Below are 113,481 nucleotides of genomic sequence, written 5' to 3'. Positions count from 1 at the left end.
GGCCGTGATGGCGGAACTTGAACCACTAAAACTTGGGGCAGCGACATTCACAACCGATGTAAGCGAGTTGCCGGATGAGAACTGGGGCTCTCATGGATTCGATAAAGTGGCGTTTCTCATTTCGACCAACCCGGGGAGTGCGGCCGGGCCGTTGATCAAGATTGCCTCCGGCGGGGAACTGTCACGCTTTATGCTGGCACTCAAAGTCGTGCTGGCTCAGGCTGGTTCTGCCCCGACTCTGATTTTTGATGAGGTGGATCGTGGCGTTGGTGGGGCGACGGCAGATGCGGTTGGTGATCGGTTGCGCCGCCTTGCGGAAGATTTGCAGGTGCTGGTCGTCACTCATTCGCCGCAGGTAGCCGCCGCAGGCGAGGCGCATTGGAATATCCGGAAATCAGAAGTAAATAATGCCACGGTTACGTCTGTTGACCGCCTCGATCAGGAGGAGAGGACGGAAGAGATTGCACGGATGTTATCCGGGGCCAGTATTACTGAGGAAGCCCGTGCGGCCGCTCTCAGCCTTATCGAAGGATAGTCATTGTGGATGTGCAAAATCTGACGGCAGAAGACGCAAAAGCCGAACATGATAGACTGGTCGAAACGATCAAGGCCCATGATGTCGCCTATTATGCTGAAGATGCGCCAGCCGTCTCAGATGCAGAATATGACCGCCAGCGTCAGGACCTTCTTGCGCTGGAGGCTCGGTTCCCGGAACTGATTACAGCCGACAGCCCGTCGCAAAGTGTTGGGGTCACTCCGGCCAAGGGGTTTGGTAAAGTCCGGCATAAGGTCCCGATGCTGTCGCTTGATAATGCTTTCAGCAGTGATGATCTTCGGGAGTTTGAAGGGCGTATCCGCCGATTTCTTGGTCTGGATGCAACTGAAGATGTCTCCTTTTTTGCGGAACCCAAAATTGATGGGCTTTCCGCCAGTTTGCGATATGAAAATGGAAAGTTTCAGCAGGGCGCAACGCGTGGCGATGGTCAGGAGGGGGAGGATATAACCGCTAACCTGCGCAGTGTCACGGATCTGCCGCTAGAGCTATCTGGCGCAAAAACAAAAGTTCCGGATGTCTTCGAGATTCGCGGTGAAGTCTATATGTCGAAATCCGACTTCCTTGCACTCAACACGGCGCAGGCAGAAGCAGGGGGGAAGATATTTGCGAACCCGAGAAACGCGGCTGCAGGCAGCCTCCGCCAGCTTGACTACGAGATTACAAAGTCCCGCAAATTAAGGTTTTTCGCCTATGCCTGGGGAGAGGTGAGCGGCCTCCCGGGTGTGACACAGTCTGAAGTCCTCACTGTATTCAAGGATTGGGGGTTTTCTGTTAATCCGCTTTCCAAGGTCTGTACGAATATGGAAGAGGCAATCGATGCTTATCGTAAAATAGAAGAGCTTCGCGCATCGTTGAATTATGATATCGATGGTGTGGTCTTCAAAGTTAACCGACTGGATTGGCAGGAGCGTCTCGGCTTTGTCAGCCGCAGTCCGCGCTGGGCGATAGCCCATAAGTTCCCGGCGGAGCAGGCCACCACTATCATAGAAGACATCGAAATACAGGTTGGCCGAACCGGTGCCCTCACACCGGTTGCGCGGCTTCTTCCGGTGACGGTCGGCGGCGTCGTCGTCTCCAACGCGACACTACATAACGAGGATGAAATCAAGCGTAAAGATGTTCGCAAGGGCGATACGGTGGTTATTCAGCGCGCGGGAGATGTGATCCCGCAGGTGGTTGAGGTCGTTCTCGATAAACGCCCTGATGACAGTGTACCTTATGACTTTCCGAAAACGTGCCCGATCTGTGGCAGCCATGCCGTTAAGGAAATAAATGAAAGCACAGGTAAGGAAGACGCCGTCCGTCGCTGTACCGGCGGCCTGATTTGCCGGGCGCAGGCCGTTGAGCGGCTTAAGCATTTTGTCTCCCGCAATGCTTTCGATATTGAGGGGCTTGGCGCGAAGCTGATCGAAACTTTTTATGAGGATGAGCTGATTAAAAGCCCTGCCGATATCTTCACGCTGGAAAAACGCGATGCGGCTCCCGGAAATTTACAGCGGATCAAGAACCGCGAAGGGTTTGGAGAAAAAGCGACACGAAATTTGTTCGATGCAATTGATGATCGGCGAGAAATATCGTTGGATCGCTTTATCTATGCATTGGGAATCCGCCATATCGGACAAGGGAATGCCCGACTGCTGGCGAAAAACTACCTGAGTTTCGCGAATTTGCGAGAGCGGCTCAGCGAAAGGGGGATGCATCTAGGGAAGCCTATAGTGAGCTATTGAATATCGATGGAATTGGCGCCGCAGTCGCCGACGCGGTGACAGAATTTTTTCATGAAGAGCGTAATCAAGACTTGCTCGATGATCTGCTACGCGAAATTACGATTGTCGATTTTGAACCACCGGCGCAGGATAGTGCCGTTGCGGGTAAAACAGTTGTTTTCACCGGCACCCTCGAACTGATGAGCCGTCAGGAAATGAAGGCAAAAGCTGAAAGTCTTGGCGCGAAAGTCAGCGGATCGATCTCTGCCAAGACGGATTATCTTGTCGCCGGCGCGAACGCCGGATCGAAGCTTAAAAAAGCAACAGATTTAGGCGTCTCGGTCCTAACCGAACAGGAATGGCTGGATTTGATTGGCGGCTAAATTGGTGCCAGTTCTACAGCGGCGCCGTTGCCTGACGGAGCCAGTCTGCGGTCTCACCTTCAACTTGGGGTTCGAGCTTTTCCCGGACTTCAAAATGATAGCTGTTTAGCCAGGCAATTTCGCTGTCGGTCAGCAGGTTCTTCTCAATGAGGGTTTTGTCAATCGGGGCAAAGGTCAATGTTTCGAATCCGTAGGTCACTCGCTCCGCTCCCTCCGGCTGTGGTCGTTCCTGAACCGTCACCAGATTTTCGATCCTGATCCCGTAGGCGCCGGTTTTATAGTAACCGGGCTCGTTTGAAATAATCATGCCTGGGACAAGCGCGACGGCGCTTGGCGCTTTTGATATTCGCTGTGGCCCTTCATGAACGGAAAGATAGCTGCCAACGCCATGACCGGTGCCATGATCGTAATCAAGCCCTGCGGACCAGAGGGGCGCCCGTGCGAGGGTATCAAGCTGACTACCTGTCGTTCCCTTCGGAAAGATAGCTGTCGCGAGCGCGATATGCCCTTTTAGCACCAGAGTGAAACGATTGCGCATCTCGGCACTAGGTTCCCCTATGGCAATCGTCCGGGTAATGTCGGTTGTGCCGTCAAGATATTGCGCGCCGCTGTCGACAAGATAGAGTGAACCAGGTTCAAGCGGTCGGTTAGATGCCTCGCTTGCTCGGTAATGGACGATGGCACCATTCGGCCCCGCACCTGAAATGGTGTTAAAACTAAGATCGCGAAAATTCTCCCCGCTTTCCCTAAAGGAGCGGAGCTTGGCTTCCGCCGACAGTTCGTCGACTGTGCCAACCGGTGCGTTTACGGACATCCAATGCAAAAATTTGGCAACTGCTGCGCCGTCACGAATATGTGCGCGTCGCGATCCTTCTACCTCGATTGCATTCTTTGTTGCTTTTGGAAGCAGGCAGAGGTCTTCCGCACGGCTAATTTCCGCTTTTGCCTTGATCAGTTGATCCACAATATACTGGCTGGTGACCGCGGGATCGATTTGAACCTTTTTCCCTGACAGGGATTGAAGCGCTTGCTCAAACTCCTCCGGAGCATGGAGCCTAATCATATTTCCAAGATGCTCCCGCATAGTCGGGGCGAATTTTATCTCATCCATGAATAGATCGACGGTGGCATCCTGATGGGTGATGGCAAAACCAAGCGCAAATGGTGTGCAGGGGAGATCCGCGCCGCGGAGGTTTAATAGCCACGCAACAACATCTGGGAGCGTATGGATAATGGCATCAGTTTTCTTCTCTGCAAGTTTCGCCGCAATCCGGTTGCGCTTGCTTGCAGAGCTTTCTCCGGAAAAGCGCTCCTCCTGTGGCTGTACAAGCGCGAGGGGGGCGAGGGGGCGATCTTCCCACACCCGGTCGATCAAGTTTTCGGGCACTGATGTCAACTCGACGCCGATGCTTGTGGTGGTTTTCTTCAGCGCCGCCATATTGTTTTCTGTGTGCAGCCAGGGATCAACGGCGAGTGTCTCGCCTGCGCTCATATTTTCGGCAAGCCAGGCACTCATTGGCTCCTCACTCACGTGGCGAGGCGTAAAGAGGGAGGTATCAACCTCATTCTGCACTTGAAGGGTATAGCGGCCATCGACAAAGATTGCGGCTTTGTCCTTCAGGACTGCCGCAACGCCAGCCGACCCCGTAAAACCGGTCAGCCATTTTAGTCTTTCCGCCGCCGCCGGGGCCGCCTCCCCATGAAATTCGTCATTTAGCGGGATGATAAAACCATCGACCTGTTCCGCTGTCATCTCCGCACGCAACTTTTGCAATCGCTCTTTCGAGGCACCGGGATTCAGAACGATGGAACTGATTTCTTTGCGCAGTTTCTCTCTGATCTTTTCAAGCTCCTGCGCTGTGCTGCTGTCAAGTTCCGGAAATAGCTGTTCAAGCAGCATATTTTCATCGGCTCGCGCAGGCGCGGCTGCCGCGGCCCGTAAAATATTAACGGCCTCCTCTTTGTCTTGTTGGGGCAGCAGTGCGGCGACAGAATGTTCTAACTTGGCAGTTTCCATGGGGTATGTCCTGAAATGTGGCAACCTCCTGTAAATATAGAGGTTCTAATTAGAAATATGGCGCTTTTTTAGCATAAGTGCAACGAGAGCTATGCATTTTTTGCAGGGCACCATTTCGATCTTTGCGGGCAAAAATGTGATGTAAGTCATTGTTATTTAATGAATGCAGTGCAATATATCCTCCATCAAGAATGCTTGGTTAGGAAAGTGAAATGTTCGCAAGAAACGAAAAATACGGTGATGCGTTGCAATTGCCATATGGCCCGGCAACAGGTGCCCGGTTTGACAGTATGTCAGTTAATAGGCACTTCGGCCTTTCTGGGCTGCTGCAGTCGTTGCGAAAACGTATCCGCCTTGCCACAGAACAGAATACGGCGGTTGTTGATTTAGCCTCAAGCTATTTTGGGAAGACCGTCAATAATGGCCACGAAATTACTGGTGAAGCAGTGAATGAAAACTGCTTGCGCCCAACGATTAAAAGTAACAACCGATAAAAATTTGTCCGCACCGTCGGGCTTTGAAACTTGAAGGAGTAGCAAAATGATTAGCTATGGCAAAAAAGAGATTGAGACGCTCGCATTGATCGAGCCTGTCAACACCAACAGTAACTACATCGATGTAGAAACTTACATCAATAAAGCACATAATCTGAGAGCCAAATTTATGGCCGAAGTGCTTTCAAACCTGTATCAGGCAACTATTGGCAAAATTATGCAAAATCGTGAACTCGCAGCGGCCAAGAATGCCCTTTACGGTATGTCTGATCGTGAATTGAAAGACATCGGCATTAACCGGAACGAGATCGACCGGGCCGTTGAAGGACGAGTCGCGACAGAAACAACCGGGAAAAAAGGTTTCTTTTCTAATCTGGTTACCAAATTCGTCGAAACACAGACATCTCGTGCAGCATATGTTCACCTGATGGCGATGAACTCCCGCGAGCTTGCCGACATTGGCCTGACACGCAGCGAAATCGAAGCGGCTGTCAGTGGTAACCGTACAAACGACAACCTCGCCCGGCCGAGCAACACAAACGATCACCGCAAAGCAGGTTGATCGTTCGCAGTCGACCTGCCTTCGCCTCCCCATATTGGAGGCGGGTCGGCTGCATAATTTATCGTTGGGATTTACCGACCAAGGACCAGCGTGGTCCAACTACCTATTGAATAGCGACGTTTTAGCGTTAGTCCCTGCAGTCGATAGGCACTTCTCACCATTACTTCCTGCGAGCCTAAAAGTCCGGAAAGAACCAGTGTGCCATTCTTGCTGAGGGCGGCTGCGATATCCGGTCCCAATTTCACCAGTGGCCAGGCCAGTATATTGGCGACAATCAGATCATACGGGGCTTGCCTGTTTAATATCCGGCTGTTCAGGCCTGTTGCATGAACAGCGGTCATAAGCGGGGCAAGCCGATTCCTCGCGGCATTGTTGCGGGTAACCGCAACCGCTGCGGCATCTATATCGCTGGCGATCACCGGGATTTTCCAGGCTTTTGCAATAGCTAGCGCAAGCACGCCGGAACCACACCCCAAGTCGAGCGGGTTTTTGAAATTCCGAAATTTTCGAAGGTTATCCAAGGCGACAAGGCAGCCATAGGTCGTTTCATGCAGGCCCGTTCCGAAGGCCGCACCGGCATCGATCAGCAGGTTGTGGCGAGCGCGCGCGGGATGCGGTGCATCATGCGACCCGTGAATGTAAAAGCGGCCGGCATCGACGGGCGGTAGCATTTTTTGACTCTCACTCACCCAATCTTTCTGTTCAAGAGGGCCCAGTCCAAAGGACAGTCCGGCTGGTAGCTGGTCGAGAAGATACGCTGGTGGCTCGTCGGAGAAGAGGATGTCAAGGCGCCAGAGGGAATCATCACTTACCGCTTCCTCCATCGAAACGGTCAGTGCGTGTTCCTCATAAATATCGGCGATTTCTCCAGCCTGAACAAATGGCAGGGTGAGAGTGAGTTGCCAAAAGGCGGACTCAGGCAGCTTCGACAAAATTTTCCATCACTTTCTTGACGCCGGCTTTTTCAAATGCGATTTCCAGCTTTGGCCCGTCTTTTCGGACAATACGTCCATAGCCGAATTTTTGATGAAAGATGCGGGTGCCGATCGCGAATCCATCGTCCTTAGTAGACTTGCTAACCGGTTTGGTACTGTTGTCGACAAAATTTTGATTGGCGCGCGCGCGTTTATCCAGAATTTCTGCTAGGTGAGAGCTTTCAGGGTTTCGCCAGCTCGTATGGGAGAAACCCTCACTCTGACGTGAGCTGTTATAAATCCCTTGTTCTGATTGATCCTGAATATGATCCTGCGGGAGTTCATCGATAAATCGACTAGGCAGGGACGACTGCCATTGGCCATGGATACGCCGGTTGCTGGCATGACTGATGTAGCAACGTTCCTTCGCGCGGGTTATTCCGACATAGGCGAGCCGCCGCTCTTCCTCCAGCGCTTTTAACCCGTTTTCATCAAGCGCCCGTTGATGCGGGAAGAGCCCTTCTTCCCATCCGGGAAGGAACACCACATCATATTCGAGACCTTTGGCCGAATGCAACGTCATCAGGCTGACCATCTCGCTGGTGTTGTCGGCGTTATTGTCCATGACAAGCGACACATGCTCCAGAAACTGACCGAGGCTTTCGTATTCTGCAATAGCCGGGACCAGTTCTTTTAGGTTTTCACGCTTGCCTTCCGCCTCTGGTGATTTGTCTTGCCGCCACATATCAAAATAGCCGCTCTCTTCCAGAACCGCTTCCACCAGTTCATCGGGCGGGATCAGGTCTTTCTGCGCGCGCCAGTTATCGAAAGAGGTCATCAGGTCCTTCAGGGCGGCAAGCGGCTTGCCCTTAAAGACACCCTTATCGGCAGCTATATTCGCGGCGCGGGAGAGGGAAATATTTTCTGCCCGACCAATTTCACGCAACTTTTCAAGGGCTTTGGTGCCAAGGCCGCGTTTTGGCAGATTATAGATACGTTCGAATGCCAGATCGTCATCGGGTTGATTGATTACGCGAAGATAGGCCAGAACGTCGCGGATTTCCCGCCGCTCGTAGAACCTTAATCCGCCGATAACGCGGTACTTGATCCCCATGCTCAAAAAGCACTCTTCAAAATCGCGGGTCTGGAAACTGGCGCGGACCAAAATGGCCATGTCCTGCAGGCTTTTACCCTTGCGTTCCAGGTTCTCGATTTCATCGGCAATCCAGCGCGCCTCATTCGGGCCGTCCCAGAGACCGTTCAAGACGACATGATCGCCGTCGTTCCCTTCTGTGAAGAGAGTTTTACCGAGCCGACCTTCATTATGAGCGATCAGGCCGGAGGCGGCGCCCAGAATATGTGAGGTGGAGCGGTAGTTTCGCTCCAGCCGGACGACTTTGGCGCCTGGGAAATCATCTTCGAATTTAAGGATATTACCAACTTCTGCCCCGCGCCAACCATAGATCGACTGGTCATCATCGCCGACGCAGCAGATATTGCGGTGTTTCTGTGCGAGCAAACGAAGCAAGAGGTACTGCGCCACATTCGTATCCTGATACTCATCAACCAAAATATATTTGAAGCGATTCTGGTAGAGCGAGAGGATGTCCGGGTTTTTCTGAAAGAGCGCTAGTACATGCAAGAGAAGATCGCCAAAATCACAGGCATTTTGCGCGGCAAGCCGTTCCTGATAAATAGCGTATAAAGCAGCCGCTTTGCCATGGGCAAATTCAGAACTGTTGGCCCCTTGAACCTGGTCAGCCCGCAGTCCCTTGTCTTTCCAACGGTCTATGATGGCAGCAAGACCGCGCGGCGGCCAACGCTTTTGATCGATGCCTTCTTCGGCCATGATCTGTTTCAAGAGACGTAGTTGATCATCGGTATCAAGAATGTTGAAATTTCTATCCAGCCCGATTAGCTCCGCATGGCGTCGGAGGAGCCAGACGCCAATCGAGTGAAATGTACCGAGTTTGATCTCAACCGCTTCAGGGCCGATAATCCCGGCGGTTCTTTCCTGCATTTCGGCGGCTGCCTTGTTGGTAAAGGTGACGGCGAGAATTTCCCAAGGGCGCACATCGCGGAGATTAAGGATATGCGCGAGGCGCGAGATAAGCACACGGGTTTTCCCGGTGCCAGCACCTGCGAGCACCAATACGGGCCCATCCAGCGCCTCAACCGCCGCGCGTTGCCCGTCGTTCAGTCCATCGAGATATTTAAAGTTTTGAGTCGGCGCGTGATTTCCTGCGTCGTCAAAATTGCTTATGTCAAACCTGTCGTCCATTGCTAAATGATATAGCCCATGGATACGGTTGAAGCTACTGCCGATCTACGTCTTTATTTGAAAACTTTGTCGCGGGCATCGTCCTGCGCCGAAAGCAGGGCGGCATTATAGGTATGCAGCAAATCCTTCTGGTGAAGAATGCCGATAAGTCGCCGTTCATTCGCCCGGTTAATGACGGGAACATGATCAATCCCGGCTTTTTCAATAATCTCAATGGCGGATTTGAGGCTCGTGTCAGGGAAGAGAACCGGACTACCTTCATGTACTAGATCCAGCGCGGTAACATTCTCCTGTGGTTCGTCTCCAAAAAGACCTGACTTAAGATCGCTATAGTCGATCCGGCCGATAAATTCATGGGTTTCTGGCTCCACCACGACAAATTTATCATGGTTGGTATTGCTGACGATTTTGCGCAGTTCCTTCATGGGTGTATGTTTCGGAATCTCGATGAATTCCCGATCCATGATCCCCCGAACCTGCAGGAAGCTGAGTTGACGGAGTGCACGGCTTTCATTTACGTCGACATTTCGGTTGAGAAGCTGTGTCTGCCAGATACTGCGTCCATAGATATGCTTTGTGATCAGAGTGGCGACGGAGACCGCGATCATCACGGCGATGGAGATTTTATAGTCGCCGGTCAGTTCGAACACGATCAAGATCGTTGAGATTGGTGCGCCGAGCACAGAGGCGGCAACGGCAGACATGCCGATGATGGCATAAAGACCGTGGCTTGCCGCCATTTCAGGAAAGGCCATTGCCGCAACAAGGCCGAAGGCGCCGCCGGTCATGGCACCGATAAAGAGCGAGGGTGAGAAAAAACCGCCGCCGAATCGCGATCCGAACGTTACGCCAACAGCAATGGTTTTCACCACGATTAGCAAGAGGAGCAAGAGGAGGGGGTATTGCCCCTTCAGTGCGCTGTCCGTCGCCTCGTACCCGACACCAATAATCTGCGGAAAGAAAAGGGCAATCGCACCGAGGACAACGCCGCCTGCCGCAGGCCTGAAAACCTCCGGTATGCGAAAGCGGTCAATTGTTCTTTCCGAGAAGCCGATGCTCCAGATAAAGAGTAGGGAGACCGCTGCTGCGACGACACCGAGAAGGGCAATTGCCGGAAATTCCCAGAGGGAGACAATCTGGTAATTGGGAATAATGAAAGCTGGAAAATCGCCAACATATATCCGGCTGATCACAGTGCCGATGACGGAGGCAATCACAATCGGGGCGAAGGCCTGGGTTGCGAGGGAGCCAACAACAACTTCCAATGCGAAAAACATACCGGCAATGGGGGCATTAAAGGACGCGGCAACGCCGGAGGATACACCGCAGGCGATTAGCGTCATGTAGTATTTTGAAGGCAGGCGTAGGCGTTGGCCGAGTTGGCTGGCAATGAGTGCGCAGAAGTGAACGACTGGCCCCTCCCTGCCGCTGGATCCACCGCAGCCGAGAGTGAGGGCATTGACGAACAGGCCGCCAATTCCGGGCGCCAGTTTCATTTTACCGCGATTAACAATCACGGCCTCCATGACGTCCGCGACGCCTTGTGCGCGATAATTCGGGAGGACAAATTTCCAGAACAATCCGACAATCAATCCGCCAACGACTGGTGCGGCCATGATCTGCCACCATGGAAGTTTCTCTGCCTGTGCGAGGATTTCCTGACTTCCAAAGCCGTAAAACAAAGTCTGAATTTCACTGATGGCGAGACGAAACCCGACAGCACCATATCCAGCGAGAAGACCAATCGCGATGGCGCAGGCAATGAGTTTAACCGGCGTACTGCTTGACGCGGTAAGAAGCGGGTTGAGTATTTTTTCCCCGGTTCGGGAGTTTTCAGAGACGGCCATAGTCAGCCATACGTCCAGTATATTTTTGTCTTTTTAAGTAATTTATTATTCGTGACAACCAGATGTATCTTGATTGTCTTAAAGTTTCAATAAGTTCGGGGCTATTATTAAGCCGAATTCAGAAACTTTTGCGCCCAGCCGAGCGTTTCCCGGGTGGTTGATGAGGGTTTATATTCGCAGCCGATCCATCCGTCATATCCATCCGCCTCAAGCAGATCAAAAATATAGGGATAATTGATCTCGCCGTTATCTGGTTCAAAACGGTCCGGTGGATTGGCAATCTGTAGATGCCCGATCAATGGAGCGAATTTTTTATACTGGCGAACAATATCGCCATCCGTGCGCTGGACATGATAGATATCGAACTGCAGACGCAAGTTCGGATGATCTATTTCCTCAATCAATTCTGCTGCCTTGCTCGCGCTATCGAGGAAATAGCCCGGCATATCCTGTGTGTTTATTGGCTCAATCAAGGCAGTAATGCCGCTCTGTTCGCATGCGGCGGCGGCTTTTTGCAGGTTGTTGCGGTACACGGCGAGCTGAGTATTCTCGGTAATCGTAGTATCCCGAAGGCCTGCCATAACATGGAGCCGCGTGCAGCCGAGTGCGTTGGCATATTCAATCGCCTGATCAAGGCTAGCCTGAAATTCAGCGTCTCGTCCGGTCTGACTGGCGAGGCCTCGCTCCCCTTTTTCGAAATTACCTGCCGACAAGTTAAAAAGCGCCTGGGTCAGGCCGTTGTCATCGAGGCGCTTTTTTATCTCCGCCGGATCAAAATCATAAGGGAACAGATACTCCACGCCACTGAAGCCATCTTGGGCGGCAGCGTCAAAACGATCCAGAAACGGAACTTCCTGATAGAGAAAGCTAAGGTTGGCGGCGAATTTTAAGGACAAGCCGTTATTTCCTCTCGCGATTTTCTTCAACAATCGGTTTGACGAAGGAGGGCGCCTGATCCCACGGAAAGAGAATCCATGTATCCTGGCTGACTTCCGTGATGAATGTATCGACTTGCTCCAGCCCTTTGGGTTTGCCATAAATCGTCGCGAAATGGGCGTTGGGGACCATCTTGCGGACATGACGTGCGGTAATGCCGCTATCAACAAGGTCGTCCACAATGACCCAACCTTCACCCCCGTCGGGTAAATCCAGACCTTTGATGATATTCACCTCGCCAACAGATTTATCATCGCGATAAGCGGCTATACAGACTGTATCAATATGGCGGACATCAAGTTCCCGCGCGACAATAGTTGCCGGAACAAGACCGCCACGCGTTACTGCGATGACGCCCTTAAACGGTGCCTTCTCCATCAAACGCCATGCAAGCGCCCGGCCATTTCGGTGCAATTCCTCCCAGGAAACAGGAAAATACTTCGTATAGCCTGCGTCAGTCGACATTGGTGTCCCCCCGATTTTACGTTTGGAATGTTTTAAACCGGCTTTGATAAGATTTAAAGCGTCCTTTTCGCGAAAGCCTCTTGTGAGGTCTTTTTTCAAAAACAGAATTGAAGTAGGTTTTCTTAATGGCATCAAGATCCCCGAGTGCGGCACAACTTAAATATCTTCGGCTTGGCCGGTTCCAGCCGGGGGTAAGCTGCCGCTTTTTGATCCGAACGGACAACAGATCAGCAAGACCGTCATAAGAAGTTGCCTGAAAAAGGGCTGGGTGAAGACTTGGTTTGACAATCCCATCAAGCCCGACTGGCTCGTCTGCAAAATAACAGCGGAAGGGATAAGGATGGTCGACAAATATGGCGCACGCCACTAATTTTGGCTTCATATGAAGTGTGACGGGTGTCGCATAAGCACAATTTCCCCCTGAAAACACTTTTGGTATCCTGCATTTGGTGTCAAACTTCCGAAATCCGATTATCAGATGATGGGGCAGAACTATGACCGGAACCGTTGGTGAACTTATTCTAGCCGCGCTGGCTTTCCTCCTAATTCATATTGTTCCGTCAAGTGTTTTGCGCGAAAGGGTCGTCTCCCGTATTGGCGAAAAGGCCTATATGGCAGGCTTCAGCTTGCTTTCGATTGCAATCCTAATTTGGCTGATTATTGCCTATCGTGCAGCGCCATTTGGGGACATGCTTTGGGATGCGGGCAATGGCGGGCGGCATCTTGCGATGCTGCTCATGCTCATCGCCTTCATTCTATTTTTCAGCGCCATTACAAGCCCGAACCCGACGTCAGTCGGGGCTGACAAAATGCTTGGAAAAGAGAGCGCATATAGCGGTATCAATGCAATTACACGCCATCCGATGATGTGGAGTTTCACGCTCTGGTCCATTGCGCATATCGTCAATAATGGCGATATCACATCGGTCGTCTTTTTCGGAACCTTTGGCTTGCTTGCGTTTGCCGGGACTTTTTTAATTGATGCGAAGAAGGCACGGCAGTTGGGGGAGGGCTGGACCCCGTATACGGCACGTACATCGAACATCCCCTTTGCGGCAATTATTCAGGGTCGGGCGTCGCTGTCGATCAAACCGCTTTGGTGGCGTGTATTAGCCGGGGTAGCCTTGTTCGCGGTGATGTATCTCCTTCATCCGCTGGCCTTTGGCGTCTCCCCGGTCCAATATAGGCTTAATAGATGGCGCAGGTGGTATTTCCGGTGGCGTAAAGCTTGCCATCTTCGCCGACAAGCCGGGCTTCTGATGTGGCTATTTTTCGGCCCTTGTGAACAACTTCCGCTGTTGCCGTAACCTTACCCATGCCGGGCAGCATTGCTCGCAGATACTTAATATTGAGATCGACAGTCGTATAGCGCTCCCCAGGCTCTAAAACTGTGTGGATGGCGCAGCCTAGGGCACTATCGAGGAGTGTTGCGGCATACCCGCCATGTACTGAGCCGATCGGATTTAAATGCTTCTCGCCCGGATGCCCCGTAAAAACAGCTTTACCAGGCGAAATTTCAGAAAGTTCAAATTCAAGGGTCTGACCAATTGGTGGCTGGACACCGCCGTCAATTACGGACTGTAATTGCTCCATGCCCGTCATTTCCTTGCGGGCCTGTTCCAGCATTTTCTTTTTATCGAGGGCGTTCATCATGGGTATCCCTTATGTCAGTAATCTATTGCCTGAAAGATATGGTTTTTTCTTAAAACGAAAATATGCTAATTTTGAATACACTCTATTCAAAAATGTATAAATATGTCTTGGGATTACTATCGATATTTTTTGGCCGTTGCGGAAACAGGCAGCTTGTCTGCCGCCGCTCGCCAATTGTCCGTTTCCCAGCCGACTGTCGGACGGCAGATTGCTGAACTTGAAAAAAGGCTGGAAACCCGGCTATTCGAGCGGGCGTCCCATGGCTATTTACTGACGTCAGCGGGGCAGCAAATACGGGAGAGAATTAAGACCGTCGCCTCAGACCTTGACGGTGTTGAGCAGATAATCAGCGGGTTGGACAAATCCCTTTCAGGGACGATCCGGATTTCAGCGACGGAAGGGTTTGGCAGCTATTGGCTAACCCCGAAACTCAGTCAGTTTCAGGTATACCACCCCAGTATCAAGTTTGATTTAATGCTCGATATATCTGTTGTCGATTTGCGCCGTCGCGAAGCAGATATCGCATTACGGCTCGCTAATCCGCGCGTATCCGATCTAATCGGCCGTAAAGTCGGTCGCACAGGTTTCGGTCTATATGGCGCGAAATCCTATCTTGAGAGGCGAGGCCGCCCGGCAGCAATGGCGGACCTTGTCAGCCATGATTTTATCGGCTGGCAATCAGGGCGGGATCGTCTACCGTTTTCTGCCGCCTTGGAGAAGATTGCGCCGCCGGGCAACATAAAGTTTCGATGCGATACCGTTGCCGCGCAGATTGCCGCCGTGCAAAGCGGAATTGGGCTATTCGTCGCGCCTCATTATCTTGTACCACGCGATGACCGGGTTGTTCGTTTGTTATCGGCAGAAATCAATCTGAAATTTGATATCTGGCTGCTGACCCACCGCGATTTGGTGAACGCCGGACGCATTCGCACGCTTCTTGATTTCCTGTATGAGCGCTTTCGCGATGATCGGGAATTTTTGCTTGGGGAAGATTTACGACCCTGATTGTCGAAGGCAGTTTATATGTGATAGTGTTTTTTGCAAACACCGCGCATTAGGCATAAGGAAAATAACAATGAAGATACTTCCTGAAATCAATGAGATGCATGCAGAGCTTACAGAATGGCGCCATAAAATCCACAAGCATCCGGAAACAGCTTTTGAGGAATACAAGACGTCTGATTTTGTTGCCGAAAAACTGGAAAGCTTTGGCATTGAGGTGCATCGTGGATTGGCAAAGACAGGCGTTGTCGGGACGTTGACGCAGGGAAGTGGTAATCGGGCAATTGGTCTGAGGGCGGATATGGATGCTCTTGATCTGCAGGAACTGAATGAGTTTGAGCACCGGTCACAGATTGATGGCAAAATGCATGGCTGTGGTCATGATGGCCATACAGTTATGTTGCTGGGGGCAGCAAAATATCTTGCGCAATCCAAAAATTTTGATGGCACCGTCCGCTTCATTTTTCAGCCGGCGGAGGAAAATGTCGCAGGCGGTCGGGTAATGATCAGCGATGGTCTCTTCGATATGTTCCCTGTGGATAGCGTTTATGGCATGCATAATATGCCGGGGCATGAAGTGGGGAGCTTTGCAGTTTGTAAAGGCCCGATTATGGCGTCCGCGGACTTCTTCGAAGCTCGTATTATCGGTAACGGCGGGCATGGTGCGTTTCCGCATCTGGCGACGGACCCCGTCGTCATCGCCTCTGAGATTGTGTTGGCCTGGCAGAATATTGTCAGCCGGAATGTTGACCCGCTTCAGTCCGCTGTCGTAACTGTTGCCCAGATCAATGGTGGACATACGGGGAATGTTATTCCTGCGGATGTGGTCCTGAAAGGGACGACCCGCGCGTTTGACCCGGATGTCCAGGATATGATTGAAAACCGGATGCGGCAGATCGCTGTCGGAATTGCTGAAGCTCATGGTGCCAAAGCAGAGTTTAACTATGACCGCCGCTATGCGCCGACGATCAACACCTCGGATGAAACCGATGAGGCTATTGCCGCCGCTGTCGAACTTGTGGGGGATGCCGGGGTCAATAAGAATGTAACTCCGGTTATGGGCGCAGAAGATTTTTCATGGATGCTGCGGGAGCGTCCGGGCTGTTACCTCATGATTGCCAATGGATCGGGGGAAGGAAGCTGCCATGTGCATAACCCGAATTACGATTTCAACGATGAAATCCTGCCACTGGGTGCGAGTTACTGGGCCCGGCTGACGGAACGGATTCTTACCCAGGACGCAACTTAGCCGCAACAATGTTTAAGTTTCGCAGGATTCTAACCACTTTTTCGTGATCACGGTTACAAAAGCATGGAAAACTTGGTGGAATTCATCGTTCGGTAAGATCACATTAGTTATCATCGATGTTATATAATTTGGGATTGATGCAAACTTTAATGAGTATGAATGTGACATTTTGGGGCGTTCGGGGTTCAATCGCAACACCGTCGCCTGATCATATGAAATATGGCGGAAACACCTCCTGTGTGGAGGTGAACGTTAATGATCGCACAATCATTCTTGATGCTGGTACAGGGGTTCGACTGCTTGGCGAATGCCTGATGCGCCGAAACTTAAAAGACTACCTCTTCCTGCAATCACACACCCATTGGGACCATATCAATGGCTTTCCCTTTTTCTGTCCGATCTATCGTGATGACGTCAATATCAAGGTCATGGCGGGGCATTTAAGCCAGTTGGGAGGCATCAAGAAGGTTCTTTCTTCGCAAATGTGCCAACCGACGTTTCCCGTGCCTTTTAGCGAACTTGCCGCGAATTTGAGTTTTGAGGACTTCAAAGCGGGCGATTCCTTCTCTTTGGGGGATGGCATTTTCATTCGAACCGCGCCAATGAAGCATCCAGATGGCGGCACGGGATATCGGATCGAATTTGAAGACAAATCGATTTGCTACATTACCGACACTGAGCATGTAATCGGCCATCCCGATCAGGACATCCTTGATCTTATCGAGGGTGCGGATCTGGTTATTTATGATTCCACCTATACAGATGAGGAGTATCCGCAGTTTAAGGGCTGGGGACATTCGACCTGGCAGGAAGGGGTACGCTTGTGTAAGGCCGCGCATGTTGGGCAATTGGCAATATTCCATCATGATCCAACCCATGATGATACATTCATGGATCAGGTTGCCAAGGACGCCTATAACGCTTGGCCAAATGCCTTTGTCGCTCGCGAGGGGATGAAGGTAGAAATCAAGACTGAAAGCTATTCGAATAAAATCTCCGTCGCGCGGTGATTGATTGAGGCTATGGATTGTCAGTACTGATAGTCGACTCAAAGAAAGAGGCAATCAGGCGGGATTGGCGTTCTTCTTTCAAGCAAGTAATATATGTCGCTTCTTTAAAGCGCTCATCTTCTATCTCAATCCCATGAATACGTTTGTCCCAGCGGATATCTGCATCGGTATAAAACGCGACTCCAAGACTATTTGCCACGGCTTCTCGCCCGATCTCCCTACTTTGTAGCATTAGTGTCTGTTTGACGCCAAAGTTGAAGTATGTTGACCAATGCCCTCGTAATTTTCCTGTGGCTTCCAGTTCGGAAGGGGGGATGATTATCGGATCTGTCAGCTCTTTGAGCTCTTTCAGGGTTACCGTTTGCTTCTGTGACCAAGCATGATCTTTTGATACAGCGAGTTTCAGGGGCGTTTCATCGATTTTTTGCGTAAACAGTCGGTTATCTTCTGGCGGCAAATGTTGAATGGCGATATCGGCTCGAAAATCTGTAATTTCTTTCTCTATTTGCGAGGGCGGAAAGCTCAAAAAGGAAAGACGGATTTTCGGATATTTTGAATGAAAAACGGAAAGAAACGGTAAGGCCTGAAGGGAGGAGGGGGCGATAACGTTCAGGTTTCCAGCCTCCATAGTGTCTAGAGAGGTAAGGAGTGTGTGTGCCTCTGCTTCCAGATTGAAGATCCGTTTGGACAGCTTCAACAGCATTTTGCCTGACGATGTGATCTCCGTCTTCCGCCCGTGCCGCTGGAATAACTTCGTGTTGTAGTTCTGCTCCAGCGCCTGAACCTGAAGTGTGACGGCCGGTTGTGTGAGACCCAGCATTTTCGCGGCGGAAGAAAATCCACCTGTTTCGGCCACGGCGTGAAACGCTTTCAGCTGTGCATGGTTCATCGTCGCAGTCCCGGTCTACATCATGATTTGGTTTTCCACATTTAGGCCTCTCACTGGAGTATTGAACAAGTATAACTGACGATTAAGTTATGTGTTAACACTTGTCAATTGAAATAATAATTCTTAATACAATAATACAGGGTGTTTTTAGGTGTGGTTTTCACAGTTGGCTGACATCTTGCCTTCGCATTTCTCGTTTATGATGTAGTTTTTTGCTTTCCAATCAAACGAGTCTATAACGTTGGTGCCGTTTTGCTACAATAAGGAGTGGATGTGAGTACAATAGTATATTTAGTTCGTCATGGCGAGGCTGCCGGATCTTGGGATCAAGCCTTAGATCCAGGTTTGAGTGAAAAAGGAGTTCTTCAAGCTCAGGAAATGGCCGCACGGCTACATGGGGAGATTGCACCTGTAAATTTGTACAGCAGCCCTCTTAACCGCACTCAGGAGACGGCATCCCCGCTCGCGGACTTATGGCAGGAGGGGGCGATTATCACCCCTGAACTCTCTGAGGTCCCCTCTGCAGGCTTGGATCTTGGAAATAGGCGTGCTTGGCTGACAAACGTGCTGGAAGGAAAGTGGTCGCAGCAGTCGGAGCATTTGCAGGGATGGCGGTCGACTATTCTCGATTTCACCCGAAATCAGACTAAAGATGCGGTTTTTGTTACCCATTTCGTTGTTATTAATGCGATTGTTGGTGCCATTGAAGAAAGCGATGATGTGGTTGTATTTCGTCCTAATCATTGCTCGATCACCAAAATTCAGCTTTCCGGTGATACGATGAGCCTCATTGAAAAAGGTCAGGAAGCTGATACAGTTGTAAAGTGACCGCCATTTGCGGTTCGGCAGCTTGATCCTGATTTAACAGATATAGAAATGTTGGCCGATATGACGAATATGAAATCGTTAAAGCCTCGGGTGGAGAATGATCGACCTATTGACGACTATGTGGTTCAGGATCAGATCGGGCATCTGCTGCGCCGGGCGCATCAGCGCGCGAGTTCTATATTCCAATCTTATATGGGGCATGTGCAAATCACCCCAACACAATTTGCGGCGCTCACCAAGCTGAGAGATGAGGGGGAGTTGTCGCAAAATCACCTGGGTCGTTTGACCGCGATGGACCCGGCGACAATTCAGGGGGTGACCCGTCGCCTGATCGACCGCGGCCTTGTTCAGATACGACCGGATGAAACGGATCGCCGTCGCATGCTTCTGCGGCTGACGGAGGCTGGACTTGAACTGACGGAGGATATCATTCCTTATGGTTTTGATATTACGGACGACACGCTCGAACCTCTCACGGAGGATGAGCAGGAACTCTTTCTGGCTTTGCTTAAAAAAATTAGCTGACGCTACCTCTAGGTCAATAATACGGTAGACTACCTTGGTAGCAAAACCGGAGGTGAAAAGACGCTATGAATTATTCCGGATACTGGCAATTTTGGGCATTGTTGGCCGCCGTTTTTGCGGCATTGACAGCCATATTGGCCAAAGTCGGGGTGAGTGAAGTCAATCCCAATTTTGCGACCTTCTTACGAACGGTTGTTGTTGTTGTGGCGTTGGCCTTGCTTCTTTTGTTTACCGGTGAGTTTCAGCCTGTTGGCGAAATACCCAACAAATCATTGATATTTTTAACCCTTTCTGGCCTTGCGACCGGGGCATCCTGGCTTTGCTATTTTCGGGCCCTTCAAATTGGCAAGGCATCTCAGGTTGCGCCTGTCGATAAATTAAGTGTCGTTTTCGTCGCCATAATTGCGGCATTGTTTCTCGGTGAAAATCTCTCAGCACCCGCGTGGCTCGGTGTTGGCCTGATCGCCAGCGGCGCAATTCTAATCTCAGTCAACTAAAAGCAGCCGGACAACATGTACCCCAGTTCAAATTTTGATTTCTCGCCTTCATTCCAAATAGGTATAAGCAAATCTCAAATATCTGGAAAAAAGAGGGTGTGGCATGCATTGGGTGGTTGAACGGATACTGGTAGGGCGGCCGGACCGGCAGACAATTGCAAAGTATGCAAAAAATGGGGATCGCTATCTTGGGATTATCTTGCTCATCTCCGCAGCGCTACTCGGGCTTGCGATTACACAACCGATAATGACAAGCGACGGGTTTGCCGGTCTAAATGGAAGTTTCTCGCTATTAAGCGGAATGGCCGCACTTCTCAAGAGTGGGCAGGGAGGGATTGCCTTGTTGATTGCAGTTCTTGCCATTTTGCTGCCCGTCGTCCTTCTTTCAACGGCGTTCGAGCTTTGGTACAAGTATGAACTGACGGACAATAAATTCCTCCGCAAGGCAGGATTGCTTCGCCAGCTTGGCAGGCTCTGGTTTTGTAGCCTCTTTGTTATTGGTGCGATGATCTATCTTGCTTCGCGTGCTGATACCGGCCTTGTTCTGCATGCGGCGGTTTACTACCTCATCATCTCTTTGGCGATGCAAAAGTTGGTTGCTTCCCGTCTTCAACCGCTGATGAATGCCGTTAAGTTTGTCGAAGAAGAGGAAGACTAAAAGAAAATTAAGAATTTTCTCCGATACTTTCACAACCTGCCATATTTGCGGCCAGAAAGTTTCGTAAACTAGTCTTTTTAAAGTGTAGGAATGTCCGTTGTTGCGTTTCGTATTTACCAAGACCGCCCGCTACCCCGGGCTTGAGGTTGAGCATAATCAGTTTCGACGAAGCTTAAGGACCCTCTTCGTTAATTTAAAATATCGTGGGATCGGCCGGACAATTCTAGGTCTCCTGGCGATTGCCTGTGCGAAAGCCAATATCCCTTATTTGCAAGATTATCGGTTTTACCGGCAGAATATACGTGAAAGCGGTCTCGATACCGACGGTATTGTCGAACTGGATGATTTGGATATACCTGAAGAGTTGCGATCTTCTGCCAGCCGGTACGAGGCGGCATCAGATTACGAATTCCGCGATGTCCTCGAAAAGCTTCATATCGATTGCTCTGCCTATAACTTTGTCGATTACGGCTCAGGCAAGGGGGCGATCTTGGCAGCGGCTGCGCGCTACCCTTTCCAGTCTGTAACAGGCATAGAACTGAGTGGCGACCTACATCAGGTTGCCCTTCAGAATATTGAGGAAATGAAACAACGGGATATGGTCCGTGCGGGTGCCCTGACCTCGATCCATGGCGATGCCGCCGGCTATACTTTGCCGCCGGTACCTCATGTCATTTATGTTTTCAATGCCTTCGGCCCGGAAGTCCTGCGGGGAGTACTTGATCGCATTTCAGTTGATCTTGCGGATGTGCGGGAGCCTATATACTTCCTCTACAATAACCCGATGCATCATAAGCTGCTGGAAATAAGCCCGGAATTTGACAAGCTATCCAACGCGTTTGGCGGAAAATGGATGGTGTTCGCCCGTCCGGCGCGTTACTAGATTGCTTGAATTAACCGGTTAAAATTTGTTTACCGGCTTAATTCCTTCATTGCACTTTCAAGACCACCAATGGTGAGCGGATACATCCGGTCTGTCATCAGTTGCTTCATCATCTGAACTGACGGGGTGTAATCCCAGTATTTTTCCGGCACCGGATTTAGCCAGACGGCCTTGTGATAGATGTTCAGCATTCGCTCCATCCAGTGCCTGACCAGCTTCTTCATTCCAATGCTCGACACTGCCACCCGCATAGGCGATTTCATATGGGCTCATGGTTGCATCCCCGACAATGATCAGCTTGTAATCAGCGGGGTAAGTATGCAGCACATCCCATGTCGGCATGAACGATGTGTGGCGGCGGCTGTTTTCCTTCCATAGCTTTTCATAGACGCAGTTATGAAAATAATAGAATTCAAGATGTTTGAATTCGGTGCGCGCTGCCGAGAATAGCTCCTCACAAGCCTTGATGTGATCGTCCATTGATCCGCCGATATCAAACAGGATCAGGACCTTGACGGTGTTATGACGCTCGGGCCGCATTTTAAGATCCAGAAAACCAGCGTTTCGCGCTGTCGACCGGATTGTATCGTCAAGATCCAGTTCCTCTGCCGCTCCTTCGCGGGCGAACTGACGTAGTCGCTTCATGGCGACCTTGATGTTCCGGGTGCCAAGTTCGACGTTATCGTCGAGGTTTTTGTACTCGCGCTTGTCCCAGACCTTCACTGCCTTGCGGTTCCGGCTTTCTTTCTGGCCGATGCGTACCCCTTCGGGATTATAGCCATAGGCACCGAAAGGAGACTTTCCGGCGGTACCGATCCATTTGTTGCCGCCCTGATGACGTTTTTCCTGCTCTTTCAGACGTTCCTGAAGTGTCTCCATAAGCTTTTCCCAGCCGCCCATGGCTTCGACCTCAGCCTTTTCCTCGTCGGTGAGGGAAAGCTCCGCCAGCTTCTTGAGCCATTCTTCCGGAATCTCAACTTCCGCCCCATCGGATATGAACTCGATACCGTTAAAGCAATGGCCGAATACCTGATCGAACTTGTCGAGATTCTTCTCATCCTTCACGAGTGTCGCCCGGGCGAGATAGTAAAAATCATTCACCGAATATTCGGCGCAGCCGGCTTTGAGGGCCTCGATCAGGGTCAGGTATTCCCGTAAAGTCACGGGGACCGAGGCTTCTTTCAGGGTGAAGAAGAATTTCGTGAACATGCCCGTTCCGCCCTATCTCTGTTCGCGGCGGGAAAGGAAGGCGAGCCGTTCAAAGAGATGCACGTCCTGCTCATTTTTAAGGAGTGCACCGTGAAGCGGAGGAATGAGCTTCGATGGATCTTTCGAGCGTAGCACTTCTTCCGGCAGCTCTTCGCTCATCAATAACTTCAGCCAGTCGAGCAATTCGCTGGTTGATGGCTTTTTCTTGAGGCCCGGCGTTTCCCGGACATCAAAAAAGATCTTGAGTGCGTCCCGCACTAATTCCTGTTTTGCATCGGGATGATGAACATCAACGATTCTTTCCATCGTTTCTTGATCAGGAAAGCTGATGTAGTGGAAGAAACAGCGGCGCAAGAAGGCGTCCGGCAGCTCCTTTTCATTATTCGAGGTGATGATTACCAGCGGCCGATGTTCCGCCTTGATCGTCTGCTGTGTTTCGTAGACGAAAAACTCCATCCGATCGAGTTCCTGCAGCAAATCGTTCGGAAATTCGATATCCGCTTTATCTATCTCATCGATCAGCAGGATCGGGCTTTCGTCGGCAGTAAAAGCCTCCCACATCTTGCCGGGGCGGATGTAATTGGAAATGTCATGCACCTTGTCATCACCAAGCTGTGAATCGCGCAGGCGCGAGACAGCGTCATACTCATAGAGGCCCTGCTGCGCCTTTGTGGTGGACTTGATGTTCCATTCAATAAACTGCTTGCCGAGTGCTTTCGCCACTTCCTGAGCCAGCACGGTCTTACCGGTGCCGGGCTCCCCCTTGATCAAAAGGGGACGCTGCAGGGTCATGGCGGCGTTGACGGCGATCATCAGATCTTCCGTTGCAACATATGTATCAGTACCTTTAAATTTCATGCCGTGTTCTCGATTTCTTTTTCTTAATTCTATTGATTGCTATGGCGCTATTGATTGGAAAATAAGCCCCGCAGGCGTTTTGATCAAGCTATTTGACAGATTGTCATTATTAACTAGCGTCAAAATACCATCCTACTTGAGGACTGAGGGAAAGTCTTCGCCATGAGTTACCTTGTTGCCGGCCTCACAATGGAGGAGATCTTTCAATAGGCCATTCTTCACCGAATAAATGATGCCATGGACAGCAAATTTTTGCCCATTGTCCCATGCGTCCTGAACGATTGTCGTCGCGCAGACATTCTGGACTTGCTCGATGACATTCAGCTCGCAAAGGAGATCGTTCTTCTCGTCCTGATTTGGTGCCACATCAATCAGGTCCTTATATATGCGAGCGGTCGTCCGGATGTGCCTCAGCCAGTTGTCGATCATGCCGTTTTTGTGAGAGGACATCGCCGCAGCGATACCACCGCAGCCGTAATGACCACAGACAATCACATGTCTGACTTTCAAGACCTCGATGGCGTATTGCAGCACAGATAGGCAATTGAGATCTGACGGTACAACAATATTTGCAATATTGCGGTGAACAAACACCTCGCCTGGCGGTAAATCCATAATTTGGTTTGCGGGGACGCGGCTATCTGAACATCCAATCCAGAGATGTTCCGGGGTTTGTTGATGGGCGAGGCGGGAGAAAAAGTCGGGGTCCGACGCGGTTGTACTCGCCGCCCAGGCCTTATTCTTCTCAAACACTTTCTTGAATTCTTCCATCAATCCGATCCTTGTATAATGACTATCGGCGATTCGTGCTCCATGACCCGCGCAAAGGCGACTATTTAACATATATTCTGGTCTGGGGAACTCTTTATTGAATTATCGTTGGGAGCAGAATTTCGGCTAAATGATTTGACAAACTACCCGTTTGGGCGGAGCGTTAGGGAAATTAAGAATAATAGTTAGAAATCTGTATGCCTCCGGAACCAAGACCTCCCGCAGTTAAAAGACGCGCACTCTATATCTTTCTCGTAGTTTCGGTGCTGTTTGGTCTGGGGCAATTTCACCGCTATTCCGGTGGGGTAGTCATGCTTCCCTTGGCTAACGACCTCGGGATAGCTGTTGAAAGCCTTGGTATTGCGGCGGCGGCGCTGTTTTTTGCTTCCGCTCTTGTCCAGGTACCGACCGGCATGGCTCTTGATCGTTTCGGACCACGTATCATTATTCCCAGCATCACAATATTGGGTGTCGTCGGGTCATTTATGCTGGCTTCTGCGACAGATCTTAATGAAGTGCTGATCTCGCGCATCCTGATTGGTGTAGGTTATTCGGCTATCATGATGTCGTCTTATGTTTTGTTCGCAAAGTGGTTCCCACCGACGAAGTTTGCGACTATGGCCTCCTGGCTGCTGGCGGCGTCCAGTATTGGGGGTGTAATGTCATCTGGTCCATTGGCCTATATTATCGAGCATTACGGATGGCGCGCACCGTTCGTTGTCATTGCGGTTATTACCCTGATGATGTTGTTGATCGGCATTTATATTATTCGGGACGTGCCTCCCGGATATCAGTATGACCGTGCGACGCCGGGAACTATGGGACAGAGTGTTCGAGGTTATGGCGAAGTTTTACTGCATCCGAAATTCTTCAATCTTCTGGCCATGGGGTTTGTCGCTTACGGTCCGGCAGTTGCCGTGCTTGGAATGTGGGGCGGACCATATCTAGAGAGTACTTACGGGCTGGACGGATTTGAACGTGGGCAGATTTTGCTTTTGATGACAATCGTTGTGCCGATCGGTGCCCTGTTTTTTGGACCGCTGGATCGATACTTCAGTAGCCGTAAGAAAATCGTCATTACGGCTGTTTTGACGGAACTGGTGGCCTTTAGTATTCTCGGCTTGGTCGACCATCTGCCGCTATGGGCGGTGACGTGTCTTTTTGTCTATATCGCGTTCGTGCAGCAATATTATGTCGTACTGGCGGCACATTGCCGAAATTCTTTTCCAGACCATCTCGTCGGGCGCGCTAATTCGACGCTTAACCTGATCAGTATTACCGGCGTTGGTTTTATGCAGTCGCTTTTTGGCTGGATTCTTTCTGCATATGGGGCAAATGGATACGAGCTTTCCTTCCTGTTTGTTGCAGGCTTGCTGGTTGCCGCACTGATAATTTATGCAGGATCTTTGGAAAACTCGATCGGCCAGCAGAGTTGATTTCGGACCTTAAAGATGCGCGACCCTCTTAGCGCTCTGTCATTATTCCAACACAGTTTTTCTCTATAAGACCAAGACAGAACACGTATATGTGGCTGATCACAATTTCGTCAGTGAACTCGCAAAGATATTGCAAATCCGGTCAAAAAACCTTAAATTAGAACCGTTATAATGTGCGCCTAGTTCCACCGCGTCGACATTCGGCTTTACTTAGTGGGAGGAAGATCACATGAACAAGCAAGAGACAGCAACTACGCAAAACCGTAATCGCGCCTTCGTCTCGGCTGCGATGTCTATCCCGCTGCTCTCGCGGGAGAGAGAATTCGAACTGGCTTATCTCTGGCGGCAAAAAGGAGATGAGAAGGCGTTGCACGAGCTTGTATCTGCTTATATGCGCCTGGTTGTATCAATGGCATCCAAGTTTCGGAATTACGGCCTCTCGATGAGCGATCTGGTTCAGGAAGGGAATATCGGCCTGATGCAGGCTGCTTTCAAGTTTGAGCCGGAGCGGGAAATCCGCTTTTCTACATACGCGAGTTGGTGGATCAAGTCGGCGATGCAGGACTATGTTCTCAGAAACTGGTCAATTGTACGCTCAGGCACCAGCGCGTCCCAAAAATCCCTGTTTTTCAATCTGCGATGGTTGCGGGCGAAAATTCAGACAATGGACGATACGGCCTTCTCGTCGGATACATTGATCGAAATTTCCGAAAAGCTGAAGATTGGATTGAAGGACGTCGAAAAAATGGCGCATCGGTTGTCAAGCCGTGACCAGTCCCTCAACGCCCCGATTGGTGAGGACGGAGATGGCAGCATTGAAGACTTCCTGGAGGACACAAATCCGACACCGGAAGAAAACACCATGCGTAATATCGATGGCGCGGTCCGCTCAAAATGGCTTGAGTCGGCACTTCGGGAATTGACGGATCGTGAGCAGATCATCATTCGCGAACGGCGTCTTCAGGACGACAAAACCACACTTGAAGTGCTGGGCGGTCGTCTTGGTATTACGAAGGAGCGGGTGCGTCAGATTGAGCATAAGGCGTTTGAAAAGCTCCAGAGCTCCGTCGTCCGGATCAGCCGGGAGGCAAGCCGTAACCCGGAGCTAGTCTCCGGTCGTCAAAGCCACTCCTAAAGCAAGCGCGCCTGCGTCGGTGGTGGGTCGTGAGGTTTGAGCAAGTCTGCATCATCGTTTCGCACATTGCCGACCCGGTTGGAGACTTTGTAAAAGCTCATCCTGTCGGCATCGAAAGACGTCAGCAATTCAGCTCCCGCCTCACATCTGAGCCAGGCATCATATTCCGACGGGTCGAGAATGACTGGCATGCGTGGATGTATGAAGGTAATGCTGGTGCTCGCGGTTGTTGTCAGAATCGTACAGCTTTCAACTATTTCACCCTCAGGTGATGTCCAGCTTTCCCAGAGTCCGGCAAACGCAATGATCGGCATATCTTCCACGCTGATGAACCAGGGTTGCTTTGTGCCTTTAGATAGTTTTTCCCATTCATAAAACCCGTTCGCTGGTATCAGGCAGCGACGGCTTTTGTAGGCATCGCGATAGGAAGGTTTCTCCGCGACTGTCTCGCTTCTGGCATTGATCATCTTGGCGGCAAACTCGGTGGATTTTGCCCAGGACGGGATTAATCCCCAATGCGCAGGGAAATAATGATGTCTTTCTTTCGTCTTTTCACCAGATATCCGGATGGCAGCGATATTGGTTGTTGGAGCAATGTTATAGCGCGCGGGGAGATTGGGCCGTTCAGGAAAAGCGAATACCCGCCGTATTGCTTCAATCGGACTAGTTAAACTGAACCGGCCGCACATCAAACCCACCGCAATAAGATTGTAACTTTTCGTATCTTTGTGATCATCGATACAAACTCCCACGTTTTCAGCGGTTTATCCAGCATTTCCATTACTCGATACTTGATACGGCTGCTCTCGCTGTATATGTGCTCGCATAACAAAGATTACTTAATAAAAATGAGTAAATCTGCCATGTGACAGGCTGTTGAAGGCAGCTGTCCATATTAGGGATAGTAAAGATGTCGGATGAAGTTAAAGCAACCTGGTTTATCGCCATTATGGTCGTTGGTATATTGGGATTGGCATCAGTTTTTGGCTAGATAAAATGCGCTTAGCCGAGAGTGGCAAGGCCCGGAAAGGTTTCCAGAAACCAATAGGCCAGTATCTGGAACTGCCCAGTAAATATCAGCAAACCGGTGGCAATAAGAATTAGACCAGTTCCCATTTCGACCAATTTGAAATAGCGCTTGAACTTCCGCATGAAGACAAGGAAGTGGTTGATTGCCAAAGCGGCAATCATGAAGGGAATACCCAGTCCAAGGGAATATACCCCAAGCAGACTAACCCCATAACCAAGTGAGCTTTCGCTCGCAGCGATTGCGAGGATCGTACCCAAGATAGGCCCGATACAGGGGGTCCATCCAAAGCCGAAAGCAAGGCCAATAACATAGGCGCCGAACCAGCTTTGCGGCTTTTCAAGATCATTAAACCGAGCCTCCCGATAAAGCAGGGGAATACGAACCAAGCCAGTCATATGTATACCGAACAAGATGATCACGCCACCGGCAATCTTGGACAATAGCTCCAGATGCTCGATAAGCAGCCGATTGATATAGGAGGCGGATGCGCCGAGCAGGACAAACACTGTTGAAAAGCCAAGAACGAATATGACTGCCGTTGCAACAACCTGCCAGTTGATTCCCTTGATGCTGTCGTCCTGACCCGGCTCCGCAAGCTCTTCCAGACTGGTTCCAGCAACAAGGCAGAGGTAGGCGGGCACAAGCGGCAGGACGCAGGGGCTCAGGAAGCTGATGAGACCGCCTCCGGCCGCCGCCAGATATGATATCTCCAAACCTGCCATTCCACTTAACCTCGTTCCATCCGGGACAGCGCCACAGTTACCTCTTTTGCCAGTCACGATCCAGTCACAAGATCGTAAATTAAACTGGATATCAATTGGCAGAATAAGGTAGCAATAAGAGGTCTAGAATAAAAAGAACATATAATGACCAACAAATTTGCCACCGCGACGATATGCCACGACCTTAGCGGCCCCGATGGGGTGAGGCTCGAACCTCAACAGTTGGAACCACTTGCACCGGGGCAGCTGCGTATCCGCTTAAAGGCAGCTGCACTCAATTTTCCGGATCTTTTGATGACATACGGTAAATATCAGTTCAAGCCGGAGCTTCCCTTTACTCTCGGCATGGAGGCGGTGGGAGTTGTTGAGGAAACGACGGATCCCGATGGGCAATATCAAATTGGTGATGCCGTTCTATACAAGAGCAAAACCGGGGCGTTTGCAGCTTATGCCACGGTCGAGGCTTCCCAAATAGAACCAATGCCAAAGCACCTTTCCTATGCCGAGGCAGCAGCCTTCTCGGTGACCTTCCTGACGGCATATGTCTCCCTTATTGAGCGAGGACGATTGAAAGCGGGGGAGGTATTGCTGGTGTTGGGCGCTGGCGGCGGAGTCGGTCAGGCGACCGTTGCTTTGGGTAAGGCGCTCGGGGCAACTGTTATAGCAGCCGCAAGTTCCGAGGATAAACTTAAGGTCGCAAAAGAGAGCGGTGCCGATCATCTTATCAATTATCACGACCACTCCTTTCCGGACCGGGTGAATGAAATCACGGATGGTAAGGGTGCCGATGTTATTCTCGATCCCGTGGGCGGCACTTTTTTTGAGAAGAGCCTGGATTGTATCGCCTGGTCTGGCCGATTGCTGGTGGCGGGGTTCGCCGGTGGGGAATTCGGTGTTTTAAAGACTGACTTGACGGTAGCCAAAGGTTGTTCCGTTATTGGTGTGCGCGCTGGAGAGTTCGGCCGTCGAGACCCGGCGGCGGGAGCGCGCGTAAACATTGGTCTTAGAAAAATTGCCGAGGCAGAGAATTTACGGCCTATTATTGGAAGAACCTGGGCTCTGGCAGAGATATCAGACGCATTGCGCGCGATGGAACGGCGGGATGTGACAGGCAAGCAGGTCGTCCTGATCGAAGATTAGGGCCACCAATTAAATTATTTAAATTGAGAAAATACGGGGGCCAAGTGGATGGCCACCCGTTATTATTGTCCGCTAAAGCTTAAGCAACTTCTGCAAGCTTGGAGGAATCGTCGACAAAAATACCTTCCAGCAAACGAAGGACATCGACAATGTTTTCGTCCTGCAGGGAATAGTATATCGTCTGGGCCTCGCGCCGTGTCTTTACAACTTCTTCCTTACGAAGACGGGCGAGGTGCTGTGAAAGGGCCGACTGGCTTAATCCAACAATTTTCTCAAGCTCGCCGACGGAACGTTCCGATTCGACCAGATTGCACAAAATCATGAGGCGATGTTTGTTGGAGATTGCCTTTAGAAACCGGCTGGCGTCATGCGCCTTATCTTGGAGAGAAGTGATATTCATCAATAAAACCATATACTTTGTTATTGTAATTGAAAATTCTGATAAGCTGATATAACAGCTAGATTGATTGATGCAAGGAAAACAATATGAAACAACAAAAAAAACTTGTGAAACTCTAATTTATGAGCAGCGCGCTCAAATTATAGGCAGGTAATGCACAGATTTTGTTGCGTTTTTCGGAGTTTTTTGTGTTTTGGCGTGGCTAGGTATTTTAAGATTCTATGCTCTCTTCGACTTGTCGCAGGCCGGTCAGTTACAAATTCTTGTATATTACGTTATTCTCTGATACCTAATCAGCCGCTCGGATAAAGTAGGGTTCTGGTGAATCATTCGGGCTGTTAATCTGTCGCAGCGTCCTTGATGCGACGTCTCGGCATATACCCCATTTGGGGGATAGGATCAGGGGTAAGTGAACCTATTCGCCAAAATATGTCGGATATTTTTCTAACTAATTGATTTGTAAAACTAAATCAGAGTTTCGGCGAATGCTTACAGAGGTGCTTGGTAAGATTTTATTAACCATCAATCGTTTGCATTGGTTAATAGAAGGTAAAATAAACTGAGGCTTATCCCATATTAGGGGGATGAGGATAGGCGCAGTGAGTTGATAAAGTTCTGACAAGGTTGAGATGGCGTTAAGTGCAGCATTACAAATTATACTAAAATGGAAAACTGGCAATGCAGAGCCCCTTGAGCAAAATAGTTTCGATGATGAACGCAAAGTCGCATGAATTTGGTATGTTCCTTGGCGCCATGAGCATTCTGGGCGCCATGGTGATCGGCTTCAGCCTGCTTCTTCAAATCGGGGCATCGGCCAAGCCGATTGAGAATGTTGCCTTCTCCGGTGCTGTTAAGCATGCCAACCTTGCACGATTGGACAAGAAGTTTGCGGAGTTACCTGCTCTTCCGAGAGCATTTGGCGCGCTTTCCAATCTGGATATGCCCAACGGCGACAAGCTTGATGACTCTCTGGCGTCCGTTGATCTTTTCGGCCGGGCCTTTACGCAGGAAGAAATGTGCATCGCGCAGGCAGTCTATTTTGAAGCGAGGAGTGAGCCACTTGTCGGACAGGTGGCAATTGCCGAAGTTATTCTCAATCGGATTGTTGATTCACGATATCCGGATTCGGCCTGTAACGTCGTTTTCCAGAACCAGCATTTGCGAAATAGGTGCCAGTTCTCCTTTGCCTGTGACGGGCAGCCGGACCGACCCAAGAACGCGTCAGCTTGGGAGAAGTCCCTTAAAGTCGTTGCCCTTGTCATGAAAGGCGAGCGGAGTGGCGTCGCAAAGCGCGCCACTCACTACCATGCCTCCTATGTCTCCCCAAGATGGAGTGCGCATCTGAGCAAACTTGGTCAGGTCGGCAGTCACATTTTCTATCGCGAAGAAACAATATAGCCTGCATCGGGTATCGTTCGGCTTTTGCGGTAGGCAATAGCTGTATGGATGACCAGCGTCGTAATAACGATGGTTCCCCCGAGAATGGTTTCTGGCCGTGGCACTTCAGCTAAAACAAGCCAAACCCAGAACGGCCCCAGTATACTTTCCATCAGCATCAGTAGGCTGACCTCTGGTGCGGAGATATAGCGCGGACCAATTGTGATCAGGCCGAATGCGCTGGGGAGGACGACCAGTCCAAGAATACAAAGATAGGTGAAATCAAGGCCAGTAATCGCGAGCGGTGCACTGAAGGGCAGGGCAATTAGGGCGGTAAACAGTCCGGATATTCCGAGTGAGGGGACCATATCGATGTTTTTGGCATGGCGCACTGTCGTTATCTGACCGGCAATCATAAAGGCGCAGACGAGGGCATAAATATCACCGTGCCGACTGCCCCCTCCGACGCTTCCCAAGAAGATCAGACTGATGCCGCCGATGCTGATGCCAATTGCGACCCAGGTGAAGAGCGGAATTGTCTCTTTGAGGATGAGCCAGGAGAAAAGGGCGGCAAACAACGGGGCAGTGGAAATAATGACCAGTGCGTTTGCGGCGCTGGTGTGTGTGAGGGCAAGGACAAAGAAACAGGTGCTAAATGTAAAAAGCAGTGCGGCAATCACACCGCGCCTACCCATCGCCTTAATGAGACCGATTGTGGTGCTACCCCGGCGCAGCAGGTAAAAGCCGAATATTCCAATTGCAAATAGCAGCCCGCGCCAGAAAAGGATTGTCGCGCTGTCCGCACCGATAAGACGCACCAGTAACCCGTCCGGTGTGAGGAGAAGTACGCCAGCCGCCGTAATCAGAATGCCGTACAGGTGAGGGGATTTTTCCTTCATTACTCACTTTTCTTTATAAGTCAGACGATTTTATGGGCGATCATGCTGTCGGCAGTCTCGGTGATTGATTGCGCCATGGACATTGGTGTCCAGCCGAAATGCTGACGCACTTGAGATGTATCAAACTTTGTTGCGGGGCCGAGCCGGGTGACGACAAGGCGGAAGGTCGGGCTAAACAGTGCGAGGAAATGCACCAGCCAATCCGGAACTGAGCGCTGAGGGATTTTATACCCTTGCGCCACAAGGTGCGATTGAAGCAGACGGGCTATTTCCCGAAATGATAGGGATTCGGCAACGCAGATGTAGCGGTTGCCCGGTGCATCGGGATGTGTCAGGGCTGTTACATGGGCTCCCGCGACATCCCGGACATCCACAAGGCTGAAGCCAATGTTGGGTAGGCCGGGCACTTCGCGCGCCATCAGCCGTCGCACCACCTCATGCGAGGCACTGGTGTCCGCGTCAATCATGGGGCCCAACACAAAGCCCGGATTGATAACGGCGAATTCCGGCCTCTCTCCGTCGGGCAGCGCCTGTATCAAATCCCATGCAGATTGCTCCGCAATTGTCTTGCTTTTCTGGTAGGCGCCGATGTCCTTTGTGGTATCGCTCCAGTAAGTTTCATTGAGTGTCTTGGATTTATCATGGCCACCGGACACCGCCGCGATGGAGGATGTCATCACGATCCGCTTAACGCCCGCATCGACGGCCGCGCGAATGGCCCGTAGGGCTCCATCCCGCGCTGGCACAATAAGCTCGTTTTCATCCTTTGGTGTTTCGGCTGGGAGGGGGAGGCCATATGTAACAGATAGTCCGCACCTGTCATTGCTTCTGTCCATCCGGAATCGTTACTGAGGTCGACTTGGATAAAGCTCAAATTCGTTACATTGCAATATTTGACGAGTGACTTTACCAATCCATCTACACGGTCCATATTCCGTATCGTACCGCGCACCGAGTATCCTTGGTCGAGTAGATATCGGATAGTGTGAAGCGCGATAAAACCGGACGCTCCGGTGACCGTAACGAGGCCTTTGTCGTTCATCTGGATCTCCATAAATATATTCGCCTTAATTATAGGGAAACTTTCATTTCCGCGTCGCATTAAAATGAACGTCGATTTCTGGGAAGACAGTATGCTGAAAAATAGGAGACTGGAAATCCCGCAACGTGACAGGAGAACCGGATGAAACGTGATGGCGCCGATTTGCAGAACCTGGGTCAGAAGATTGATCAGAATGGCTATGCGATGATTACAAATCTGCTGACGCCGGCGCAATGCGCCTCCCTGATTGCAGATTTTGAAGATGAGACACTTTATCGAAGTCATATAGTGATGCAGCAACATGGTTATGGTCAGGGAGATTATAAATATTTCGCCTATCCGCTGCCTGATCTGGTCGCCAATTTGCGTGAGGTGCTTTATCCACCGCTTGCGCATATCGCTAATGATTGGGCCGTGCGTCTATCAAATGGGGAGAGATACCCCGATAAGCTTGGCGATTATACAGCGCGCTGCCATGCCGCGGGTCAGATGAGGCCAACCCCATTGATTTTAAAGTATAATGCGGGCGATTATAATCGGCTGCATCAGGACCTATATGGCGAGCATCTTTTCCCATTGCAGGTGGCCATACTACTGAGCGATCCAGACACTGATTTTTCAGGCGGGGAATTTATTCTCTCCGAACAACGTGCGCGTCAGCAATCGCGGGCGAGAGTTGTTCCCTTGCGCAAGGGGGATGCAGTTATCTTCGCCGTTAATCAGCGACCGATACAGGGAAAAACCGGATCTGTGCGCGTTACTATGCGCCATGGGGTGAGTGATGTCTTGGGCGGACAGCGCTACACGCTTGGTATTATTTTTCACGACGCCAAATAAACTTTTGCGCCGTTATCCGGGTGATGTGTCTCCGTTGATTTCGCTTTGCGATGTGTATTCTTTGAATTACTGTCCTGTAAGCGGCATGAGACTGGCGGTCTTCTGCCCAGAGTTGCTATGGTTGTTTGGGAGGCGCCAGAGGCAGTATATGACAGAAAAAGCCAAAAAATTTGGGTTTCTCCTGACCGAACAATCGAGCATGATTTGTTTCAGTAGCGCCATAGAACCATTGCGATCCGCAAATCGGATGAGCGGTCGCCATCTTTATGACTGGAATATCCTCACGCCCAACGGTCAACGCGTCGAGGCCAGCAACGGGATCAGCATTCTTCCTGACATGATGCTCGCGGATGCCGCGGATCTAGATATTCTTTTTGTTTGCGGCGGGATCGGTACGGACAAAATCAAGGATGAGCATCTCCTTGCGGAGCTACGCCGCATTGTACATCATGGCACCGAGATCGGCGCGCTCAGCACTGGCGCCTTTATACTGGCCGCTGCCGGGCTCCTGAATGGCTATCGCTGCACTATTCATTGGGAGGGCGCGATCAGCCTGAAAGAGAGCTATCCGGAAGTCATTTTTACAGGCAGCATTTTTGAGATAGACCGTAGCCGTTATACCTGCGCGGGCGGTACTTCCGCCATTGATCTTCTACTGCATATTATCGGGAAGGAACATGGGGATAAGCTCGCCTATGATATCTCCCTGCAGTTCATGCATGATCGAATTAGAAGCCATAGCGACAAGCAGCAGGTGGTGAGAAAACTCCAGCTCGCCGCCAAGTCACAGAAACTGCTGACAATCGTTGAAATCATGGAGCAGAATATTGAAGAGCCTTTATCGCCGGATGAACTGGCGGCGAAGGTCAGCATCTCGATCAGGCAGGTGGAACGATTGTTCCGGCAGCATACCGGCCGATCTCCGGCGCGATATTATATGGAAATGCGCCTTGAGCATGCTCGCCTTTTACTGCTGCAGACCAGCATGTCGATTACGGAGATTTATATCGCCTCCGGCTTCTCCACCCATTCGCATTTCGCCAAAAGTTACCGCGAATACTACGGCGTTAGCCCCAGCCGCGAACGCAAGCCGGTGTATAATTAGGAATTGCCTGTTTTCGACCGCCTTTTTTCTAAAAAACGACGTAGGCGATGACGCATTTTATGGCGTTTGAAGGGATTGGCTTTTGAAGGTTTTCCCGTCCAGGCGAGGTCAAAAAGATATTCCTGCGCCCAGTCGTCCCCCTCGTCAAATGCTCTAGTCCTGTTGTCGGAAATGAGCAATGCCCTTTGGTTGCCGCTTCGAAAGGTCGCGCTTTCTGGCCAATTTTCAACCGGCCAGCAAGTGCCGTTTCGGTCCACAATATAAGGCAGTTTCCCCATTTTCTGGACCTGCCGCGTAATGCCTTTATGCCCGGATTCCATATGTCGGGCATCATCCTTCGTCTTAATCTCGAAAAATTCGAGGTGCCGCATGATATCCGCCGCAATAATAAATCCGTTTGTACGGATGTGGGGATTGGGAAAAGGCGGGTCGTCGGCCCCTGTGCTTTCCCAACTGCCGGTCGCACCGACAATTCCGGCATCCTGATTGTTGATAAAGCAATTATAGAGATGGGTGAGCCAGTTATCGGACTGGATTTCACTGAAGGAATTCAGAAAGCAGAAATATTCATAATCGAGCTTTTGACTGACGTCGAAATAGGGACCAAGATCAAGGCCGCCATCACCCGGAAAATCATGCGCAACAAACGCTGTGTCGGCTAACAGTTCCAGATAGGGGGCTTTTTCCTTCTCCTCAAAATCCTTAAAAATCAGGACGAGATCGTGGCAGAGAGGTTCGGGATGCGCTTTGTAGGAGGAGAGGAAGTTCCTAAACGGCATCATGCCATTTGATTTGCGAACCAAATGCACAACAGCAATGGAAGAACCTGCCATCTCCTAAGTTATTTCTATGAGAAAAGCTTGGAAATTTTCTTCCGCAAGCCTGTTTTCGGTCCGTTCACCGCAAGATAGCGAAAGACGGAAATGCCAAAACGCGAATCAAAATTGGCAAGCATTTCGAAATCCGGGTCTTTCTGCAGTTCATTGAACACGCGCACACAATCCGGAACCGCGCCGGTATCATGAAACACGAAAATACAGCCCTTTTTGACAACTTCCTTCGCAAGTTCAATATCTTGCATCAGGCCTTTATAGCTATGATCCCCGTCGATAAAGGTAAAATCAAATTGTCCCTGATAGGGAAGCAATGCTTTGCGTGCTTCCTTCGAGTGAGAATCCATAATCAGCTCAAGAACAATATTCGTATTCACGGACTTCTTGATACGATCCCAATGTTTGAAATTGGGATGCTGTCCAATGTCAAGGACGACTGTTTTTTCAATATCATAGTAATCGCGCAGGAACTTCGTCTGGCCGCCAGAAGCTACGCCGATATCCAATGCGAACTTTGATGGGGGCAATTCGGTCGCCATAAAGTGAACGAAATTAGAATACTCATCAGGATCCTGCTGCAGATAGAGCCCGTCCTCTACGACTGGAAAATGAAAAAATTCTTCATTGTCTGAACCAGCAGCAATAACTGCTTCTTTGATTTGGTCGCGTGAAATATCCACTTTAGTCGTCCGTTTGGTTGAAGAGCTGAAATGCTCAAAATACTCGCTTTTTCTCTATAAACAATCGCCGGGTTCTTTGCAATCAATCAGCTTTCTTTTTGCACTCAAAGTCATGGTTTACGAAGCTTTAGTGCGATCCGCAAGATACGGGTGAATTTCTCGGTTTTCGAGCTTGTATATCTCAGTAGATAAAAGGTCATGGCAATTTTTGCCAAGGCTGAAGCATTGGAGCTTTGGTAACTGCGCTGGCATATATGATAAAAATCTTTTGCCAACCGAATTTGTTCTTTAGGCATTTTGGGCCGGTAACGGTTGTTGGAAATGCCTGTTTCTCGCTGGAAAAACCGTGTCTCACCCGATGCACCAACTCGATTTCGGGAGACGGTGGGAAACAGGATCAGGTGATCCCAGCCCCAGACATGCGGAAAATTCTCAACGACGTCATTTATGGCATCCAGTGCCACCTGCCGGCGGAACAGGCCATACATCCAACCCGGATGCGATAATTTCAGCATTGTAAGAGAACTAGAAATGGACTTAACACCTTTTGCTCTTTCGATATTAATATCTACCGGTTTTTCTTCGCTGTCTTTTACCTTGACGACATTTGCCACAGCGAGATCGATGCCACTGTCTGTATCCAGCAATTGCCCCAGCGCTTCGAGATAGTTATCGTCCGACCAATCATCGTAGGATCGCCACATAAAATAGTCGCCACTGGCTTGCTGCAGGACGAACTGAAAGTTCGGGATTGGACCGATATTCTCCGGCTGCTGGAAGATCTTTATTCGACTGTCGCGCGCGGCATAGTCCTGAACTATCCCGAATGTATCGTCGGTGGAATTATTATCCGAAATGATAATTTCGAAATCTGTGTGCGTTTGACGCAACAGGCTGTCCAAGGACTGCCGGATATGTTTCTCGGCATTATAGAGCGGCATGCCAATTGAAATCAGGGACAATTTATCACCTGTACATTTTTCGTTTGCACCAGTTTGAGGCTCGGATCATGTTTGGTAGTCTTCCATTTCAACTGCGTAATATTCCTCGGCGTAACCCTGTTCCATCCAGTAGGGATGCCGGTGCAGGCGTTTGAAATTTCCGACCATGTTAATGAGGTCCGGCACGCAATATTGTTTTATTTTTCCTTTGTGCGTTTTCTGTGCTTCCTGATTAATGGACAAGAAATACCGGCCTTTTGAGTTGATGAATCGAAGATATTCTAAGGACTCAGTCATATTGATCTCAGGCAGGGAATCCATGTTGATTGCAAGGTCGATTGTCCCTGGCAGGTTTCTTTTCTGTGTGGAGGGATAGATTTTAATTCCTCCGACCGGGTCTTCACCCATCAGAGAAATATTCTCTTCACCAATAGTTGCAGCAAGGAATGCGGCTTGAATGGCAGTTACATAGGGGATATCGATAATTGTATAGTTTCGAAAGCCTTGCAGAAATGCGTAGCGCGCCACATTGCCGAAACCGCCACCGATCTCAAGAATAGCGTCGTCTGAGTTGAAGCCAAGTTGTTTTACCCTATACATAACATAGGCGTGACGGGCCGAATCCGGACTAATTTGGTAACGCCCGATCTTGGCTGCAGGCGACCTTCCAACGTTTGGTGCCTCTATCGAATGTCCGAGTGTTTCTTCAATCTTTTCAATGTGTTCTTCCAGATCAGCATTCGTTGATTTGATGTAATCATCGAGGGACGTCTGCTGATTTGACGAAAGGGGTTTGATGGCAAGCGCTTCCACGAGAGCCTGAACCGCATCACGACATCTCAAAGAAAAGTATTGCCGGTCATATGGACTTTTTTTGTTAAGAAAATATCCGTATGGCCCATTCCGAACAATAGTGGGCCATGGAAAAGATTGGAAAAGGACGTTCTGAGAAACTCAAAATCCTTGTTCCGCAGGGCTTGAATGAAATCCGCGTTGCTAGCTGTCAGTTCAGTCCATATATCTTCTTGTTCACTGGCTTCGTCGGCAAGCTTGAAAGCATTGCAAATTCTTTCTAAAACGGGGTCTTGGAAGGGGTAGCTATTTTTTCCAAAATACGTGGGTAGACCCGGAGTATCAAAGAACAACCGAGTAAGTGTTGGAAACCGCATCGTGCGGACATTCCGGTGCAGCGCAATGCGCCTGTTTAATTTCTGTATCCGTTTGTTCACGAGACCGCCGTAAAGAAAATAATCCTATTCATGACCACAAATATTTTTGCAGTTGCTTGTTTCTATCAAGAAACAGTTTAGTTCGATAGTCCTGCTTCATACTATTGGTTACGCTACGCCTATAGGCTTATGATAACTGCGCAGGCCTTCCGGCAGAGATTTTGGGAGTCCGTCGCCTGGAAATGCCGCTAGTTTTGCGTTATTTCCGCAGACCGTTACATTTGCGCGGTGGTTTTCAATAATCTGAAGTAGTTTTTTCTCCAGTTGAGGCTTTTCCAGAAGCTTGGCAAATTCATGGGCGATTTCATGCGGGAGATGAGCTTCGCCGGAGCAAATATTAATTGTTCCGCTTGCCTCCGATGCGGCGAGCCTTTCAAAGGCGGCTGCGACGTCTTTGACATGGATCAGGTCAACAGCACGGTCCGGAGTCTGGATAGCAGGTAGGCGGTCTTTGGAGATTTCCCGGAAGATATAGGAGATCAGCTTGCTCTCATCCTCATCCGGTCCATAGGGGAAGAAAATCCGCGCCCAGACTAGGGAAATATCTTTCGCGATAACCTCGGCAAGGCCCTTAAAGGCAAGTTTGGACGCAGAATAATAGGTCGTCGCGTTTAGTGGTGATGTGTCTTCATCAAGTAGGGCATTTCCCCATTTATACTCAGCGCAGCTACCCGCCAGAACCGCCTTTTCGCCACCATGGCGCACAAAGGCATCCAGTAGGTTGGCGCTTGAGGAGATCCAGCGGAAATTCTCGGTTGAATGCCAAAACTTACCGGGCGTTGCCTCCCATACGAGATGGATCAGGTGGGTTGGCTGATGATGTTCAAATATCTTTTCCACCGCAGCAGGATCATGCAGATCAAGCGGGATATGTTTATGATGCTGCGAATGCGATGGGGCGAGGCCGCGCGACACTGAAACGACCTGCCATCCTTCGTCAAGAAGCCGGCGGACTGCATGGGATCCGATAAAGCCCGTTGCGCCGGTAATCAGGCAGCGTTTCATCCGATAACCTCATCAAGCGCGGCTAGCTCAGCATCTCGCGCGGAAATCACTTTGGGCTCACCGGGCCAGTCAATACCAATGGTGGGGTCGTTCCAGCGGAACCCTCTGTCATGGCCGGGCGTATAGGCCGGACTCATTTGGTAGAAGACGTCGCTGCCATCCTCTAATGTAAGAAATCCATGGGCGCAACCCGCTGGAATATAAAAGGCGCGGCCATTCTCACGGCTTAGTTCTATCCCCAGCCACTTCCGGAAGGAGGGGACTCCGGTCGGATATCGACGACGACATCGAAAACTCTCCCTGCGCTGCACCGCACGAGCTTTGTTTCCTCATAAGGCGCAGTATGAAAATGCATTCCTCGCAATGTATATGCTTGATTGTTATTGGAAACATTGCTTTGAACGGGGTGGAAATCGATGCCAGCCTCTTTGAATTCATTCTCACAAAAGGTCCGGGCGAAGTATCCACGTTCATCCTTGATGAATTCCGGTTCAATCAGATAAACCCCTTTAATTTCCGTTTCGTTAAAGATCATGAAAGGATCATAAGCTCCGGTATTGGGATAACAAACTGCCCACCCCAACCCTTGACTTCCGCCATTTCTCTGGAAATCTCGTCAGCCAGGTTCCAGGGGAGGATCAAGACATAGTCCGGCTTTTCGGTTGCAATTTTTTCGGGCGCGAAAACTGGAATGTGGCTACCGGGGAGCAGGGTGCTCTGTTTCTCGGGATTGCGATCAACAACAAAATCGATGAGTTCAGGGCCGACACCGCAATAGTTAAGCAATGTGTTGCCCTTGGCCGCAGCACCATAACCCGCAACTTTTTTCCCGTCGGCCTTCGCCGTTTTCAGGAAGGCAAGAAGGTCATCGCGCACTTTTTCTACACGTGGGGTGAAATTCTGATAGGCCGCAATTGTGTCAAGGCCTGCCGTAGCTTCCTTCTTGCGGAGGGCATTTAATCCAGCCGTATCAGTATATTTTTGCGCCGACTTGTGGCAGGCAAAGACGCGGAGAGATCCGCCATGGGTCGGTAATTCTTCCACATCAAAAACTCTCAGCCCATGGGCAGTTAAAATCTTCTCGACCGTCAGAAGCGAAAGATAGGAATAATGTTCATGATAGATGGTATCGAACTGGACTTTTTCGATCAGGTTCAGGAGATGGGGGAATTCGATCGTGAAAACACCCTCTTCGCCAAGCAGGACGGGAACACCGCCAATAAAATCATTGATGTCCGGTACATGGGCCATGACGTTATTGGCGGCCATCAAATCAGCCTGCAGGCCGTTCTTCGCGAGACGGGTTGCCGTCTCCACGCCAAAAAAGGCAACCTCCGTCTTGACGCCCACCTTCTCCGCCGCCTTGGCGACATTCGCGGCCGGCTCAATCCCTAGGACAGGAATATCTTTCGCGACGAAATGCTTCAGAAGATAGCCGTCATTGCTGGCAATTTCCGCAACGAGGGAGTCTTTGCCAAGGCCGAGCTTTTCGATGAGTTTTTCTGAATAAGCCTTCGCATGCTCCACCCAACTACTGGAGAAGGAAGAAAAATAAGCGTAATCGGAAAAAATATCTTCCGCAGGAACAACATCCTCCACCTGAACCAGAAAACAGTTCTCACAAACCCGGGCATGGAGTGGATATGATTTTTCCGCCGCGATATCCCGCTCTTCGCGCAAATAGCTGTTGGCGAGTGGCGTGGAGCCCAAATCCACGAATGTTCGGGACAATTCTTGATGACAGAAACGGCAGGTAAGGGGGCTTGTCATGAAGTGGCCTCATATTCGTCAATTTGCGAGAGGGTGAAGGCGTAAATGTCGGTCGTCTCGCCAAAGGCTTTATACCATTCGACTGTTTTAGTAAGCGTTTCAGAGGATGTCCATCTCGACTGCCAGCCGAGCGTTTCTTTCGCCAGCGAGGTATCGAGCGCCAGATGCGATTTTTCAGGCGGTTGTTCCTCATTCACGAGAGCCCAATCGCGTTCAATGCCGAATGCCTGTTGAACCGCACGTGCAATTTCGCCGACAGTGACGACCTTGCCGTCCCGGGGGCCAAAGTTAAGCGCCTTGGGCAGCTCTGCGCCATTGCCCCCTGCCAAAGCTTGCAAATAGACAAGATAGCCCGAAACGGATTCAAGAACGTGTTGCCAGGGGCGTGTGGCACCAGGATAGCGAAGTGTTACACTCTCGCCAGCCCGCGCGGCACGCCAAATGTCGGGGATGAGGCGGTCTTCGGAAAAATCCCCCCACCGATCACATTGCCAGCGCGTCCCGTCGCAATTGGAATGCCTTTTTCAAGATAAAAGCTCTTTGCATAGGAAGCCGCCGCGATTTCACAGGCGGCCTTGGAGGAGGAGTAAGGGTCATCGCCGCCGAGAGGGTCGCTTTCCTTGAAGGCGCGGCCATCCTCGTTGTTCTGGTAAACCTTGTCGCTGGTAATGATCAGCGCAGCTTTGAGCTCTTCCAGTTCCCGTAGGGCTTGCAGCAGGTTGACGGTGCCCATGACATTGGTTTCATAGGTGTACACCGACTCACGGTAGGAGCGTCGAACGAGGGCTTGCGCCGCCATATGGAGGACAATCTCCGGATTACTGTCCCGAACGGCTGCGGTGAGTGCTTCCGCATCGCGAATATCGATAATATGGGAGGTTATGGAAAGTTGATTTGCGATGCTGTTATAGAGGGAGACGTCGCCCTCTGCGGCAAGCGAAATACCGGTAACTTTCGCACCCATTTTTGAGAGCCAAGCCGCAGCCCAAGAGCCCTTGAACCCCGTGTGTCCAGTCAGCAGGACACGGCGGCCTTTCCAAAATTCCGGATTAACAGGGGCGGACGTCATTTTGCGATCCTTCCACTATTCCCAGACTCGCCAAGGTGCTTTGCCGTCGTTCCATAATTTTTCAAGATAGTTTTTCTCGCGCAGGGTATCCATCGGTTGCCAAAAACCTTTATGGCGAAACGCCGAAAGCTGCCCGTCGGCCGCAAGGCCGGTGAGTGGATCATTTTCCCATGGCATATCATCGCCGGAAATTCGGTCTAATACAGATGGCTCCAATACGAAAAAGCCGCCGTTAATCAGCCCGTTATCACCCGCCGGTTTCTCGACAAATTCCTTCACTGCGCCGTTTTCAATGACGGTAGCGCCAAACCGGCCCGGAGGTGCCACCGCCGTTAATGTAGCTTCGCGCCCCTCAGCCTTATGAAAGGCTGTCAGCTTGGCGATATCGACGTCGGCCACGCCGTCGCCATAGGTCATGCAAAAAGTCTCATCCGGATCGAGGTAGCTCGCGACGCGTTTCAGGCGGCCGCCGGTCATTGTCGCCTCGCCCGTTTCCACTAGCGTCACGCGCCAAGGTTCCGCTTTTGCCTTGTGATAGGTGATCTGGTTGCTTTCAAGATCGAACGTGACATCCGAGCGATGCAAGAAATAGTTGGCGAAATATTCCTTGATGACATAGCTGCGGTAGCCAAGGCAGATGACGAAATCATGTATACCGTAATGGGAATAGATCTTCATGATATGCCACAAAATCGGATAATTGCCGATTTCGATCATGGGCTTTGGCTTGAGGTGGGATTCTTCTGAAATACGAGTGCCGAGCCCACCGGCTAAGATGACTGCTTTCAACGATATCCCCTTGTTCCATCCGTGTTTGCTCTACTCTAAGCAAGCGGCGCGCCGTTGGTAAGTCTTATTTCAATATCAGGCGTGAGTGTCAAGGTTGCGCCGCCGACAGATTTCGGATGAATTTATGAAATCATGCCGTATGCTGAGCGTGACTAAAAATAAAAAAGTAAAAATGATGAATACTAAAGAGCATGGTCTGAGAGCGCTGGAAGAACAAATTCGACGTGAATTAGGATATTTGAATTATCCGACAGACAACTGGGTTAAGCCGCTCAACGATAGTGTGGGACGCGAAGCCCTCGATGTGGCCATTATTGGTGGTGGTATGTGCGGCATGGCAGCCGCCTTTGGTTTAACAAAGGAAGGGATCAGGAATTTTCGGATTTTCGACGTGGGGGATGAAGGGTTTGAAGGGCCTTGGGCCACAACTGCCAGAATGAGAACGCTCCGTTCGCCCAAGCGTCTGCCCGGGCCACATATGGGCCTTCCGTCTCTTACGTTTCAATCTTGGTATCGCACGCAAGTGGATGACGAGACATGGGACGAGCTGGAACATATACCGCGTGAAACTTGGATGAACTATCTGCGGTGGTATCGCCAGATCCTCGAAATTCCTGTTGAAAACAATAATGCTCTTAAGAAAATAATTCCGGATGGGGAGTTGTTGCGACTTCAGTTTCTTGGGTCAGACGGGGATTTCGAAGTTCTAACCCGACGTCTGGTGATGGCAACCGGGCGTTCTGCCTTCGGCGGGGTTCGGGTGCCGGGTATCTTCAAAGATATACCAAAGAAATTCTATGCCCATACAGAAGAGATGATCGATTTCCCAGCGCTTCGGGGAAAAGATGTCCTGGTTATCGGAGGTGCTGCGTCGGCCGTTGATAATGCGGCGGTCGCACTCGAAAATGGTGCGAATAAAGTTAGTCTCTTGATGCGGTCGGAGAGTATTCCGAGACTGAATAAATTCAAGAATATCGCGTATGCCGGATTTTTGCGCGGCTATTATTCGTTGGATGACGAGACGCGCTGGCGGTTTCTCCATCATGGGCAAGAAGCTCGCGTTGCCGCCCCCCGACGGTCGATGTTGCGGTTAAAGGAATATTCGAATTTCCATATCCATACGGATTCAGGAGTTAAAGACGTCAAGTTTAACGATCAGAAAATCACGATTGAGACAGACAAAGAAGAATTTACCGGTGATTTTGTTATTCTCGGAACTGGATATGCGATTGACATAAAGCGCCAGGCAGAACTTGCGGATCATGCCGGTAAAGTCCTGCTTTGGCAGGATTGCTATACGCCGCCAGCGGATGTCGCAAATGAGGAATTAGGCCGTTTCCCGTATCTTGGTCCCGCATTCGAATTTCTCGAAAAAGAGAACGGTATTGCGCCATTTCTCAACCGTATTCATCTTTTCAATGCGGCAACGACTTTAAGCCATGCCGCCGTCAGCAGCGATATCCCAGGCGTGAATATCGGTGCGGAGAGGCTGGTTAATGCACTTGCTGTGCGGTTCTTTAATGAGGGCGCGGACCAGCATCTTCAGGATTTTTATGACTATAGTGACCCTGAACTTCTTGGAGACGAATGGCGCGAAGAAGTTTAGCTCTAGAAGGGGAGGAAAACGGGCGGTATAAATCGGATGGCGCCCGCGCCTCTTTTGCCGTTTTCTGACACATCACCAATCGCTGCGCCGCCATGAGAAAAGCGGATCTGCGCCGAGTGGAAATAGATATTCTCAAGGCTTGAGGATGAGTTGATGTGAAAATGCGCCTGATCGCTCCATCCGATAAAACGGAGCGGATCGATCGCCCGTGAATTGTCCTTCGATGTATAGACTTCTGGTTTTCCGAAAGTGCGCAGGACAAGTTTCCCCGGGCCTTCCGCGACGGAGAAAAACATGCGCCCGAAAGCCATCGCTGTCAGGCTGAGCGAAATATGGGTTTCTAGGCGGATGGTCTCGCTGAATGCTGCGAGATTGCCTTGCGAGAAATAGACACGCTCCCCCGGTTTCAGGTTCCATTCAAGGAACTGCCGCCCCTGTGAAGTCTGGATAGAAATCATATCGCTTAGGTCTTCATGCGGATTCACCTTGACCATCTTATAGGTGCCGGAGAATAGCCGCCGGAGGATCGCTTTATGCGGCTGCGGCCAGGCAATGCCTTGGGAGGAGCCGGAGGGACTCAGCGCGGGTTTGATGTAGTATTTGCCGTTGTCGTCGGGTCGGAAGATATATTCCGGATCGTAACCGCTCAGGATATCCGGGGGAGAACTGGCATCTTGCTCTTTCCCCAGTCCGAGATTTTCGATGGGAAGTGCCTTTCCGGACTCGCTCTTGAAGGCGACGCGGGAAAAGATATAGGCGAAACTCTTCACCGCAGCGACAATCAGGATCAGAGTGGCCAGCAAGTTCAGACTCCGGACGGTCCAGAAAACATCGGCGATGATATTACGTACACTCCGCTTGGTCGCATCGAGGGTGGTGCTAAGATAAAGCTCGATCTCGCGGAGGCGTTTGTCCGCTTTTTCGCCTGTGAGTGACGCGAAATCAGAGGTCAGTTCATTTAGCCTGTTCCGCTGCCGATCTCTGGTAAAATCATAGGCATCAATGATAGAAATTTTGACTTTCCGTGTGATATGGCAATCCACCTGATGGAGCTTGCATTCCGGCGGCTTCAGGCTGGGAACATTCTTTGTCAGTGTGTTGCCATCGGGATAGACGGAGGTGAATTCCTTATCCACGAAGGCAGGAATCTGTTTAGGCGAAGTCTTTGCAAGCTTTCGATACTCGGCAAGCATCCTTTCGAGCTGAATTTCCTGGTTCCTGAAGGCAATATCCACAGCATTATAGATGTCACGTTCGAGATTTGGATTTTCACCGCGGACCACCAGTGTTTCCGTTGTCGGGATTGCGCATTCGAACATGCCCGTTCCTTCTTTGGTGCATTCAACGCCATAGACCGCATCCTGCGCGCGGGTATCGATCTGAAGTGAGAGCCAAAGGCCGAGTACGATACAGATCCCGATCGGAATCCATCTCAGCGCCGTAAAGAGCGCGTAAGAGGCGGATTTCTTTCGGTCGAACTGGGCGAAAATCGGAATATTCTGCAAGATCGCAAGGGCGAAGAGGCGCAGGCTGATGGCAGTCACGATAAACAAGACCAACGCATAGGACGCAAGAAGGAGAGAGAATAATCCTTGTGAGAAGGATATCCCGGCCGCCGTCCTGGCCATCGGGTTGAACGCAACCAGGATTACGAACAAGCAGCTAATCGCAAATTCCGGACTACGAATTCGGCTGCCGAAAGCAAAGAGGAGAAGAGATAGAAAAGACGCCGCGCTGATCAGCAATGTCCAGAAACGGATATGCTGATTTGGCCCCATCGACAGACTACGGGTGACCTCTGTATTTAAATCGTTCAGGTTTGCAATATAACTGGCGAATAAGATCTTACTCTCGCCAGTCAGCTGCGTGATCTCCTTTTCGATCCGCTTTACCCGGCTCTTGGCGTCTGTATTGTTTTTCTTGGCGAAATCCAACAGTTCCTGCGCTTTTTCAAGAGTCTTTTTGAAAAAGCCGCCCATTCTTTTTATTTTGTCGACGGCGGCCTGCGCCTTCTTCAAAAAATCACCCGCTTCGGACGCTCCCTTCCTTGCGTTTTCGAGCCTTGTTTCAAGTCTGGAAATGTTTTTGAGGGCGTTGTTGTAGCCGGTGAGATCACTTTCTACTGAGCTCAAGAAGCGCACTACATTGGCGTATCGCGCATCGCTTTCCGCCGTCTGTCCGTCATAATCCGGTAGGACCTCCTTTACTGTCGCCTTGATGGTTGTAGTGGTTTGCCGCGACTTGGGTTCGAAATAATCAGGAGTAAGCTGTTCTTCCGGATAAACGCTAAGCTCCGATACCGGACTGGCGAACAGGAGGACGAGAGGCAACAAGGCGGCTGCAAAAACGACCTTTCTCTGAAGCACAGCAACAAGAAGGCCAACGCAAAAGAGGGCAAGGTAGAACCAGCTAAAGGGCGCACCAAGATAGTCCTGCGCAATACTGCTGCCGCCGAAGCATCCAACAGAAGGCAGCGCAAACAGAGCAGAAAGATCGGAAAAATTGAGGCACCAATGAGTTGGCGGAAGCGTCGTCGAAACGGCGGCAGGGACTGTCCCCGTCAGCACAATCAGCCAGAAAAGCCGATGAAATACTCCGTTGTTACGCCAAACCATAAAATTTTCGCCTATCCCATTCGGCGTTGCTCCAAACGCAGCCGACAATCGAATATCTGAAAGGCCGCAAGTTTACATGGCCAATCAATAATATGACCTTAACATAGCTGGCGATAAAATTAGTCGAAAATCCTGAGCGTGGTGGCCGTAATCGCTGGGACTATTTGATTCCGGCACGGATAAAGCTCTGGACGAATTGCCGCTGAAACAGGAGGAAGGCAATTAATAGTGGGCCAGAGGTGAGCAGGGTTGCCGCATTGATCACGGACCATTCCAACCCTCCATCAACTGCGGCAAAGACCTGCAACCCGACAGTAACCGGACGGGTTTCAACCGAATTGGTAATGATCAGTGGCCAGAGGAAATTGTTCCAGTGGTGGCTCACCGAAACGAGGCCGTAAGCGAGATAAGTCGGTTTGGCGAGCGGGATATACACCCGCCACAACACCCCAAGGATGGAGCAACCCTCAAGCCGCGCCGCATCCTCCAATTCCTTCGGAATGGTCATAAAGGTCTGGCGCAGCAAGAAAATTCCGAAACCGGAGGCGAGATAGGGTAAGGCAATGGCCGTGATTGTATCAACCAATCCCAAGTGGCGCATGGTCTTGTAGTTTTCCACAATCAGAATGTCCGGCATCACCAGAAGCTGCAGCAGCACAAGGGTAAAAAGGACAGACTTTCCTGGAAATTCAAATCGGGCGAAGGCATATGCCGCCAGAGTGCAGAGTATGAACTGCCCAGCCAGAATGCCCGTCACCAAGAGAACTGTGTTCAGGAAATAGCGGCCAAAGGGCGCGGCCTCCCATGCCTTTGTAAAGTTTTCCAGCGTCAGAGGTGCGGTCAGGTCAAAACGCACCTCATACATTGCGGGGTGGAACGCCGTCCAGATCGCATAGGCGAGCGGCAGAAACCACAGCAGCGCCAGCACCCAGGCACCGGTCGTGTTCAGTGTCTTGTCCCAACTGAACTTGAAGGGTTTTGTGTGGGGAAGGGTTTGCTCGCTCATCGGTAATGAACCTTCCTGTCGAAAAAGAAGAATTGCCCGATGGCAAGGATGGAGAGCAGTGCCAGAAGCACAACCGTCAGGGTTGCGGCATACCCTGTCTGCCAATATTTGAACGCCTGTTCATAGATATAAAACAGGAGCAAGGTGCTGGCATTATCCGGACCGCCACCCGTCATGACAAAAATATGATCGACCAGCCGGAAGGCATTAATCACGGCATTAACGGAGACGAAAAGGGTCGTCGGCATAAGAAGTGGGAATATGATCCGCCAAAAGAAGGTCCAGCGGCTTGCCCCTTCAATATCCGCCGCCTCCTTCAAGGAAGGGGGGATGGTCTGCAGCGCCGCAAGATAGAAGATCATGAAGAAGCCTGCCTCTTTCCATATGGCAACGGCCATCACTGCCCAGAGTACGGTGTCCGTCTGGCCGAGGAGGTTCTGGTCTGGTAGTCCAAAAAGCCCATTGCGGATCTGATCGATCAGGCCGAAACCGGGGGTATAGAAAAATAGCCAGATATTGGCGACAGCAATCAGCGGCAGCACCGTCGGGGTGAAATAGGCCATGCGCAGAAAGCCAAGTCCGCGCAGCTTGCCATTCACCCAAAGCGCCATGACAAGGGCGATTGCAACTGAAATCGGAATGGTCGCCAGCGCGTAGAGCAGGTTGTTCCATATAACATGCCAGAAGATTTCGTCATTTATCAGGGCCTGATAATTTTCAAGGCCGATGAACTTTGCCGGACGTTTCCCCCGGGGTGTCGAGAAGAAGCTGCTGATCAGGGTGACAATCGCTGGATAATGGGTAAAGGCGAACAACATGATGAGCGCCGGGCTAAGGAGAAGCCAGGCGTAGATCCAGTTCAGCTGTGCGGTTGTTCGCGTGAATTTCATTTGGGCTACCTAAACAAAAAGTCCCGCCGGAGTAACGGAAAAAACCGGCGGGACCGCTTCGCTTATCTATACTCTTTAAGGATGGCGTCAGCTTTTGCCTGGGCTTCCTTTAGGGCAGTCGAAGCATCCTTTTGACCAGTAATTGCCGCAGAGAGTGCATCGTTGAGAATTTTCGTAACCCGCTGGTTCTGATATGTGGACAGTTCCGGTACGGCAAATTCCAACTGATCTCGCGCGACAAGCGCTGGGGGAAGTCGGCGGTATAGGCCTTCATTTCTTCTGTTTCCCAAGTTTCGGGGCGCGGAGCCACATAGCCGGTTGCAATTGTCCATTCAGCCGATTGCTTCGGGGCGGTGATCCATTTCACGAAATCAAGGGCGGCGCGTTTTTGCTCGTCACTGGAGTCCTTGAAAATGAAGAAGTTGCCGCCACCTGTTGGCGCTCCGCGAGAAACTTTCGCAGGCAACATCGCGACACCGAAGTCAAACGGTGCGTTGGTGCGGACGTTGGTCAGGTTGCCGGTTGATGTCCACATCATCGCGGTCTGACCTTCAAAGAAGGCTTTTGGTGTTGCCCCCCATTCAATAATGCCGGGGGCCATGATGTTATGCTCTTTGCTCAAGCTGACAAGATACTCAAGAGCTTCTATGACGGCGGGATCGTCGAAATAGGTTACATTACCATCTTCATTAGCAAGAACCTTGCCGTTTGCGGCTGCAAGGCCCTGGAAAAGCCAATATGGAAAGCCCGATGACGGGATGCGAACGCCCCACCTCGTCACATTGCCGTTCGCGTCTTTCTTAACGAGCTTCTTACCAAACTCAACCATTTCTTCCCAGGTTGCGGGGCCTTTTTCTGGATCAAGACCAGCTTCCTTAAAGGCTTCTTTATTGTAGTAAAGAACTGGAGTAGAGCGCTGGAACGGGATGCCATAAGTTTTGCCACCCGTCTGGCTGTTTTTCATGAATGCCGGGTAGAAGGAATTCAGCCAAGCTTTGTCTTCATCTGTTGTGGCGGCATCGTCAAATGGAACGATGACATCTTCGTCGATCAGGGTAAACATATCGACCGCGAGGATCACAGAGAGTTGTGGTGGTTTGCCGCCGCGTGCGGCAGTCAGGGCTTTCGTCACCGTATCCTGATAGGAGCCGGCGAAAATTGCATCGATATTCACATCCTTATGCTGTGCCGAATATTCATCAGTCAGCGACTGGATCGTTTCGGCTGCCTTACCACCGACAGCAACCGGGAAATAGAATTGCAGATCGACAGCGTATGCCGATGCCAGTGTTCCGGCCGAGAGGGCGACCGCCCCTGCCGTAACGCAAAGAGATCTGAATAGTGCCTTCATCATCTTGTCCTTTCGGTTTTGGTTTTTTTGATAAAATTACGACAACTTTTCTTGTGCTTACTTTCCGCCCACCTTACTGGCGTCTCATTCCTTCTCGTAGGCGGTATCAATCCGTTTGCCCGAAGCGACGTCGAACAGATGTACTTTCTCGATTGGCCAAGTCAGCGACAACACATCTCCAGAGGGAGGGATGTCGCCGGAAACACGAACAAGGCAAGCCGTATCACCAATTCGGCAGTCAATGAGCGTGTCGGCGCCGAGATATTCAATGTTGTGGATTTTGGCTTTCACACCGCCGTCCTCCAGACGGATGGATTCCGGGCGAATGCCGACAAGGGTTTCACCGCTGAACGGAGGGAGAGGGGCATTCGGCGCCGCCCGGAGCAATTCCGCAGCCGGCATGATATTCATCGGTGGTGTGCCCATGAATTTCGCGGTGAAGACGCTGGCCGGGTGTTCATAGATTTCCTGTGCGGTTGCTGCATCCTCGATCTTTCCTTCATTGAGCAAAACAACTTTGTCTGCCATTGAAATTGCCTCGATCTGGTCATGGGTTACATAGACCATGGTGAAGCCGAGCTTTGTCTGCAGTTCCCTTAGTTCCACCCGCATGTCATGGCGCAGCTTGGCGTCCAGATTGGATAAGGGCTCATCCATCAGGCAGATAGGCCGTTCGGATATGATTGCGCGACCAAGGGCAACGCGCTGCTGCTGACCGCCGGATAGCTGGCTTGGTCGGCGATCGAGGAAGTTCGACAGCCCCAGTAGATCCGCCGTATCTTGCAGGCGCTGTTCGCATTCTGCCCGCCCGACGCGACGGACTTTCAGGCCAAAAATGATATTCTCCGCGACAGAGAGATGCGGGAAGAGGGCGTATGATTGGAATACCATGGAAAGATCACGGGAGGAGGCCGGTTGATCAGTCACGTCCTTACCACCAATAAGTATGCGTCCTCCGTCAACTTCATCAAGGCCGGCAATCAGCCTGAGCGTCGTTGACTTGCCGCAGCCCGACGGCCCCAGCAGCACAGTGAAGCTACCCGCATCTATCTCCAGATCGATCCCATCGACAGCGCGTATGCCGCCCCAGCCTTTTTGCAGGTTCTGGAGGCTGATGGCTTCACCGGAGCCGTTAAAAAGGCGGGAACTACTCATCAGGTTCCGCCCCCTCGGCGTCGCAGACAATAATTTCGGTCGTGGATTTTCGTACAATAGTGGTGGCCCAATCGGGCAGTGCCTCATCAGTGAAAATGACATTTACATCCGTCAATGTGCCGCCGCGCACATGAGCTGTGCGCCCAAATTTTGTGCCATCGACAGTTAGATAGGTCTGACGGCAATTGCGGGATATAGCCTGCCGGGCCGAAACTTCCTCTTCATTGAAATCAAGCAGCACACCGTCGTCATCTACACCGCCAACACCAAAAATGCCGACGTCGAATTTGTAATTGTCAAAAAACTGTTCCGTTTGTGGCCCGAGGATATCCCGGTCGCCATGACGGACACGCCCGCCGACGATTGTCACATCAAAGGATGGGTTGCTAGAGGCAATCATCGCGACATTGAGATTATTCGTGAAAATGCGGAGTTCATTATGGTTCACGAGGGCCTGCATCGTGACTTCCGGGGTGGTGCCGATGCTGAACGCAATCGATGTGCCGTCCTGAACGCGCGCCGCGACCGCCTTTGCGATTCGCCATTTTTGCTGACTATTGAGGATCTGGCGTTCGCTATAGTCCAGATTCTGACGTTTAGGGAGTAGTTCGACACCTCCATGCACTCGGCGCACCAAACCAAGATCGCACAGACGATTAACGTCCCGACGTATGGTCTGCGACGTTACGTCAAATTGATCGGCAAGGCCTTCAACGGATTGGTGCCCCATCTCCTGGACAAGGGTGATAATATGCGTTTGACGCGGTGAGAGGTCCATTTTTCTTCCGTTGCACTTTGTTACGCTCAGAAGTTAGAATTTTCATATGAACCTTTTTTTATGTTCATATGAACATAATATGACAACGGCTATGTATGGTCAAGGTTTTGCTAATGTACAAGAGGGCGTCGATCAGGAGAGGTGAAAAGGCGCGGTACAATAAGAAAAAGGAAAAAAGCGGTTGATTTATGCGAATGATTATCATTATTAATAACTCCGCTACATCAAAACTTGAAAGACGGACCGATGCACACGCCTGAAATTATTCCCGATAGTCTGAATGACCTGAAGTACCCGGAGCAGTTAACGTTGTGGAGTGTGCGATATTGGTCAGATGGTCTGCGCCAGAGTTTCTCGCCCTACACAACCTTGCAGGAGGCTTATTGGAAAGCCAAATGTCCGCGAGTCTTGATCTCTTTGGACAGTTTTCTGTCGCTTATGGTTGCAGGCTATAGCCGTCCGGTCGACATTCGGTGCCTGTGTTGCAGTGGTATTTCCAAGGATGAGTGGCGTATTTTACAATCTCTTGTGGCCGCGCAGCATGGGCAAGAACCGAAAATTGCATCGCTAATTTCCCACTTTATGGAGCCGGCTACAGTGCGAATTGCTCTATCATCAATACTGGAATGGGCACAAGGTCTCAAGGACTGCGGACTTATTTTGCCGACACGTCCGGGCGTTATGAAACAATCCGAACCGAATTTTGCGAAGGCGGGTAAAGTCGTGCAATTACGTGACTATGCTGGCGCTGATATAGCAACATTGCATTGAAGCCTGAGTTTACCGTCCTTATAGTTTTCTTTTTAAGGGGAGTGTCCGGGAAATGATTAGTGTTTGCATCGTCACAGGTACTGAAATCACGTCTCTGAATGATTAACACGGGTACGTTAAATCCGCTTCGTTCGGCGTTGATGATGCTTGCTGCATGTTCTCTCATTGCGGCAACTACGATCTTCGCGAAGGCTTTGGGAACCGACCTTCTTGGCGAACCGCTGCATCCTTTGCAGGTGAGTGCAGGACGGTTTGTCTTTGCCTTGGTAGGGCTTTTCTGCGCATCTCTCATACTTCGACCGAAATTCCATGCGCCAGCATTCAGGCTTCATATTGGGCGATCATTTTTTGGCTGGGCCGGGGTTAGCTTGATGTTTACGGCGGTTGTTCATATTCCGGTTTCCGACGCCACGGCTATCAGCTTCCTTAATCCGATATTCGGGATGCTTCTGGCCATTCCACTACTTCGGGAGCGTGTTGGACCTGTGCGTTGGAGTGCGGTCGCTATCGCCTTTGTTGGGGCAATTATCTTGCTTCGTCCAGGCGGCTCCGCTTTTGATCCAGCGGCTTATATTGCATTGTTGGCTGCTTTCTGCATGGGCATAGAGGTAATTCTGATCAAAATGCTGACAGGGCGTGAATCGCCTTTGCAAATTCTGATCATTAACAATTGTATTGGCGCTCTGATCGCCTGTTCCGCCGCCAGCTTTTTTTGGTCAGTACCGACGATGTTGCAATGGGGTGCACTGGCGTCTATCGGCCTGTTGATGGTCTCGGCACAATCATTGTATATCCAGTCGATGCGGAGCGGGGATGCCAGCTTTGCGCTCCCTTTCTCATATTCCACCCTAATATTCGCGACGATCTATGATTTCTGGATATTTAGCGTTATTCCGGGGTGGATTAGTGTTCTTGGCGCTGCCATTATCCTCTCTGGAGCCTTGTTACTTGGATGGCGGGAAATTGTCCTGAGCCGACGGAAAGTAGCGGAAGCAAGCCACTCTTAGTTTCTTGAATAACCCTCAAGAGGAGAGCGCGTTATCAAATAGTTTCCCAAATCCGTTGACCTGGCATGTGTTTTTCATCAATTGCAGGCAATGCCAGGCCAGTGCCTGATTACTGGTGACAACGGGTTTGCCGAGTTTCTGTTCGACCTCCTCAATCACGAGAGAGGATCGGATCGCTGTACAGGAAATGAAGAGAGCATCCGCGTCGGGATCGCAGACTTGCATGGCGGCTTCTGCTATGGCAGCGGGGGGCAGGCCTGTCATTTCGATATCGTTATCGAGGCCGAAGCCTTCGATGTTCAGGATATCAAAGCCTTCAGTTTTAAAATTATCCGCGACTGCTGCGTTCACCATGTCGTCATAGGGGGTTAGGATAGATATTTTCTTGGCACTGAATGTTCGTAGGGCTTTCCCAGCGGAGAGAATAGGGTTCGTACAGGGAACACCCGGTTGCGCAATCTGGATAAGCCGCTCCAGTTCATACCCGCCGATTGCTGCCGTCCCGGAAGTGCAGCCATAGATTACGACATCGACGCCTATGCCGGGCAGCAAACCGCTTGCCGCACGGGTAATGTCGCCCGCCATCGCGCGTAAATTCTCAATAGTTAGCGGGTTGGCGTTGAGAACACGATTGGTGAAGAGATCAACACCCTTGGGGAGCATGCGACGGAGGTCCGTCTCGCTGTTGTAATCCGTTGCCAGCGCTACCAGACCAATTCTGCCGCCCGGTGCAATGTCTTCAAAGTTATAAGATACATTCATGTTCTTTATTCCATTTCAGGCAATTCAGGCGCTGCGCGATAACTTATGACGCGTGCGACATTTCCAGTTTTCGCAATCTTCCCTTCATGTATCATTTCATCGCCGGGTGCAAATATCAATTCCGCCTCCAGCGGGAGCATTACAACGGCTTCCAGAAGCATCCTATTGTACACTGAGCGGATTGAACGTTCGCCACATTCCAGCCTGAGTCCATGACCGAGGAATCTGACATTGTTGCTAAAGGCGCGGCTAGCCTCACCATGGATTATATGGTGATCGGACCATTGTGTGTAATCACCTGAGTAAAAAATATGCAGACGATTTATTGCATTTTTTCTGGGCATTCCAGTCTAATTTTTGGTCAAAAAATTCATATCTGTAATGGTTTAGCCATCAGAATCTATAAGAATGTAACTACTATAGTAGTATTTACGACTTTGGCATGCTTCTTGCTCTGTTCGTTGGGCGGTCAGCTGATAAGAGGCGACCATTGGAAGGTTTTAATCAGGAAGGATGGAGCAATATGGCGAAGGGATTTCTAAATCGGCTCAAGGTGGCTACCGCTGCGGTGGGTGTTGCTGCTCTCGGGTTGGTAGGTCAGGCTGTAGCTGCGGATGGCGTTGTGAAGATCGGGGCTCCGTTGGCACTTTCCGGCGGTCTCGCTGCGGAAGGTGCAAAGCAAAAGCTGGCTTATGATCTATGGCTAGAGCGAATCAATGCGGCCGGCGGCATTAATGTCGGTGGGGTCATGATGCCAGTTGAATTGATCACCTATGACTACCAGACTGATGGAAAACGCGCGAGCCAACTGGCGGAAAAACTGATTATTGATGATAAAGTTGATTTTTTGACCGCTCCTTTTGGATCCGGTCATTCTAAGATCACCGCCGGTGTCGCGGAGCGTTATGGCGTTCCTATTATCGCGGTCGCGTCATCCGAGCCAGTTCATAATCAGGGCTTCAAAAACCTGTTTGGTACACTCGCTCCGTCCGGCGGCCTTATTGACGGTATGCTGGATTTGTTTATGGCGAAGAAACCAGACATGAAAAAGATCGCTATCTATGGACGTGACGATGTTTTTCCAAAAATCATGGCGACATTAATGTCAAAGGGGGCTAGCGCCCGTGGGCTTGAAGTCGTCTATGAAGAACTCTATCCCGTCGGAACACTTGATCATGCGACCGCCACAGTAGGAATGCGCTCTGCCGCGCCGGACTGGATTTATGTAACCGGCTATACAGAAGACCTGGTTCTTGTTCGTAAGCAAATGGCGGAGCAGGGGCTCGACGCACCGATTATTACAATGATTACTGGGCCAGCTTATCGCGAATTTGTCGAAAATCTTGGGCCGCTCGCTGAGAATGTTACCAGCGCAACCTGGTGGCACTATTCTGCTGCCTATGCCGGAGATGATGTTTTTGGGACAACGCAGGCCTTCACTGAAGCGGTTCAAAAAGCCTCTGGTGAGGATCCAGACTATGTTCACGCTTCTTCTGCCGCAGCTATGATTGCGTTGCAAAAAGCGATTGAAAAAGCCGGATCTCTGGATCGAGACGCCGTACGTGAAGCGCTTAAGACCCTTGAAATCGAGACATTCTATGGTCCGATCAAGTTTCGCGAAGATGGCCTGAATGACAATCGCAATCTGCCGATTATACAAATTCAGGATGGCAAGCCGGTAATTTTGTCTCCCGCCGATATGGCAACCGTAGAAATGCGCTTGAACTAATAGCTCTCAACTAAGGAGTATAATAATGAGTGGATCCCTGACGCCAGAGGAGGTGGCGGCTTTCGAGCGCGATGGATACTTCATGAAAAGGCGGGCCATTACCGAAGCCCATGCCTTGGACTGTCGTCAGCGACTTGAGGCAATGGAAGAAAGCCTTCAGGAGGATTGTAATAAGCGCATGAAGATCAAGGCGCATGTTGTCTCCCCCTGGATGGTCGACTTGGCGCGTAACCCGATAATCCTGGATGCGGTGGAATCGCTTCTGGGGCCGAATATCTTGCTTTTCGGGTCGTCCATGTTTGCAAAAGCGGCACAGAGCGATCGGTTTGTGTCCTGGCATCAGGATTCAGCCTATTACGGCTTGACGCCGAATGACTCCGTAACGGTCTGGCTTGCCTTTACCCCAAGTAACAAGGGGAATGGAGGCTTGCGTGTGTTGCCCGGATCGCAAATGGGGGACAATATGGAGCATGATGAAACCTATGACCCAAAGAACCTTCTTGCGAAGGGTCAGACAATTCGCGGCGTTGACGATAACAATGCCAAATATCTCGAATTGGAGCCGGGCGAGTTTTCTATCCATCATGTAAAGACAGCCCATGGCAGCCTTGGAAATTTCTCGGATGATCGCCGGATTGGGTTGGCGTTTTTCTATATCGGTGCGCATGTCAATTCGACATTGGGGCGACGCTCTGCGCTGCATGTGCGCGGTGAAGATGAATTCAATTATTGGGACGAGGATCCCTTGCCTCGATACGATATGGATCCGCTTACCCTGGATTTTCTGACGAATATGTGGACGCAATATCAGAGTAAGGAAGTTCAGCAAGCGGCAAAGGCCGGAAAGCTGTAAAAAAATCGCAGGCATAGAAAACCTGGGCGGTATTGCTCAGATTAATGATATGTCCCTTTTGAGGTGTATTTCAAAATCTGAAAAAGTGGGTGGTTCCGGAAAAATCTGGCCATCCACTTTTTTTATGCAACGCCAGCTTCAACTAACAATTTTCTCCTGCCTATTTTATGACCATGCCTGAATTAAATGGTTAAAAATTATACAATTTTAAGGCTCCTGAAAGCGGTAATTTTAAAATATCTGTTACGATAGTTATAGTTACGACTTTGGCATATCTCTTGCTAGTTTTCTTCCGAGAAGCTGCCTTGGGCTTGACCGTTCGGGGATTGATTGAACTGGAAGAAAGGGATGGTTATGAAAATAACACTCAAAAAAAGATTGACGGTTGCCGCTGCGGCAATGGCCATGACAATGGCTGGAAGCGTGGGGCTCGCCTCTGCGGATGATGACGTGCTGGTCATAGGGGCTCCATTGGCGCTAACGGGCGGCTTGGCGGATGAAGGCAAGAAGCAGCAGGATGTCTGGAAACTCTGGCTCGACAAAATCAATGCCGCCGGTGGTATTGATGTGGCGGGCAAGAAAATGCAGGTCAAGTTTGTCGAGTATGATTACCAGACAGATGGCAAACGCGCTGGCCAGTTGGCTGAAAAGCTGATTAATGATGATGGTGTTGATGTGATTATGGCGCCATTCGGTTCGGGGCATACAAAGATTATTGCCGCTGTCGCAGAGCGCTATCAGGTACCAATGCTGGCCTGTGTCGCCTCATCAGTTTCCGTCTATGATCAGGGCTTTAAGTATCTTTTTGGAACCCTCGCGCCGAATACCGGCATGACGGAATCCATGGTCGAGTTCTTCAAGGAGAAGAAACCTGATCTCAAAAAGGTGGCTGTATATGGTCGGGATGACGTGTTTCCGAAAGCGATGGCAACGGCATTGTCAAAATCTGCTGAAACCGGCGGCCTTGATGTTGTGTATAACGAACTTTATGCCGTTGGAACCATGGATCACTCCGCAGCCATTTCCGCGATTAAATCGGCAGATCCGGATTGGGTTTACATGACGGGATATACGCAGGATTTGATCCTGGGCCGCAAGCAGCTGGCGGATATGGGAGTAACAGCACCTATCGTGACGATGGTAACCGGCCCTGCCTATCGCGAATATACCGAAGGTCTGGGTGATTTGGCTGATGGTGTGACAAGCTCAACTTGGTGGCACCATTCCACTGCCTACACCGATGCGGTTGGGCCATGGAGTACAACAGCAGATTTCTATGCGGATTTCACGGCCGCCTATAAGTCTGATCCTGATTATGTCTCTGCCTCATGCGCGGCGGCGGCAGATGTTCTGGTGAACGCTGTGCAGGTCGCAGGTTCCAAGGATAAACAGGCGGTTCGTGACGCTTTGGCCGCAACCGATATCTTGACATTCTACGGCCCGATTGATTTCGGCGAAAATGGTATGAACCAGGGCCGAGAAATGCCGATCATTCAGGTACAGGGTGAGGAAATTAAGGTCCTTTATCCGGCGTCTATCGCCAATGCTGAAATGAAAATGATCAAATAAGCCTTGCGTAGGGCCTGACGGGTTGGGGGCAATTCTGGCAACAGATGTCGCCCCCGATCTTTCCCGGCATACAGTAATTTATTACGCCCAACTGAGAGCAATTCTGGGAATCAATCACAGTGGACATCATTCAAATACTACTAAACGGCATTGTACTGGGATCACTCTATGCCTGCATCGCGATCGGCTTCTCGCTGGTATGGGGCGTGTTGAATATCATCAATATGCTGCATGGATCTTTCATTATTCTGGGAGGGTATCTGGCGTTTTTCGCGTGGCAGTATTCGGGCGTAAATCCGGTTTTTCTGCTCCCAATAATTGCGGCCTTATTATTTGGCCTGGGATACCTTCTGCAATATTTCTTTATCAATAAAGTCGTCATGTCACCGGTGCTGACAACCCTGACCCTGACGTTCGGGTTAGACATGATCCTCTATAATTTGATGACAGTCTTTTTCACCGCAACGCCAAGGCGTGTGACGCTGGACCTCGGCACGATAAACCTCGGCGATATGTATCTGCCGGTTGACCGTTTGATGGGCATGGGGTTGGCACTTTTCCTGACGGCACTGCTTTTCCTGGTGATGCGGGCATCAAAGATTGGCCGCGCCATTGTCGCCGTCCGCATGGATCGACAGGCCGCCACATTGATGGGCATTCGGGTGAATAATGTTTACGCCATAACATTTGGTATTGGCGCCTTTATGGCCGGTGCCGCCGGGGTGATTTTTTCCATGGTTTTCCCGATTACAACAAACCTGACGGGCACCTTCCTGGGGAAAGCGTTCGTGATCTGTGTGATCGGCGGGTTGGGCAGTGTACCGGGTGCCTTGATAGGCGGAATTGCACTTGGGCTGATTGAAAGCTTTGCCGGCTACACGATTGGCCCCCAGAATGCGACGACAGTTGGTTTTGTTCTCATGTTGTTTTTATTGATTGTCCGACCAACAGGTCTTGTCGGTGTAAAGGGATACGAGTAATGAAGCAGTTCCTTTATTTTGGCGCCTTTGCGCTTTGGGTCGCCTTGATCGCGGCCACTCCCTTACTTGCCGATAACTACACAATCCGGATTGCAATCTCGATTGCGATGTTCTCGGCGATGGCGGTTTCCTGGAATTTCATCGGTGGCTTTACCGGTTATCCCTCTTTCTCGACTGCGGCCTTTTTTGGGCTTGGGTGCTATGCCGGCGCGCTCGCGCAGCGTAACGGTATTCCCCTCGTGATGGCATGGGTATTCGCGACATTGTTTGTCGCCGTGTTCGCCGCAATGCTCGGGGCCATTATCCTGCGCTTGAAGGGGCATTACTTTGCGATTGGCTCAATCGCGATTGTCGATCTGACCCGCCTGATAACATCGTCATGGGGAAGCCTGACCGGCGGCGGGGATGGATTGAATGTCCCGCTTTTGCAGGGCAGCCCACAAGAGGTATCGGCGCTTGTCCTCTATGTTATGCTGGCGATCCTGATTGTCGCTTTTCTGACGTCGATCTATGTGGACCGATCCCGGCTGGGTTTTGGACTCAAATGTATCAGCCAGAATGAAGACGCGGCGGATATGGTGGGCGTCAATACGACATCCTTTAAGATTGTTGCCTATACCTTGTCCGCAGTATTCTGCGGTGCTGTTGGGGCGGTGTACGCATCCTGGGTTGGTTATATCGATCCGACGGACAGCTTTTCGATACTCTTGACTTTGAAAGTGCCGGTTATGGTTCTCTTGGGCGGTGCGGGCACATTACTTGGACCGGTTTTGGGTGCGGGCGTATTCGTCATGCTGGAGGAAGTGTTCTGGGCTAATTTCCTTGAATGGAACCGGGCCATTCTCGGCGGTATTATCGTCTTTTTGATCTTTTTCCTGCCAAATGGGTTGCTGAAAATTCAGTATCGCACACTCTACGGGGCGTTGGTGCAAAAGTTACGTAGTGCCCCCAAGCAAGCGGAGAAAAGTTCATGACTGAAATTCTCAGACTGGAAAATGTGAGTAAAAGTTTTGGCGGTAACCGTGCGGTCAATGACGTTTCATTCAGCCTGGAAGAAGGAGAGATCATCGGATTGATCGGACCAAATGGTGCGGGCAAGACGACACTGGTCAATCTGATTACCGGAGTACATCCCCTGTCCGCGGGAAAGGTGATTTTCGCTGGAGAGGATGTAAGTCGACAGCAGGCATTTCAGGCCGCGAGGCGCGGGCTGGCGCGAACCTTTCAGATCGTCCAGCCATTTCCGAAAATGACAGTTCTGGAAAATGTGGCCGCCGGGGCTTTGTTCGGCGGCGGAACTGGTTCCGTTGAAGATGCTTTGGATTTGGCGCATGAAGAGTTGAAATTCGTGGGCTTGGACGCTGTCGCGGACACACCGGCGTCATCGCTGGCATTGCCAAACCGGAAACGATTGGAACTCGCCAAGAGCCTGGCCATGCGTCCCAAATTCCTGCTTCTTGATGAGGTGAACGCCGGTCTGAACGCCTCAGAAATCGATGGCGCCCTTGATCTGATCCGCAAGATTGCGGCGCGGGGGGTCACAATTCTGATTATTGAGCATTTGATGAAGGTGGTGCTTTCAATTTCCCAAAGAATACTGGTGTTGCATCATGGGGAGCTGATCGCACAGGGCGATCCCCGTACGGTTATTGAAGATCCCCAAGTGGTAGAGGCCTATTTGGGCTCTAAATTTGCAGCGCGCGTTAAAGCGGAGTCCCATCATGCCTGAGTCGTTTCTCGAAATTAGTAATGTTCAAGCCGGTTATGGCGATGTGCGTGTTCTGTGGGATATTTCCCTCTCGGTCAACAAGGGGGAAATCGCCTGCATAGTTGGCTCCAACGGCGCGGGAAAGACCACGCTACTCAACACTATTTCCGGCATCGTCAAGCCAACTGCAGGCAGTATAAAACTGGACGGGCAGGAACTTGTCGGAACGCTGCCCGATGGGGTCTTGAAAGCCGGCATTGCCCATGTCCCTGAAGGGCGCCGCCTCTTCAAAGGATTATCCGTTCAGGATAACTTGATGCTGGGGGCTTATTTGCGCGATGATCGCGAGGCGATCAAGCAGGATCTGGAGTTTGTCTATGATATCTTCCCGATCTTGAAAGAACGGGCGACGCAGGATGCTACGACAATGTCCGGTGGAGAACAGCAGATGTGCGCCATCGGGCGGGGCATTATGTCAAAACCCCGCGTATTGATGATTGATGAACTTTCCCTTGGCCTGGCGCCGCGTCTTGTCGACCGATTGAGCGAAACATTGTTGGAAATTAATAAAGCCGGGTTGACCATTTTGCTGGTTGAGCAGGATGTAATGACCGCCTTCGAAATTGCGCAGCACGGCTTCGTTATTGAAACGGGCCGGGTTTCAATTTCTGATACGACGGATGCGCTCGGCGAAAATCCGAAAATCAAGGAAGCCTATATGGGGATTTAAGGGCTGCCGGTGTCAATTGTCTCCGCAATTGGCACCCATCCGTCAAGAGAACGTTCAAATAGCGGTGCGGCAATAACACTTTTTACCAGGGCTGACATGCCGGGCATTTCGCTTTCCAGCGTGGTTTTCCATAGAACGCCCTGACGCATGGCAACAAGGATGCCAACGATCTCGCAATCGAGGCGACGCAATAGGTTGAGGGCGGAAACAATTGTCGAGCCACTGGATATGGCGTCATCGACAATAACGATACGCTTCTTTTCCAGACGCGGCAGCATATTGGGATCAAGGAAGATTTTTTTGCTTCGGTCCGGGCTGGTAATTGAATGAACAGGCTCGGATAAATTGTCCGAATACCAGAATTTTCGGGAGTAGCCCAAGGGGATAAAGTTCTGATGACCAAGTCCTTCGGCGACCATTGGTGCAAAGGCCAACCCTAAAGTCGGTAGCCCGACAATATGATCAGGATTGGTGCTTTTCGCGATTTGAACCATTGCAGCAGACAAGGATTTAATGACGGAGAAGCTGGCCTGATTTGCAATTAGCGATGCGACGGCGCGGGGGCCTTCTGGCAGCTTGCGCAACGGCAGCAATAGTGCTCTCCCGTCTGGCAGAGTAGCGGGGTAGCCATACTGATAGGGCGGACCCTGCAATGCTCTTGGATCATCGGCGGGGATCAGCTCTTGCCAGAAACTCGTCGTGGGCATGATAAAGTCAGAGGATGTCGGTGGCTGATGTGTCATAAGTGAAACTCTTTTCAGGGTCTGGCAGTTATATGAAAAAAGAAATATATCAATGGCAAGAGGTTGCCGCTGTTGAAGATATTACCACTGGTCAGCCATTGGAGGTGATCGTCGAGGACACCGTTGTCATCCTGTTGAAGGTGGGAGATGCCGTTAAGGCTTACCAGGGTTTGTGTCCGCATCAATTCGCCAGATTGTCTTTGGGAAGCATCTCAAAGGATTCCTTGCATTGCCCTCAACATAGAGCATGTTTCGATATTCATGACGGTACATGCGGCCCTGGTTGGCAACTGCCCGCGTTGCGTCAGTATCATGTACGGGTAGACGCGGGCGTAGTGTCGCTGGCGGCCCCTTTGGCAATCATATCCAGGTAAAAATGAAATTACCTAACCCTCCGGCCAGGGAGAAACGCCGCGCCCAATCAACCCTGTCGTCCCCGTTCGCTCCACCATTCCAAGGTTAATACCCAAACATGTCCGGGGGCGCGTCAGGTCCAGTCCGACCATGATGCCGCTATCCGACAAAGCGGGATGTGGCCCAATGAACGGTGCATGTGCGGCAGGGCTGAAGAAATCGGGATGAATATGTCCGCGATATCCTTCGGCCAAGCTGGGTGTAGTTCTCAAACAGGCGGCACCGAAGCCGAGCGCATCAATTACAGCACTGTCCCCAATTGCCGGCAAAGCTTCCGCCATTTCCTGACCTTCAAATTTAATTCCTACCGGAGGCAAGGCTGGACGTGTAATCCATGTATTCGGATCAGATGCCAGTTTATAACCGATGTCCTGCCCATTGCCACCGCAGGCAATGATCATGTTGCTTTTGGCAATATTGGCCCCCGCACCGATCATAAGCGCAGCAGATGCCATGATGAAGTTCAGGGAAAACTGACCGGCAGAGGCTAGATACGCCACCGTTTCAGTGTCGTCTGGAGCTGAAAACAAACTTCGAAATTTTGCTTGCGTCGCGGCGACCTGACCATGCAGGTCATCTCCGTTTTTAAGGCCATGATCTAAAACTGGTAGCAAGGGGATTGGCGCGGTCAGCATTCTTGCGAGAACTGTACCAATGTGCTTCGACAACCGTTGTAACAATGCCAGTCCATCGGGATGTCCATTACCCAGTCTCAGCGCGTAGGGAAGGGGGCCGTCATTCAAGGGTGAAAACCGTCGATTGCCGGGTGCCGCCATATCCTCAACTTCCAGGCAATACGCGCTGGGGCCGACGATAAAAGCTAACGGCGTTACCACACCAAAATCCTGTGCGGGACGGAGGTTAAGCTCACCATTTTTCAACTGGGTAAAAGCATCCTCTTCAGAGGCTGCCCAGCCTTCAAGTTGAGCTGCCGCAACCAGCGAATTGCGCATTGGCCGCGGTAAATTTCCCTGATCAGAAAAGGGAGGGCCAGCATGCAGCAGGGTGCGACCGGGCAGGTTCGGGATCAGCTCTTCGAGCTTCGCAATGCGTGTCAGGGCAGGCTCAACCGCTATCAGATTGTTATATGATTTCTGCGTAGCTATTGAGGAGCGGGATAAACTCGCGGTACCATTGTCGGCGGGCACATTGGATGGAATTTGTTCGTCTGTATTCGGGGTGTTTGCGTTAATTATCTGCGTCATCATTTCTATCAGACGCGGGCGATCTTCGGGCGAGAGGCTTTCAATAGTGCGTTCATGCGCGCGTTGTGCCTTTGCATCCAAAGTATTGAGAATGTTCCGCCCTTCCTCAGTGAGGGAGGTGAGGCGGACGCGCCGGTCACTGCTAGAAACCCGGCGCTTGATCAGTCCGCGCCTTTTAAGCCGGTCCAGAATATCCGTCATATTGGTTTTGTCGATTGCCACAGCCTTGGCGAGGGTTGTTTGATCCACCGCTCCACTTTGCTGAAGCGCCGAGAGGACAGAATACATCACAGGCGTAATGTTCTGGTCACCGCATTCAAGGGCGAACAGAGCAGTATGAATTTGATGCAAACGACGGATCAGAACGCCGGGACGCAATGTCAGGGATTCATTTCGCCATGGACCAGAGGATGCGGTAGTGGAGTCGTCTTGTTTCATGAAATCGGCCGTTGAACTATTGTCATTATCAATTTTTCTTTTAAGAGTGAAACAAAGTTATCAAAACCTCAAGGCCCTTTTGATCCAACCCCAGAGCGCGGCGCTCAATAGGGACAAGCCATTTATATTGGTTTGTGTTGTCTGGTCCGGTTCTTGCCCCTTTGCAAGCGCCTCAATTGAGGCGGCGACCTGACCCAGAATACGGTCCGCAATCTCGGCCACCAGAGTGGGGCGGCTGAACTGAGATAACGGGCCCGTCAATTTATAGATCATCTCAAGGGCGAGTTCCGTGCCACCTTCCGGCAAACCGGTTACACGAAAATCAAGCATACCATCGAGTTGAGAGCGGCTCAGGCCATCCTTGCCACGACCAATTACATGACCGGATTTTTCAGCCTCATTCAGGTCCATTTTTGCTGTGCCGGTAAAGGCGGCCTTGATCGGACCCATGGCGATAGCACATTGCCCTTGCAACAGATTGTCGTCGGTGATGTTGTCAATACGGGCGCCCGGAATACAAGACGCAATCTTTTCAGGATCCGATATTATATCCCAAATCTCAGACGTCGAAGCTTCAAAGGCCAGGGTTCGAGAAAGAGTGGGTGCGGCGGCAAGGGATTGCTTCGTTGGAATACTGGTTGCGCCCGATGTTTTAGCCGCGACGGAGGAAGTAGTCTGTGAAATGGCCTCAATCGGCTCAACCGCACTTGTTCCGGAGTTTTGCAGTGCTCTCGTCTGTGGTTGAATTTTTGCGGCGGGTGGGTTGTTTTCCAGAACATCAACGATTGCCGCAACTATCCCGGCATAGCCAGTACAGCGGCACAAATTCCCGGACAGTTCTTTGCGGATACGGTCTGCATCTGCATTGGGAAGGCGCCGGACAATATCGTAACCGGTCACCAGCATGCCAGGTGTGCAATAACCACACTGAAGCCCGTGGTGTCGCTTGAAGGCATCGCGTAACGCCAGCATCAGGGGATCATCATCAAATCCTTCGACGCTGCGAACTTCCGCGCCTTTGCAGGCCGCGGCCAGCGTAATGCAGGACCGCGTCGGCCGTCCATCGACAAACACGGTGCAGGCACCACAGACACCCTGTTCACATCCCAAATGCGTTCCCGTCAACAGCAGGTCTTCGCGCAGAAAATCAGCAAGATGCGTGCGGGGCTCCGCCGTTTCGGAAACCGGCGTGCCATTAACGACAAGATCGACAGTCGTATCGGTCATGCTGAAAACTCCTTAGCTACTTTTATCTGCTCGATGGCTCTGGTCAGAGCAACGGCATGGAGGTGAAGCGCGGTCGCGGGCTGGTCCGGGATAGCCTCAGACAAAGCCTCTATTGGGGATTGCGTTCCATCAAGAACGGCATCGGGGTTGAGGAGAAGGGCGGGTTGCCGGCCCAGTGCCCCAATTGCGATGCGCGTACGGCTTTTTGATGGATCAACCAGGATCGCGGCGCTTGCCTTGGCAAATTCCCCGACCTGTCGTGTGTATTTCCAATAAGCCCAACGCGCGCCTACTCCTGGTTTTGGAACCTCTACAGCCGTTAGAATATCTTCCGGACCGAGGGCCGTGCTATAGGGTCCGGTGATGAATTCTTCCATGGGTATGGTGCGTAAAGGCGCGTTCGTTTCAGCTCCGCGGACAAGGGCTGTCGCACAAAGTCCGGTCATGACGATAACCCAGTCCGCCGCGGGATCGGCATGGGCGAGACTGCCGCCAATTGTTCCGCGATTACGCACAGCACGGTAGGCAATATTGGCCGCCGCATCGCGCATCCAGTGACCGGTTGGATCCGGGACCGCTCCATCTTCGACCTCTGCATGAGTGATGGCGGCACCGAACCGAATATTGTCCTCATGCTCCTCAACAACGCGCAATTCCGGTAACAAGGAAACATCGATTAATCCGGCAGGGCGGGTCAACCGCAAATTCAGCATCGGCCCAAGAGACTGATTGCCGGATACCAGCTTGTTTTGCTCGCCACGAAGAGCGCTTTGGGCATCCGTCAAAGATTGGGCAACGGCAAAGTCAAATAGGGCAGGCTTCATATTGAGTCTCCCTTAGCAGGTTTTGAAAGCTCGGCACTCGCAATTGCCGACAGCACACGCTCCGGCGTCATCGGGACTTCCGCGACTTCAGCGCCAATAAATGAAAGGGCATCATTAACCGCATTTGCAATTGCTGCAGGCGGGCCAATAGCTCCGCTTTCCCCAATGCCCTTTTGGCCGAAACGGCTCAAGGGTGAAGGGGTCTCCATATGTTCAATTCTGATGTTCGGCATATCGGAGGCGAGCGGTAAATGATAATCCGCAAGAGTTGAGGCCAGTGGCTGACCGGAGGCATCAAAGCGCATTTCCTCAAACAGGGCAGTTCCGATACCCTGCGCCGCGCCGCCATAGACCTGCCCATCCACAATCATCGGGTTGATCATCGTACCGGCATCCTCAACAATGACGTAGTCGAGCAAACGGACATGGCCAAGGTCCATATCAACCTCCACCTTCACCGCATGGCAGGCATAGGAAAAAGTTCCCGTATCCTTGGTGGTTTTATAACCGGCGACGACATCCAGACCTCTAGGGTCCACATCGTCGGGCAGCAATTGCGGTTTCAGGTACCAGGTTCGCGCCACTTCTTCGATACTTATGGTGCTACTGCCAGCGGAGGCCATGCCGTTTTCGAGTGTAATGTCCGCAGGGTCGGCTTGCAGCAAGTGACCCGCGATTTTACGGATACGTTCCCCCAGCGATTCACAGGCAGTCCCTACCGCGCCGCCGGCCATGACGATACATCGCGATCCCCACGTGCCGGTGGAGTAGGGCGTATAGGCAGTATCTCCATGGACGAGTTTGATCTTTTCCGGATCAATTCCAATTTCACTGTTGGCGATCTGTGCGAGGGTTGTTTCCAGCCCTTGGCCATGGCTGTGTACACCAACTCGCAATTCAAGGCCGCCGTCAGGCGTCAGGCGGGCAGTTGCTTGCTCAAACCCCGGTACCATAGGAATGCCCCATCCATGATAGACAGATGTGCCGTGCGCTCCTTGCTCGCAGAAAATAGATAAACCGACCCCAATCCGGGTGCGACCTGTCTGGTTTTTCTGGTCCGCGCGAATGCCCGTCATGTTGATCGCGGCGACCGCACGCTCAAGAGCTTCTGGATAGTTACCGCTATCAAAGAATTTGTTCGTGATGTTGGTAAAAGGCATCTGATCCGGCTGCACAAGATTGCGCGCCCGAATGGCTTCTGGCGTAATTTTTAACTCTCTAGCAATACCGTCCAGCAAAACTTCCAATGCGAAACAAACCCCGGTTCTGGCGACGCCGCGGAAGGGCAGAATAGGAGGCTTATTCGTGGCGACCGACCAGGTTTTGCAGCGATAACCCCGCATAATATAGGGTCCTGGTAATATGCTGGCGACCTGTGCAGCCTCAAGGCAGGCGGAGAAAGGATAGCTGGAATAGGCTCCGGAATCGACAATGGCAGTACAATCCACCGCCAGCAATTCACCGTCTGCTTTCGCATAGCCTGTAATTTCATAGCTATGTTCCCGGCAGTTGGCGCCCGCGATCAAATGCTCACGCCGATCTTCAATCCATCGGATGGGGCGATCCAGCTTCATCGCAAGGAAGCAGGCGCAGACTTCTTCGGCGAGCAGGATGCCTTTATAACCGAACCCGCCCCCGACATCCGGCGCGATTACCCGAATTTGCCCATGATCCATATTAAGACAGTCCGCCAGACCCGTGCGCACAATATGCGGCATCTGTGTCGCAGAGTAGAGGGTGAGGAGTTCCAGGTTCCGGTCCCAGACCGCAACAAGGCCGCGCCCTTCAATGGGCGCCATACATTGCCGTGCCGTCTTGAAGCTGCGCTTGATAACAACGTCAGCGTCTGCAATCGCCGCCTCAAAATTGATATCGGCGTTGCTTTCAAGGAACGAATTCTCATCCCAATCTTCATGCAGCAAGGGGCTATCTTTGTCGCGAGCTTTGGTCATGTCATGGACTGCAGGCAATTCATCAAAGACAATGTCGATTTTCTCGGTCAGGTCTTCGGCTTTTGCTCGACTATCGGCAAGGCATGCGGCTATTGGCTCCCCCACATGACGAACTTTTTCATCTGCCAGTATGGGTTGGGTGGACGGGCGAAAGCCCGGTAATCCGGAAACAGCGCGAATACCGGACACCCCGGTCAGATCCCGACCGAAAAACACCCTTTTATCCGACTGTTCCGGTTTCATTTGGGAAATAATTCTAGCATGCGCAAGTGGGCTTCTTAAAAACGCCAGCTCCAGCATTCCGGGCATGCGTATATCGGCTATGTAACGGCCCTTGCCATTTAAGTAGCGATCATCTTCTTTTCGCATGAGCCGCGCGCCGATGCCCGTCTCTCGTTCTTTGGCTTCTTGATCGTTACTCATATCAACCTTTCTCTTGCGGCTCGAAAAATCGCCAACTTTGATGAGATGGCGTTGGCGCAAAGATCCCTGCTTAAAGGGGCGCCGGATTGCTTTTTGAGCCTGCTAATATTGCGCTGCACAATAGTACAATAATGGATTTTCAAAAATAATTGTAGATATAATTTTAGCTATTACAACTTTTTCCTTTTCCCATTGTGCGCTGCGGGATATATTTGTTCTAAAGCCTGTCAAAATGATAAAGGAAGTCGACGATGAGCAATTTGAAACCTCTTGATGTTGTGTTGGAAAACGGAACATTGATTGATCCTGCAACAGGGTTGAACGGGAAATACGATATCGGGGTTCAGGATGGTGTCATCACTGCAGTGAGTGACAGTCTCAAATCAGTCGAAGCGATTGAACGGATCGATGTGTCGGGCCATCATGTCATTCCCGGAATGATCGATACCCACGCGCATGTGTATGAACATGTGACTGGTAAATTCGGATTATCACCTGATCTCGTCGGCGTTTATTCCGGTGTGACAACATTGGTTGATCAGGGCGGCCCGAGCTGCATGACGATTGGCGGCTTCCGGAACTTTATCTCGAAGCCGTCGGCCAGCCGCGTGCTTGCCTTTATTTCGGCCTATCTTGTCGGTGGGCTGGAAGGGCATTTGTACCCGGAACTCTACGGGCCCAATGGCGTGAACGCAGATCATACAATTGCGGTTGCAAAAGATAATCTAGATTTGGTCAAAGGCATCAAGGCGCATGCGGAGATTGGCGGACAGTCGCGTTGGGGAATGGATGTCATCAAGATCGGGCAGGAAATCGCGACGGCGACGAACCTCCCGCTCTATATTCATCTAGGTCAGTTATGGCCAACGAGCAGCAGTGCGCCTATTCCGTCATCGGACGAACTCATTCGCGAGTTGCTGCCAATCATGAAGGAGGGGGATGTGCTCGCGCATCCATTCACGCGGCACCCTGGTGGCTTTGTTTCCGATGAAGGAGAGATTCACCCTATATTGCTGGAAGCCGTAAGACAGAAGCAGATTCTGGTTGATGTCGGGCATGGCTCTCATTTTAGTTTTGACGTTGCGCGGCGAATTCTGGAGGCGGGGATTATGCCGTTTACACTCGGGGCGGATATGCATGGCTATAATGTCACAATTCCTGACGCGACGGATACGTCTGAACGCGCAGCAAACCCCTTTTCTGGCGTTGCTCCGTTTAACCTGACCATTGCCATGTCGGAACTCTTGCATCTCGGCGTACCGCTGGAACAAGTCATTGAAATGGTCACCTGCAATCCAGCGAAGCTATTGCGGATGGAGGACGAGATTGGCAGCATTGCGGTCGGGCGCGAAGCGGATATCTCTGTCCTTAAAATTGAAACCGGGCGTTTCAAGCTATCCGATAACAGTGGTGAAAGCGTGGTGGCAGAACAACTCATCAGGCCGGCGTTTTGCTTGCGTGCTGGACAAAAGTTCGATGCTACTTCCGCGTTTGTACCGGATGCTATTGTCGCCTGAGCGAAAAGGGCTAAAGGCGGAGAGGTATTCAGTAATCCAATAAACGGATATGCCGATCTGTGGCCTAAAACCGGCAATCTTCTTGCCAGGTGGACATGCTTTGTCGTTAAAGCTGTGGGCGGCCTGCCGAAGAATAAAAAGAATTCTGCCTGATCATATCAATATGAAATCACCGTCGGGGACAATCTTTTCACGTCTACTTCTTTTGACGCTCCGTGGTTAAGCCCTTGTCGTTAAATCACTTAATTGGCGGTGCGCCGATTTAGCGAAACGGGAAACATGTCGCCAGACTGCAATCAATAATAGCATGATAAATATTATTGGCTCTACTTAAATACACATATTTTAATTTTGAATTCAGAAATATTCATAAGGTAATATTTTGTTAAATAAATATACTTAAAAATATTTAACCAAGTATTTTGAGAAAATGCAAGTTTTCAGGTGTAGGAAAAACTTTTATGAACCTGCTTATGATCGATGATGATGACATAGACAGAATGAACACAACGCGTGCGCTTGAACGTTCTGGATACGTACTGAATGTCACGGAAGCTAGATCAGTAGAAGAAGGGCTTGCCTATCAGAAGAACGGCAATTTTGACATCATACTGCTAGATTACCAACTGCCATCGATGTCAGGGTTGGAACTTCTGAAAGTATTTACAAGCTCCCATCAACAGGATGTTGCGGTTGTTATGTTGAGTAATCAGGAAGATGACAACATAGCAATAGAATGTATCGAAGCTGGAGCGCAGGATTTCATTCTAAAAAGTGAAGTGACGACATCCAGATTAATCCGGGCTCTCCTGCATGCAAAAGAACGTAGCAGGATTGGAGAGCAACTCCGCCTTCTGGCCGAACGGGACACCCTGACAGGCTTGGCGAACAGGTATATTTTTGAAACACAGCTTGAAGAGGCGATTGCCAGAGCCATTCGATACGGTGAGGGGTTGGCGCTTCTTATGCTGGATCTGGATAAGTTTAAGAATGTCAATGATACACTCGGTCATGCCGTTGGTGACAAACTATTGATTGAAGTTGCTAACCGTCTTAAAGGACCGGTTCGGAGCGGTGATTTGATATGTCGTCTAGGTGGTGACGAGTTTGCTATTCTCGTCCACCATTTGGACGATACGTCACAGTTACGGATTATTTCTCAACGGATCATCGACGCCCTTTCTGAGCCCTTTGAAATTGAGGGAACAGAATTAAACATTTCTACGAGCATCGGAATCGCAAGTTATCCTGAGTGCGGCCAAGATAAAATTCAGCTTATGAAATGTGCTGATATTGCTATGTATCGGGCCAAGGAAAAGGGCCGAAATCAGGCTCAGTTCTATTCAAAAGATGTTCACCATGAAAATATGAAAAGGCAGGAATTAGAGCAAGAATTGTTCCGCGCAATAGAAAATAAAGAAATCGAAGTCTTTTATCAGCCGCTGATTGACGTTGAGACAGAGAAAACTGTAGGCGCAGAAGCACTTGTAAGATGGAGGCACCCGACGCGGGGGCTGCTTCTTCCAAATGCTTTCCTATCGATTGCGGAGGATACTGGCGAGATTGGGAAAATTGGTTATTGGATTCTTGACACTGTCTGCGCTCAATATGCTGAATGGAAGGCTACCCATCCCGAGCTAGAGCCCTCATTTGCAATAACCGTAAATTTGTCGGCCCTTCAATTAGATGATAGTCGATTTGTCGATCATACAAAGTTGGTTCTTGCCAAGTATAGTATGCGGCCTGAAAACCTTGAGTTAGAGGTCACTGAGAGCTCATTAATTGAAAACTCGGAAACGGCGGCGTCTGTTCTACAGGACCTTTCCCGCTTGGGCGTAAAGCTCTCTTTGGATGATTTTGGGATTGGGCACTCCTCGCTTTCATATTTGCAAAAACACCCTTTCAATATACTGAAAATCGATCGATCCTTTGTTCAAAATGTTGAGGATGATAATGATAGTGCTGCTATGTTCTTAAAATCAATCAATGCGTTAGCAGATGTTTTGAACATAAAAACGGTTGTTGAGGGCATAGAAACAAAGGCACAAAAACATTTCTGTCAGAAGTTAAAATTTGAACGTATGCAGGGCTTTTACTTTTCAAAGGCAATGGATGCGCCTGATTTTAGCTCCTACCTCCTCAAAAACTCCGATATGCGTCATGAAATGATTTGCAATGAGTAATGCAGATGAATTGGGAGCTTCGGAAAAAAGAAAACTCGTTAATGCAGGAAAAATGCATTGGATCCACTGGCTTATTGTGGCCCTTTCAATCGTGGTTACTTTCGGCGCCTGGTACTACTCGGTTGTCCAAGTAACAACACGAAACCTCGAAAAATTTAATCGTCAGGCTGATCAAGTTATTGAACTCGTAAAAGAGAGAATGCATCTATATGAGAATGCGCTTTGGGGGGGCGTTGCTCTTATTGATTCTAAAAATGGGGACATATCCTACTCTCAATGGCGGTCTTATGCTAACAGCCTGCGAATTGATAAGGTCTATCCAGGCATCAACGGGATGGGCGTTATATTTCAAATCAAGCCTGACCAGATGATTGATTTTCTTAAAACACAAAGAGAAGATCGCCCGGGCTTTCGTATTCACCCTAAACATAACCTTCCTGAATACTGGCCGATCACTTATATTGAGCCTCCAGGCCTAAATAACAAGGCTATCGGTCTTGATATGACCTTTGAAGCAAATCGGTATGCGGCCGTCATAAAATCTCGAGACACTGGTATTGCGCAGGTGACCGGGCCTATATCGTTGGTACAAGATGATAAAAGGACGCCCGGCTTTCTGTTGTATGCGCCCTTTTATGAAAAGGGTGTAAAGCCGCAAACCATCGCCGATAGGCGTGACAAAATAGTTGGCGTGACTTATGCGCCGTTCATCATGAGAAATCTCATGCAAGGAACACTGTCGCGGCAAAAAAGACAAATTCATATCGAAATAACGGACGGCAATAATTTGCTTTATGAAGATGAGTTTGTTGATCTTGATGACAGCGAACCGTCCGATTTTTCTAACGTGCAAGATGTCGTGATGTATGGTCGGGTCTGGACTTTTTCCTCTCACTCTACAGCCCGCTTTCAAAAAGAAGTATCAAGTGACCAACCATATTGGATTCTCATAGGCGGCCTTACTGTAGACGGCTTTCTGCTGGCTTTGTTCCTCTTCATGACAAGGGCGAATAGAATGGCATTGAGTTATGCGGAACGCATGACGCGCGAGTTGAAGGATAAGTCAGCGCGTTTGGAGCGATCAAATGAGGATCTGGAGCAATTCTCTTATGTCGCCTCGCATGATTTGAAGGCGCCGCTGAATTCAATTAAGCAGATCATCAGCTGGATTGAGGAGGACTGTAAGGATATCCTTCCTGATAAATCCAAAAAGCATATCGAATTACTCAAGGCAAGATGCGCTAGGTCAATGACACTTCTCAATGATCTTCTCGATTATTCACGGGTAAATCGATTTGCTTATGACACAGAGAATATTTCTCTGAAGAAAACAGTCGACGATATAATGTTTCTTCTTGGTCATGCAGCCGATTTTTCATGTGAGATAACTGACTGTAACTTGGTGATCCAGAGGCGGGCCTTTGAAATTGTACTCAGAAATCTGATTACAAATTCAATAAAGCATCACTCTTCGAAAAAGGGGCGGATAACAATTGAATGTGAGAAAAATTTAACTGAATACTTGTTCCGTGTTTCGGATGATGGGCCAGGAATTCCAGATAACTTGCACGCCAAAGCACTCGAAATGTTCTCAACCCTGCGTCCGCGAGATCAGGTTGAAGGGAGCGGTATGGGGTTGGCAATGGTCAAAAAAATTATTGAACATCATGGCGGCAGCCTGGAGATTGAAAAAGGTCGGGTAACAGGAACTTGTGTTATTATTCGTTGGCCTTTCAATACACAGTTTGACACTATCACGCAGGATTAATCAGAAATACTTTGAGAGGTTTTGATGAAGGGCGTATCCGAAGACGTAACGTTACTTTTGATTGAAGATGACGACGTAGATGCGCAGACAATTGAGCGTAGTTTTGAGAAGCATCGTATCGCCAATCCTATAGTCCGTGCGCATGACGGGGTAGAGGGGCTGGAGATGTTGAAGGGGGAGCTGTTGCCCACCCGTATGTAGTCCTATTGGACATTCAAATGCCACGCATGAATGGCTTGGCGTTCCTGGAAGAGCTCAGAAGTGACCCGAAGCTAGCCAACACGATTGTCTTTGTGCTGACGACTTCCCGCGATGAAAAAGATATACAGGCTAGCTACACTAAAAATGTAGCGGGTTACTTTGTAAAGGAAGAGGCTGGCGATAACTTTTCGAATGTTGTCAACCTATTGCAAGGTTACTGGAAGATCGTTCAATTTTCCGAATAAGTGCCTGGTCTGGTTAATTAGTATCAAGAGAAATTAGGGCTACTCTGCAACACGGTTCATAATAACGGAATAGTGAAGCCGAATAGATAGTTCGATACTGTTCGTTCCTGTACTGCCCCTGTCGTTTTCAAAATTGCTGCTAAAGCAGGTTCTCTTTTGGCGTTGATCCCCAACCTATCATGGGCCCTGCTAGGATCGAGGATTATTCCGCGCCAAATTTGTACCTAATGGGAAAAGGGAAGGGGTTTAAAACAGATAAGCCCTCGAAAACGGTTTGTTTCCAAGGGCTTATGTGGTGCCGCCACCACGATTCGAACGCGGGACCTGATGATTACAAATCAACTGCTCTACCAGCTGAGCTATAGCGGCAAAATATTGTGTCAGCTTTGAGTGATGTCTCAACCTTCCACTGGGAGCCAGCTTATATAGCGCAACTCTCGGCCTGTCCAGAATTTTTCGTATGTTTTCAGCGACATTAATTGGCCGCGTTGTAAGAGATTGATTTCTCGCTCATTTGTTGAATAAATCAACCATAACATAAATTAAAATAATAATATAAAACTATGGATTGTAATTCGTTGATTGCGTCACATATATTTGCTTCAGGACCTATTAATCTCTCCCATTTTACAGATTGCCTGCGGTTGTTTGTGAGGCACGCGTCCGCAGGAAGTCTGGTGGGTTTTTAAAGGAGGTAGAAATTAAAAAAGTATCTGCGGCAGCAATGTCCCTTTTAAACGCGGTAAAGCATGATTCCATTTGGGTTGGGGATCATCATGAAATTGTCGATGACTTGTTCCTTTTATACCAAATCTGTTGCGATCAGCCCAATAACCTACATCTGATCTTGGAGAGCCCGCTACCATCCAAATATAAGAGCAGGTTCAGCAAGAATCTCCAAACGGAGCTTCTGGGCTATCAGCAGAGTACAAACAAAAGGAAATTCTGTGAAAACTCGACGCTAGCACGGTGTCTAATGCCGTCTAAGGAGCGAAAGCTTCTTCTTGGTGGATGTAAGAAAGAAGCGAAATCAGATATCGCTATATTATCTGATATTTCCGCGGAAATCGCAAATTTGGTCTATTCCGGTGGCGGCCAAGCACATCTGATCGGTGGCCGTCCCAATATTGGTGATGACAATGTGGAAGAGAGTCAAAGCGATAAAAAGATCTCAACAAATCTTCCAATAGTGCATTTTGGTTATGCATCTGATTTAAATTTTCTATGTAAAAAACTAGGTAAAAATAACGTAATTTTCTCTGGTCTATCCCATGTGATTTCATACCCATGGCATCCCCCGGGAATCATTCATGCCGATGGTCGACAGTATGAGGTACCGTCATCTGCATATGGGCAGATCAGGGCAAAGGATGTGGGTATAGCGTTTGAAGAAGTCGTCGCGAGTTACGTCAAAAAATTGATAGATAAGGCATATTTTCAAACTATAGAAAACCTCAATGATACCTTTCGCTTTTTTCATTTGGAGGAGGATGAATTTGATTCCGATACGGCGCCCTCCATCGTTTTTGTATTGCGGGAGAATAAGGCTGCTGCCAAAAAAATATCTGACCTAAAAGCTGCTGAAGTATATTTTTCGCAAAATAACAAAGCACCAATTGTCAATAAGAGTTCTGACTGCATAATTTTGTAGGATACATTGCCGCCAAATCGTTATGGCTCATCGCAATAAATAAACTCGTTAATCCGTGGGCCGGGCAAGTTCATAGAAAGTAATGGCCGCTGCGTTGGAGACATTCAGGCTTTCCACTTTCGGGCTAATCGGCAATTTGGCGAGCAAATCGCATTTCTGCGTTGTCAGTTGACGAAGGCCTTTTCCTTCGGCTCCAAGTACGATGGCAACCTTTTTAAGCGTGGCCACAGCTTGGGACAATTCCTGTTCTGCCTGACCATCAAGGCCGATTCGCCAAAAGCCTCGTTCCGCCAGCTGGTCAAGCGCCCGCGACAGGTTGCCGACCCGAATAATCGGAACGGTCTCCACTGCGCCAGAGGCAGCTTTTGCGAGCACGCCGGTGATGGGCGGAGAATGGCGGTCGGGCATGATAACCGCCGCAACATTAAAGGCCGCGGCCGAACGCAAAATAGCACCGACATTTTGCGGATCAGTCACTTGATCCAGCACAGCGACCACCTGAACATCTTTGTCCGGATTATCGAGCAGGTCTTCTATCGCGTGATCGGGAAGCGGTGCGGGGAGGAGAGCAATCCCCTGATGAATGGCATTTTCAGGGAGGAGACGCGTAATGGCGTCCTTATCGACAAATTCCGGAGCGAGCTGTTCTTCGATCCGGCCTTTCGTGTCCTCGCTCAGCGCCTCAAACTTGTTTTTTGTCAGAACAAGGCGGCGGAATTTACGCGCCGGATTGGCGAGGGCGGCGACAACTGCATGGTCGCCATAAAGCCAGCCATCAGATACCGCGGCTGATTTTCCGCCGTGGCGCCCGTGCGATGCCTTTTTCGCGGAATTCTCCGCGTCCCTGCGGGGTTTGCGTCCCCGGATATTTGCCGACTTGCTTCTCATCATGGCGATGCTTATATTGTGCTTCGTATCATGCAACAAGTCAGCATTTTCGAGTGGGCCGAAAAAAATGTACAAATCGATATGATTTGCTCTTTTTCGGTTGACTTTGCTCGGGAATTTTCGATAGTGCCGGTCACCTTTGGTGTAAGCCGGAGGCCTAATGCATGTGCGGAGGGGTGCCTGAGTGGTTAAAAGGGACGGACTGTAAATCCGTTGGCTATGCCTACGTTGGTTCAAATCCAACTCCCTCCACCATGTGCGTGCTGATATACAAGGTGTCACGGAGCTGGCATCGACTGATGCGAACAAGGCGGGTGTAGCTCAATGGTAGAGCAGCAGCCTTCCAAGCTGAATACGAGGGTTCGATTCCCTTCACCCGCTCCAAGCGCTGGTCAGCGCATTATAAATAGGCCATGGAATTGATGATGCCGAATGACTGACATTCGGTGTTTTTGGGCTGTGTAATTTATTGCTTCGGGACGACGGAAAATGGCCAAAGAGAAATTTGATCGTAGTAAACCGCATGTAAACATTGGAACGATTGGTCATGTTGACCATGGTAAGACGACGCTGACGGCGGCGATTACGAAAGTTCTGGCAGAGCAGAGCGGCGGTGCTGCGTTTGCGTTTGACGAAATTGACAAGGCGCCGGAAGAGAAGGCGCGCGGTATTACGATTTCGACAGCCCATGTTGAATATGAGACGGCGAACCGTCACTATGCGCATGTGGATTGCCCGGGCCATGCTGACTATGTGAAGAACATGATCACGGGTGCGGCGCAGATGGACGGCGCGATCCTGGTTGTGTCTGCAAACGACGGCCCGATGCCCCAGACACGCGAGCATATCCTGCTGGCCCGTCAGGTTGGTGTTCCGGCGCTTGTCGTCTTCATGAACAAGGTTGACCTTGTCGATGATGAAGAGCTGATCGAACTTGTTGAAATGGAAATCCGCGAGCTTCTGTCCGAGTATGATTTCCCGGGCGACGATATTCCGATCATTGGCGGTTCTGCACTTGCCGCTCTTGAAGGCCGGGATGACGAAATCGGCAAGGAAGCGATCCTGAAGCTGATGGAAGCGGTTGACGCGTCTATCCCGCAGCCGGAACGTGAGATTGACAAGCCATTCCTGATGCCGATTGAGGATGTGTTCTCGATCTCGGGTCGTGGTACGGTTGTGACCGGTCGTGTTGAAAGCGGCATTGTGAAGGTTGGTGAGGAAATCGAGATTGTCGGCATTCGCCCGACGACGAAGACGACCTGTACGGGCGTTGAGATGTTCCGCAAGCTTCTGGATCAGGGTCAGGCTGGCGACAACGTGGGTGTTCTCCTGCGTGGTACGAAGCGTGAAGATGTTGAGCGCGGCCAGGTTCTGGCGCATCCGGGATCAATTACCCCGCATACGAAGTTCAAGGCAGAAGCCTACATCCTGACGAAGGAAGAGGGCGGCCGTCATACACCGTTCTTCACGAACTATCGTCCGCAGTTCTACTTCCGGACGACGGACGTGACGGGTGTTGTGTCTCTTCCCGATGGGACGGAGATGGTGATGCCAGGTGACAATGTGACAATGGATGTCGAGCTGATTGCTCCGATCGCCATGGATGAAGGTCTGCGCTTCGCCATTCGCGAAGGCGGCCGTACCGTCGGCGCTGGCGTCGTCGCATCCGTAACCGAATAAAGAAAGTGGCCGCTGTTTGTTTTAAATGGCGAAAAGTTTGCATGTAGATTGATGGTCAGTCCCGGGCGCCGGACATAAAAAATCGGCGACCCGGGATTGCCCGTTCAGACCGGAGGAGTGTAGCTCAATTGGTAGAGCACCGGTCTCCAAAACCGGGGGTTGTGGGTTCGAGTCCCTCCTCTCCTGCCAATCTGGTTGATCTATATGTAAAAGTCTTGTATACCGCCGGGTCATTCACCGGATGAAGGATTTTTGAAGAATTATGGCAAAGGTAAACCCAGGAGCTTTTATCCGCCAGGTGCGGCAGGAAGCCTCGAAGGTCACATGGCCGACCCGCAAGGAAACGCTCGTGACGACGGGGATGGTATTTGTCATGGTTTTTCTGGCTTCCATGTTCTTTTTCCTGGTTGATTCCGGCATTCAGTTCGTTATCAAACAAATTATGACGCTGGGATCCTGATCACATGGCCAAACGCTGGTATATCATTCATGCCTATTCGGGCTTCGAAAAAAGGTCGCGCAGTCCGTTAAGGAGCAGGCGATCATCAAGGGCATGGCCGAATTGTTTGAAGAGGTGTTGGTCCCGGTCGAAGAAGTAGTAGAAGTTCGGCGTGGCCAGAAGGTTAATGCAGAGCGGAAGTTTTTCCCGGGCTATGTGCTGGCGCATATGGAAATGAACGACGAAACATACCATCTGGTCAAAAACCTGCCAAAAGTAACGGGTTTCTTGGGCAATGGAAACAAGCCGACGCCAATCTCCGAGAAGGAGGCAATGGCAGTCCTCAATCAGGTTCAGGAAGGGATCGAGCGGCCCAAACCATCGGTTACGTTTGAGCTGGGTGAGGAAGTCCGGGTCAGTGATGGTCCGTTCGCTACCTTTATGGGTCAGGTTGAAGAAGTAGATGAAGAAAAAGCAAAGCTGAAGGTCTCGGTATCGATCTTTGGCCGCTCGACGCCTGTTGAACTTGATTATTCGCAGGTTGAAAAAAGTTAAAGCGTAATTTCCGCATGGTGCGGATCGTTGTGGGAGGCCTGCCATGGTCGTACCACGGCCCCTTAATTTGAAGAGGGAAGATAATGGCAAAGAAGATTAAAGGTTATATCAAGTTGCAGGTCCCGGCGGGGCAGGCAAATCCATCACCGCCTATCGGACCGGCATTGGGCCAGCAGGGTGTGAATATTATGGAATTCTGCAAGGCCTTCAATGCCTCAACGGGCAGTATGGAAGGCGGCATGCCAATTCCAACAGTTATTACTGTTTATGCAGACCGTTCATTCAGTTTCATTACCAAGACGCCTCCGGCATCTTATTTCCTGAAAAAGGCTGCCAAGTTGAAAAAAGGCGGCAGCACCCCAAGTAAGGAAGTTGCGGGTACCGTGACCGAAGCGCAGGTTCGTGAAATTGCGGAAGCGAAGATGGTGGACCTGAACGCCAACGATATCGACGCAGCAATGAACATTATCAAAGGCTCCGCCCGTTCCATGGGCCTGGAAGTGGTGGGTTAAGATCATGGTAAAACTGACAAAAAACCAAAAAGCTGCGGCTGACGTTATTGATCGCGAGAAGTTTTACGCGCTTGACGAGGCTGTTGAAATCATTAAAACGCACGCGAAATCAAAGTTTGATGAAACTATCGAAATTGCAATGAACCTCGGAGTTGACCCACGGCATTCGGACCAGATGGTTCGCGGTGTGATTCAGTTGCCGAACGGAACAGGTAAATCTGTCCGCGTCGCCGTGTTCGCTCGTGGTGACAAGGCCGAGGAAGCAACGAAAGCCGGCGCCGATCTCGTCGGGGCGGAAGACCTGATGGAGAAAATCCAGGCAGGTGAAATGAATTTCGACCGGTGCATCGCAACGCCTGACATGATGGCTGTGGTTGGCCGCCTCGGTAAAGTTTTGGGCCCGCGCGGTCTGATGCCAAATCCGAAGCTGGGCACAGTAACACCAAATGTTGCTGAAGCTGTTGAGGCCGCCAAGGGCGGACAGGTTGAATTCCGCGCAGAGAAAAGCGGTATCATCCATGCCGGACTTGGAAAATCAAGTTTCACCAAGGAAGCCTTGAGCGAAAACATCAAGGCCTTTGTGGGCGCAGTGGCAAAATCCAAGCCGAGCGGCGCAAAAGGAACATTTATCAAGAAGATTGCTGTGAGTTCCACAATGGGACCAGGCGTGAAACTTGAAATCGGTGACGTAATCTAACGTTGCCTAACAAATTTGCCGCATTTCGGTGCGGTAAATGTCGGGCTGGTTCGCCAGTCCGTCTGTCCAAGACTGCAGGTGTTCCCGGATCTTCTGAGAAGGGAATTTAATTGCAATTTGTTGCCTGCATAGACAGGGAAGCTAAATAATTCGCTGCTAGTCAGCAATTCAGGTGGACCTGGGACAGTTTAACCGGATCCGGCGTGGCTGGGTTCTAGTGTAAACGGAATGCTTCAAGAGTTTGAGGTATTTCAAAGACTGGAGACGACGAGTGGACCGATCGCAAAAAGAAGCGGTGGTTACCGAACTGAATGGTGTCTTTAACGAGGCAGCTGTGGTTGTTGTCGCTGAATACAGTGGTCTCACTGTGGCGCAAATGACTGAGCTTCGCGTAAAGATGCTGGACGCCGGTGCCAGCTTCAAAGTGACTAAAAATCGGCTTGCGCGTCTCGCTCTTGATGGCACGGACTATAGTTCCCTGTCCGATAAACTGAAGGGTCCTGTGGGCATCGCTTATTCAAGCGATCCCGTCGCGGCGCCGAAAGTTGTTATGGACTATGCAAAGGGAAACGAGAAGTTTGTCGTTATTGGCGGTGCAATGGGCACAACGGAACTCGACCCTGCCGGGGTCAAGTCTCTTGCGAGCCTGCCGTCATTGGACGAACTTCGTGGAAAGCTGGTCGGGTTGCTGCAGGCGCCTGCGACGAAAATCGCTGGTGTCCTACAAGCTCCTGCTGGTCAGTTGGTCCGTGTCCTGGCGGCGAAAGCCGAACAGGGTTAGATGTAATAGCCAGTTAATATTGAAACTAAACCGCTAGGTTTACCTGAGGAGAATAGTACAATGGCCGATCTCGAAAAGATTGCCGAAGATCTTTCCAGCCTGACAGTGCTGGAAGCAGCAGAACTTGCAAAACTTCTGGAAGAAAAATGGGGCGTTTCTGCTGCGGCACCGGTTGCAGCTGCTGCGGCTCCGGGCGCAGGTGGTGGCGACGCCGCTGCTGCTGAAGAAAAAGACGAATTTGACGTTATTCTTGCCGCTGCTGGCGAAAAGAAAATCAACGTCATTAAAGAGGTTCGTGCGATCACGGGTCTTGGTCTTAAGGAAGCAAAAGACCTCGTTGAAGGTGCACCGAAAGCCGTTAAGGAAGGCGCACCAAAAGACGAAGCTAACAAAATTAAAGAACAGCTCGAAGGCGCAGGCGCAACTGTTGAACTCAAATAATCAGTTGCGATGTAGCGACCTTTGGGTAGCTAAGGTTACAACGGGGAAGGCGGCTTTTGCTGCCTTCCCCGCAGCCGCTTTCTAAGCAGGCAAGCGGCTGTCCGGCGGGAATTTAATCACGTGGCGTCTCCAACGGCCTTAAGTTTGGAGAAGAATTTGCAGGAATTTCAAGAGATTAGATCATTTTCTCTGATTTCAGGAAAATCCGGCTCGCAGCCTTTTTAACAAAGGTTGTTTTTTAGTTGGCCAAGAAACATACGGGGATTTGGCATGGGCATATTGCAGTCGTTCACCGGTCGCAAGCGCGTTCGTAAAAACTTTGGAAGCATTGAGGCGGCAACAGAAATGCCGAACTTGATTGAGGTACAGAAAACCTCTTACGATGCGTTTTTAATGCAAGACACGCCGCCCGATGCGCGCGGCGACGAAGGTCTTCAATCCGTTTTCAAATCCGTTTTTCCAATCAAGGATTTTGCCGATACGGCAAGCCTTGAATTTGTTTCCTATGAATTTGAAACTCCGAAGTATGACGAAGAAGAATGTCAGCAGCGTGGCATGACCTTTGGCGCGCCGCTAAAAGCGACGCTGCGCCTGATCGTCTTTGAAGTGGATCCGGATACAGAAGCGAAATCTGTCCTCGATATCAAGGAACAGAGCGTCTACATGGGCGATATGCCGCTTATGACGGATAAAGGTACATTCATCATTAACGGCACAGAGCGTGTGATCGTTTCCCAGATGCACCGTAGCCCCGGAGTGTTCTTCGACCATGACAAGGGTAAAACCCATGCCAGTGGCAAGCTCCTGTTTGCGGCGCGCGTAATTCCTTACCGTGGTTCATGGCTTGATTTCGAGTTCGACGCGAAAGACATCGTTCATGTTCGTATCGACCGTCGTCGCAAGCTACCGGTTACGGCGCTTCTGCAGGCGCTTGATATGAGTCATGAGGATATTCTGAGCTATTTCTACGATCGCGTAGATTATAAGTTGGAAAAGAAGGGCTGGCGGACACCGTTCAACGTGGATCGGGTTCGTGGCAGTCGCCTGATCCGTGATCTTGTTGACGCGGATACTCAGAAAGTCGTCGCTGAAGCAGGCACGAAAATTACTCAGCGCCTCGCCAATAAATTGATGGACGAAGGCCTGAAAGACATGCTTGTCGGTCATCTTGATCTCGTGGGTCGCTTCATTGCGGAAGACTTGGTCAATGAAAAAACTGGTGAAGTTCTGGTTGAGGCTGGCGAAGAGTTGACAGAAGCTCTTATCGATCAACTCGAAGCTTCCGGATTCAAGGAAATTCCGACACTCGATATCGATAATGTGAATGTTGGCCCATACATCCGTAATACGCTTGCCGTAGACAAGAGCAGCACCCGTGATCAGGCGTTGGTTGATATCTACCGTGTGATGCGCCCGGGTGAGCCACCGACCGAGGAAACGGCCGAAGCTTTGTTCAAGGGCCTCTTCTTTGATTCGGAACGCTACGATCTATCTGCTGTTGGCCGGGTGAAGATGAACCTTCGCCTTGACCTCGATGCGGAAGACACCGTGCGGGTTCTGCGTAAAGAAGACATTCTTGCCGTCGTGAAAACCCTGGTCCGCCTGAAAGACGGCCACGGGGAAACTGACGATATCGATAACCTCGGCAACCGGCGTGTTCGCTCCGTTGGTGAGTTGATGGAAAATCAGTACCGTATTGGACTGCTCCGCATGGAGCGTGCCATTCGGGAACGGATGAGTTCGGTTGAGATTGACACCGTCATGCCGCATGACTTGATCAATGCGAAACCGGCGGCTGCTGCGGTGCGTGAATTCTTTGGCTCCAGCCAGCTCAGCCAGTTTATGGACCAAACAAATCCGCTGTCGGAAATTACCCATAAGCGTCGTCTATCCGCGCTTGGCCCGGGCGGCCTGACCCGCGAGCGGGCCGGCTTTGAAGTTCGGGACGTGCATCCGACCCATTATGGTCGAATTTGCCCGATTGAAACGCCGGAAGGGCCGAATATTGGTCTGATCAACTCGCTTGCGACCTTTGCACGAGTGAACAAGTATGGCTTTATTGAAAGCCCGTATCAGCGTGTGGAAAATGGCAAGCTGACCGGTGATGTTAAATATCTCTCGGCGATGGAAGAAAGCAAGCATACCATCTCTCAGGCCAACGCGGCTCTGGATGAAAACGGTATGTTTACCGAGGATTTTGTGCGTTGCCGGGCGCAGGGCGAATATGTCGTCGCCAAGCCTGAAGATGTCACCTATATCGACGTGTCGCCAAAACAGCTGGTGTCCGTCGGTGCGGCGCTTATCCCTTTCCTTGAAAACGACGATGCGAACCGCGCCCTTATGGGTTCGAACATGCAACGTCAGGCGGTTCCGCTCCTGCGGGCCGAGGCTCCATTTGTTGGTACTGGTATGGAAGAGCGGGTTGCGCGCGATTCCGGTGTTGCGACGGTCGCCAAACGGGCCGGTATTGTCGATCAGGTGGATGCCACCCGTATCGTCATTCGTGCAACAGAGGAGGAAGACCTCAGCAAGTCTGGTGTCGATATTTATAACCTGCTGAAATTCCAGCGGTCGAACCAGAATACCTGTATCACCCAGCGGCCCTTGGTGAAGGTCGGCGACAAGGTGGACGCTGGCGATATTATCTGTGACGGACCGTCTACGGATCTTGGTGAATTGGCGCTTGGCAGGAACGTGCTGGTCGCGTTTATGCCGTGGAATGGGTATAACTTCGAAGACTCGATTCTCATCTCCGAACGGATTGTGAAGGATGACGTCTTCACCTCGATCCATATCGAGGAATTCGAGGTTATGGCACGGGATACGAAGCTTGGCCCGGAAGAAATTACCCGCGATATTCCGAACGTCGGTGAAGAGGGGCTTAAAAACCTCGACGAAGCCGGTATCGTTTATGTTGGTGCGGAAATCCAGCCTGGTGATATTCTTGTTGGCAAGATCACGCCGAAGGGTGAAAGCCCGATGACGCCGGAAGAAAAACTCTTGCGCGCCATCTTCGGTGAAAAGGCATCCGATGTTCGTGATACCTCCCTGCGATTGCCTCCGGGTGTTGCCGGTACGGTCGTTGAGGTGCGCGTCTTTAACCGCCATGGCGTTGAGAAGGACGAGCGTGCGCTCGCCATCGAACGCGATGAGATCGAACATCTGGCAAAAGACCGCGATGACGAAAAAGCCATTCTGGAACGGACAATTTATGACCGCCTGAAAGGTCTGCTTGTCTCTCAGAAAGTTGCCTCTGGCCCGAGCGAGTTCAAGGCTGGCGAGGAAATCGCGTCCGAGAAGCTGATGGACCTGCACCCAGGTGTCTGGTGGCAGATCAGTGTCAAGGACGACGGCGCCATGGAGAAAATCGAGCAACTCAAGAAGCAGTATGACGAAGCAATCGGTGGCTTGCGTGCTCGCTTTGAGAACAAGGTCGACAAGCTACAGCGCGGTGATGAGTTGCCACCAGGGGTGATGAAGATGGTTAAAGTCTTTGTTGCTGTGAAGCGCAAGCTTCAGCCTGGTGACAAGATGGCCGGTCGTCATGGTAACAAGGGTGTTATCTCCCGGATCTTGCCTGAAGAGGATATGCCGTATCTTGAAGACGGGAAGCCTGTTGATATCGTGCTGAACCCACTTGGCGTGCCATCACGTATGAACGTTGGACAGATTCTGGAAACGCATCTCGGTTGGGCCAGCCATGGTATTGGCACCCAGATTACTGAGATCATGACCCGTATCCGCCTTGGCGCTACTGACTTGAACCCACTTAAGTCCAAGCTACAAGAGGTCTATGGCGACGAAGAGTATGAGGAAAAAATCTCCGGCATGTCCGATGAGCAGTTCCTTGAACTCGGTGGTAACCTCACCAACGGTGTGCCGATGGCGACTCCGGTTTTTGACGGTGCCAAGGAAGATGATATTAACCGTCTTCTTGAGGTCGCAGGTCTTGATACTTCCGGTCAGGTCACACTTGTTGACGGCCGGACGGGCGAGACCTTTGATCGGAAGGTGACGGTGGGCTATATCTATATGCTGAAACTGCATCATCTGGTCGATGACAAGATCCATGCACGGTCAATTGGACCCTACAGCTTGGTTACTCAGCAGCCGCTAGGCGGTAAGGCGCAGTTCGGCGGACAGCGTTTCGGTGAGATGGAAGTTTGGGCCCTGCAGGCCTATGGCGCCGCCTACACCCTGCAGGAAATGCTGACCGTCAAGTCGGACGACGTGGCAGGCCGGACGAAAGTCTATGAAGCCATTGTCCGTGGTGACGATACGTTTGAAGCCGGTATTCCGGAAAGCTTCAACGTTCTGGTCAAGGAAATGCGATCCTTGTGCCTGAATGTCGAACTTTCACAGATTGGTTACTGATTGAGTTGGTCCCGGGTCATTCCGGGACCAATTGATACGTTGGTCACAGACAGTTATTTTTTAAAGGCCGCTTTATCGAGCGCCTCCCGGGGACCCCGGGGTTTAAAAGGAGAGATGGTCCATGAATGAGTTGATGAACCTTTTTGGTCAGCCACAGGGCACTCAGGCTTTTGATGAAATCCGAATTTCTATCGCCTCGCCGGAACGGATCCGGTCTTGGTCGTTCGGTGAAATCAAAAAACCCGAAACCATCAATTACCGAACTTTCAAGCCAGAAAAAGACGGTCTTTTCTGCGCGCGGATTTTTGGTCCGATCAAGGATTATGAATGCCTGTGCGGTAAGTACAAGCGGATGAAATACCGCGGGATTACCTGCGAAAAATGTGGCGTAGAGGTTACCCTGTCGAAGGTTCGCCGCGAACGCATGGCGCATATCGAACTGGCATCGCCGGTTGCGCATATCTGGTTTCTGAAATCACTTCCTTCCCGTATCGGTCTTTTGCTCGATATGACATTGAAGGATCTGGAACGCATTCTTTATTTCGAAAACTATGTGGTTGTCGAGCCGGGCTTGTCCCCGCTTAAACAGTTCCAGCTGCTGAGTGAAGAAGAGTTTCTCGACGCGCAGGATGAGTATGGCGAAGACGCTTTCACTGCCAGTATTGGCGCAGAAGCAATCCGCGATATTCTTTCTTCGCTTGATCTGGAATCGATCCGCGATGAAATCCGCGAGGAAATGGCGACGACAACGTCCGAAGCCAAGCCGCGCAAGCTCGCCAAGCGTCTCAAGATCATTGAAGCATTCATGGAATCGGGCAATCGTCCCGAATGGATGATCCTGCAGGTCATTCCGGTCATTCCGCCGGAACTGCGCCCGTTGGTCCCACTTGATGGCGGCCGGTTCGCAACCTCTGACCTCAACGATCTTTATCGCCGGGTAATCAACCGGAACAACCGTTTGAAACGGCTAATCGAGCTGCGCGCGCCGGACATTATTGTCCGGAACGAAAAGCGTATGCTTCAGGAATCTGTTGATGCGCTGTTTGATAACGGCCGCCGCGGTCGGGTGATCACAGGTGCGAACAAGCGTCCGTTGAAATCCCTCTCTGACATGCTGAAAGGCAAGCAGGGCCGATTCCGTCAGAACCTGCTCGGTAAGCGCGTTGACTATTCTGGTCGTTCCGTGATTGTGGTGGGGCCGGAGCTGAAGCTCCATCAATGCGGTTTGCCCAAAAAGATGGCGCTTGAGCTATTCAAGCCCTTTATCTATGCCAAGCTTGAACTTAAGGGCATGGCGGCAACCGTCAAGATGGCGAAGAAGCTGGTCGAGAAGGAACGCCCGGAAGTCTGGGATATCCTCGAAGAGGTTATTCGGGAACATCCGGTTCTTCTTAACCGTGCGCCGACGCTTCACCGTCTTGGTATTCAGGCGTTTGAGCCGGTCCTTATCGAGGGTAAGGCGATCCAGCTTCATCCGCTCGTTTGTACGGCCTTTAACGCCGACTTTGACGGTGACCAGATGGCGGTTCATGTGCCGCTCTCGCTCGAAGCACAGCTTGAAGCCCGCGTTCTCATGATGTCAACCAACAACATCCTGAGCCCGGCAAGTGGCAAGCCGATCATCGTGCCGAGCCAGGACATTGTTCTTGGCATCTATTACTTGACCATGGATATTGCCAATGATCCGGGTGAGGGGATGGTGATTGCCGATGTAGCGGAAGCCCAGCACGCGATCGACAACAAAATTCTGACCCTGCACAGCAAGATCAAAACGCGTATCACAGTCGTACAGGAAGATGGCACGGAAGTCCGCAAAGTCGTGGATACGACCCCGGGCCGGATGCTGATTGAAGAAATTTTGCCCAAAAATGCAAAAATAAGTTTCGATCTGATCAACCGCTTGCTGACCAAGAAGGAAATCACTCAGGTGATTGACGAGGTTTATCGTCATTGCGGTCAGAAAGAGACGGTTATATTCGCCGACAGGATCATGGGCCTCGGCTTTGCGCATGCCTGCCGTGCCGGTATCTCCTTCGGCAAGGATGATATGCGCATCCCCGAATCCAAGGACAAGCTTGTTGAGGATACCCGTAAACTCGCCGAGGAGTATGAACGCCAGTATTATGATGGTCTGATCACTCAGGGTGAGAAGTACAACAAGGTAATCGATGCCTGGTCACAATGTACGGATCGTGTCGCTGACGAGATGATGAAAGTCATTGAAGCGGTGGAAATGGACGAAAATGATCGTCAGGTTGGCATTAACTCTATCTTTATGATGGCCAACTCTGGTGCCCGTGGTTCCGCAGCCCAGATGAAACAGCTTGCCGGTATGCGTGGCCTGATGGCGAAACCGTCTGGTGAAATTATCGAGACGCCAATTATCTCCAACTTTAAGGAGGGGTTGAGCGTTCTTGAATATTTCAACTCCACCCATGGTGCCCGTAAGGGTCTGGCGGATACCGCACTGAAGACCGCAAACTCCGGTTATCTGACCCGCCGGTTGGTGGACGTGGCCCAGGACTGTGTCGTGATCGAAAGAGATTGCGGGACCGAAAATGGTGTGACGGTTCGCGAAGTGGTGGAAGGCAGCGATATTATCGCGACATTGAGCGATCGTCTGCTCGGGCGGACGGCGGCTGTTGATGTTGTCAACCCGACAACCGGCGAAGTGATTGTCGGCGGCGGGGAGATGTTCGACGAAGCAAGCTCGCTTCTTGCGGAAACCTCCGGCGTTGAACAGGTTCTGATCCGTTCGGTTCTCACATGTGAGACCAAGGGCGGTATCTGCGGTAGCTGTTATGGTCGTGATCTTGCGCGCGGAACGCCTGTCAATATTGGCGAGGCCGTGGGCGTTATCGCTGCCCAGTCAATTGGTGAGCCGGGTACCCAGCTTACTATGCGGACGTTCCATATTGGGGGGACGGCGCAGGTGGCGGAAGTCTCCTCCATCGAAGCTTCCCATGAAGGTACGATCAAGATTGAAAACCGGAATGTTGTTGTGAACAGCAGCGGCAATCCGATTGTCATGGGCCGGAACTCGGAATTGGTTCTGGTCGACGATAACAATCGTGAAAGAGCACGTCATCGGGTTGCATATGGCACACGACTGATGGTTGACGAAGGTGCGAAGGTCAGTCAAGGAGACAAGCTTGCTCAGTGGGATCCGTTCACTACACCAGTGATCACGGAGCTTGAGGGTAAGGTTAGCTATAAAGACCTTGTCTCCGGTGTTTCCATGGCCGAGCAGGTCGACGAAGCAACTGGTATTGCTCGGAAAATTGTCGTTGACTGGAAATCCCAGCCGAAAGGCAGCGATCTTCGCCCGCGCATTACCCTGCGTGGTGATGATGGCGAACTTCTTACTCTTCCGAGCGGTCATGAGGCCCGTTACTTCCTTCCGGTGGATGCTATTCTGTCGGTTGAAGACGGGGCGGATGTTCAGGCTGGTGACGTTCTGGCGCGTATTCCGCGTGAAGGTTCCAAGACGAAAGATATTACCGGTGGTCTGCCACGGGTGGCCGAGCTTTTCGAAGCTCGTCGTCCGAAGGACCATGCGATTATCGCCGAGGCGGATGGCTTTGTCGAATTTGGCAAGGACTACAAATCGAAACGTCGTGTGTCGATCCGTCCTGAAGAGGAAGGTGCGGAGCCGGTCGAGTATCTTATTCCAAAGGGCAAGCATCTTGCGGTCAATGAGGGCGACTATGTTCGGGTCGGCGATTACCTCCTCGATGGGAATCCAGCGCCGCATGACATTCTGAAAGTTCTGGGTGTTGAGGCGCTTGCAAACTTCCTGATTAATGAAATTCAGGACGTTTATCGTCTGCAGGGCGTGAAGATCAACGATAAGCATATCGAAGTGATCTGCCGTCAAATGCTGCAGAAGATCGAGATTGAGAAGCAGGGCGAGAGCTCCTTCCTGATCGGCGAGCATATCGATCGTGAAGAGTTTGAAGGGCAGAATGAGAAACTTGTCGCGGCCGGTAAAGCACCGGCAGAAGGCAGCCCGATTCTGCTCGGTATCACGAAAGCCAGCCTGCAAACAAATTCTTTCATCTCGGCCGCGTCCTTCCAGGAAACGACACGGGTTCTGACGGAAGCGTCTGTTGCCGGCAAGAAGGATACGCTGATGGGTCTGAAAGAGAACGTCATCGTTGGTCGTCTGATCCCGGCGGGTACGGGTTCCCAGATGAACCGCCTGAAAATGGTGGCAGCGAAACGCGACAAGGAAATTCAGGATAACGCCGAAGCGGCGGCGAGTAAGCTTGAGTCGGCAGGAACAGCAGAAGCCTCTGTCGCGGAATAGTGCCTAAAGAATCAGTCTTTTTGATGTGGTGAGCCACGCCATAAAGACGGAAAAAGGGAAGCGGCGCCTCTCAACGGGCGCCGTTTTCTGTTAACCCGATACATATTTAACGATCTAGCGCGGCAAAATCATATGCATGATCAAGGAATCGCCCTATTTTCCTCCAAATTGAGGGTGAGGGGAGGTCTAAGTTGGCGGCATAAAGAGATTAACGAAAATGCAATCTTTTCTGCTTGACTGCATAGGGCCTCGCCCATATATTGCGCGCTCCTGACAGCAGTCGTGTACTAAATTTTCCGTGTGTCGTCAGGATTTTGAAAAAAACACACGTGTTAAGTCTCTTCGGGTGGACGCAAAAAACCTGACCGCGAGCAGAGCCGCAGCTGCACGCGGCTGTTCTGTTTGCGGCAACGCATGATAGGAAGAAGAATGCCTACTATTAATCAGCTGATTAGAAACCCCCGCAAGGCGCCGGTTTCGCGCAATAAAGTGCCCGCCATGGAGGCGTGCCCGCAGAAACGTGGTGTTTGCACGAGAGTTTATACGACGACTCCGAAAAAGCCGAACTCCGCTTTGCGTAAGGTCGCACGTGTGCGCCTGACCAATGGATTCGAAGTGACGAGCTATATTCCGGGTGAGGGTCATAACCTTCAGGAGCATTCAGTTGTTCTGATCCGTGGTGGTCGTGTAAAGGATTTGCCGGGTGTTCGTTATCATATCATTCGTGGTGTGCTGGATACGCAAGGGATTGCGGATCGTCGCCAGCGTCGCTCCAAATATGGCGCGAAGAAGCCGAAATAAGGAATTTAATATATGTCACGTCGTCACGCAGCTGAAAAACGCGAAGTTCTCCCTGACGCCAAATTTGGGGATGTTGTTCTGACCAAGTTCATGAACTCCCTCATGTTTGATGGGAAAAAATCTACCGCCGAGGGCATTGTCTATGGTGCTTTTGACGTAATTGAAAAGAAGACCGGTTCAAGCCCCGTGGAAGTTTTCCATGAAGCGCTCGACAAGGTGAAGCCGGATATCGAAGTGCGGTCCCGTCGTGTGGGTGGCGCTACGTATCAGGTGCCTGTCGAAGTTCGTTCGGAACGCGGTCAGGCTCTTGCCATCCGTTGGTTGATCTCAAGCGCTCGTAAGCGCTCTGAGGTGACGATGGTGGATCGTCTTTCCGGGGAAATTCTTGATGCATCAAACGAACGTGGTGGTGCCGTCAAGAAACGTGAAGATACACATAAAATGGCGGAAGCGAACCGTGCGTTCGCCCATTACCGCTGGTAATTGAATTTAACGACGCAAGCTTGATCTAGGATTTCAGACATGGCACGCACAACGCCCATCGAAAGATACCGCAACATTGGGATTATGGCCCATATTGACGCGGGTAAGACGACAACCACGGAACGTATTCTGTACTACACAGGTGTGTCTCACAAAATCGGTGAGGTGCATGATGGTGCGGCGACTATGGACTGGATGGAGCAGGAACAGGAGCGCGGTATCACGATTACGTCTGCTGCGACGACTTGTTTCTGGAAAGATCACCGTATCAACATCATTGATACTCCCGGCCATGTTGACTTCACAATTGAAGTAGAGCGGTCTTTGCGGGTGCTCGATGGTGCGGTCGCCGTATTTGATGGCGTTGCTGGTGTTGAGCCGCAGTCCGAGACTGTTTGGCGTCAGGCTGATAAGTATCGCGTGCCGCGTATGTGTTTCGTCAACAAAATGGATCGTACCGGCGCAGACTTTTACCGTTGCGTTGAAATGTTCAAGACCCGCTTGGGTGCGAAACCGCTCGTGTTGCAGCTCCCTATTGGCTCCGAAGCTGAATTCGAGGGTGTGGTTGATCTGATCAAGATGCAGGAAGTCGTCTGGACGGGTGAAGAAATGGGCGCGTCTTTCGAGTACCGCGACATTCGCCCCGAACTTGCCGATAAGGCCGCTGAGTATCACGAAGTCATGGTTGAGACGGCCATTGAGATGGATGAAGCGGTTCTTGAAGCTTATCTTGAAGGCGAGGAGCCGAGCGAGGAGACTTTGCGCGCTTGTATTCGTAAAGGTACGCTGGCCGCGACTTTCGTGCCGGTCCTGACTGGAACGGCGTTTAAGAACAAAGGTGTTCAGCCGCTCTTGGATGCTGTGATCGAATTCATGCCGTCGCCGACGGACATCGGTGGTACGCACGGTATTGACGTTAAAACCGAAGAGGATATCGAGCGTCTTCCCTCAGACGATCAGCCTTTTGCTGGCTTGGCGTTTAAGGTGATGACCGACCCCTTTGTTGGTTCTTTGACATTCGTTCGTGTTTATTCCGGTGTGCTTGAAGCGGGTACGCAAACATTGAATTCTGTCAAGAACAGCCGCGAGCGTGTTGGCCGTATGCTGCAGATGCATGCAAACAGTCGAGAAGATGTGAAAGAAGCTCGCGCTGGTGACATTGTCGCCATTGCAGGTCTGAAGGATACGACGACAGGTGATACGCTTTGCGACTCATCCAAGCCGGTCATTCTGGAGCGGATGGAGTTTCCGGAGCCTGTGATCGAGATTGCGGTTGAGCCCAAAACCAAGACCGACCAGGAAAAAATGGGTGTTGCCCTTAATCGTCTTGCTAAAGAAGATCCGTCTTTCCGGGTTTCTTCAGACATAGAAAGCGGTCAGACGATTATTAAGGGAATGGGTGAGTTGCATCTCGACATTATTGTCGATCGCATGAAGCGCGAGTTTGGTGTTGAAGCTAACATTGGTGCGCCTCAGGTGGCGTATCGTGAAAGCATTACGCGCGAAGCAGAGCTCGACTACACTCATAAGAAGCAGTCCGGTGGTTCTGGTCAGTTCGCTCGCATCAAGATTGTAGCCAAGCCAGGCGAGCCGGGCGCGGGTTTCACTTTCAGCGATACTATTACCGGTGGTTCGGTGCCGAAGGAATATATTCCAGGCGTTGAAAAAGGTATTCGCGATATTGTCGAGACCGGTGTGCTTGCGGGTTTCCCGCTCATCGATGTGGATGTCACCCTTATTGACGGTGCCTATCATGACGTCGATAGCTCGGTCATGGCCTTTGAAATTGCGGGTCGGGCGGCAATGCGTGAAATTGCCCCGAAAGCCGGCCTTCGCCTGCTGGAACCGATGATGAAGGTCGAGATTGTGACGCCGGACGAGTATATCGGTGATGTGATGGGCGACTTGAACAGTCGCCGCGGTCAGGTGACCGGAACCGAACCGCGCGGTGTCGCGCAAGTCGTTAATGCCATGGTGCCACTTGCCAACATGTTTGGCTATGTGAACAACCTGCGCTCCCAGACACAGGGTCGCGCTACCTTTTCCATGGTGTTTGATCATTATGAACCAGTGCCACAACACGTATCAGACGAAGTTCTGGCGAAGTTGGCGTAACGCAATTAGCTGAGGCAGCCGGAAATAACGGAGAGATAAAATGGCCAAAGAGAAATTTGATCGTAGTAAACCGCATGTAAACATTGGAACGATTGGTCATGTTGACCATGGTAAGACGACGCTGACGGCGGCGATTACGAAAGTTCTGGCAGAGCAGAGCGGGGGTGCTGCGTTTGCGTTTGACGAAATTGACAAGGCGCCGGAAGAGAAGGCGCGCGGTATCACGATTTCGACAGCCCATGTTGAATATGAGACGGCGAACCGTCACTATGCGCATGTGGATTGCCCGGGCCATGCTGACTATGTGAAGAACATGATCACGGGTGCGGCGCAGATGGACGGCGCGATCCTGGTTGTGTCTGCAAACGACGGCCCGATGCCCCAGACACGCGAGCATATCCTGCTGGCCCGTCAGGTTGGTGTTCCGGCGCTTGTCGTCTTCATGAACAAGGTTGACCTTGTCGATGATGAAGAGCTGATCGAACTTGTTGAAATGGAAATCCGCGAGCTTCTGTCCGAGTATGATTTCCCGGGCGACGATATTCCGATCATTGGCGGTTCTGCACTTGCCGCTCTTGAAGGCCGGGATGACGAAATCGGCAAGGAAGCGATCCTGAAGCTGATGGAAGCGGTTGACGCGTCTATCCCGCAGCCGGAACGTGAGATTGACAAGCCATTCCTGATGCCGATTGAGGATGTGTTCTCGATCTCGGGTCGTGGTACGGTTGTGACCGGTCGTGTTGAAAGCGGCATTGTGAAGGTTGGTGAGGAAATCGAGATTGTCGGCATTCGCCCGACGACGAAGACGACCTGTACGGGCGTTGAGATGTTCCGCAAGCTTCTGGATCAGGGTCAGGCTGGCGACAACGTGGGTGTTCTCCTGCGTGGTACGAAGCGTGAAGATGTTGAGCGCGGCCAGGTTCTGGCGCATCCGGGATCAATTACCCCGCATACGAAGTTCAAGGCAGAAGCCTACATCCTGACGAAGGAAGAGGGCGGTCGTCATACACCATTCTTCACGAACTATCGTCCGCAGTTCTACTTCCGGACGACGGACGTGACGGGTGTTGTGTCTCTTCCCGATGGGACGGAGATGGTGATGCCAGGTGACAATGTGACAATGGATGTCGAGCTGATTGCTCCGATCGCCATGGATGAAGGTCTGCGCTTCGCCATTCGCGAAGGCGGCCGTACCGTCGGCGCTGGCGTCGTCGCATCCGTAACCGAATAAGTTAATTTTGACAGCCCCTTGTGGGGCTGTCTTGTTTCTCTTCTGGAGTGACCAGAGTAATGGAAAACCAAAATATCCGCATCCGCCTGAAAGCGTATGATCATCGTGTTCTCGATGCTTCGACAGGTGAAATTGTAAATACGGCCAAGCGCACGGGTGCTCAGGTTCGTGGACCTATTCCGCTGCCGACGCATATCGATAAATATACGGTCCTGCGCGGCCCGCATATTGACAAGAAGTCGCGGGAACAGTTCGAAATCCGGACCCATAAGCGGCTTTTGGATATCGTTGAGCCGACACCGCAGACGGTGGACGCACTGATGAAACTGGACCTCGCCGCAGGCGTCGATGTGTCCATCAAATTGTTGGGGTGATCGAAATGCGTAGTGGATTGATCGCAAAGAAACTGGGGATGACCCGGGTTTTCGCGGAAGACGGGACCCATATTCCGGTAACCGTTCTTGCTGTTGATAACTGTCAGGTCGTCGCTCACCGGACAACTGAGACTCATGGTTATAACGCCATGCAGCTCGGGGTTGGCAAGGCAAAGGTCAAGAACGTCAATAAGGCGTTGCGCGGCCATTTTGCCAAGGCAGAAGTTGAGCCGAAAATGAAACTGGCTGAGTTTCGTATTGAGGGTGATGGCTTCGTCGATGTTGGTGCGGAAATCACGGCGGATCATTTTGTGTCTGATCAGTTTGTTGATGTTGTGGGCACCAGTATCGGTAAAGGTTTTGCCGGCGCCATGAAGCGCCATAATTTCGGCGGCATGCGGGCCACTCATGGTGTGTCCGTATCCCATCGTGCGCATGGTTCTACTGGTCAGTGTCAGGATCCGGGCAAGGTCTTCAAGGGTAAGAAGATGGCCGGTCACATGGGTGCGGCACGGGTTACGACGCAGAATTTGAAAGTGGTCTCAACGGATAAGGATCGCGGATTGGTTCTTATCAGGGGTGCCGTTCCAGGTTCCAAAGGATCCTGGGTCTTTGTCGCGGATGCCGTGAAAAAGGCGCGTCATAGCGATGCCCCTTATCCGGCCGCATTTGTTGCAAAGGGTGGAAAGCCAGAGCCAGTTGAAGAAACAGCTCAGGCTGATACGCCTGCCGAAGAGACTGTCGCCGCCGATACGGCGACGGAAGAATAAGGGACGGCTCAGATGAAGGTAAATGTAATTAACCTCGACAACAAAAAGGCCGGTGATATTGAGCTGGCTGATGAGGTCTTTGGCTTGGCGCCGCGCGCCGACCTGCTGCAACGCATGGTTCGCTATCAGCTGGCGTCGCGCCGGTCTGGCACCCATAAGACAAAGGGTGTTGCGGAAGTTTCTGGCACCGGTCAGAAGCCGTTCAACCAAAAAGGCACTGGTCGTGCCCGTCAGGGTCAGAAGCGTAACCCGATTCAGCGCGGTGGTGGTGTAGCCCATGGCCCGGTTGTTCGCAGCCACGCCCATGACCTGCCGAAAAAGGTTCGTAAACTGGCCCTGAAGACAGCGCTTTCCGCCAAACAGGCAGAAGGAAAGCTAGTCGTCGTGGACGAGTTGAATGCCAAGGGCATCAAGACCAAGGATATGGCCGTGAAGTTCAAGGCGCTCGGTTGGGATTCGATCCTGATCGTGGATGGGGCGGAAATGGAAAAGAACTTTGCTCTTTCCACCCGCAACCTGCCGAAAGTGGACTTGCTGACGTCAAGCGGCGCTAATGTATATGACATTCTTCGCCGTGACACTCTTGTGCTGACGAAAAGCGCAGTAGAAAGCCTGGAGGCTCGACTGAAATGAACCAGGAAAATCTATATGACATCCTGCTGGGCCCGGTTGTGACTGAAAAGTCAACAATGGGATCAGAGTTTAATCAGGTGACATTCCGTGTCGCACTGGATGCGACGAAACCTCAGATCAAAGAAGCAGTTGAAAAACTCTTCGATGTCAAGGTCACGAACGTGAACACCAACCGCACCAAGGGTAAGGTTAAGCGTTTCCGGGGCCATATTGGCAAACGGTCTGATTACAAGAAGGCAATTGTGACCCTTGCTGAGGGTCAGGCCATCGATGTGACGGCGGGGATTTAGACTATGGCGTTGAAGAATTATAAACCGACAACACCTTCTCAGAGGGGATTGATCCTTGTTGATCGGTCCGACCTGCATAAGGGAAAGCCGGTCAAAGCCCTGACTGAAGGGTTGTCCGGAAATGGTGGTCGCAATAACCACGGCCGGATCACCGCGCGTCGTCGCGGCGGCGGGCATAAGCGGACTTACCGTATCGTGGATTTCAAGCGGAACAAGTTTGATGTCCCGGCAACGGTGGAACGGCTTGAGTATGACCCGAACCGGTCTGCCTTTATCGCGCTGATTCGCTACGAAGATGGCGAGCAGGCGTATATCTTGGCGCCGCAGCGAATTTCTGCGGGTGACAAGGTGATTTCTGGCAAGAATGTCGACATCAAGCCGGGCAACGCGATGCCGATGAAGAACATGCCGGTTGGTACCATCATCCATAATGTGGAGATGAAACCGGGAAAAGGTGGCCAGATGGCACGTGCCGCGGGCACCTATGTTCAACTTATCGGCAAGGATGCGGGTTACGCGCAGCTTCGTCTGGCATCCGGTGAGCAGCGTATTGTTCTCGGTGAATGTATGGCGACGGTTGGAGCGGTTTCCAATCCGGACCAGAAAAACATCAAGCTTGCGAAGGCGGGACGGTCCCGCTGGCTTGGTAAGCGCCCGTCGGTTCGTGGTGTAGCCATGAACCCGGTGGATCATCCACATGGTGGTGGTGAAGGCCGGACTTCCGGTGGTCGTCATCCGGTTTCCCCATGGGGTGTGCCGACGAAGGGTAAACGGACTCGTTCAAACAAGTCCACGGATAAAATGATCATGCGGCGCCGTCCGCTGAAGCGGAAGAAGTAGGAGCGCAAACATGGCACGTTCTGTATGGAAAGGTCCTTTTGTCGACGGCTATCTGCTGAAGAAAGCGGAAGCTGCACGCGAGAGCGGCAGAAAACAAGTAATCAAGATCTGGTCTCGCCGGTCGACAATTCTCCCGCAGTTCGTGGGGCTTACCTTTGGCGTTTATAATGGCCAGAAGTTTGTACCGGTTCTGGTGGATGAAGACATGGTGGGTCACAAGTTTGGGGAATTTTCTCCCTCACGGACATATTACGGCCATGCGGCTGATAAAAAGGCTCGGAGAAATTAATCATGGGTAAAGCGTCACTCACGCGGCAACTTAAAGACACGGAAGCGCGCGCCGTTGGCAATCGCATTCGCGTAAGCCCACAGAAAATGAACCTGGTGGCTAGCCTCATTCGTGGAAAATCTGCTGAAGCGGCATTGACCGAACTCAGTTTTTCCAAACGCGGGATTGCACCGGATGTACGCAAAGTGTTGCAGTCCGCAATTGCGAACGCGGAAAACAACCATCAGCTGGACGTAGATCAGCTCTATGTTTCCGAAGCCTATGTGAGCAAGTCCCTGGTGATGAAGCGCATGCGGCCACGGGGACGGGGGCGTTCAAGCCCGATCCTGAAACCTTTCAGCAATATCACGATTATTGTTCGTGAGCGCGAGGAGCAAGAGTAATGGGTCAAAAAGTAAATCCAATTGGCCTTCGGGTCGGTATCAACCGGACTTGGGATTCACGCTGGTACGCCAAAGATAACTACGCCAAGCTGTTGCATGAAGATGTGCGCATTCGCGAATATCTGGAAAAGCAGCTGGAGCAGGCGGGCATCAGTAAGATCGTGATTGAACGTCCGGCCAAGAAGGCCCGGATCACAATCTATTCGGCGCGCCCGGGTGTCATCATTGGTAAGAAGGGCGCAGATATTGAAAAGCTTCGTTCCGCAATTGCCAAAATGACGAGCTCTGAAGTGCATTTGAATATCGTCGAAGTCCGCAAGCCGGAAATTGATGCGAAGTTGGTTGCTGAGAATATTGGTCAGCAGTTGGCGCGTCGTGTTTCCTATCGTCGGGCGATGAAGCGGGCGGTTCAGTCGGCTCTGCGTCTTGGCGCGGAAGGTATCCGGATCAACTGTGCCGGTCGCTTGGGCGGCGCGGAAATTGCGCGAACGGAATGGTATCGCGAAGGTCGTGTACCACTGCATACACTGCGCGCGAATATTGATTATGGAACCGCTTCGTCCTTGACGACTTATGGGATCATTGGGATCAAGGTCTGGATCTACAAAGGTGAGATTCTGGAGCATGATCCGATGGCTCAGGACAAGATTGCGGAAAAACAACAGGCTGGTGGCCGTCCTGCGGGTCGTCCCGGCTCCCGTCGGAATTAAGTAAAGGGGTGATGTCATGCTTCAACCGAAGCGCACAAAATTTCGTAAAGCGCATAAAGGGCGCTTGAAGGGAGTAGCAACTTCAGGTACAACGCTGAACTTCGGCGCATATGGCCTGAAAGCTGTTGAGCCCGGACGTATTACCGCACGGCAGATCGAGGCGACTCGACGTGCAGTAACACGCCATATCAAGCGAGCTGGACGTGTCTGGATCCGTATCTTCCCGGATGTGCCCGTATCCAAAAAACCCACCGAAGTCCGGATGGGTAAGGGTAAGGGTTCACCGGAATATTGGATGGTCCGCATTCAGCCCGGAAAAGTAATGTTTGAACTTGACGGTGTTCCACTCGAAATCGCCCGTGAGGCGTTCGAGAGGGGAGCGGCTAAATTGCCGATCAAAACCCGTTTCGTGACCCGCATTGGTGAAGGAAATTGACCATGAAAGCACAGGATTTACTGGGCAAAACGGCTGATGAACTTAAATCAGAACTGCTTCAACTGAAGAAGGAGCAGTTCAATTTACGCTTCCAGCAAGCCAGTGGACAATTGGAGAATACGGCGCGCCAACGCTAGGTGCGGCGGGATATCGCCCGCATTAAAACGGTGATGTCAGCTAGCGCTGCGTCTTAGGAGAGAAAACGATGCCAAAGCGTATCCTGCAAGGAACAGTTGTCAGCGACAAGAATGATCAAACCGTCGTTGTTAAAGTCGATCGTCAAGTGATGCATCGGCTATATAAGAAGTACATAGGCCAGTCGAAAAAGTACCACGCCCATGACGCGAAAAACCAGTTTAAGACAGGGGATACAGTCCGTATTCAGGAATGTGCTCCCTACTCGAAACTGAAGCGTTGGGAAGTTCTTTAAACGTCGCTTAAGTAAACAGTGTTGATACCAAACGAAGGTAAACGACTATGATTCAGATGCAAACCAACCTGGAGGTCGCCGACAACTCCGGCGCAAGGCAGGTGCAGTGCATTAAAGTTTTGGGTGGTTCAAAACGGAAAACTGCTTCTATCGGGGACGTGATTGTTGTCTCTGTGAAGGAAGCGATTCCGCGCGGCCGCGTCAAAAAAGGTGACGTTCAGAGAGCTGTCATCGTGCGCACAAAAAAGGAAATTCGCCGGACCGATGGAACGGCAATTCGCTTTGATAGCAACGCAGCCGTGCTGATCAACAAGCAGGGTGAACCGGTTGGGACCCGTATTTTCGGCCCGGTTACGCGTGAGCTCAGAAGCAAGAATTACATGAAGATTATTTCCCTCGCGCCGGAGGTTCTCTAATGGCTGAAAAATTCGCAGTGAAAAAGGGCGACAAGGTCGTTGTGCTCACAGGCAAGGATAAGGGCCGTACAGGCGAGGTGCTGAGCGTTCGTCGCAAAGACCGGCGCGTATTCGTGTCTGGTATCAATATGGTGAAACGCCATACGAAACCGAGCCAAGCAGACCAGGGTGGCATTGTCGAAAAAGAAGCGGCAATCCATATCTCGAATATCGCATTGCAGGATCCGAAGGATGGCAAGGCGACCCGTGTTGGTTACAAAAATCTTGATGACGGCCGGAAAGTTCGCTTCGCCAAGCGCTCCGGTGAAGTCATCGATATATAGAGGGCAGTTCGATGACGACGCCAAGACTTAAAACATTATATAACGAGGAACTGCGGAAGCAGCTTCAGGGCAAATTTTCTTACGCCAACGAGATGCAGATTCCAAAGCTGGAAAAAATTGTCATCAATGTTGGGTGCGGGGAAGCGGTCGCCGATTCTGAAAAAGATCAAATCGGTTGAGAGCGAGCTTGCAAAGATTTCCGGTCAGAAGCCGGTTGTCACTACTGCCAAGAAATCCGTTGCTACCTTCAAATTACGTGAAGGAATGCCAATCGGAGCAAAAGTAACGCTGCGCAAGAGCCAGATGTATGAGTTTCTTGACCGGCTGATTAATATCGCGCTCCCGCGTGTTCGGGATTTCCGCGGTGTGTCTGAGAAAAGTTTCGACGGCCGGGGCAACTATGCCATGGGCCTGAAGGAACAAATTGTTTTCCCGGAAATTCATTACGATGATGTAACGGACGTACGGGGAATGGATATCGTAATCTGCACGACTGCCAAAACCGACGAAGAGGCTCGTGAGCTTCTGAGTGGTTTCAGCATGCCGTTCAAGATTAATTGATCCTAGGAGTTAATTAAAATGGCTAAGAAAAGTGCTGTCGAAAAAAACCAGAAGCGCCGCCGTTTGGTTGAAAAATTTGAGACCAAACGCGCTGAACTGAAGGCGATGAGCAAGAATGAAGAGCTGCCGCAGGAAGAGCGTTTTGCGGCGCGTTTGAAATTGGCAGAACTGCCGCGGAATTCGTCCAAGACACGTGTTCGCAATCGCTGCGAACTCACCGGTCGTCCGCGCGGTGTTTACCGTAAATTGAAACTATCCCGTATTGGCCTGCGCGACATGGCGTCCAATGGTCAAATTCCGGGCATGGTTAAATCGAGCTGGTAGGGAGATACAGAAATGTCATTAAGTGATCCCCTCGGCGATATGCTGACCCGTATTCGCAACGGTCAGCGAGCCATGAAAAGTTCAGTTAAGAGCCCGTCTTCAAAATTGCGCCTGAATGTGCTTGAAGCGTTGAAGCGTGAAGGCTTCATTCGCGGATATGACGTGGCTGAGCCTGAAAAGGGCAAGCCTGAAGTCACCATTGAACTGAAATATTATCAGGGCAAGGGCGTGATTGAACATGTCAGCCGTATTTCAAAGCCTGGTCGCCGTGTTTATAGTGGCGTGAAGGATTTGCCGACCATACGTAATGGTCTGGGCGTTGCCATTCTATCCACCCCGAGCGGTGTTTTGTCAGACAATGAGGCACGCGATGCCCATGTCGGTGGCGAAGTACTGTGTAAGTTGTACTAGGAGCTATTATGTCTCGAATTGGAAAACATCCGGTGACAATCCCTTCTGGTGTGGATGTCCAGCTCTCCGGTAGCGATGTGACCGTCAAGGGTAGCAAGGGCGTGCTGAGCATGACCTTTGTCGATGACGTCGTCGTGAGCCGTGAAGATGACCAAATAACGGTTAAGCCTCGTACGAATAATATTCGGGGCCGCCAGATGTGGGGGCTGCAGCGTACATTGCTGAGCAACCTCGTTGAAGGCGTCTCGAACGGCTTTACCAAAACACTGGAAGTTGTCGGCGTTGGTTACCGTGCGGCGGTACAGGGAAAGACATTGAAGTTGAACCTCGGGTTCAGCCACGACGTTGACTTCCCGATCCCGGAAGGTATTGAGATTAAATGCCCCCAGCCGACGGTGATTGAAATCTCCGGTGCTGACAAGCAGCAGGTTGGTCAGGTTGCGGCGGTTATCCGGTCTTACCGGAAGCCAGAGCCTTACAAGGGCAAGGGTGTCAAATATGCGGACGAGTATATCTTCCGCAAAGAAGGCAAGAAGAAGTAGGAACCGATTATGGCAAACTCAAAAGAATTGTTCGACCGCCGTCGGCGGAGAAATCGGACCCAGCTTCGCAAGGTGTCTTCTGGTCGTCCGCGGCTGTCTGTACACCGTACGCTTCAGCAGATTTATGTTCAGGTTATTGACGATGCCGCAGGCAAGACAATCGCGTCTGCCTCCAGCCTTGAAAAAGACCTGCGCAGCAAGCTGAAAGGCGGTAACAAGGAAGCTGCAGCGGCAATTGGCAAGCTGATTGCCGAGCGGGCCATCAAGGCCGGCGTCAAGGAAGTCGCGTTTGATCGCGGCGGATACAAATATCATGGCCGGGTCAAAGCCCTTGCCGACGCTGCCCGTGAGGGCGGCCTGTCCTTCTAGGGGAATTGACGATGTTGAGACCTGATCAAAACGAAAAAGGCGATTCAGAATTCGTCGACAAGCTGGTTTACATTAACCGTGTGGCCAAAGTTGTAAAAGGTGGCCGTCGTTTCGGTTTTGCGGCTTTGGTTGTTGCTGGTGACCAGAAAGGCCGCGTTGGCTATGGTCACGGTAAAGCCCGTGAGGTCCCGGAAGCCATTCGTAAGGCAACGGAAGCTGCAAAGCGCAACATGGTGCGTGTACCGCTTCGTGAAGGCCGGACACTGCATCACGATGTCCAGGGTCGCTTCGGCGCGGGCCGTGTGGTTCTTCGCTCAGCTCCGGCTGGTACCGGTATTATCGCAGGCGGTCCAATGCGTGCCGTTTTCGAAACACTGGGCGTACAGGATGTAGTGACGAAGTCTATCGGAACTTCCAACCCCTACAACATGGTCAAAGCAACATTCGAAGCCTTGAAGGCGATGAACTCCCCGAGAATGATTGCGGCAAAACGCGGCAAGAAAGTCTCTGAGGTGGTAGGTCGCCGTGGTGCCGATGCAGCAAAGGAAAAGGTCGATGGCTAAATCAACGATCAAAGTTACCCAGACGGGCAGCCCGATCGGTCGCCCAAAGAACCAGCGGGCAACGCTGGTTGGTATGGGGCTGAATAAAATGCACCGGACGGTGGAACTCGAAGACACCGACGCCGTTCGCGGCATGATCCGCAAGGTGAATCATCTGGTACAGGTGGAAGAGTCCAAATAGGACTCCGCCGGTCTGATTTAAGGAATATTGAACATGCGTTTAAATCAATTAGCCGACAACAAAGGCAGCACCAAGAATCGGATGCGTGTTGGTCGGGGTATCGGTTCCGGCAAGGGAAAAACCTCCGGATCCGGCCAGAAGGGTCAGAAATCACGTTCCGGCGTCGCCATCAAGGGATTTGAAGGCGGTCAGATGTCGATCTATCGTCGTCTGCCGAAGCGCGGCTTCAAGAACATTTTCAGCAAGAACTTCGCTGTGGCGAACATCGGCCGGGTACAGGCTGCGATTGACGCGGGTAAGCTCGACCCAAAGGCAACGATTACGGCGGAACTGCTGCAGCAGGCAGGTGTTGTCGGTAAAATCGGTGATGGCGTTCGTCTGCTTGCAAAGGGTGAGCTCAAAACCAAAGTGAATTTCGAGGTTGCCGGCGCATCTAAATCTGCACTGGAAGCAGTCGAGAAGGCCGGGGGTAAAGTCACCCTTCTGACGCCAGCCCCGGCAAAAAGCGAGTAAATACATCGGCGGGGCGGTTTGAATCCGTACCTTCGGGAGAAATATTAAATGGCGTCAGCAGCAGAGCAAATGGCTTCTTCCATGAGTTTCGGTGCCTTTTCGAAGGCAACGGAACTCAAGAAGCGTTTATGGTTCACGCTCTTTGCCCTGATCGTTTACCGGATCGGGACATATATACCGATCCCGGGTGTCGATCCGACAATTCTGGCTGACGTTTTCGCACAGAATTCCGGGGGTATCCTCGGAATGTTTGACGTTTTTGCGGGTGGCGCGCTCGGTCGTATGACGATTTTCGCCCTCAATATCATGCCTTATATCTCGGCGTCGATTATCATGCAGTTGATGACCTCGATCTCGCCGCAGATGGCCCAACTCAAGAAAGAGGGCGAGGCCGGGCGTAAGAAGATCAACCAGTATACCCGCTACGGTACAGTTCTACTGGCCGCGTTGCAGGGTTATGGTATTGCCGCCGGTATTGAAGGCCTGACCCTTTCAAACGGGCAGTCTGCCGTGATTGACCCTGGCATGCAGTTCCGCCTGTTTACAGTGGTGACGTTGGTTGCAGGTACTGTCTTCCTGATGTGGCTGGGTGAGCAGATAACCGCGCGTGGCGTTGGTAATGGTATTTCGTTGATCATTTTTGCCGGTATTGTCGCAGAATTGCCAAGTGCGCTTGTCGGCACACTGGAATTGGGTCGTACAGGGGCTCTCTCTACTTTCGTTATCTTGCTGCTGTTGGTTATGGCAGTAGCCGTCATTGCTTTCATTGTCTTTATGGAGCGGGCGCAGCGCCGGATTTTGATTCAGTATCCAAAGCGACAGCGCGGTAACAAGACCTATGGTGGCCAGAATTCACATTTACCGCTCAAGCTGAACACGGCTGGCGTTATTCCGCCGATCTTTGCCTCTTCACTGTTGCTGATGCCGACGACGGTCGCAAGTTTCAGCGCAGGTTCAGGTCCGGACTGGCTGAACAGCCTGACAGCGATGCTGGGTCATGGGCAGCCGATTTATCTGATGCTCTATATTGCGGGTATCGTCTTCTTTTGCTTTTTCTATACGGCAGTTGTCTTCAATCCGGATGACACAGCTGATAACCTGAAGAAGCATGGCGGCTTCGTACCGGGCATTCGCCCCGGAAAACGGACGTCGGAGTATCTCGATTATGTCCTGACACGATTGACGGTTGTTGGCGCGGCGTATCTTTCTTTGGTCTGTATTTTACCGGAAATTCTCGTCTCTCAATGGGCGGTTCCTTTTTACTTCGGCGGAACATCCCTCCTGATCGTAGTGTCGGTCACCATGGATACGGTGGCGCAAATCCAAAGCCACCTTGTTGCCCATCAATATGAAGGGCTGATCAAAAAATCAAAGCTGGGGGGACGGCGTAGATGATTTTGATTCTTCTGGGACCGCCAGGCGCGGGGAAGGGAACTCAGGCACAGCGGTTGCAAGACAAGCATGGCCTGGTGCAGCTCTCAACTGGAGATATGTTGCGCGCAGCCGTAGCGGCAGGCACAGAAGTTGGCAAGAAAGCCAAGACTGTGATGGATCGAGGAGAACTTGTCTCCGACGACATAATGACGGGTATCATCTCTGATCGACTGGATCAGCCCGACTGTAAAAACGGCGTTATTCTTGATGGCTTCCCGCGCACCGAAGCGCAAGCGGAAGCGCTGGATGCGATGCTTGCGGAAAAGGGCCTCAAGCTTGATGCCGTTATCGAGATGAAAACCGACGACGATATACTGGTTGAGCGGATTACGGGTCGCTATACTTGCGCAAAATGCGGTGCGGGCTACCACGATATATTCCTGAAACCGAAGGTCGAAGGTGTTTGCGATAAATGCGGCGGGACAGAGTTTAGCCGACGTAGTGATGATAATGCCGAGACAGTGAAGTCACGGCTTAAGGCCTATCACGACCAGACGGCGCCTTTGCTTCCGTACTACCGGAGTAAAGATATCCTGAAGCAAGTTGATGGCATGGCCGGGATTGACGAAGTGACAGCAGAAATGGAAGCCGCTTTACAGGCAATCTAAACTGTTGACTAGGTAACACAAAATTATATAATCGCGCGCTTCTCAGGAGGCGCTTGAGATAACCGGGTCAGGACGACCCGTTTTGGTGATGAGGAGAAACTAGCGTGGCTCGTATTGCTGGTGTAAATATTCCGACGAATAAGCGGGTATTGATTGCACTGACCTATATTCATGGAATTGGCCCGGCAAAGGCCAAGGAAATTTGCGAGGCTGTCGGCCTCGCTCCGGAAATTCGCGTCAATGCGTTGAGCGATTCCGAAGTGGTGAAAATCCGCGAAACCATCGACGGCGATCATATCGTTGAAGGTGATTTGCGCCGTCAAACCTCAATGAATATCAAGCGTCTGATGGACCTTGGTTGTTACCGTGGCCTGCGCCATCGTCGTGGCCTGCCTGTCCGTGGTCAGCGTACCCATACCAACGCCCGCACCCGCAAGGGTCCGGCCAAAGCTATCGCTGGGAAGAAGAAGTAATATGGCACGTGAAAAAACACGCGTTAAACGCCGCGAACGTAAAAACATTATTTCAGGTGTCGCACATGTAAGCGCGTCCTTTAATAATACAAAGATTATGATTACCGATGCACAGGGCAACGCAATTGCCTGGTCGTCCGCTGGTTCGCAGGGCTTCAAGGGATCGCGTAAATCCACACCGTTCGCCGCGCAGATCGCAGCGGAGGACGCGGGCAAAAAAGCCATGGACCATGGTATGAAAACTCTTGAAGTTGAAGTCAAGGGACCGGGTTCCGGGCGCAGAATCGGCTTTGCGTGCATTGCAGTCTGTAGGGTTCAATATCACGTCAATTCGTGATGTGTCGCCCATTCCGCACAATGGATGCCGTCCGCCAAAACGCCGCCGCGTTTAACGGATTACTACATATCGATACGGGCTTTTGGCCTGTATTGCTATTTGTCTAGACGTCGCAGGTCCAAGGTGGGCCTGCAAAACTATGAGGTCATTACCGTGATTCAGCAAAACTGGAAAGATCTGATCCAGGCGAACCTCTCAGTAGAGCCGGGTGAGCAGAGCGATCGGGAAGCCACGATTATTGCGGAACCTTTGGAAAGAGGGTTCGGTTTGACATTGGGCAACGCACTTCGTCGCGTTCTTTTGTCGAGCCTACAGGGCGCCGCCATTACGTCCATTCAAATCGATAATGTTTTGCATGAATTCTCCTCGATCGCCGGTGTGCGCGAGGATGTAACGGATATCGTTCTGAACCTGAAGACGCTGGCAATCCGGGCGCATTCGGACGGACCGAAGCGTATGGTACTGAAAGCTTCAGGCCCATGTGAAGTCACATCCGGCATGATTGAAACCGGACCGGACATCGAGATTATGGACCATGACCAGGTTCTAATGACCCTGGATGACGGTGCGTCAATCTCCATGGAGATGAATGTCGATACCGGCAAGGGCTATGTTCCTGGCGTCAACAACCATCCGGAAGATGCTCCGATCGGTTTGATTCCGATGGACAGCCTCTATAGTCCGGTTCGCAAGGTTACTTACAAAGTTGAAGCCGCCCGTGAAGGGCAGGTGCTAGATTATGACAAACTGACTCTGAAAGTGGAAACAAACGGTACGGTTTCACCGGAAGATGCTGTGGCTTTCGCCGCACGCATCCTGCAAGAGCAGTTCCAACTCTTCGTGAATTTCGATGAGCCAGAAGAAGTTGTCGTCAAGGAAGAGAGCCAGGAGCCTGAATTCAACAGGAACCTGCTTCGCAAGGTGGACGAGCTTGAACTCTCCGTTCGCTCGGCAAACTGCCTGAAGAACGATAACATTGTGTATATCGGCGATCTTATTCAGAAGACCGAAGCGGAAATGCTGCGGACGCCGAACTTCGGCCGTAAGAGCTTGAACGAGATCAAGGAAGTTCTGGCGCAAATGGGTCTGCATCTCGGCATGGAAGTGCCGAACTGGCCGCCGGAAAACATTGAAGATATGGCCAAACGGCTGGAAGAACCTTTTTAGAACAGCAACACTCGCTGTGGAGTAAGAAAAATGCGGCACCGTAAATCTGGGCGCAAGCTCAATAGAACATCCTCTCATCGCAAGGCGATGTTTGCCAATATGGCGGCATCCCTGATCAAGCATGAGCAAATTCAGACGACCTTGCCAAAGGCGAAGGATCTGCGGCCTATCGTTGAAAAGCTTATTACGCTTGGCAAACGCGGCGATCTTCATGCACGTCGGCAAGCTCTGGCCGAATTGCATGAGAAATCTGCAGTCGATAAGCTGTTTTCCACGCTGAGTGAACGTTACGCAGAACGCAGCGGTGGTTATACACGCGTCCTGAAAGCGGGTTTTCGCACAGGGGATGCCGCGCCGATGGGTGTTATAGAACTGGTTGATCGTGACGTGGAAGCAAAGGGTCAGGATTCCGGCCCGGATCAGAACGCTGTCGACGAAGAAGAATTAGAGGCGGAAGCCGTAGCCTAAAACGGCCCGCACGTAGAAAAGGAAAAGGCAGTCCCCGGGGCTGCCTTTTTTTTCGCCCTGATCGCTGCCAAGCTGACAACAGCTTGAAAAACGCGTTAGTATGGGCATTTATACGAAGACATATTGAAATTCTCATGGAACCGGTTTTTACAGGCATGAAAAGATATATCCGGCAGATTGCATCCGGCATTTTTCTATTGGTTTTTGTTGGGTTCAATGCCCCAGTGCAGGCTGAGGATGCGGTCCCGCAAAGCCAAGCACAGATTATGTTGTCCTTTGCTCCGTTGGTGAAGAAGGCGGTGCCGGCGGTTGTCAATATCTTCACCAAGACGCGTGTAACCCAGACCAGGCCGAGCTTGTTCGATGATCCTTTCTTCAAACGGTTCTTTGGTGACAATTTTGGCCCACAGCGAAAGCGCCAGCAAATCCAGAATTCATTGGGTTCCGGTGTGCTGGTGGATAGTGAGGGAGTTATTGTAACCAACTATCATGTTGTCAGTGGTGCCGATGAAATCACCGTGGCGCTTTCCGATCGTCGTGAGTTTGATGCCCGCCTGATTGTTTCGGATGAGCGGACGGACCTTGCAATCCTGAAAATTGATGTGGAGGGAGAGAGGCTTCCTTTTCTGGAATTTTCCGATTCTGACACTCTTGAGATCGGCGATCTTGTCATCGCCATTGGTAACCCTTTCGGCGTCGGCCAAACTGTAACGAGCGGCATTATTTCCGCACTCGACAGAAGCGCGGGAGTTGCCAATGATATTCAGTCTTTTATCCAGACAGATGCCGCCATCAACCCCGGTAATTCCGGCGGTGCACTCCTGACCATGGATGGGAAAATTGCGGGCATTAATTCGGCAATTTTCAGTAAGAGCGGTGGTTCCCTCGGCATCGGGTTTGCCATCCCCGCCAATCTGGTGAAAGCCGTTCTTATCAACGGTCTTGAAACTGGGAAGGTCGTGCGTCCCTGGCTCGGCGCGAGCGGGCAGGAGATTACCGGCGACGTCGCCGATGGTCTTGGCCTTGAAAAGCCGGGCGGAGTGCTGATTAACCGTGTCCATCCTTATGGTGCTGCCTATCAGGCGGGTCTCCGGGTGGGAGACGTTATCGTCTCCATCGATGACAAGGAAATTCTCGGTCCAGAAACGCTTACCTTTCGGGTTGCGTCCAGTGTTATCGGCAAGATTGCGCGGCTCGCTGTTTATCGGGATGGGAAGCGGATGACGCTGGAGATGAACCTGCAGCCCGCACCGGAAATCCCAACGCGCAGTATAGAAACATTGACCGGTCGCCACCCTTTGTCAGGATCAGTGGTGGGAAATTTGTCGCCGGCCTATGCGCTGGAGCTGGGTCTCTCCGCTTTCTCGGAAGGCGTTGTTGTTGCCGCAACGACGAAGGGAAGTGTTGCGGAGCGATATGGTCTGCGGCCAAGGGATATTCTGTTCCGGGTCAACGGGGAAAAAATCACGGATATCGAACAGGCAAAACGCGTGCTAGAATCCGCCCAAGGAAGTTGGCAGATTGCGATTCGCCGGAACGGGCGAACATTGTCTTTCAAGGTTAGTTTATGACCAGCCTGTTTGATGCGGGTCTGCCCGACGATGAGTCCCATCGGCCGCTGGCGGACCGGTTGCGCCCCTCCCGTCTTGAGGATGTGGTGGGGCAGGACCATCTTTTGAAAAAGGACGCGCCGCTCAAACGTATGCTGGATGCTGGTTGGCTCGCGTCGATTGTCTTTTGGGGGCCGCCGGGATCGGGCAAGACGACAATCGCACGGCTGCTCGCCAAGGAAGTGGATATGCATTTTGAGCAGATTTCCGCCGTCTTTTCCGGTGTGGCGGATTTGCGCAAAGCTTTCGAGGCGGCAAAGATGCGGCGACAGGATGGCAAAAGAACTCTTCTGTTCGTCGATGAAATTCATCGCTTCAATCGCTCCCAGCAGGATGGCTTTCTGCCCTATGTGGAGGATGGCACGATCACGCTGGTGGGCGCGACCACTGAAAATCCGTCGTTCGAGTTGAATGGCGCCTTGCTCTCACGCTGTCAGGTGTTGGTCCTTAATCGCCATGACGAGGATTCTCTTCGTGTCCTGATGGAACGGGCGGAGGAACTGGAAGGTCGGCCCATCCCGCTTGATGAGGTGGCGAAGACGGCACTTCTGCAGCTTGCAGATGGGGACGGACGGTTTTTCTTGAATATGGTTGAGGCAGTTTTTTATTCAGGCGAGGAAATGCTCGACACTGAGGCGCTATCTCAGGTTATTTCCAAACGTGCCCCAGCTTATGACAAGGACCGTGACGGTCATTATAACCTGATCAGTGCACTTCATAAATCCTTGCGCGGCTCCGACGTGGATGCGGCGCTCTATTGGTTCTCGCGTATGATGGATGGCGGGGA

At 51.1% G+C, this 113,481-nt stretch carries 114 protein-coding genes, 4 tRNA genes and 7 pseudogenes (2 of these 125 running past the window's edge); 81 read left to right on the top strand and 44 right to left on the bottom strand.

The window, feature by feature from the left end; genetic code table 11:
* Positions 1-535, top strand: the 3' portion of a protein-coding gene (gene recN, locus AC0L73_RS05445; RefSeq protein WP_473655059.1) for a DNA repair protein RecN. It extends 1,127 nt beyond the left edge of the window; the window shows 535 of its 1,662 coding nt (coding positions 1,128-1,662); its start codon lies off the left edge, out of view; the stop codon is at positions 533-535.
* Positions 536-540: 5 nt separating this feature from the next.
* Positions 541-2,645: pseudogene (gene ligA, locus AC0L73_RS05440) on the top strand (NAD-dependent DNA ligase LigA).
* Between the two features lie 13 nt (positions 2,646-2,658).
* On the opposite strand, the gene AC0L73_RS05435 reads toward ligA, so the two are convergent.
* A complete protein-coding gene (locus AC0L73_RS05435) occupies positions 2,659-4,662 on the bottom strand; it encodes an aminopeptidase P family protein (RefSeq protein ID WP_227949557.1) in 2,004 nt (667 codons plus the stop codon).
* Between the two features lie 212 nt (positions 4,663-4,874).
* Between AC0L73_RS05435 and AC0L73_RS05430 the strand changes: the two genes are divergently transcribed.
* Positions 4,875-5,156 carry a hypothetical protein gene (locus tag AC0L73_RS05430; protein WP_227949559.1) on the top strand — a complete coding sequence of 94 codons (282 nt, stop codon included), beginning with the start codon at positions 4,875-4,877 and terminating at the stop codon, positions 5,154-5,156.
* Between the two features lie 46 nt (positions 5,157-5,202).
* Positions 5,203-5,718, top strand: a complete 516-nt coding sequence (locus AC0L73_RS05425; RefSeq protein ID WP_227949561.1) for a DUF1127 domain-containing protein — start codon at positions 5,203-5,205, stop codon at positions 5,716-5,718.
* Between the two features lie 71 nt (positions 5,719-5,789).
* Here AC0L73_RS05425 and AC0L73_RS05420 read toward each other — a convergent pair whose 3' ends face one another.
* The 6 genes from AC0L73_RS05420 to AC0L73_RS05395 form a co-directional block, all read right to left on the bottom strand.
* Positions 5,790-6,650, bottom strand: a complete 861-nt coding sequence (locus AC0L73_RS05420) for a 50S ribosomal protein L11 methyltransferase (protein WP_227949563.1) — start codon at positions 6,648-6,650, stop codon at positions 5,790-5,792.
* The gene (locus AC0L73_RS05415; protein ID WP_473655058.1) at positions 6,634-8,913 is read right to left on the bottom strand and encodes an ATP-dependent helicase; all 2,280 of its coding nucleotides are present in this window, start codon (positions 8,911-8,913) and stop codon (positions 6,634-6,636) included. The genes AC0L73_RS05420 and AC0L73_RS05415 overlap by 17 nt, the downstream gene beginning before the upstream one ends.
* 53 nt (positions 8,914-8,966) lie before the next feature.
* Positions 8,967-10,760, bottom strand: coding sequence for a chloride channel protein (locus tag AC0L73_RS05410; RefSeq protein ID WP_227949567.1), 1,794 nt, complete (start codon positions 10,758-10,760; stop codon positions 8,967-8,969).
* 107 nt (positions 10,761-10,867) lie between these two features.
* Entirely contained in the window at positions 10,868-11,656 is a 789-nt protein-coding gene (otnI, locus tag AC0L73_RS05405; RefSeq protein WP_227949569.1) for a 2-oxo-tetronate isomerase, read from the bottom strand.
* Positions 11,657-11,660: 4 nt separating this feature from the next.
* Positions 11,661-12,161 carry a xanthine phosphoribosyltransferase gene (gene gpt, locus AC0L73_RS05400; protein WP_473655057.1) on the bottom strand — a complete coding sequence of 167 codons (501 nt, stop codon included), beginning with the start codon at positions 12,159-12,161 and terminating at the stop codon, positions 11,661-11,663.
* A 16-nt stretch (positions 12,162-12,177) separates the two neighbouring features.
* Positions 12,178-12,591 (bottom strand): hypothetical protein, encoded by a 414-nt coding sequence (locus AC0L73_RS05395; RefSeq protein WP_473655056.1) that lies wholly within the window; start codon positions 12,589-12,591, stop codon positions 12,178-12,180.
* A 64-nt stretch (positions 12,592-12,655) separates the two neighbouring features.
* On the opposite strand from AC0L73_RS05395, the gene AC0L73_RS05390 reads away from it, so the two are divergent.
* Positions 12,656-13,468: an NnrU family protein gene (locus AC0L73_RS05390; protein ID WP_473655055.1), complete on the top strand. Its 813-nt coding sequence runs from the start codon at positions 12,656-12,658 to the stop codon at positions 13,466-13,468.
* On the opposite strand, the gene AC0L73_RS05385 is transcribed toward AC0L73_RS05390, so the two are convergent.
* Positions 13,350-13,814 (bottom strand): PaaI family thioesterase, encoded by a 465-nt coding sequence (locus AC0L73_RS05385; protein WP_227949578.1) that lies wholly within the window; start codon positions 13,812-13,814, stop codon positions 13,350-13,352. The two genes, AC0L73_RS05390 and AC0L73_RS05385, sit on opposite strands and share 119 nt — an antisense overlap.
* A gap of 102 nt (positions 13,815-13,916) precedes the next feature.
* On the opposite strand from AC0L73_RS05385, the gene AC0L73_RS05380 reads away from it, so the two are divergent.
* From AC0L73_RS05380 to AC0L73_RS05370, 3 genes are all read left to right on the top strand, one after another.
* Positions 13,917-14,819, top strand: coding sequence for a LysR family transcriptional regulator (locus AC0L73_RS05380; protein WP_227949580.1), 903 nt, complete (start codon positions 13,917-13,919; stop codon positions 14,817-14,819).
* Between the two features lie 70 nt (positions 14,820-14,889).
* Positions 14,890-16,065, top strand: a complete 1,176-nt coding sequence (locus AC0L73_RS05375; protein WP_227949583.1) for a M20 aminoacylase family protein — start codon at positions 14,890-14,892, stop codon at positions 16,063-16,065.
* A gap of 149 nt (positions 16,066-16,214) precedes the next feature.
* On the top strand, positions 16,215-17,075 hold the full coding sequence (locus tag AC0L73_RS05370) for an MBL fold metallo-hydrolase (protein WP_473655054.1): 861 nt from the start codon (positions 16,215-16,217) through the stop codon (positions 17,073-17,075).
* A 10-nt stretch (positions 17,076-17,085) separates the two neighbouring features.
* Here AC0L73_RS05370 and AC0L73_RS05365 read toward each other — a convergent pair whose 3' ends face one another.
* Entirely contained in the window at positions 17,086-17,964 is an 879-nt protein-coding gene (locus AC0L73_RS05365; protein WP_227949587.1) for a LysR substrate-binding domain-containing protein, read from the bottom strand.
* A gap of 273 nt (positions 17,965-18,237) precedes the next feature.
* On the opposite strand from AC0L73_RS05365, the gene AC0L73_RS05360 reads away from it, so the two are divergent.
* The 5 genes from AC0L73_RS05360 to AC0L73_RS05340 all read left to right on the top strand — a co-directional run bounded on the left by AC0L73_RS05360 (position 18,238) and on the right by AC0L73_RS05340 (position 21,355).
* Positions 18,238-18,792, top strand: coding sequence for a histidine phosphatase family protein (locus AC0L73_RS05360; RefSeq protein ID WP_227949589.1), 555 nt, complete (start codon positions 18,238-18,240; stop codon positions 18,790-18,792).
* Positions 18,793-18,852: 60 nt separating this feature from the next.
* Positions 18,853-19,317, top strand: a complete 465-nt coding sequence (locus tag AC0L73_RS05355) for a MarR family winged helix-turn-helix transcriptional regulator (RefSeq protein WP_473655053.1) — start codon at positions 18,853-18,855, stop codon at positions 19,315-19,317.
* A gap of 65 nt (positions 19,318-19,382) precedes the next feature.
* Positions 19,383-19,814 (top strand): EamA family transporter, encoded by a 432-nt coding sequence (locus AC0L73_RS05350; RefSeq protein ID WP_227949594.1) that lies wholly within the window; start codon positions 19,383-19,385, stop codon positions 19,812-19,814.
* A gap of 103 nt (positions 19,815-19,917) precedes the next feature.
* Positions 19,918-20,472: a paraquat-inducible protein A gene (locus AC0L73_RS05345; RefSeq protein ID WP_227949596.1), complete on the top strand. Its 555-nt coding sequence runs from the start codon at positions 19,918-19,920 to the stop codon at positions 20,470-20,472.
* 100 nt (positions 20,473-20,572) lie between these two features.
* A complete protein-coding gene (locus tag AC0L73_RS05340; RefSeq protein ID WP_227949598.1) occupies positions 20,573-21,355 on the top strand; it encodes a class I SAM-dependent methyltransferase in 783 nt (260 codons plus the stop codon).
* 29 nt (positions 21,356-21,384) lie between these two features.
* Here AC0L73_RS05340 and AC0L73_RS05335 read toward each other — a convergent pair.
* The 3 genes and pseudogenes from AC0L73_RS05335 to AC0L73_RS05325 all read right to left on the bottom strand — a co-directional run bounded on the left by AC0L73_RS05335 (position 21,385) and on the right by AC0L73_RS05325 (position 24,193).
* Positions 21,385-22,564, bottom strand: a pseudogene (locus AC0L73_RS05335) (vWA domain-containing protein).
* Between the two features lie 12 nt (positions 22,565-22,576).
* Entirely contained in the window at positions 22,577-23,422 is an 846-nt protein-coding gene (locus AC0L73_RS05330; RefSeq protein ID WP_227949603.1) for an AAA family ATPase, read from the bottom strand.
* Between the two features lie 132 nt (positions 23,423-23,554).
* Complete coding sequence (locus AC0L73_RS05325; RefSeq protein ID WP_227949605.1) at positions 23,555-24,193, bottom strand: carbonic anhydrase; 639 nt, start codon at positions 24,191-24,193, stop codon at positions 23,555-23,557.
* 197 nt (positions 24,194-24,390) lie between these two features.
* Here AC0L73_RS05325 and AC0L73_RS05320 point away from each other — a divergent pair, with 197 nt between their 5' ends.
* Positions 24,391-25,629, top strand: a complete 1,239-nt coding sequence (locus tag AC0L73_RS05320) for an MFS transporter (RefSeq protein ID WP_227949607.1) — start codon at positions 24,391-24,393, stop codon at positions 25,627-25,629.
* A 229-nt stretch (positions 25,630-25,858) separates the two neighbouring features.
* A complete protein-coding gene (locus tag AC0L73_RS05315; RefSeq protein ID WP_227949609.1) occupies positions 25,859-26,764 on the top strand; it encodes an RNA polymerase factor sigma-32 in 906 nt (301 codons plus the stop codon).
* Here AC0L73_RS05315 and AC0L73_RS05310 read toward each other — a convergent pair.
* Both AC0L73_RS05310 and AC0L73_RS05305 read right to left on the bottom strand, forming a co-directional pair.
* Positions 26,761-27,453, bottom strand: a complete 693-nt coding sequence (locus tag AC0L73_RS05310) for an SOS response-associated peptidase (RefSeq protein WP_227949611.1) — start codon at positions 27,451-27,453, stop codon at positions 26,761-26,763. The genes AC0L73_RS05315 and AC0L73_RS05310 overlap by 4 nt on opposite strands.
* A gap of 313 nt (positions 27,454-27,766) precedes the next feature.
* On the bottom strand, positions 27,767-28,516 hold the full coding sequence (locus AC0L73_RS05305; RefSeq protein ID WP_473655052.1) for a cytochrome c biogenesis CcdA family protein: 750 nt from the start codon (positions 28,514-28,516) through the stop codon (positions 27,767-27,769).
* A 144-nt stretch (positions 28,517-28,660) separates the two neighbouring features.
* Here AC0L73_RS05305 and AC0L73_RS05300 point away from each other — a divergent pair, with 144 nt between their 5' ends.
* Positions 28,661-29,656, top strand: a complete 996-nt coding sequence (locus AC0L73_RS05300; protein ID WP_473655051.1) for an NADPH:quinone oxidoreductase family protein — start codon at positions 28,661-28,663, stop codon at positions 29,654-29,656.
* Positions 29,657-29,735: 79 nt separating this feature from the next.
* On the opposite strand, the gene AC0L73_RS05295 is transcribed toward AC0L73_RS05300, so the two are convergent.
* Positions 29,736-30,056 (bottom strand): ArsR/SmtB family transcription factor, encoded by a 321-nt coding sequence (locus tag AC0L73_RS05295; RefSeq protein ID WP_227949618.1) that lies wholly within the window; start codon positions 30,054-30,056, stop codon positions 29,736-29,738.
* 678 nt (positions 30,057-30,734) lie between these two features.
* On the opposite strand from AC0L73_RS05295, the gene AC0L73_RS05290 reads away from it, so the two are divergent.
* Positions 30,735-31,454, top strand: coding sequence for a cell wall hydrolase (locus tag AC0L73_RS05290; protein ID WP_227949621.1), 720 nt, complete (start codon positions 30,735-30,737; stop codon positions 31,452-31,454).
* Here the strand turns inward: AC0L73_RS05290 and AC0L73_RS05285 are convergent.
* Genes AC0L73_RS05285 through AC0L73_RS05275 form a run of 3 tightly spaced genes read right to left on the bottom strand, consistent with a single transcriptional unit; the run spans position 31,433 to position 33,374 of the window.
* On the bottom strand, positions 31,433-32,332 hold the full coding sequence (locus AC0L73_RS05285; protein WP_473655050.1) for a DMT family transporter: 900 nt from the start codon (positions 32,330-32,332) through the stop codon (positions 31,433-31,435). The genes AC0L73_RS05290 and AC0L73_RS05285 overlap by 22 nt on opposite strands.
* A gap of 20 nt (positions 32,333-32,352) precedes the next feature.
* Positions 32,353-33,078 carry an NAD-dependent epimerase/dehydratase family protein gene (locus AC0L73_RS05280; protein ID WP_473655049.1) on the bottom strand — a complete coding sequence of 242 codons (726 nt, stop codon included), beginning with the start codon at positions 33,076-33,078 and terminating at the stop codon, positions 32,353-32,355.
* Positions 33,009-33,374 carry an NAD-dependent epimerase/dehydratase family protein gene (locus tag AC0L73_RS05275; RefSeq protein ID WP_473655048.1) on the bottom strand — a complete coding sequence of 122 codons (366 nt, stop codon included), beginning with the start codon at positions 33,372-33,374 and terminating at the stop codon, positions 33,009-33,011. Before AC0L73_RS05275 ends, AC0L73_RS05280 begins: the two co-directional genes overlap by 70 nt.
* Before the next feature lie 141 nt (positions 33,375-33,515).
* Between AC0L73_RS05275 and AC0L73_RS05270 the strand changes: the two genes are divergently transcribed.
* Both AC0L73_RS05270 and AC0L73_RS05265 read left to right on the top strand, forming a co-directional pair.
* Positions 33,516-34,211, top strand: a complete 696-nt coding sequence (locus AC0L73_RS05270; RefSeq protein WP_473655047.1) for a 2OG-Fe(II) oxygenase — start codon at positions 33,516-33,518, stop codon at positions 34,209-34,211.
* A gap of 148 nt (positions 34,212-34,359) precedes the next feature.
* Positions 34,360-35,316, top strand: a complete 957-nt coding sequence (locus AC0L73_RS05265) for a GlxA family transcriptional regulator (RefSeq protein ID WP_227949630.1) — start codon at positions 34,360-34,362, stop codon at positions 35,314-35,316.
* Here AC0L73_RS05265 and AC0L73_RS05260 read toward each other — a convergent pair.
* The 11 genes and pseudogenes from AC0L73_RS05260 to rfbF form a co-directional block, all read right to left on the bottom strand.
* A complete protein-coding gene (locus tag AC0L73_RS05260) occupies positions 35,313-36,149 on the bottom strand; it encodes a hypothetical protein (protein ID WP_473655046.1) in 837 nt (278 codons plus the stop codon). The two genes, AC0L73_RS05265 and AC0L73_RS05260, sit on opposite strands and share 4 nt — an antisense overlap.
* 14 nt (positions 36,150-36,163) lie before the next feature.
* Positions 36,164-36,829, bottom strand: coding sequence for a class I SAM-dependent methyltransferase (locus AC0L73_RS05255; protein WP_227949635.1), 666 nt, complete (start codon positions 36,827-36,829; stop codon positions 36,164-36,166).
* A 110-nt stretch (positions 36,830-36,939) separates the two neighbouring features.
* The gene (locus tag AC0L73_RS05250; RefSeq protein WP_473655045.1) at positions 36,940-37,791 is read right to left on the bottom strand and encodes a glycosyltransferase family 2 protein; all 852 of its coding nucleotides are present in this window, start codon (positions 37,789-37,791) and stop codon (positions 36,940-36,942) included.
* A 45-nt stretch (positions 37,792-37,836) separates the two neighbouring features.
* Positions 37,837-38,583: a class I SAM-dependent methyltransferase gene (locus AC0L73_RS05245; protein WP_473655044.1), complete on the bottom strand. Its 747-nt coding sequence runs from the start codon at positions 38,581-38,583 to the stop codon at positions 37,837-37,839.
* A gap of 26 nt (positions 38,584-38,609) precedes the next feature.
* Positions 38,610-38,999: a hypothetical protein gene (locus tag AC0L73_RS05240; protein WP_473655043.1), complete on the bottom strand. Its 390-nt coding sequence runs from the start codon at positions 38,997-38,999 to the stop codon at positions 38,610-38,612.
* A 108-nt stretch (positions 39,000-39,107) separates the two neighbouring features.
* Positions 39,108-40,004: an NAD-dependent epimerase/dehydratase family protein gene (locus tag AC0L73_RS05235; RefSeq protein WP_473655042.1), complete on the bottom strand. Its 897-nt coding sequence runs from the start codon at positions 40,002-40,004 to the stop codon at positions 39,108-39,110.
* Positions 40,001-40,539: pseudogene (rfbC, locus tag AC0L73_RS05230) on the bottom strand (dTDP-4-dehydrorhamnose 3,5-epimerase). The gene AC0L73_RS05235 and the pseudogene rfbC overlap by 4 nt, the downstream one beginning before the upstream one ends.
* Positions 40,536-41,774, bottom strand: coding sequence for a methyltransferase domain-containing protein (locus AC0L73_RS05225; protein ID WP_473655041.1), 1,239 nt, complete (start codon positions 41,772-41,774; stop codon positions 40,536-40,538). The pseudogene rfbC and the gene AC0L73_RS05225 overlap by 4 nt, the downstream one beginning before the upstream one ends.
* Positions 41,771-42,112: a hypothetical protein gene (locus AC0L73_RS05220; RefSeq protein WP_473655040.1), complete on the bottom strand. Its 342-nt coding sequence runs from the start codon at positions 42,110-42,112 to the stop codon at positions 41,771-41,773. Before AC0L73_RS05220 ends, AC0L73_RS05225 begins: the two co-directional genes overlap by 4 nt.
* A 71-nt stretch (positions 42,113-42,183) precedes the next feature.
* Positions 42,184-42,843 (bottom strand): GDP-mannose 4,6-dehydratase, encoded by a 660-nt coding sequence (locus AC0L73_RS05215; RefSeq protein WP_473655039.1) that lies wholly within the window; start codon positions 42,841-42,843, stop codon positions 42,184-42,186.
* Between the two features lie 15 nt (positions 42,844-42,858).
* Complete coding sequence (gene rfbF, locus AC0L73_RS05210; RefSeq protein ID WP_227949643.1) at positions 42,859-43,632, bottom strand: glucose-1-phosphate cytidylyltransferase; 774 nt, start codon at positions 43,630-43,632, stop codon at positions 42,859-42,861.
* A gap of 172 nt (positions 43,633-43,804) precedes the next feature.
* On the opposite strand from rfbF, the gene AC0L73_RS05205 reads away from it, so the two are divergent.
* Positions 43,805-45,238, top strand: coding sequence for an NAD(P)-binding domain-containing protein (locus tag AC0L73_RS05205; RefSeq protein ID WP_473655038.1), 1,434 nt, complete (start codon positions 43,805-43,807; stop codon positions 45,236-45,238).
* Between the two features lie 2 nt (positions 45,239-45,240).
* Here the strand turns inward: AC0L73_RS05205 and AC0L73_RS05200 are convergent, their stop codons facing one another.
* The 6 genes and pseudogenes from AC0L73_RS05200 to AC0L73_RS05175 all read right to left on the bottom strand — a co-directional run bounded on the left by AC0L73_RS05200 (position 45,241) and on the right by AC0L73_RS05175 (position 53,033).
* A complete protein-coding gene (locus tag AC0L73_RS05200; protein ID WP_473655037.1) occupies positions 45,241-47,853 on the bottom strand; it encodes an AIM24 family protein in 2,613 nt (870 codons plus the stop codon).
* A gap of 160 nt (positions 47,854-48,013) precedes the next feature.
* Positions 48,014-48,859 (bottom strand): carbohydrate ABC transporter permease, encoded by an 846-nt coding sequence (locus AC0L73_RS05195; RefSeq protein WP_227949649.1) that lies wholly within the window; start codon positions 48,857-48,859, stop codon positions 48,014-48,016.
* On the bottom strand, positions 48,856-49,749 hold the full coding sequence (locus AC0L73_RS05190) for a carbohydrate ABC transporter permease (RefSeq protein ID WP_227949651.1): 894 nt from the start codon (positions 49,747-49,749) through the stop codon (positions 48,856-48,858). Before AC0L73_RS05190 ends, AC0L73_RS05195 begins: the two co-directional genes overlap by 4 nt.
* 62 nt (positions 49,750-49,811) lie before the next feature.
* Positions 49,812-51,100, bottom strand: a pseudogene (locus AC0L73_RS05185) (ABC transporter substrate-binding protein).
* An 84-nt stretch (positions 51,101-51,184) separates the two neighbouring features.
* The gene (locus AC0L73_RS05180; protein ID WP_227949655.1) at positions 51,185-52,255 is read right to left on the bottom strand and encodes an ABC transporter ATP-binding protein; all 1,071 of its coding nucleotides are present in this window, start codon (positions 52,253-52,255) and stop codon (positions 51,185-51,187) included.
* Positions 52,248-53,033, bottom strand: coding sequence for a DeoR/GlpR family DNA-binding transcription regulator (locus AC0L73_RS05175; RefSeq protein WP_227949658.1), 786 nt, complete (start codon positions 53,031-53,033; stop codon positions 52,248-52,250). Before AC0L73_RS05175 ends, AC0L73_RS05180 begins: the two co-directional genes overlap by 8 nt.
* 246 nt (positions 53,034-53,279) lie before the next feature.
* On the opposite strand from AC0L73_RS05175, the gene AC0L73_RS05170 reads away from it, so the two are divergent.
* Complete coding sequence (locus AC0L73_RS05170; protein WP_473655036.1) at positions 53,280-53,804, top strand: hypothetical protein; 525 nt, start codon at positions 53,280-53,282, stop codon at positions 53,802-53,804.
* Positions 53,805-53,902: 98 nt separating this feature from the next.
* Positions 53,903-54,811 (top strand): DMT family transporter, encoded by a 909-nt coding sequence (locus tag AC0L73_RS05165; RefSeq protein ID WP_473655035.1) that lies wholly within the window; start codon positions 53,903-53,905, stop codon positions 54,809-54,811.
* Between the two features lie 15 nt (positions 54,812-54,826).
* Here AC0L73_RS05165 and AC0L73_RS05160 read toward each other — a convergent pair whose 3' ends face one another.
* Together AC0L73_RS05160 and AC0L73_RS05155 are read right to left on the bottom strand one after the other, a co-directional pair.
* Entirely contained in the window at positions 54,827-55,573 is a 747-nt protein-coding gene (locus tag AC0L73_RS05160; RefSeq protein ID WP_227949664.1) for a maleate cis-trans isomerase family protein, read from the bottom strand.
* 5 nt (positions 55,574-55,578) lie between these two features.
* Complete coding sequence (locus tag AC0L73_RS05155; protein WP_473655034.1) at positions 55,579-55,713, bottom strand: hypothetical protein; 135 nt, start codon at positions 55,711-55,713, stop codon at positions 55,579-55,581.
* Between the two features lie 383 nt (positions 55,714-56,096).
* Here AC0L73_RS05155 and AC0L73_RS05150 point away from each other — a divergent pair, with 383 nt between their 5' ends.
* From AC0L73_RS05150 to AC0L73_RS05120, 7 genes are all read left to right on the top strand, one after another.
* The gene (locus tag AC0L73_RS05150; protein ID WP_227949666.1) at positions 56,097-57,302 is read left to right on the top strand and encodes an amino acid ABC transporter substrate-binding protein; all 1,206 of its coding nucleotides are present in this window, start codon (positions 56,097-56,099) and stop codon (positions 57,300-57,302) included.
* 25 nt (positions 57,303-57,327) lie between these two features.
* Positions 57,328-58,155: a phytanoyl-CoA dioxygenase family protein gene (locus tag AC0L73_RS05145; RefSeq protein ID WP_227949668.1), complete on the top strand. Its 828-nt coding sequence runs from the start codon at positions 57,328-57,330 to the stop codon at positions 58,153-58,155.
* A 354-nt stretch (positions 58,156-58,509) separates the two neighbouring features.
* Positions 58,510-59,724, top strand: a complete 1,215-nt coding sequence (locus AC0L73_RS05140) for an amino acid ABC transporter substrate-binding protein (protein ID WP_227949671.1) — start codon at positions 58,510-58,512, stop codon at positions 59,722-59,724.
* A 119-nt stretch (positions 59,725-59,843) separates the two neighbouring features.
* Positions 59,844-60,704 carry a branched-chain amino acid ABC transporter permease gene (locus AC0L73_RS05135; protein WP_227949673.1) on the top strand — a complete coding sequence of 287 codons (861 nt, stop codon included), beginning with the start codon at positions 59,844-59,846 and terminating at the stop codon, positions 60,702-60,704.
* Positions 60,704-61,678, top strand: coding sequence for a branched-chain amino acid ABC transporter permease (locus AC0L73_RS05130; protein WP_227949675.1), 975 nt, complete (start codon positions 60,704-60,706; stop codon positions 61,676-61,678). The genes AC0L73_RS05135 and AC0L73_RS05130 overlap by 1 nt, the downstream gene beginning before the upstream one ends.
* Complete coding sequence (locus AC0L73_RS05125) at positions 61,675-62,433, top strand: ABC transporter ATP-binding protein (RefSeq protein ID WP_227949677.1); 759 nt, start codon at positions 61,675-61,677, stop codon at positions 62,431-62,433. Before AC0L73_RS05130 ends, AC0L73_RS05125 begins: the two co-directional genes overlap by 4 nt.
* Positions 62,426-63,142, top strand: coding sequence for an ABC transporter ATP-binding protein (locus AC0L73_RS05120; RefSeq protein WP_227949679.1), 717 nt, complete (start codon positions 62,426-62,428; stop codon positions 63,140-63,142). Before AC0L73_RS05125 ends, AC0L73_RS05120 begins: the two co-directional genes overlap by 8 nt.
* Here AC0L73_RS05120 and AC0L73_RS05115 read toward each other — a convergent pair.
* Positions 63,139-63,885 carry a phosphoribosyltransferase gene (locus AC0L73_RS05115; RefSeq protein WP_227949681.1) on the bottom strand — a complete coding sequence of 249 codons (747 nt, stop codon included), beginning with the start codon at positions 63,883-63,885 and terminating at the stop codon, positions 63,139-63,141. The two genes, AC0L73_RS05120 and AC0L73_RS05115, sit on opposite strands and share 4 nt — an antisense overlap.
* A 32-nt stretch (positions 63,886-63,917) precedes the next feature.
* Between AC0L73_RS05115 and AC0L73_RS05110 the strand changes: the two genes are divergently transcribed.
* Positions 63,918-64,259, top strand: a complete 342-nt coding sequence (locus tag AC0L73_RS05110; RefSeq protein ID WP_473655033.1) for a Rieske (2Fe-2S) protein — start codon at positions 63,918-63,920, stop codon at positions 64,257-64,259.
* Between the two features lie 12 nt (positions 64,260-64,271).
* Here the strand turns inward: AC0L73_RS05110 and AC0L73_RS05105 are convergent, their stop codons facing one another.
* The 4 genes from AC0L73_RS05105 to AC0L73_RS05090 are packed head-to-tail and all read right to left on the bottom strand — an operon-like array spanning position 64,272 to position 70,368.
* Positions 64,272-65,942, bottom strand: coding sequence for an oxamate carbamoyltransferase subunit AllG family protein (locus tag AC0L73_RS05105; protein ID WP_227949686.1), 1,671 nt, complete (start codon positions 65,940-65,942; stop codon positions 64,272-64,274).
* Positions 65,943-66,002: 60 nt separating this feature from the next.
* A complete protein-coding gene (locus AC0L73_RS05100; RefSeq protein WP_227949687.1) occupies positions 66,003-67,169 on the bottom strand; it encodes a 2Fe-2S iron-sulfur cluster-binding protein in 1,167 nt (388 codons plus the stop codon).
* Complete coding sequence (locus tag AC0L73_RS05095) at positions 67,166-67,993, bottom strand: FAD binding domain-containing protein (protein ID WP_227949688.1); 828 nt, start codon at positions 67,991-67,993, stop codon at positions 67,166-67,168. Before AC0L73_RS05095 ends, AC0L73_RS05100 begins: the two co-directional genes overlap by 4 nt.
* The gene (locus tag AC0L73_RS05090) at positions 67,990-70,368 is read right to left on the bottom strand and encodes a xanthine dehydrogenase family protein molybdopterin-binding subunit (protein ID WP_473655032.1); all 2,379 of its coding nucleotides are present in this window, start codon (positions 70,366-70,368) and stop codon (positions 67,990-67,992) included. The genes AC0L73_RS05095 and AC0L73_RS05090 overlap by 4 nt, the downstream gene beginning before the upstream one ends.
* A gap of 251 nt (positions 70,369-70,619) precedes the next feature.
* On the opposite strand from AC0L73_RS05090, the gene AC0L73_RS05085 reads away from it, so the two are divergent.
* The 5 genes from AC0L73_RS05085 (at position 70,620) to AC0L73_RS05065 (ending at position 76,282) form a co-directional block, all read left to right on the top strand.
* Positions 70,620-71,885, top strand: coding sequence for an amidohydrolase/deacetylase family metallohydrolase (locus AC0L73_RS05085; protein WP_227949690.1), 1,266 nt, complete (start codon positions 70,620-70,622; stop codon positions 71,883-71,885).
* Positions 71,886-72,346: 461 nt separating this feature from the next.
* Positions 72,347-74,068: a two-component system response regulator gene (locus AC0L73_RS05080; RefSeq protein ID WP_227949691.1), complete on the top strand. Its 1,722-nt coding sequence runs from the start codon at positions 72,347-72,349 to the stop codon at positions 74,066-74,068.
* Positions 74,061-75,836, top strand: a complete 1,776-nt coding sequence (locus tag AC0L73_RS05075; RefSeq protein ID WP_473655031.1) for a CHASE domain-containing protein — start codon at positions 74,061-74,063, stop codon at positions 75,834-75,836. The genes AC0L73_RS05080 and AC0L73_RS05075 overlap by 8 nt, the downstream gene beginning before the upstream one ends.
* A gap of 24 nt (positions 75,837-75,860) precedes the next feature.
* Positions 75,861-76,037 carry a hypothetical protein gene (locus tag AC0L73_RS05070; RefSeq protein WP_473655030.1) on the top strand — a complete coding sequence of 59 codons (177 nt, stop codon included), beginning with the start codon at positions 75,861-75,863 and terminating at the stop codon, positions 76,035-76,037.
* Positions 76,038-76,054: 17 nt separating this feature from the next.
* Positions 76,055-76,282, top strand: coding sequence for a response regulator (locus tag AC0L73_RS05065; protein WP_473655029.1), 228 nt, complete (start codon positions 76,055-76,057; stop codon positions 76,280-76,282).
* 293 nt (positions 76,283-76,575) lie between these two features.
* Here the strand turns inward: AC0L73_RS05065 and AC0L73_RS05060 are convergent.
* Positions 76,576-76,651, bottom strand: a tRNA-Thr gene (locus AC0L73_RS05060).
* A gap of 607 nt (positions 76,652-77,258) precedes the next feature.
* Here AC0L73_RS05060 and AC0L73_RS05055 point away from each other — a divergent pair.
* On the top strand, positions 77,259-77,933 hold the full coding sequence (locus tag AC0L73_RS05055; protein WP_473655028.1) for a hypothetical protein: 675 nt from the start codon (positions 77,259-77,261) through the stop codon (positions 77,931-77,933).
* Positions 77,934-77,981: 48 nt separating this feature from the next.
* Here AC0L73_RS05055 and rlmB read toward each other — a convergent pair whose 3' ends face one another.
* Complete coding sequence (gene rlmB, locus AC0L73_RS05050; protein ID WP_415776515.1) at positions 77,982-78,821, bottom strand: 23S rRNA (guanosine(2251)-2'-O)-methyltransferase RlmB; 840 nt, start codon at positions 78,819-78,821, stop codon at positions 77,982-77,984.
* A 170-nt stretch (positions 78,822-78,991) separates the two neighbouring features.
* Between rlmB and AC0L73_RS05045 the strand changes: the two genes are divergently transcribed.
* The 45 genes and pseudogenes from AC0L73_RS05045 to AC0L73_RS04825 form a co-directional block, all read left to right on the top strand.
* Positions 78,992-79,076 (top strand) — tRNA-Tyr (locus tag AC0L73_RS05045).
* A 55-nt stretch (positions 79,077-79,131) separates the two neighbouring features.
* Positions 79,132-79,205 (top strand) — tRNA-Gly (locus tag AC0L73_RS05040).
* 105 nt (positions 79,206-79,310) lie between these two features.
* Entirely contained in the window at positions 79,311-80,501 is a 1,191-nt protein-coding gene (tuf, locus tag AC0L73_RS05035; RefSeq protein ID WP_227949701.1) for an elongation factor Tu, read from the top strand.
* A 113-nt stretch (positions 80,502-80,614) separates the two neighbouring features.
* Positions 80,615-80,690, top strand: a tRNA-Trp gene (locus tag AC0L73_RS05030).
* A gap of 73 nt (positions 80,691-80,763) precedes the next feature.
* Complete coding sequence (secE, locus tag AC0L73_RS05025; protein ID WP_227949703.1) at positions 80,764-80,961, top strand: preprotein translocase subunit SecE; 198 nt, start codon at positions 80,764-80,766, stop codon at positions 80,959-80,961.
* A 4-nt stretch (positions 80,962-80,965) separates the two neighbouring features.
* A pseudogene (gene nusG / locus AC0L73_RS05020) lies at positions 80,966-81,495 on the top strand (transcription termination/antitermination protein NusG).
* A gap of 83 nt (positions 81,496-81,578) precedes the next feature.
* Entirely contained in the window at positions 81,579-82,007 is a 429-nt protein-coding gene (rplK, locus tag AC0L73_RS05015; protein ID WP_227949708.1) for a 50S ribosomal protein L11, read from the top strand.
* A gap of 4 nt (positions 82,008-82,011) precedes the next feature.
* The gene (gene rplA, locus AC0L73_RS05010; RefSeq protein ID WP_227949710.1) at positions 82,012-82,704 is read left to right on the top strand and encodes a 50S ribosomal protein L1; all 693 of its coding nucleotides are present in this window, start codon (positions 82,012-82,014) and stop codon (positions 82,702-82,704) included.
* Between the two features lie 271 nt (positions 82,705-82,975).
* Positions 82,976-83,485 carry a 50S ribosomal protein L10 gene (gene rplJ, locus AC0L73_RS05005; RefSeq protein ID WP_473655027.1) on the top strand — a complete coding sequence of 170 codons (510 nt, stop codon included), beginning with the start codon at positions 82,976-82,978 and terminating at the stop codon, positions 83,483-83,485.
* Positions 83,486-83,545: 60 nt separating this feature from the next.
* Positions 83,546-83,926, top strand: a complete 381-nt coding sequence (gene rplL, locus AC0L73_RS05000) for a 50S ribosomal protein L7/L12 (protein WP_227949715.1) — start codon at positions 83,546-83,548, stop codon at positions 83,924-83,926.
* Positions 83,927-84,196: 270 nt separating this feature from the next.
* Positions 84,197-88,300 (top strand): DNA-directed RNA polymerase subunit beta, encoded by a 4,104-nt coding sequence (rpoB, locus tag AC0L73_RS04995; protein ID WP_473655026.1) that lies wholly within the window; start codon positions 84,197-84,199, stop codon positions 88,298-88,300.
* Between the two features lie 121 nt (positions 88,301-88,421).
* Positions 88,422-92,609: a DNA-directed RNA polymerase subunit beta' gene (rpoC, locus tag AC0L73_RS04990; RefSeq protein ID WP_227949720.1), complete on the top strand. Its 4,188-nt coding sequence runs from the start codon at positions 88,422-88,424 to the stop codon at positions 92,607-92,609.
* A gap of 429 nt (positions 92,610-93,038) precedes the next feature.
* Positions 93,039-93,410 carry a 30S ribosomal protein S12 gene (rpsL, locus tag AC0L73_RS04985; RefSeq protein ID WP_161316330.1) on the top strand — a complete coding sequence of 124 codons (372 nt, stop codon included), beginning with the start codon at positions 93,039-93,041 and terminating at the stop codon, positions 93,408-93,410.
* 12 nt (positions 93,411-93,422) lie between these two features.
* A complete protein-coding gene (gene rpsG, locus AC0L73_RS04980; protein ID WP_227949722.1) occupies positions 93,423-93,893 on the top strand; it encodes a 30S ribosomal protein S7 in 471 nt (156 codons plus the stop codon).
* A gap of 39 nt (positions 93,894-93,932) precedes the next feature.
* Positions 93,933-96,008 carry an elongation factor G gene (fusA, locus tag AC0L73_RS04975; protein ID WP_473655025.1) on the top strand — a complete coding sequence of 692 codons (2,076 nt, stop codon included), beginning with the start codon at positions 93,933-93,935 and terminating at the stop codon, positions 96,006-96,008.
* Between the two features lie 40 nt (positions 96,009-96,048).
* Complete coding sequence (tuf, locus tag AC0L73_RS04970; protein WP_227949701.1) at positions 96,049-97,239, top strand: elongation factor Tu; 1,191 nt, start codon at positions 96,049-96,051, stop codon at positions 97,237-97,239.
* A 59-nt stretch (positions 97,240-97,298) separates the two neighbouring features.
* Positions 97,299-97,613: a 30S ribosomal protein S10 gene (gene rpsJ / locus AC0L73_RS04965; protein WP_161315724.1), complete on the top strand. Its 315-nt coding sequence runs from the start codon at positions 97,299-97,301 to the stop codon at positions 97,611-97,613.
* Between the two features lie 5 nt (positions 97,614-97,618).
* Positions 97,619-98,383 (top strand): 50S ribosomal protein L3, encoded by a 765-nt coding sequence (rplC, locus tag AC0L73_RS04960; protein WP_473655024.1) that lies wholly within the window; start codon positions 97,619-97,621, stop codon positions 98,381-98,383.
* A gap of 12 nt (positions 98,384-98,395) precedes the next feature.
* Positions 98,396-99,016, top strand: a complete 621-nt coding sequence (rplD, locus tag AC0L73_RS04955; protein WP_473655023.1) for a 50S ribosomal protein L4 — start codon at positions 98,396-98,398, stop codon at positions 99,014-99,016.
* The gene (locus AC0L73_RS04950; protein ID WP_227949730.1) at positions 99,013-99,306 is read left to right on the top strand and encodes a 50S ribosomal protein L23; all 294 of its coding nucleotides are present in this window, start codon (positions 99,013-99,015) and stop codon (positions 99,304-99,306) included. Before rplD ends, AC0L73_RS04950 begins: the two co-directional genes overlap by 4 nt.
* Before the next feature lie 3 nt (positions 99,307-99,309).
* Positions 99,310-100,146 carry a 50S ribosomal protein L2 gene (gene rplB, locus AC0L73_RS04945; RefSeq protein ID WP_227949732.1) on the top strand — a complete coding sequence of 279 codons (837 nt, stop codon included), beginning with the start codon at positions 99,310-99,312 and terminating at the stop codon, positions 100,144-100,146.
* A 10-nt stretch (positions 100,147-100,156) separates the two neighbouring features.
* Entirely contained in the window at positions 100,157-100,435 is a 279-nt protein-coding gene (rpsS, locus tag AC0L73_RS04940; RefSeq protein ID WP_227949734.1) for a 30S ribosomal protein S19, read from the top strand.
* A 2-nt stretch (positions 100,436-100,437) separates the two neighbouring features.
* Positions 100,438-100,818 (top strand): 50S ribosomal protein L22, encoded by a 381-nt coding sequence (rplV, locus tag AC0L73_RS04935; RefSeq protein ID WP_227949736.1) that lies wholly within the window; start codon positions 100,438-100,440, stop codon positions 100,816-100,818.
* A complete protein-coding gene (gene rpsC / locus AC0L73_RS04930) occupies positions 100,818-101,528 on the top strand; it encodes a 30S ribosomal protein S3 (RefSeq protein WP_227949739.1) in 711 nt (236 codons plus the stop codon). Before rplV ends, rpsC begins: the two co-directional genes overlap by 1 nt.
* Positions 101,529-101,544: 16 nt before the next feature.
* Positions 101,545-101,964, top strand: coding sequence for a 50S ribosomal protein L16 (gene rplP, locus AC0L73_RS04925; RefSeq protein ID WP_227949741.1), 420 nt, complete (start codon positions 101,545-101,547; stop codon positions 101,962-101,964).
* Positions 101,965-101,966: 2 nt separating this feature from the next.
* Positions 101,967-102,098: pseudogene (rpmC, locus tag AC0L73_RS04920) on the top strand (50S ribosomal protein L29); the annotation flags it as partial.
* A 71-nt stretch (positions 102,099-102,169) separates the two neighbouring features.
* Positions 102,170-102,394 carry a 30S ribosomal protein S17 gene (gene rpsQ / locus AC0L73_RS04915; protein ID WP_227949745.1) on the top strand — a complete coding sequence of 75 codons (225 nt, stop codon included), beginning with the start codon at positions 102,170-102,172 and terminating at the stop codon, positions 102,392-102,394.
* A 47-nt stretch (positions 102,395-102,441) separates the two neighbouring features.
* On the top strand, positions 102,442-102,810 hold the full coding sequence (gene rplN / locus AC0L73_RS04910) for a 50S ribosomal protein L14 (protein ID WP_227949747.1): 369 nt from the start codon (positions 102,442-102,444) through the stop codon (positions 102,808-102,810).
* Positions 102,810-103,133: a 50S ribosomal protein L24 gene (gene rplX, locus AC0L73_RS04905; RefSeq protein ID WP_227949749.1), complete on the top strand. Its 324-nt coding sequence runs from the start codon at positions 102,810-102,812 to the stop codon at positions 103,131-103,133. Before rplN ends, rplX begins: the two co-directional genes overlap by 1 nt.
* A 39-nt stretch (positions 103,134-103,172) precedes the next feature.
* The gene (gene rplE / locus AC0L73_RS04900) at positions 103,173-103,694 is read left to right on the top strand and encodes a 50S ribosomal protein L5 (protein WP_473655414.1); all 522 of its coding nucleotides are present in this window, start codon (positions 103,173-103,175) and stop codon (positions 103,692-103,694) included.
* An 18-nt stretch (positions 103,695-103,712) separates the two neighbouring features.
* On the top strand, positions 103,713-104,018 hold the full coding sequence (rpsN, locus tag AC0L73_RS04895) for a 30S ribosomal protein S14 (RefSeq protein WP_227949753.1): 306 nt from the start codon (positions 103,713-103,715) through the stop codon (positions 104,016-104,018).
* A gap of 12 nt (positions 104,019-104,030) precedes the next feature.
* Positions 104,031-104,429, top strand: a complete 399-nt coding sequence (gene rpsH / locus AC0L73_RS04890) for a 30S ribosomal protein S8 (protein WP_227949756.1) — start codon at positions 104,031-104,033, stop codon at positions 104,427-104,429.
* 8 nt (positions 104,430-104,437) lie between these two features.
* Positions 104,438-104,971, top strand: coding sequence for a 50S ribosomal protein L6 (gene rplF, locus AC0L73_RS04885; RefSeq protein ID WP_227949758.1), 534 nt, complete (start codon positions 104,438-104,440; stop codon positions 104,969-104,971).
* Positions 104,972-104,980: 9 nt separating this feature from the next.
* On the top strand, positions 104,981-105,340 hold the full coding sequence (gene rplR / locus AC0L73_RS04880; RefSeq protein WP_227949760.1) for a 50S ribosomal protein L18: 360 nt from the start codon (positions 104,981-104,983) through the stop codon (positions 105,338-105,340).
* A gap of 11 nt (positions 105,341-105,351) precedes the next feature.
* A complete protein-coding gene (gene rpsE, locus AC0L73_RS04875; protein ID WP_227949763.1) occupies positions 105,352-105,903 on the top strand; it encodes a 30S ribosomal protein S5 in 552 nt (183 codons plus the stop codon).
* Positions 105,896-106,084, top strand: a complete 189-nt coding sequence (gene rpmD / locus AC0L73_RS04870) for a 50S ribosomal protein L30 (RefSeq protein ID WP_227949765.1) — start codon at positions 105,896-105,898, stop codon at positions 106,082-106,084. The genes rpsE and rpmD overlap by 8 nt, the downstream gene beginning before the upstream one ends.
* Before the next feature lie 33 nt (positions 106,085-106,117).
* Entirely contained in the window at positions 106,118-106,597 is a 480-nt protein-coding gene (rplO, locus tag AC0L73_RS04865; RefSeq protein WP_227949767.1) for a 50S ribosomal protein L15, read from the top strand.
* Between the two features lie 48 nt (positions 106,598-106,645).
* Positions 106,646-107,992, top strand: coding sequence for a preprotein translocase subunit SecY (gene secY, locus AC0L73_RS04860; protein WP_415776505.1), 1,347 nt, complete (start codon positions 106,646-106,648; stop codon positions 107,990-107,992).
* Positions 107,989-108,639: an adenylate kinase gene (locus tag AC0L73_RS04855; RefSeq protein WP_227949770.1), complete on the top strand. Its 651-nt coding sequence runs from the start codon at positions 107,989-107,991 to the stop codon at positions 108,637-108,639. The genes secY and AC0L73_RS04855 overlap by 4 nt, the downstream gene beginning before the upstream one ends.
* Before the next feature lie 104 nt (positions 108,640-108,743).
* Positions 108,744-109,112 carry a 30S ribosomal protein S13 gene (rpsM, locus tag AC0L73_RS04850; protein ID WP_227949772.1) on the top strand — a complete coding sequence of 123 codons (369 nt, stop codon included), beginning with the start codon at positions 108,744-108,746 and terminating at the stop codon, positions 109,110-109,112.
* Position 109,113: 1 nt separating this feature from the next.
* A pseudogene (gene rpsK, locus AC0L73_RS04845) lies at positions 109,114-109,504 on the top strand (30S ribosomal protein S11).
* A gap of 98 nt (positions 109,505-109,602) precedes the next feature.
* On the top strand, positions 109,603-110,616 hold the full coding sequence (locus tag AC0L73_RS04840) for a DNA-directed RNA polymerase subunit alpha (RefSeq protein WP_227949774.1): 1,014 nt from the start codon (positions 109,603-109,605) through the stop codon (positions 110,614-110,616).
* A 30-nt stretch (positions 110,617-110,646) separates the two neighbouring features.
* Entirely contained in the window at positions 110,647-111,084 is a 438-nt protein-coding gene (gene rplQ / locus AC0L73_RS04835) for a 50S ribosomal protein L17 (protein ID WP_227949776.1), read from the top strand.
* Positions 111,085-111,218: 134 nt separating this feature from the next.
* A complete protein-coding gene (locus AC0L73_RS04830; protein WP_473655022.1) occupies positions 111,219-112,655 on the top strand; it encodes a Do family serine endopeptidase in 1,437 nt (478 codons plus the stop codon).
* Positions 112,652-113,481: the 5' portion of a replication-associated recombination protein A gene (locus AC0L73_RS04825; RefSeq protein ID WP_473655021.1), read on the top strand. Its footprint extends 487 nt past the window's final position; the window shows 830 of its 1,317 coding nt (coding positions 1-830); its start codon is at positions 112,652-112,654; its stop codon lies beyond the right edge, outside the window. The genes AC0L73_RS04830 and AC0L73_RS04825 overlap by 4 nt, the downstream gene beginning before the upstream one ends.

The sequence above is a fragment of the Sneathiella sp. D3-11 genome, from assembly GCF_055809395.1.
The sequence above is the reverse complement of the archived record's forward strand: the minus strand, read 5'-3'. Positions and strand labels throughout refer to the sequence as shown.

What these genes read in the sequence shown, in the direction of transcription:
- AC0L73_RS05295 (WP_227949618.1), bottom strand. Translation starts at nt 30,056, where the DNA reads ATGAATATCACTTCTCTCCAAGATAAGGCGCATGACGCCAGCCGGTTT.
- rplX (WP_227949749.1), top strand. Translation starts at nt 102,810, where the DNA reads ATGGCTGAAAAATTCGCAGTGAAAAAGGGCGACAAGGTCGTTGTGCTC.
- AC0L73_RS05115 (WP_227949681.1), bottom strand. Translation starts at nt 63,885, where the DNA reads ATGACACATCAGCCACCGACATCCTCTGACTTTATCATGCCCACGACG.
- AC0L73_RS05310 (WP_227949611.1), bottom strand. Translation starts at nt 27,453, where the DNA reads ATGTGCGGCCGGTTCAGTTTAACTAGTCCGATTGAAGCAATACGGCGG.
- AC0L73_RS05260 (WP_473655046.1), bottom strand. Translation starts at nt 36,149, where the DNA reads ATGGCAGGTTCTTCCATTGCTGTTGTGCATTTGGTTCGCAAATCAAAT.
- AC0L73_RS05225 (WP_473655041.1), bottom strand. Translation starts at nt 41,774, where the DNA reads ATGACAAGCCCCCTTACCTGCCGTTTCTGTCATCAAGAATTGTCCCGA.
- rplC (WP_473655024.1), top strand. Translation starts at nt 97,619, where the DNA reads ATGCGTAGTGGATTGATCGCAAAGAAACTGGGGATGACCCGGGTTTTC.
- AC0L73_RS05265 (WP_227949630.1), top strand. Translation starts at nt 34,360, where the DNA reads ATGACAGAAAAAGCCAAAAAATTTGGGTTTCTCCTGACCGAACAATCG.
- AC0L73_RS05300 (WP_473655051.1), top strand. Translation starts at nt 28,661, where the DNA reads ATGACCAACAAATTTGCCACCGCGACGATATGCCACGACCTTAGCGGC.
- AC0L73_RS05330 (WP_227949603.1), bottom strand. Translation starts at nt 23,422, where the DNA reads ATGAAATTTAAAGGTACTGATACATATGTTGCAACGGAAGATCTGATG.
- AC0L73_RS05055 (WP_473655028.1), top strand. Translation starts at nt 77,259, where the DNA reads ATGCCGTCTAAGGAGCGAAAGCTTCTTCTTGGTGGATGTAAGAAAGAA.
- AC0L73_RS05205 (WP_473655038.1), top strand. Translation starts at nt 43,805, where the DNA reads ATGATGAATACTAAAGAGCATGGTCTGAGAGCGCTGGAAGAACAAATT.
- rpsG (WP_227949722.1), top strand. Translation starts at nt 93,423, where the DNA reads ATGTCACGTCGTCACGCAGCTGAAAAACGCGAAGTTCTCCCTGACGCC.
- AC0L73_RS05085 (WP_227949690.1), top strand. Translation starts at nt 70,620, where the DNA reads ATGAGCAATTTGAAACCTCTTGATGTTGTGTTGGAAAACGGAACATTG.
- AC0L73_RS05325 (WP_227949605.1), bottom strand. Translation starts at nt 24,193, where the DNA reads ATGGAAGAATTCAAGAAAGTGTTTGAGAAGAATAAGGCCTGGGCGGCG.
- AC0L73_RS04855 (WP_227949770.1), top strand. Translation starts at nt 107,989, where the DNA reads ATGATTTTGATTCTTCTGGGACCGCCAGGCGCGGGGAAGGGAACTCAG.
- AC0L73_RS05285 (WP_473655050.1), bottom strand. Translation starts at nt 32,332, where the DNA reads ATGAAGGAAAAATCCCCTCACCTGTACGGCATTCTGATTACGGCGGCT.
- AC0L73_RS05095 (WP_227949688.1), bottom strand. Translation starts at nt 67,993, where the DNA reads ATGAAGCCTGCCCTATTTGACTTTGCCGTTGCCCAATCTTTGACGGAT.
- rpmD (WP_227949765.1), top strand. Translation starts at nt 105,896, where the DNA reads ATGGCTAAATCAACGATCAAAGTTACCCAGACGGGCAGCCCGATCGGT.
- AC0L73_RS05150 (WP_227949666.1), top strand. Translation starts at nt 56,097, where the DNA reads ATGGCGAAGGGATTTCTAAATCGGCTCAAGGTGGCTACCGCTGCGGTG.
- rpsH (WP_227949756.1), top strand. Translation starts at nt 104,031, where the DNA reads ATGTCATTAAGTGATCCCCTCGGCGATATGCTGACCCGTATTCGCAAC.
- rplP (WP_227949741.1), top strand. Translation starts at nt 101,545, where the DNA reads ATGCTTCAACCGAAGCGCACAAAATTTCGTAAAGCGCATAAAGGGCGC.
- rplV (WP_227949736.1), top strand. Translation starts at nt 100,438, where the DNA reads ATGGGTAAAGCGTCACTCACGCGGCAACTTAAAGACACGGAAGCGCGC.
- AC0L73_RS05160 (WP_227949664.1), bottom strand. Translation starts at nt 55,573, where the DNA reads ATGAATGTATCTTATAACTTTGAAGACATTGCACCGGGCGGCAGAATT.
- AC0L73_RS05390 (WP_473655055.1), top strand. Translation starts at nt 12,656, where the DNA reads ATGACCGGAACCGTTGGTGAACTTATTCTAGCCGCGCTGGCTTTCCTC.
- AC0L73_RS04950 (WP_227949730.1), top strand. Translation starts at nt 99,013, where the DNA reads ATGAACCAGGAAAATCTATATGACATCCTGCTGGGCCCGGTTGTGACT.
- AC0L73_RS05305 (WP_473655052.1), bottom strand. Translation starts at nt 28,516, where the DNA reads ATGGCAGGTTTGGAGATATCATATCTGGCGGCGGCCGGAGGCGGTCTC.
- AC0L73_RS05385 (WP_227949578.1), bottom strand. Translation starts at nt 13,814, where the DNA reads ATGATGAACGCCCTCGATAAAAAGAAAATGCTGGAACAGGCCCGCAAG.
- AC0L73_RS05315 (WP_227949609.1), top strand. Translation starts at nt 25,859, where the DNA reads ATGAACAAGCAAGAGACAGCAACTACGCAAAACCGTAATCGCGCCTTC.
- AC0L73_RS05075 (WP_473655031.1), top strand. Translation starts at nt 74,061, where the DNA reads ATGAGTAATGCAGATGAATTGGGAGCTTCGGAAAAAAGAAAACTCGTT.
- AC0L73_RS05345 (WP_227949596.1), top strand. Translation starts at nt 19,918, where the DNA reads ATGCATTGGGTGGTTGAACGGATACTGGTAGGGCGGCCGGACCGGCAG.
- rplB (WP_227949732.1), top strand. Translation starts at nt 99,310, where the DNA reads ATGGCGTTGAAGAATTATAAACCGACAACACCTTCTCAGAGGGGATTG.
- AC0L73_RS05105 (WP_227949686.1), bottom strand. Translation starts at nt 65,942, where the DNA reads ATGAAACAAGACGACTCCACTACCGCATCCTCTGGTCCATGGCGAAAT.
- AC0L73_RS05170 (WP_473655036.1), top strand. Translation starts at nt 53,280, where the DNA reads ATGCACACGCCTGAAATTATTCCCGATAGTCTGAATGACCTGAAGTAC.
- rpsS (WP_227949734.1), top strand. Translation starts at nt 100,157, where the DNA reads ATGGCACGTTCTGTATGGAAAGGTCCTTTTGTCGACGGCTATCTGCTG.
- AC0L73_RS05120 (WP_227949679.1), top strand. Translation starts at nt 62,426, where the DNA reads ATGCCTGAGTCGTTTCTCGAAATTAGTAATGTTCAAGCCGGTTATGGC.
- AC0L73_RS04830 (WP_473655022.1), top strand. Translation starts at nt 111,219, where the DNA reads ATGGAACCGGTTTTTACAGGCATGAAAAGATATATCCGGCAGATTGCA.
- AC0L73_RS05065 (WP_473655029.1), top strand. Translation starts at nt 76,055, where the DNA reads ATGCCACGCATGAATGGCTTGGCGTTCCTGGAAGAGCTCAGAAGTGAC.
- tuf (WP_227949701.1), top strand. Translation starts at nt 96,049, where the DNA reads ATGGCCAAAGAGAAATTTGATCGTAGTAAACCGCATGTAAACATTGGA.
- AC0L73_RS05090 (WP_473655032.1), bottom strand. Translation starts at nt 70,368, where the DNA reads ATGAGTAACGATCAAGAAGCCAAAGAACGAGAGACGGGCATCGGCGCG.
- AC0L73_RS05145 (WP_227949668.1), top strand. Translation starts at nt 57,328, where the DNA reads ATGAGTGGATCCCTGACGCCAGAGGAGGTGGCGGCTTTCGAGCGCGAT.
- AC0L73_RS05130 (WP_227949675.1), top strand. Translation starts at nt 60,704, where the DNA reads ATGAAGCAGTTCCTTTATTTTGGCGCCTTTGCGCTTTGGGTCGCCTTG.
- AC0L73_RS05200 (WP_473655037.1), bottom strand. Translation starts at nt 47,853, where the DNA reads ATGGTTTGGCGTAACAACGGAGTATTTCATCGGCTTTTCTGGCTGATT.
- rpoB (WP_473655026.1), top strand. Translation starts at nt 84,197, where the DNA reads ATGGGCATATTGCAGTCGTTCACCGGTCGCAAGCGCGTTCGTAAAAAC.
- AC0L73_RS05165 (WP_473655035.1), top strand. Translation starts at nt 53,903, where the DNA reads ATGATTAACACGGGTACGTTAAATCCGCTTCGTTCGGCGTTGATGATG.
- AC0L73_RS05080 (WP_227949691.1), top strand. Translation starts at nt 72,347, where the DNA reads ATGAACCTGCTTATGATCGATGATGATGACATAGACAGAATGAACACA.
- AC0L73_RS05215 (WP_473655039.1), bottom strand. Translation starts at nt 42,843, where the DNA reads ATGACGTCCGCCCCTGTTAATCCGGAATTTTGGAAAGGCCGCCGTGTC.
- rplK (WP_227949708.1), top strand. Translation starts at nt 81,579, where the DNA reads ATGGCAAAGAAGATTAAAGGTTATATCAAGTTGCAGGTCCCGGCGGGG.
- AC0L73_RS05410 (WP_227949567.1), bottom strand. Translation starts at nt 10,760, where the DNA reads ATGGCCGTCTCTGAAAACTCCCGAACCGGGGAAAAAATACTCAACCCG.
- rlmB (WP_415776515.1), bottom strand. Translation starts at nt 78,821, where the DNA reads ATGAGAAGCAAGTCGGCAAATATCCGGGGACGCAAACCCCGCAGGGAC.
- AC0L73_RS05435 (WP_227949557.1), bottom strand. Translation starts at nt 4,662, where the DNA reads ATGGAAACTGCCAAGTTAGAACATTCTGTCGCCGCACTGCTGCCCCAA.
- AC0L73_RS05365 (WP_227949587.1), bottom strand. Translation starts at nt 17,964, where the DNA reads ATGAACCATGCACAGCTGAAAGCGTTTCACGCCGTGGCCGAAACAGGT.
- AC0L73_RS05425 (WP_227949561.1), top strand. Translation starts at nt 5,203, where the DNA reads ATGATTAGCTATGGCAAAAAAGAGATTGAGACGCTCGCATTGATCGAG.
- AC0L73_RS05430 (WP_227949559.1), top strand. Translation starts at nt 4,875, where the DNA reads ATGTTCGCAAGAAACGAAAAATACGGTGATGCGTTGCAATTGCCATAT.
- rplA (WP_227949710.1), top strand. Translation starts at nt 82,012, where the DNA reads ATGGTAAAACTGACAAAAAACCAAAAAGCTGCGGCTGACGTTATTGAT.
- rpsQ (WP_227949745.1), top strand. Translation starts at nt 102,170, where the DNA reads ATGCCAAAGCGTATCCTGCAAGGAACAGTTGTCAGCGACAAGAATGAT.
- AC0L73_RS05125 (WP_227949677.1), top strand. Translation starts at nt 61,675, where the DNA reads ATGACTGAAATTCTCAGACTGGAAAATGTGAGTAAAAGTTTTGGCGGT.
- rpsC (WP_227949739.1), top strand. Translation starts at nt 100,818, where the DNA reads ATGGGTCAAAAAGTAAATCCAATTGGCCTTCGGGTCGGTATCAACCGG.
- rpsN (WP_227949753.1), top strand. Translation starts at nt 103,713, where the DNA reads ATGGCTAAGAAAAGTGCTGTCGAAAAAAACCAGAAGCGCCGCCGTTTG.
- AC0L73_RS05415 (WP_473655058.1), bottom strand. Translation starts at nt 8,913, where the DNA reads ATGGACGACAGGTTTGACATAAGCAATTTTGACGACGCAGGAAATCAC.
- rplN (WP_227949747.1), top strand. Translation starts at nt 102,442, where the DNA reads ATGATTCAGATGCAAACCAACCTGGAGGTCGCCGACAACTCCGGCGCA.
- rplQ (WP_227949776.1), top strand. Translation starts at nt 110,647, where the DNA reads ATGCGGCACCGTAAATCTGGGCGCAAGCTCAATAGAACATCCTCTCAT.
- AC0L73_RS05175 (WP_227949658.1), bottom strand. Translation starts at nt 53,033, where the DNA reads ATGGACCTCTCACCGCGTCAAACGCATATTATCACCCTTGTCCAGGAG.
- AC0L73_RS05155 (WP_473655034.1), bottom strand. Translation starts at nt 55,713, where the DNA reads ATGCTCCCGCTGGAGGCGGAATTGATATTTGCACCCGGCGATGAAATG.
- AC0L73_RS05270 (WP_473655047.1), top strand. Translation starts at nt 33,516, where the DNA reads ATGAAACGTGATGGCGCCGATTTGCAGAACCTGGGTCAGAAGATTGAT.
- rplO (WP_227949767.1), top strand. Translation starts at nt 106,118, where the DNA reads ATGCGTTTAAATCAATTAGCCGACAACAAAGGCAGCACCAAGAATCGG.
- rpsE (WP_227949763.1), top strand. Translation starts at nt 105,352, where the DNA reads ATGTTGAGACCTGATCAAAACGAAAAAGGCGATTCAGAATTCGTCGAC.
- rpsL (WP_161316330.1), top strand. Translation starts at nt 93,039, where the DNA reads ATGCCTACTATTAATCAGCTGATTAGAAACCCCCGCAAGGCGCCGGTT.
- gpt (WP_473655057.1), bottom strand. Translation starts at nt 12,161, where the DNA reads ATGTCGACTGACGCAGGCTATACGAAGTATTTTCCTGTTTCCTGGGAG.
- rplL (WP_227949715.1), top strand. Translation starts at nt 83,546, where the DNA reads ATGGCCGATCTCGAAAAGATTGCCGAAGATCTTTCCAGCCTGACAGTG.
- AC0L73_RS05140 (WP_227949671.1), top strand. Translation starts at nt 58,510, where the DNA reads ATGAAAATAACACTCAAAAAAAGATTGACGGTTGCCGCTGCGGCAATG.
- rplF (WP_227949758.1), top strand. Translation starts at nt 104,438, where the DNA reads ATGTCTCGAATTGGAAAACATCCGGTGACAATCCCTTCTGGTGTGGAT.
- secY (WP_415776505.1), top strand. Translation starts at nt 106,646, where the DNA reads ATGGCGTCAGCAGCAGAGCAAATGGCTTCTTCCATGAGTTTCGGTGCC.
- AC0L73_RS05110 (WP_473655033.1), top strand. Translation starts at nt 63,918, where the DNA reads ATGAAAAAAGAAATATATCAATGGCAAGAGGTTGCCGCTGTTGAAGAT.
- AC0L73_RS05100 (WP_227949687.1), bottom strand. Translation starts at nt 67,169, where the DNA reads ATGACCGATACGACTGTCGATCTTGTCGTTAATGGCACGCCGGTTTCC.
- AC0L73_RS05355 (WP_473655053.1), top strand. Translation starts at nt 18,853, where the DNA reads ATGACGAATATGAAATCGTTAAAGCCTCGGGTGGAGAATGATCGACCT.
- AC0L73_RS05275 (WP_473655048.1), bottom strand. Translation starts at nt 33,374, where the DNA reads ATGAACGACAAAGGCCTCGTTACGGTCACCGGAGCGTCCGGTTTTATC.
- rpsJ (WP_161315724.1), top strand. Translation starts at nt 97,299, where the DNA reads ATGGAAAACCAAAATATCCGCATCCGCCTGAAAGCGTATGATCATCGT.
- fusA (WP_473655025.1), top strand. Translation starts at nt 93,933, where the DNA reads ATGGCACGCACAACGCCCATCGAAAGATACCGCAACATTGGGATTATG.
- AC0L73_RS05320 (WP_227949607.1), top strand. Translation starts at nt 24,391, where the DNA reads ATGCCTCCGGAACCAAGACCTCCCGCAGTTAAAAGACGCGCACTCTAT.
- AC0L73_RS05380 (WP_227949580.1), top strand. Translation starts at nt 13,917, where the DNA reads ATGTCTTGGGATTACTATCGATATTTTTTGGCCGTTGCGGAAACAGGC.
- rplR (WP_227949760.1), top strand. Translation starts at nt 104,981, where the DNA reads ATGGCAAACTCAAAAGAATTGTTCGACCGCCGTCGGCGGAGAAATCGG.
- secE (WP_227949703.1), top strand. Translation starts at nt 80,764, where the DNA reads ATGGCAAAGGTAAACCCAGGAGCTTTTATCCGCCAGGTGCGGCAGGAA.
- AC0L73_RS05180 (WP_227949655.1), bottom strand. Translation starts at nt 52,255, where the DNA reads ATGAGTAGTTCCCGCCTTTTTAACGGCTCCGGTGAAGCCATCAGCCTC.
- AC0L73_RS05375 (WP_227949583.1), top strand. Translation starts at nt 14,890, where the DNA reads ATGAAGATACTTCCTGAAATCAATGAGATGCATGCAGAGCTTACAGAA.
- AC0L73_RS05370 (WP_473655054.1), top strand. Translation starts at nt 16,215, where the DNA reads ATGAGTATGAATGTGACATTTTGGGGCGTTCGGGGTTCAATCGCAACA.
- AC0L73_RS05070 (WP_473655030.1), top strand. Translation starts at nt 75,861, where the DNA reads ATGAAGGGCGTATCCGAAGACGTAACGTTACTTTTGATTGAAGATGAC.
- tuf (WP_227949701.1), top strand. Translation starts at nt 79,311, where the DNA reads ATGGCCAAAGAGAAATTTGATCGTAGTAAACCGCATGTAAACATTGGA.
- AC0L73_RS05235 (WP_473655042.1), bottom strand. Translation starts at nt 40,004, where the DNA reads ATGAAACGCTGCCTGATTACCGGCGCAACGGGCTTTATCGGATCCCAT.
- rpoC (WP_227949720.1), top strand. Translation starts at nt 88,422, where the DNA reads ATGAATGAGTTGATGAACCTTTTTGGTCAGCCACAGGGCACTCAGGCT.
- AC0L73_RS05195 (WP_227949649.1), bottom strand. Translation starts at nt 48,859, where the DNA reads ATGAGCGAGCAAACCCTTCCCCACACAAAACCCTTCAAGTTCAGTTGG.
- AC0L73_RS05350 (WP_227949594.1), top strand. Translation starts at nt 19,383, where the DNA reads ATGAATTATTCCGGATACTGGCAATTTTGGGCATTGTTGGCCGCCGTT.
- rplD (WP_473655023.1), top strand. Translation starts at nt 98,396, where the DNA reads ATGAAGGTAAATGTAATTAACCTCGACAACAAAAAGGCCGGTGATATT.
- AC0L73_RS05290 (WP_227949621.1), top strand. Translation starts at nt 30,735, where the DNA reads ATGCAGAGCCCCTTGAGCAAAATAGTTTCGATGATGAACGCAAAGTCG.
- AC0L73_RS05190 (WP_227949651.1), bottom strand. Translation starts at nt 49,749, where the DNA reads ATGAAATTCACGCGAACAACCGCACAGCTGAACTGGATCTACGCCTGG.